We start from the raw sequence: 92,083 nt of genomic DNA on the forward strand, positions 1-92,083 counted from the left end.
AACCAGTGTTTTGCATGGTATTTAGGCCAGTTGCGTAGTCAAAATCTTTTTGAATAGGAGATGAGTTAGAAGATGATAAGTTTTCAACATTGTTAGAAATGTTAGAAATGCTATTTTCCTCATCAAAATCAGATTTTATATTATTTGAAAAATCAGATGAAGAATCAGAAGATTGATTAGATTCTTCTAGAGAAGATGAAAAAGTATTAGATGAATCTTGTGTATTTTTATTAAAATCACTTAAATTAGATTCGCTAGAAGAGCTTTCACTGCTAGTTTCTGTTGTAGGAACAATCTTGAAGGCTGGAAACATGTCTTTTCCAGTGCAAATTTTTAATGATGTAAGCAAAGCAGAACTAAGCTCATTTTGCAAAGCCTGCTGTGTTTCTATGTTAGAAACGCAAAGAACGATTGTTGTTCCAAAAATAGATTCAGGTTTTACGCTTTCAAACCAGCTTTTATCACGGTTGCTTAGAAGAGCATTATGACGTAACACGGCAAGAGTATTTGACCATACAATAGTGGCCTGTGCATTTGGGTCACTAAAGGAATCTGTCATGTTACACCCCCTAAAATCTGGCAGAAACATTTTATGAGCTTCTTTACATCTTGCTGAGTGAAAAATATATGTTTACACGCGCGCGTAAAGAGTGCTAGTAGAATATGTTTACTCCGACCCTAAGAAGTTATCCACAGCCTCGCGTGTTGAAAATACTCAATTGTGAATAACATGTGTGTAATTTGTGGATAAGATAAAAGCTGTTAATCCACATTTTCCAAGGCTTTTATAAGAGGCTTATATGGCAAAAATAACACAGAAAATTTTAAAGTACAATAAATTTTGACTTTTTAAAACATGCTTTTAAACACGTTTGTAAAAAGATTTTTTGACTATTGGTGAGGGGTAATAGTAATTTAGTATAGCTTGACTCATACGGAGCCGTGCTTTTGCATGGCCAAATACAGGAGCGTTAGTTATGAAGAGGACATTCCAGCCTAACAACCGTCGTCGTCACATGAAGCACGGCTTCCGCGTTCGCATGCGTACGCGTGCTGGCCGCGCCGTGATTAATCGTCGTCGTGCCAAGGGCCGTAAGACACTATCTGCCTGAGATGGGGCGCGTCGTAAAGCATGGATAGGCTGAAAAGCCATCGTGATTTTGTTGCGGTACTCAAAAAACGACGCAAAGTGTGTTCACGGGATATCGTCGCGCATTACAGTATGCGTGGCGATATAGCCGTGTTAAACGCGCTTAACGAAGGCGAAGAAACAAGTCTGAATAAGATTGCCACGGGTTGTAAAGATGATGCACTCGCGGCATTTTGTGATACCTTAAAGCAGCATCAAAAAAATGGCGTTGCTTTAAGGCTCGGGCTTGCTGTATCTAAAAATGTAGGTAAAGCTGTTGTTAGGAATAAAGTAAAAAGACGCTTTAGAGCAATAGCAAAAGAACATCAATCGTTACTTCCAAATGGTTGTGACGTAGTTTTAAGAGCCAAACCTACTGCAGCTAGTGCTTCGTTTGAATCGTTGAATGAGCAGATTAAAAAGATTTTTGGAAAAATAGCAAGAAATCAAGATAAAAATCAAGAATCCGCAGAAATAAATCACAAATTAAATCAAGCAGCAGAACCGCTTTTAATCAGCGAAAACAACAATAAGTTGATTTAATAAGTTGATTTAAGGAATAGTGATACGGCTATGAGTGGTAGAAAAAGTGTTGTAGCGAATTGGATTATAAAATCCATTCGTTGGTATCAGCGCGCAATTTCTGCCAATAGACCAGCCTGCTGCAGATACTATCCAACGTGCTCAAGATACGCTATAGAAGCCGTTAGCCGCTATGGGGCGTTTAAAGGTGGTATTCTGGCCGTTTTACGGCTGTTGCGCTGTAGACCATGGACTAGCTGCAGTATTGACGATGTACCACGCAAATATTCAATTTTTTATCGTTGCGCTTGGTCTAAAGCGCATGAAGAGCCTCGGTTAACTCCCTTGGCTGAACAAGACAAGGAAAACTAATGTTTAATCAAGATCATTTCTTACTTGATAGCGGATTCTGGGGATGGTTCTATAAAATCCTCACGCCAGTTGAGTGGCTTATGACTCAAGTAATGGCGTTTTTCCACAAGCTATTTGTTCTTATTGGAATGAATGAAATTGGGTTCTCCTGGGTTCTTTCAATTGTCTTTCTTGTGCTTGTTGTGCACGCGTGCATATTCCCTGCCTTCCTTAAAAGCATTAAGGGCATGCGCAATATGCAAGCGATTGCTCCTAAAATGAAGAAAATTCAGCAAAAGTACAAGGGCAAAAACGATTCTGCTAGCAAAGAAGCCATGCAGCGAGAAATGATGAAGCTGTATCAGGAGAATAACGCAAATCCTGCTGGAAGCTGCTTGCCAATGATGATTCAAGGCCCAGCATTTATGAGTATTTGGTATACGCTTTCCGTTATTCCATTTATTGCTAGAGGAAAGCATGCTTCTTTGGGTGCTTTTGATATTGCTACAGCGCAGCAATTCGTTAAAACGCACGTATTTGGCGTTGGTGTTTCCGACACGTTTATGACGGTTCAAGCAGGCGGAAAAGTTGTTATTGTAATCTTTGTTATTTTGATGTGTGCTGCAATGTGGTACATGCAATTTAACAATATTCGTAAGAATCTTCCACCAGAATCTAAGCAAGGCAGCCAGTACACTATGCAGAAGCTTATGATGTGGGGATTCCCGCTTATTTACGTTTTCTCTGCATTTGCTCTTCCATTTGCAATGCTTGTTTACTGGCTTGTAAACAACATTATTAATATGCTTCGCTCTATTTGGCAGGTTTATGCCTTCCCAACTCCTGGTTCTCCAGCTGCGGAAGAAAAAGAAAAGCGAGATTATAAGAAAGAATCTGAGCGTCGCCAGCGTGAAGGTTTGCCTTCTATTGAAGAAGAAAAGCTTCAGCAGGCTCGAGAAGTTGCTAAGCGTAGAGAATCCGAAGGATTCCAGCGTAAGCAGCCTAATCGTAAGCGAAAAACAAGTAAATAACGTTAATACGAAGTAAATATGAATTTATTTATTAGATTTATTAAAATAATTTATAAATTTGGATTTATCTTCAGTTAAACTGTACACAGATTGTGATTCTTGACATTTATTGAAATTAAGGAGTATGTAAATGGCACAAGACGAGACCAGAAGCATTGACCAGCTCAATGAGGAAGCTGATATAGCTGCCGACTATTTAGAAGGACTTCTAGATATTGCCGATTACGAAGGTGATATTGAGATGGGTGTTCGCAACAATAGGCCAATGATTCAGATTGTTGCGGATGATGATTCCGATATTAAGCATTTGATTGGCCGAGATGGAGAGGTTGTTGATGCTTTGCAACAGTTGAGCCGTCTTGCGGTTCAGCAAAAAACTGGCGAAAGATCTCACTTAATTGTAGATGTTGATGGATTCCTTAAGCGTAAGCGCCAATATTTGCGTGATCTTGCGTTGGACGCGGTTGATGAGGTTCGTGAAACTGGCGATCCTGTTGATTTGAAGCCAATGAATTCGTTTGAGCGCAAGGTTGTTCACGATACTGTTAGAGAAGAAGGCTTAAGGTCTAGATCTCACGGAGAAGAACCACATCGCTATGTTAGCGTTTATATGCCAGCAAGCGCTGTAGAAGATGAAGATCTTGATGATGACGTAGACGTAGACGTTGACGTAGACGAAGAATACGCTGAATAGTAATTAGCTTGAACAAAAGTAACACAACGGAACAAAAATGTTTTGTTGTGTTACTTTTTATTTGATGATCTTAGTTGTATGGAAGAGATTTTAGGTATGGAACAGGCTGATAATTCACAAAATATAGTGGATGAATTAGATGAATCCCCTTTGCTTGGTGAAGTTTTGGGCGAAGCTCTTGATAAATGCAAGATGTTTCACGTGAAACTTGAGCAAGAAGGGCTTGTTCGAGGTCTTGTTGGCCCTAGAGATATGAGTATTCTTTGGGAAAGACATATTCTAAATTCTGCTGCTGTTGTTCCATTTGTTAAAGAAGCCGTTGAAAAGTCAAATAAAAAGTCGATTGCAGATGTTGGAAGCGGCGGTGGCTTCCCTGGTATTGTTGTGGCTGCTTGTTTGCCAGATTGTAAAGTAACATTAATTGAGCCAATGGAAAGACGAGTTCTTTGGTTAAACGAATGTGTAGAGCTTATGGGCTTAAAAAATGTTACAGTTTTTCACGGAAGATCAGACGAAGTTATTGCTAAAGTTAAGTCTCACGAAATTCCAGCTTTTGATGTAGTTACTTGTAGAGCTGTTGCCCCTATGACAAAATTAGCTGGATGGACTATTCCACTACTAAACAAGAATGGCAAGTTAATTGCTTTAAAGGGAAAGTCTGCACAAGCGGAGATTGATAAAGCCGCAAAGATGATTAAAAAAGTAAAAGGATTAAATCCCCGAGTTGTTGATGCTCCTGTTGCAAAAGGACTTCAATCAACAAGCGTTGTTATAGTTGATAAAGGTTGATTTTGACTACTTGACTATGTCTTTTTTAAAATCAATTATTTATTAGTGGTTGTAAATTTTGAAAAGTGTTTCATGTGAAACATCGTAAAACGTTATAAAAAGTGTCATAAAATATGCAGTAAAAAGCGTCATAAACGTCGTAAAATATAGTGTTTCACGTGAAACGGCGAGTTGTTTTTGTAGTGTTTTTGCGGGCCTTATTATGGTGTTTTATGTCCATAGAAGAAAGGAAACTTGAAAATACTACGGTTAAATTGGTTAAAGTTATGGTAATTTCCCATAGGTGGGCAGGGGTGGTATGTAATGGTGGAATCAGCAGAAGATACGATTAAGCGTATTTTTGGCGACTCTGGATCTTCGTTAGGAAGCGAGTTGGCAAATATAACCAGTCGCTTTCATGCCATTGATGGCGTGATTTTCCCTAAGCCAAAAGAAACGCGTTTTATTGCGGTTGCAAATCAAAAAGGTGGAGTTGGAAAAACAAGTTCTGCCGTAAATTTATCAGCTGCAATGGCTGTTGGCGGATCGAAAGTTTTACTTATTGATATGGATCCGCAAGGCAATGCTTCTACAGCAATGAATATTCCCCATTCTTCTGCAGATCTTTCTATTTATGATGTTATAGAAGGAAGAAAAACTATTGCAGAAGTTAAACAAAGCTGTCCAGATATTGCAGGATTAGATGTTGTTCCTGCCTCAATTGAGTTAAGCGGCGCAGAACTAGAAGTTGCTCAAATGGACGACAGAAATAATCTTCTTAAAAATGCTATTGATGATTTCTTGCGTTCTAGCGAAGAACATTACGATTATGTGTTTATTGACTGCCCACCTTCGCTTGGTCTTTTAGTAATTAATGCAATGTGTGCAGTGCACGAAATGCTTATACCAATTCAAGCAGAATATTATGCGCTAGAAGGATTAGGTCAGCTAATTAGAACGATTGGTTTGGTTCAAAAACACTATAATCCTTCGCTTTTTGTTTCTACAATGCTTGTAACAATGTTTGATAAGCGAACTCTTTTGGGAAGAGAAGTTTTTCAAGAAGTTAAAAAACATTATCCAAATATTGTTCTTAATACCACTATTCCGCGAACTGTTAAGATTCCAGAAGCGCCAAGCTTTAATCAAAGTGTTATAACATATGATCCTCATGGAACTGGTGCGGTATCTTATAGAGAGGCTGCGCTTGAAATAGCTAATAGGTCTGATGCAATTTTGTCTGTTATTGATTCAAAAAGAGAGGGTAACGCATAATGAGCGCAAGTAAATCTCGTTTGGGAAAAGGATTAGGAGCTTTATTCCCTACTCTTCCTGGGGAAGATGATTTTAATGGTTCGGCAACAAAAAAGATTGAAAGTGTTTCACATGAAACAAATGAAAAGAAAGATAAACCTTTAAACGCTGTTTCACGTGAAACTAATGGTGAAAATGTAAAGAAAGATATCAAAGAAAGTGTTCCACGTGAAACTAAATCACCAGCTAAAGTGCCTAGCGTAGGTAACGCAATTTCCCCGCATTTAAGCCAAAAACAGGGCAAAAATGCTGGTGTTTCACGTGAAACAGTGCCATCAATCGCAAGCAAAAACAAGCATTCAGCAAAGCGAACTTCTATGCCATCAATTGATGACGTTACAAGGCCAATTGACTTTTTCTTTGGTGATTCTGCATCTAAGTCATTTGTCTCTTCAAAGCAAATAGACGAAGAGAACAGCAAAAACAGCGCTGTAGAAAATGATGTAAAAGATAAAAAATCAGGTCAAACGCAAGAACTTAAGCCTATTGAAGGCGGTTATTTAGAATACTTGGATCCAAGTGATATTGTTCCAAATGCTCATCAGCCACGTACCATTTTTGATGAAGAAGAGCTTCAAGAATTGTCTGCTTCAATCAAGGAAGTTGGCGTTTTGCAGCCTATTGTTGTGCGAAAAATCAAGGATGCCAGTCAAGGTGATCTACAAAAGGCTCATTATGAATTAATAATGGGTGAGCGAAGGTGGAGAGCAACTCAGCTAGCGGGTCTTAAGAAGATTCCAGCGATTGTTAGAACCACTTCCGACGAAAATATGCTTCGAGATGCGCTTTTGGAGAATTTGCACAGAGTTGCATTAAATCCGCTTGAAGAAGCTGCAGCATATGCCCAAATGATTGATGATTTTGGACTAACGCAAATCCAACTTTCTAAATCTGTTTCTAAGTCTCGCCCTCAAATCGCAAACACCTTGCGACTTTTGAACTTGCCAGCCAGCGTTCAAAAGCATATTGCTTCTGGAGTTCTTTCTGCAGGTCATGCTCGCGCTCTTCTTGCGTTAGCTTCCCCAGAAGAAATGGAAGCTCTTGCAAAGCGTATTATTGCAGAAGGATTATCGGTTCGCAGCACGGAAGAGATTGTTTCTATTAAAGTAGATAATGGCGATGATTCTTCTAAGAGAAATAGGGGTAAAAGAAACAACAAGTGGGCATCTTCTCTTGTTAGAAAGCAGCTAGAAGAGCGATTTGCCACAAAAGTTGCCATTAAGGGTACGGAAAATCACGGAAGAATTGAGATTGTGTTTTCGTCGCCAGAAGAAATGCAGAGAATAATCGGCATTTTAGTAAATAAAAACAGCTGATACATCTGATACATCTGATACGGAAATATATCTAAAATAAAACCCCAATGAGTTGTTAAATCAACCATTGGGGTTTGTTTCACGTGGAACAAAACTATTATTCGTTCAAATCATTTAGATATGCCTGTGCATCAAGAGCGGCTCGGCAGCCCATTCCAGCGGCAGATATTGCCTGGCGATACACGCTATCTACAACGTCTCCAGCTGCAAACACTCCAGGAACCGACGTTTTGGTAGACGCACCTTGAACAGCAATAGTGCCATCTTCGTTAAGCTTTAAAGCGCCATTTAAGAAGCCAGTAGATGGGGAGTGGCCAATTGCAACAAAAATGCCCGATGCGTCAATAGTTTTAACTTCGCCCGTTTTAACATTTTTAACAGTTACGGATTGCGCATCTTCTTCTGATCCGTTTACAGAGCACACAACAGAATCTAAAACAAAATTGATTTTGCTGTTTTCGCGCGCGCGGTCAACCATAATTTTGGATGCGCGGAATGAATCACGCCTATGAATAAGTGTTACAGAAGAACCAAAACGTGTTAAGAAAAGTGCCTCTTCGAAAGCAGAATCTCCTCCACCTACAACAACAATAGGTTTTTCTCTAAAGAAGAAGCCATCACAAGTTGCACAATAAGAAACTCCACGGCCCGAGTACTCCTGCTCACCTGGAACACCCAATTTACGCACTTGTGAGCCCGTAGAAACAATTACAGCTTTAGATGTGTAAGTTACGCCGTCGTCTGTTGTAACCGCTTTTAAATCGCCATTAAAGTCTACGGAAACAACATCGTTAAGCAAAATCTGAGCGCCAAATTTTTCAGCTTGCTTTTGCATTGCTTCCATTAAGTCTGGGCCTAAAATGCCGTCCACAAATCCTGGATAATTTTCCACTTCTGTAGTGTTCATAAGTTGGCCGCCTGGAGTTAAGGCGCCAGCAATAACCAGAGGATTATAGCCTGCTCGTGCCAAATATAAAGCAGAAGTATATCCAGCAGGTCCCGAACCGATAATAATTACGTTCTTTTGCATTGCTTCCATAAAATATTCCTAATAATCCTAATATCTTTAATAAATATTCCTAGTAATTTCAATAATCTCAATAAAAGTTAATAAATTTTAACATAGTTTATGTATAGCCCGTTTTGAGGTATAGACCCTTCTGGCACCCACAAGATAAAATCTTGTGCGGTTATAGGCTTCTTAAACTTTACGTCAGTTACGCCGCTTGCATCAAAAGTAAAGTCCGCAACCTTATCTCCAGCGCTTGGGTCATTCTTGGAGTTTGCAATCACATATCCATGGCCGCCCGAAGATCGAATTGAAACAACAAATCGGTACGCTTCTTGCGGTTGTGTTAAGTGCATGTAGTAACCGTACCCGCGCTGATTGCCTGTATTCTCCAAGAATTGCTGAATATCTATAGGGTAAGGCGTGTTGTTAGTAGGCATTTTAGGCTTTGGAACCTGCTTTACCTTTTTGTGTTTATTAAGCTTTTGATGCTTGTTTTTAAGGCTTTTGTTACTTTTATTGTTTTTGTTGTTTTCGCCTGTTTTATTTGCATCCGTTTTGGCGGACTGCTTCTTTTTAGCAGAATCGCTTTTATCTTCTGGAAGAACACCTTGACTTCCAAATGGTACGTTTTCAACGCTTTGCGAATCCCAAGTATTAGATTTTGCAAAGTTAGATGGTGCTTCGTGAGAGTTAAAAAGACTGTGCAAAGATATAGCAAAAACAACAATCATCAATATTGCAACAACGCCGATTGCCAGAACTTTTGTTGAAATTCCGCCAAAAATCTTAGCGTCTGCAATGTCTGTAACGTTTTGCCCAGAACTCTTATTTGCTTTCAATTCTTCTTTATGCTCATGCGGTTGGAAGCTAGGAGGCATGGATGAATAAGACGATAATACAGAAGTTTCGCTGCCATATTCGCCATATGCCTCATTTTCAAGCTCTTCTTGGCGCAACGCTCTAGCGGATTCTTCGCCAGGGGCAACAAAACGCCCATTGCTGTCTACAACTGGAACTCTTCCTGTTGACTCTGCTTCCAACGGAAAGTTTTGTGGTCTAGAAAGCAGTTCGGTATGCTTTGTGTTGTCGCTTAGAAGGTCTTCAAAGTCAAATCTTCTAGGCATTAATGGAGAAGATAAGTCGTTTTTTTGTGAATAATCGTCGCTTGAATTTAATGAATCTAACGAGTTTAGAGCATTTTTGCTACTGTTTTCGTTTGTGTAAGTGTTAGCAGAAGATTCGCTAGCCTCGCCAGATTCTTTAGATTCACCATTTTTACTAGATTCATCCGCCTCACTCGATTTGCCTGATTTTTTAGACTCATCAGACTTATCTGATTCCTTGGTTTGGTAAGCTTCCCCACCAGAAGATTTACCAGTTGTGTAGCTAGGGAAACTTGTATACGTTGAAGACAAATTGTGGAAAATAGAATCATCGGCGTCTAACTCGGTTGGAGCTAAGATATTTGCCATTTCTGCTGCCGCAATATCGTGGAAGTCGTAGTCTGTTCCAGTTGAGTCAGATTCTGGCGTGGAATCAAGATTTTTTGCAGAATTATTGCCATTTCTTTTTAGTAAAGCACTTAAAGCACCAATGGTTTTACTGGCATTTTTAAGTCCAGTATTTTTACCGTTTTTACCTGACTTTTTGGAGTTTACTTCTTCATCTTTAGCAGTTAAGTCAATCGAATCTAAAACTCCACTAACTTCTTGACTAGATAATTGATTCTCAAGCAAATCTTCGTTTTTAGATAATCCTTCTGGAAAATCAACAAGATCCTCGTCTTTGCAAGGTAAAAGTAATGCTTTTTGAATAGAAGCTTCGCTTGATTTTGCATCGAAAATAATATCTTTTTCGCCAAGATTTTTAACAGGAGTATATGTTCCTAAAAGCGCTAAAAGTTCTCCAATAGATGCCATTGGAATAATATCTGAATTATCTGAATTATCTGCGCAAGAAAGCCCTCTTTTGCAAATCATAACGAATTCACTAGGAACGCCATCTGTAAGTCTTGAAATGTTAAAAACGGCATTATTTTGCGTGTAGCTGGTGCGTGTAAGAAGAGCATATAGAAGTGCAGAAAGCTGATGAGTTGCAATATTTTCTATGCTTTTAGGCAAATTTTGCGCTTGTTCTTTAGCTTGATTTTGCGAAGTGTTTTTAGCTGTAACGTCTTTTAGCAGAGGACTTATTGGTGCGCAAGCTAGTTCTACGCCATTTTTGGTGATTCTTACCGTGTTGGTGGAAATAGCATAATGTGTTACGCCAGAAGAAAGCAGCTTGTTAAGCGCATTTGCGGATTCGGCAACAATAGAGCGTATAGCTTCGTAACTCAATGTAGAGCTATGTGATTTTATGTAGTCGTTTAGCGTTACTCCAGAATCCAATTCGGTTATAATAACTGCAACGTCGTCTACATTGTGAATCTTTAAAACTGGCGTAAATTTGCGGATTCTAGATAGTGCAAGAGTGGAAGATATAGTGTTTACTTCGGGAAGGAATCTGCGATCGCGCACAATAAAAAGCTGACAATCTCTAGCAAGTATGCGGTCGCTAGCTTTCCAAGCTTGAATTCCCGCTTCTTCTCGTAAAGGCGATACTAGAGCGTAGCGATCAAGTATAATGTCTCCCAACTGAGGTTTCATCTACTCCCCATCTTCCTAATGAGCAATGAATATGCGTAAATAATAAATTCCACCAATTATTGTAATCGCAGAATTTAGTAAACGCTCTGCATTTTGCATTTATTGTTGTTTAGTTGTTTCGATTTAATTATCACTCACTGTATTGATTTATTTTGATTTAATTTTGGTACGTATTTTGCTTATTTAAAATCGTTTTAAAATTATTTTGAGCGAACAATTCGAGATGATTTGTTTTTGTTGGCAGTTTTGCTGCTGCTATTGTTGCTGCCGATATTGCTGCTGTTGTTGGCACTATTCGCGCGTTCAATATTTAGCAAAAATGGCCATTTTATACCGATTTTTTTAAGAACTGGATTAATAATGTTTGCCAATTCGCTTGTTTTTAAAAGCAACAAAGTAGATATGTAAACAACCGCCAAAACAATGGTTATAATTGCGCAAACGAAAATCGCAAGCAACCATCTGTTAACACCACGAAGGCTTGGTGAATCTAAAGAAATCCATTTGTAAATAAATTCTCTAGCCAAAATTCCAACAACAATCGAAACAACGGAAGCTACAAGCACTTTTAAGTGTGTAACAACAAGTTGCTTATCGTCTAAATTGTTGTTAAATCGAGATCGAATCATTTTAACAAGTGCAGGGAAGGTAAGAATATAGCTAACCGACGCAGCTGCAGCAAGAGCGCCAACCCAATAATTTGCAGGGAGGAACTGTATGCAAGAGAATACAATAAAAAGTTCCACAAGTAGTTGCGCTGCACAAAACATAAACGGATGCTTTCCGTCTTCAAAAGCGTAGAAAGTGCGTTGAATAATCAAGTATGCGCTAGATAATGGCAGTCCAAGCGAAAGCATCATAAGTGGATCTGCCATAAGATATGCCTCTTTTATGCTGATTGAAGGCAGCAGAGCCAAAGAGATAGGCATTGGAATAACAATAAAAGCAACGCTAAAAAAGCACATTAAAATGCTAACGCTTCTAAGACAAGAGCTTAGGTCGGCACGCACTGTTGCTAAATCGTGATTTGTTATGGCTCTAGAAATCTTAGGGAAAACGGCGGTTGCAACCGATACAGCTATAAGTGAGTAGGGAAGAATAAACATTGTGTACGCGTTTTGAAAAGTGGCGTTTCCAGCAACGTCAAACTGACTCAATCCCAATGTTTCTTCGGCTATAGAAGGTGCGCTTGTAGTTATGTGAGTGGTTGCCATTGTAGAAAGCTGGCTAACAGCCACTATTGCAAAACTCCAGCCCGCAACAGGGCCCATTGAGCGCAGGCCAATACCGCTAATGCCAAAGCTTGGCCTGTATTTTAATCCGATTTTTTTAAGAGGAATAAACAAAACAAGCGCTTGAGCTGCAACGCCTAAAGTCCAAAAGCCCGCAGTTAAAAGCATTGTAGTGTTGTTCCAAAAATGTGCTGGCTGCCTGCTTGCTCTTCCAAAAATCGCAATAAAAACACCAAATCCAGTGCAGCTAACAATGTTTGCAGCAACCGAACTCCAAGCATACATTGCAAATTTGCCTTTAGCGGCTAGAACCTGCCCAAGTACTGTATAAAGTCCATAGAAGAATATTTGAGGCATACACCACAGTGTAAAAGCGTTTGTAAGGGCAATCATGGCTGGATTTGTGCCAACATAGAGCCATGTTAAAACAGGTGTGGCAATTGCCATTAAAACAGTTACGCCTAAAAGCAGAATAATGGCAAATGTTATTAGCTTATTTAGTCTATTTTTTGCATCTTGTTTTTCTAATGTTTTAACAATTTGTGGAACCAGAACAGCGTTAAAAATGCCGCCAGAAACAAGAGTGTAAATAAGCTGTGGAATCATGGATCCAGCCTGGTAGGCATTTGCTGCCAGACCAGTTGTACCAAGGGCTGCGGCTAGCAGAATGGTTCTAATTTGGCCAGTTATTCTAGAAGCAGCCGTGCCGCTTGCCATTATGATTGAGTTGCGGCCTACTGAATTCATTCGTCTGGATCCTTTTTACGATTAAACTGCCTAAAAAGCCCCAAGGCTCCAAGTGCAAAAGCAAATATTATAATAATCGTACCGCTTTTATCGCTGATTTGCAGTGTGCTTGTAATTGTTGTTTCTTTAGTGCTGCCAAAAACATTACGGTTTCTATCTTCTAAAGCAAAGGTAGCTTTAACTTTGCTAGATGTTGTAGATCTAAGCGGTAAAATCACCTGAGATTCGCTATTTGCTGCGATTTTAACAGGCGTTTTTCTGCGAGCTACTATTTCCATTGAGTTGGTATATGCGGTTAAATATACACTCACTGGGTATGGGTTAGTGTTGCTAATTGTAATAGGCATGGTTGCCGTTTCGCTTACAAGAGTAACGTCTTTTGGAGGAATAATGTGGATTCCAGAAATAAGCATTTTAGCCAAAACGTGAGTGCCGTCTTTATATTGCGACTGATCTTTAACTTCGCTGCTCGATTCGCGCAAAGTGCTTGTGTTTGTTGTGTTTGTAGTGTTTGTTGTGTTTGCAGCGCTTGTAGTATTGCTTAGCTCTCTTTGGGCCATAGCATCAAAGAGTTTAAGAAGATTTTCGCTCCAAATTTTGCTATTTTGATTAATCTTTAATTTTGCATTTTGCTTAGCAAGAGATTGAGCGTCTGATTCGTTAGTTTTATGGTTATTAAGTTCATTTTGATCAAGAATGCTATTTATAAATTGATTTACAAGCATTCTATCGGCCACAAGTTTGCCAATCTTTTCTTTGCTGGCGGTTGCCAACTTTTCTTCGATTCCACTTTCTTTAGGAACAGGATTGTACCCAAGGTATTCCTTAGAAATTGGCTTTGATTGCGTTAAAGACTTTAAGTCTAAAAGAGAAATCCAAGGCGATTTTTCTAGCATGCTTACAACGGATTCAATTAATGAAATTGGAGAATCTTGGTTAAACATTATTAGCAAATGCCTTGGAGTGTACGGCTGCTCCATTTGATAGAAAGCGCTTTGGGCTGCAAGCCTGTTAAGAAGACCTGCACTTGTGTACTCTGCAACAGATTGACTGCTTGTAGAACGTCCATTTGCCAAATCGTTAAGTATTTCTTGGCAAGAAAGAACTTTTACGCTTCCCAAAGACGTTTGAACTTCGTAAACGCCGTTTTTTATTGCAAAACGGTTGGCCAGAGCGTCAAATCCGCTAGTGGCCACTACTGTTTTGTATCCGTTTGCCGCAGCCTGTTCTAGGGCGCGTAGAGTCCATTTTCCGCCCGTTTGTAGAGCATAGGTATCTAGATTTAGCGGTTTGGTTGTGGAATTTTCTAATATGGACGATTTTTTACTCCAAGAATCCAAGCCAATTCCAGCCAATTTGTAGTAAACATGATTATTGGATTCTGCATAATGACTTATATCAAAACCATTATTCTGCATAAAAACAGAAGGTGTAAAAGTTGGATTAGCAAACTTAAGAGTGTTTAAGTCTGCTATTGTTTGCAAACTTGGATGTTTTTGAACAAGACTTGTTAAAGCATTAAAGCGCTTTATGCTATCTTTGCTAAGTCTAATTTTTTTATTTGATGTGCTGTTTGCTAAGTTTGATGTGCCGCTTGCAGCGTTTGTTGCAGTATTGTATAAATCTTCCAAAGGGGCATTAATGGCGTTAACAGAAGGCGAAATATTCTGCTTGTTAATTGTGTAACGCCAATCGGAAGATTTAGCGATTATTGGCATTAGTAAAGTCACATTAATTGGCGGAGTTTGAACGTTTTTAACGCCAATATTCGCTCTAGTTACAAACGATTTAACAGAATAATAGTGCTTAAAATCTAAAGAAGAATACGTTATTGAAACGGGCTTTGGGCCCCAATAAAGAATGTTGGAAAGATTTGGATTATTGGCATCAACATCGATTTGTGCGTTATAAGATTTGCCGCGTGCAAGAGCTGGAACGCTAACTTCGCCGATTAGTTGAGGGGTTGGAATTCTAGATTCGGCTTGGCTCCATTTTTGCAGGTCGGTTCTAGACATAAAGGTGTACCAAGGGTTAAAAGTAACCTGAATTTTGCCTTCGGAAAAATCTTTAGAACCGCTGTTTTTAAGCAGAAGACTAATGTGGTATCCGCTTTTATCGGTAAGAATCGAAGTTGACTTTACGATTTTTAGCGAAATTCCCTTGGATTTTGAATTATAAGAATTGTATGTGTTAAATGAATATTTAGCCTCAATAGGATTGTTGAGCGTATTTGAATCGCTTTGGTTAGCGGCCGCCATTTTTGGGGCAAATAAAAATGGAAAAGTCGCAAGTAAAAGTGACATTAAAACGATTGTTACGCAGAGCCTAAAACAAGCATTTTTTTGCGACTTACGCAACTGGTTTTTTGAAAAATCAATCACATTAATCACATTATTCACGGTTTTGCCGCCTATTCGCCTTTTTAGCATACATCCATGCTATTTTTCGCTCGTTTGGGTAACTCAAAATGTCGTTAAGTTCTTTAAAATCAACCCAAATTGCGTCTTCTGCCTCGTGGTCTGGGTCTCCAAGAACAGACAATTCGCCGCTAACATATCTAAGTGCAAAATGGTGAACAAGTTTATGAACTCGCTGGCTTGTTCCAGTAAACCAGTAGTCGATGGTTGCAATTGAGTCAACAACTTCGCCAAGAATGCCCGTTTCTTCGTGAATTTCCCTAACGGCTGTTTGCTGCGGAGTTTCGCCTTTTTCAATATGGCCTTTAGGCAAGCACCATTCCATGTGGCCACTTCGTGAATGTCGAGCTATAACCGCGACACGCCCAAGGGAGTCAAAAACTAATCCGCCAGCAGAATATTCTCGAACAATAGGCAAATCCTGAGCGTCTAAAGAAGCAAAAGTTTTAGGTCCATCGTTAGCTCTTCGCTGAGGCATTAAGGCTGGAGATGGGGTGTCGATTGAAGATATTTGCTGCCTGGATTCAGTTATGTCAACATGAATATTTTCAACAGTGTAGTCGCCAGAAAACCCCGAAATATCAACAAAAATAGACTCGTCTTCTTCAGTTTGTTGAGGCTGTATTTTGCTTTTCATTCTAGCAACATCAAGTGGAGTAACTTGAATGCTTGGAGCGTTTTGGGTATGGCTATCCGAGGCTCTGGCGAGCATGCGTCTTAAGTCTTCTGGAGTAACCATACACTCCACCTTACTCAATCCGCTGTGCATTGGGGTAACGGTATGCTGGAATATAGTTTGATTTTTGCTGAAAGGGTGTTTCTAAGCGTGTCTGTGAATTTTGAAGTTTGGCCAGAAGCCATAGAGCTGGGTAAATTATTTGCTGAACACAATTACGAGCTGGCTCTTGTTGGCGGGCCTGTGCGAGACATGCTTTTGCATAGAGTTTCGCACGATCTTGACTTTTGCACATCTGCTAAGCCAGAAGAGTTTGAGCCAATTCTTAGATCTTGGAGTCATGACGGATTTTGGGATATGGGCCGAAAATTTGGCACTCTTGGCGCGTTGAAGCGCAGAAAAGACGGAACCGAAGTAAAAGTTGAAATAACAACATACAGGTGCGATGCTTACAATCCAGATTCTAGAAAGCCAGAAGTAAAATATGGCGATACTTTGGAAGGTGACTTATCTAGGCGCGATTTTACTGTAAATGCAATGGCTTTGCGCGTGCCAAGTCTAGAATTTGTGGATCCTTTTGGCGGCGCAGGCGACTTATCTAAAGGTATTTTGCGAACTCCAGTAGATCCACGTCAATCTTTTGACGACGATCCTTTAAGAATGATGCGTGCTGTTCGCTTTGTAGCTCAACTTGGATTTAGCATTGAAGCAAACACGGCAGAGGCTATTTTGAACATGGTTTCTAGGCTAGATATTGTTTCGGCGGAGCGCGTTCGAGACGAAATAACAAAGATGCTTCTTTCGGCGAATCCGCGTGCTGGAATTGAGGCTATGGTTGAGTCTGGTATTGCGGATAGGGTTTTGCCAGAAATCCCCGCTTTGCGCTTAGAGATTGACGAGCATCACAGGCATAAGGACGTTTTTGAACATACAATGATGGTTCTTGAGCGAGCTATAGCCTTGGAGACGGACGAGCTTGGAGCGGTTCCTGGGCCTGATCTAACTTTGCGACTTGCAGCTCTTTTGCACGATATTGGCAAGCCTCGTACTAGAAAGTTTGAAGAAGGCGGAAAAGTTAGCTTCCACCATCACGATGTTGTTGGAGCTAAGATGACTCGCAAACGCATGAAGGCTTTGCATTTTGATCATCACATTATTGATGATGTTAGCGAGCTTGTGAATTTGCATTTGCGATTCCACGGTTACGTTGACGAGCCTTGGACGGATTCTGCAGTTAGAAGATACGTTAAGGATTCTGGCCATTTATACGAGCGGCTAAATCGCCTTACTCGCGCAGATGCCACTACTCAAAACAAACGCAAGTCGCTTATGTTTGAGCATGCTATGGACGAGATGGAAGATCGCGTACGCGAATTAAAAAAGCAGGAAGATTTTAACGCAATTCGCCCAGACTTGGATGGCAATGAAATAATGCAATTGCTTGGATTAGAGCCTGGTCCTATTGTTGGTAAAGCGTATAAGCATATGCTGGAATACCGCCTGGATAATGGCCCTGTAGAGTACAGTGTTGCTGTTGAAGAGCTTAAAAACTGGTACGCTAATCAGCTTAGCTAAAAGCTAAAAGCTAAAATTTTAATTAATAGGCTTGTGATTTGCAGCTTTTGGAAGATCTTTCATATCTTTACTAGCTAAGCAGCCGTTTATTTCCGTAATTGCAGCGCCTGCGGCTGGAACATCGGTTTTAGGGCGAAGATTGCTAAATGTGGCTCCTAAAACAACGTCAATAAGCTTGTCTTGACGATCATCCATTCGCAAAATAGCGTCTTTAAAATTGGTTACTAGCGTATAGGCTTCATTAATTGACTTTTTGCCAAAATAGATTGTTGTTCTTTTAACACTTGTTTCGCTGTTTCCAACTTCGATTAAGTTAAAACCGCGATTTCTAAGGCCTTCTCCAACAGCGCGCGCAAATCCGCGGAATTTTGTTCCGTTTAGAACGCGTATTGAAACAGCACGATTGTCTATATATTGCGCCTTATTTTCATCTTTATTTTTTACCGGGCACGGTGCTTGTATGCCGTAATTTGGATCTACCTCTGGAGTTTTTGGTGCAGCAATACCAAAAAGATGACATTGCACAATAAGAGCAAGAACAAATGCGATTCCAACGCCTATAGCAACAGACGAAAGTACAAATCGTTTTCTTTGATACATGAACTCTCTTCGAGCTAGTCGCTCGTCGTAAAACTGCGTCATGCTAACTTCCGATCTGTTCTGTGTGCTTGTATTGTGCGCCTTGTGTGCATATATGCGTATGCATAAGTGTTAGCTATTTTACTTACTATGCATGACGGTTTGCAGCAGTGCGCTTTAATCTTCAAAAGCTTTAGAAAGAGCTAAAAACTCGTTGCAAGTTAAAGTTTCGCCTCGTCTAGTTGAATCAATCTTAGAAAGTTCGTAAGCTTCTTTAGGAACAATGCCCTTTAGTGCTGCATTTAGAGTTTTTCTTCGCTGCTGAAATGCTGCGTCAATAATCTTAAACACTTTTTCTTTTTCTTGCTCACTACCTTTTGGATTATCGTTTCTTTTAAAATACACGAGCGCAGAATCAACGTTTGGAGCAGGCCAAAATACGTTCCTGCCAATCAATCCAGCTTTTTGAGCAGTACCGTACCAAGCCAACTTTACGCTTGGAGTGCCGTATGTTTTACTGCCAGGCTGTGCGCATAGGCGATCGGCTACCTCTTTTTGAACCATTACAAGAAAACTTGTAAGATTGCTGAATTTTTCTAGAAGAGTAAGAATAATCGGAGTTGCAACGTTGTATGGAAGATTTGCAACAAGAGTAAAGTGTGGAGCTTTTGCTAAATCTGGGACGTCTTGAGCGTTTACTTCTAGTGCGTCTTTAAGAATCACATTAAAGCGCTCTAAGGCATTAGGCATAAATTCTTTAATGGTAATTGGTAAACGCTTAGCAAGCGGAGGATCTATTTCTACAGATGTAAGATTTGCGCCAGTTTGCAAAATCGCAAGTGTAAGCGAGCCAAGGCCAGGGCCTACTTCCATAACAAAATCGCCTGAATTAATCTTTGATGCAGCAACGATTTTTTTAACTGTTCCTGGGTCAATAACAAAATTTTGACCAAATTTTTTGGTAGGCTTAATCCCCTCTTGTGCTGCAATCGCGCGAATATCGGCCGCTCCAAGAAGGCATCCTTCTTGATTGGCAATATTTTCTTTAGTCAATTTAATACCATCCAAACTTTAATACCATCTAAACTTTTCTGAATGCTTCCAAGCTTCGCTAGGGTTGCCATATTTGCTTTTAATGTAACTAAGACCCCAAGTTATTTGTATTGATGCGTCTTCGTGCCAATTTGCTCCTGCGCTTGCCATTTTATTTGCTGGAAGTGATTGTGGTATTCCGTATGCGCCAGAGCTTTTATTTTCCGCATTCCAACGCCAATTCGATTCTCTGTTCCACAATTTAACAAGATCTTCCCACATTTCACCTGTCCATTTAAGTTGAGCGCATGCTGCTTGAGCATAGAGTTTTGCTTGTTCTGGAGTTGCGTGAACCATGCTGTTTGCGTTATCTGCTGGAGCTGGAGCTGGGGCTGGAGGGGCTGGAGCTTGGTTTGCAGCAGGTTCTTGTGCAGGTGCTGGAGCAGGAGCAGGTGCTGGAGCTTGTGCTTTATCTGCACCTTGCGCAGGTTTTGCATCTTTCGAAGAATTTTGCTGATTAGCGTTTTTATCTTGTTGTGTGTTTTTATTTTGCGCGTTTGGCTGCTGGCTTGTCTGATTTGAGCCATTTTGTTGAGGATTGTTTTTCTGCGATTGATTTTGATTATTTGGTTTTTTGTTTTCTTCTGCCTTTTTTATGCTCTTGTTTGCTTTAGGCGCATTTTGCGTTTTAGGTGCAGATTTTGCCCCAATTGCAACAATTTTATCAATCGACGGCTTAACAATTGACTGCTTTATTATAGTTGCGCTTGTAGCTTTGCCATCTACATAAGTTACGTTATATAAATCTACGCGCTCGCCATTTACGCCCTCTTGCCTAATGGCACTTGCTCCCGCTGCAAGATTTGGGTCGTTTATGGTTCTAGTGCTAAATGGAATAACAACGTTTCTAGATTCTTTTCCGTGCGTTACTCTAAGAATGCGAAGCAAGGTTTTTCCATCTTCTTCGCTAACCGTAACCTTGTCTTCTTTGCCTAAAACTATTCCTAGAGAATCAAGAATAGAGCTTGCTGGCAGAGTTCCGTCTGGAACTACTCTAGATTTGTTATCGCAAATAACGGTGACTGGCCCTTTTTTATTTATAGACAATCCACCCGTAAGCTTGTTGTAAATGTTTTGCAGATTAACGGTGATTTTTGCGGCGTGATCCGCGTTTGCTTGGAAGAATCCGATTAATTGGTCAACGCTTGTTGCAACAGTCCAAAATGGTATTGTAACTCCATCTACAGTAATGGATGTTTGGTATGCGCTTCTAACAGTAACCGTTGTGTGGTCTGCTAACATATTTCCAGAAGTGCTAGCAATTTGGTCGTGCGTTTTAACGGGGATTTTCTGCTCTTCTAAAAGTCTTTGAGTGGTGTATGCGTAAGTTGTGACTATTTTAGTTTTTCCATTGATGATTAAAGCCACGGATTTTCTTGCAGAAAGAACAAAAACACTAGTGCTAAAAATAACAAGGGCTAAAACGCATATAAAGATGCGTATTCGTCTCATTACTACAAACCGCTGAGGTGTCCATCTGCGAGCCATTCACCCTCACTTTCAATGCAAAACCAAATTTTAATTATAGCAATGATTGTAATTAGCCAAAATATAAGTTAAAAAGTGGGGGCAGGAGAGAAGGGGATTTTTCCTGCCCCCGTTGAGGAGGAGCTGGTTGGGGGACGCTCCATCCTCTCACTCGAGAACCCTGAGTTGGGGGAAGGCTCCCGAGAACTTACTCAAGCAAAGTAATCAGCATAAAGTGTTTTTGTAAGCTTTACGGTTCATCATACAATAAACCTACTTATAACCTACTATCTTATTGTTGTTATTGTAAATTTACTAAAAACTTCTTTACATGCCTATAACTCATAATATTCATACAAGTGGATTTTTATAATTCAGACTGTTTCTAGGCCATAAACATAAATGGAGCCTCCTGCCGGGATCGAACCGGCGACCTGCCGCTTACAAGGCGGCCGCTCTGGCCATCTGAGCTAAGGAGGCGAGTTCTTGTGCGTAATTAAATAACTTGCGCGCAAAACATTGATTAGTGTATCAGCACCCGCTGCCAAGTGCAACTTTTTGGCGCCAACACACTAATCATAGTTTTAATTGATGTTTAACCAATAAAATTTTTAGTCAAAATTTCTAGTCAAAATACCTAGTTAATAGGATTTGGCTGATCTTTATCGGTTACCTTTGGCATAACACCTTCAACGCCAACCTTAGATTTGTCTAATCCAATAGATTTAAGGATTGCGTCTGGAGTGCTAAGATTCCTATCGCTTACGGCGTTCATGTCTAGCAATTTGCCATTAATCGTTGTTGTAGGAGTTGTCATAGCACCCTTGTTTTTGCCGCTAACATTCCACAAGGCTTCGCGATTTGGAGTATCGGCGTTAATTGCCTTTTGCCAAGCAAGATAATTCCTATCGAACGCCTTGCTTGCCACTTCCGTGCTTACACCAGCGTTTACAGCTTGCTCAATAAGCTTTTTGTTACTAACTGGCTTGTAATCCTGGCCTTCTTCTGGCTGGAAGGTTTCGGCAAAAATGTTGTTAATAAACTGAAGCAAGTGCAAAGGATTGTCGTCGTTAGACGAAATGTACGCGATTGCGCCAGTTACGCGAGTTGAGTAGTGGTCGCTAGAAACCTCATCTAAGAACGACATTGGGTGAAGCTCAAGGTTAATCTGACCTGCCTTCATCATTGCAATAAGCATTTGATCGGTGTCGCGATTAAAATTGCCGCAACCAGGGCACAGTGGATCCGCATAAACAGCTATTGTTGGGGCATTTGGAGCCGTTGTGTTGTAGCCATTTTTGCTGATTAAAATTCCGCCCATCTCGTTTGCGTACTTAGGTTTTTGATTAGCCGTGAGCCTTTGAACGGCTCTTCTTGACTGTTGAGCTTGTTCGGCCTTCTTTTGATTTTCCGCATTAGTGGCGTTAAGAGCCGTAATTCCGATTGCTGCAATCATGCCAATCAAAATAGCAACAACAACTATTCCAACAATGGCCTGCTGCCTTAGCTCCTTGGCTTTGCTTGCGCGCAGCTCCTGATTTTGTTGATTGTGCCCGCTTGCGCTGGTGTTAGGCATGCTAATCCTTTCCCCTGCTTTTATAAATAACAGATATAAGTAAATTGCTAAAAGAATAGTCTAGTTTACGGTATCAACGGGATTAATCGATGCTAGAAACTTGCGATTTTCCCGCGCCGCAAATGGCCCCTAAACCTACTCTAAAAATTTTCGTTCGTCCTAATGCAAAAGAAATAATCCACCCAAGAATAATTCCAATAATGTATCCAATCGAAGTTGGAGAACAAACATCTGGAGCATAAGTTGGCAAAAATAGTTTAAAGTTTAATATTTTAAATGAAATTAATTGGTTCGAAGCGTTAATCAAAATTGGATATACGTATGCCCCAATAACGCCTGTTATTAAAATTGTAAGCAATCTTGGTATTGAGTATAAAATTGCGCGTATAAAATGCCATGGAATGCTTGCGATTCTTATTAACAAGTCTTTTCCGCCGATTGAATCGTTTGCGGATTTTCGCCGCAGATTTGCGCAAACGTTATACCCAATCGTTGCAGTTAAAAGCATAAAAACAAGGTTTATAGCAATTGCGTCTACAACGGAGAGTGCTGCAACTAAAGAAGAAAGCACTGCAAATATTACAAATGCGATTGTTCCGCGGAACAGATATTTTTTTGTTGTTGGATGCGGATTATTCTCTTGGACTGATTCTTCTTGATAATCCTGATTTTGCAAATCATTTTGATTCTGTAAATCATCTTGATTCTGCAAATCTACATCTTGCTGATTAAGTTGATTAATAACCTTTGTTGAGCTAACAGAATCTGGTTCAAGCTGAGTTGTATTAATACTAGAATCGCTAGGAAGCCACATTTTTCTAGGATTTTCTGGCATAATCCTAGTGTGTAAAAGCTGATTGGGTACAGTTGTGCCATCGTCTTTATAATCAAAAGGGTAGTCAGATTCCTGTAAAGCCAGAGGATTCAAAGCATCTTGGTAAATAGCTTGCTCTAGTTGTTCTGGAGTGCAGCGCTCGCTTTTTTTAGGATTTAACGCGGATTTAAACGCTTGCATTGTTTTTATAGGAAGTCCATTAAGATTTGCGTTTCCCGAAGCGGCTCTTTCTAGAACTGCCATTATTGGTTTAGTTCCAAAAACGGGCTTTCCTGTGGCTGCAAAAGCAAGAACGGCTGCAACGCTCCACCAATCAGTAGCTTCGCTAGACTCGCCGCCTTCAATAATTTCTGGAGCAATAAAACCAGGAGTTCCCATTACAAGGCCAGTTCGCGTAACATGCGACTCCCCCTGGCCCATAGATATTCCAAAATCAACCAAAACGGGGCCAGTAGTGGAAACCATAATATTTGTTGGCTTAATATCTCGATGAATTATGCCTGCGTTATGAACTGCCTTAACGGCGTCGATTAGTTTGTGTGCAAGTCGCTCTAAATCGCCTGCAACGTATGGGCCGTTAAGCTCAACATCTTCTTTAAGATTGTGCCCATCAATAAGTTCTGTAACTATAAATGCGATTGAAGCATCAAGCTCCATATCTACTATCGAGCACACGCCTTCGTGGTGAATCTTTTTTAAAGCCAGCGCTTCTCGCTTAAGCCTAAGTCTTGCCTGTTCTTGCGGATTGCTAATTTGTGTGGAATCTAAATTATTGTCTTCGTTTTCTAGCATCGATGCGCGCAAAATCTTCATTGCATAAAAATGGCCTCCGTCGTCGCGAACGCGCCAAACTGAGCCCATAGCGCCGCCGCCTAATCGTTCTATTAGCGTGTATCCGCCAATGTTTTGGCCAGAGCGCAAGTCAAACATGCTCACATCTTCCATAATGCATTATGTTAGTGGGCGGCTATGCCAATTTATCTTTTGACAGTAAACACGCGATTTTATAAACAAATGTTTAGATATTTGGATTAAATCAATCGCATTTATTGACCTTTGTTTATGCGCGATTTTTATACCCGACACGCCGAGATGTTAGAAAATACTGTGATTTTGCTGTTTTTACAGGATAAACATGATATATTGAATCATGGCTCAACGAAGAGAACCTTCAATGAACCATGTAAGTAAATGTGGACGATTGACGCCGCCGATGTAGGACTTGGGGTCTTGAGTGCACACCCTTCACAACGGATCGTTCGGCACGTACCTGCCGATGAAAGGAAAATATCATGGCAGAAGTTGTATTTGATCATGTTACTCGAATCTACCCAGGCAACGATAAGCCATCGGTTGATGATTTGAACATGACTATTAAGGATGGCGAGTTCCTTGTACTCGTTGGTCCATCTGGTTGCGGTAAGTCCACAACTCTACGAATGTTGGCTGGTTTGGAAGAGGTTAACAAAGGTCGCATTCTTATTGGTGGTCAAGATGTTACTACAATGCAGCCAAAAGATCGCGATATTGCAATGGTGTTCCAGAACTACGCACTGTATCCACATATGACTGTTGCAGACAACATGGGCTTTGCTCTTAAGATTGCAGGCGTAAACAAGGAAGAAATCCGCAAGCGCGTTGAAAAAGCTGCTGAGGTTTTGGATTTGACCGAGTATTTGGATCGTAAGCCAAAGGCTTTGTCTGGTGGTCAGCGTCAGCGTGTTGCAATGGGTCGCGCAATTGTTCGTGAACCAAAGGTCTTCCTTATGGATGAGCCTCTTTCCAACCTCGACGCAAAGCTCCGCGTACAGACTCGTACGCAGATTGCAGCATTGCAGCGTCAGCTTGGTGTTACTACCCTGTACGTTACACACGATCAGACCGAGGCTTTGACCATGGGCGATCGCATTGCCGTTATTAAGCTTGGCGTTTTGCAGCAGGTTGGTGCTCCAACCGAGCTTTATGACCGCCCAGCAAACGTGTTTGTGGCAGGCTTTATTGGCTCCCCATCTATGAACATTAACCAGCATCCAGTGGTTGACGGCAAGGCTCAGATTGGCGAGGATTCTATTACTCTTCCAGCAGAAGCTGTTGATAAGCTCACCGAGGAAGATAAGGGTCAGATTATTGTTGGCTTCCGTCCAGAAGATGCAAGCTTGGCAACTTCCGACGATCCAAACGCCTTCTCCTTAAAGGTTGTAAATGTGGAAGATCTTGGCTCCGACGGCTACATCTATGGCAACATTATTACTGATGGCTCTCCAGAAGAGGCATCTACAATGATGAGCGACCAGAACAAGCTCACAACGATTCGCGTGAATCCTCGTGCGCTTCCAAAGGTTGGAGATACCGTAAAGATTAAGATTGATCCATCCAAGATGCACCTGTTTGCACCTTCTACGGAGTTGCGTTTGAACTAATGCGTTTTCTTGAGCGCTTGCTTCTTGCTTAAGCGCTCAAGATTCTGTATAAGGGTATGGCGGGGTTCGCTAGGCGAGCCCCGTTTTCGCATTATTTAGCCGTTTTTAATTTATATTTATATTTATATTTGATTATTTGCGTTCATCTTTACGTGTAGACTAGATTTTATGGAATGGAACGATACTCCTTCAATGGATCCGCGTGCTGTAAAAGCAACATCGGTATCTGCACAAGACGAGACCATATCTTCTGCAGAGCCGCAAGCGTTGAAGATTACTGCTGCAAGCTCTAATCCTCAAATGTTTATGCTTCCTTGGGAGCTGCCACTTTCTCAATGGCCTACAAATCTTTTTGTTAATCTTCCACGAGGCATATCTAGGCACGTTGTGCGATTTGTACATGTAGGCGACGAAGTGTACGCAATGAAGGAAATCACTCGTCAAGTAGCAGAGCGCGAATATGAGCTTTTAAGGCGTTTGCGCAAGTTGGAACTTCCAACAGTTAAGCCTATAGCGGTTGTGGCTGGTAGAAAAGATAAAAATGGTGAGCCGCTTGAAGCAATGCTTGTTACTCGCCATCTTAAATTCTCACTGCCGTACCGTGCGCTATTTGCTAGAACTCTGCGTCCAGACACAGCTGAGCGTTTAATTGATGCTCTTGCAGTTCTTATGGTTCGCTTGCATCTTTCGGGATTCTATTGGGGAGATGTTTCGCTTTCCAACGTTTTGTTCTTGCGAGATGCCGACGCATTTACGGCGTTTTTGGTAGATGCGGAAACTGGTGATTTGCACGGAAGCCTTACCGAAGGCCAGCGCGAATACGATATTGATTTAGCGCGCACAAATATAATCGGCGAGCTAATGGACTTAAGTTCTGGTCAGCTTTTGCCTGGAGAAGTTGACGAAATTAGCATTGGAAACAGGCTTGTAGACAGATATCATTCTCTTTGGAGCACGCTTACAGACGTAGATAAGTTTAGTCCAGACGAAATGTGGCGTATTGAGCGCCGCGTGAATCGCCTTAATGAGCTTGGCTTTGATGTAGATGAGCTTGAGATGAAGACTTCCGAAGATGGGCGAAGAGTTTTGGTTCGCCCACGCGTGGTGGATGCTGGATATGCTTCGCGCAAGCTTCTTCGACTAACTGGTTTAGATGTGCAAGAAAATCAGGCTCGTAGGTTGCTTAATGATTTAGACGCTTATCGTACGTCTACATGGCGCCAAGGCGAAGAGCTGGAGATTGTTGCTACAGACTGGATGCGAGAAGTGTTTGAGCCTACTGTTCGTATGATTCCGCCTGAGTTTAGGTCGCAGATTCAGCCAGCACAGTTCTTCCACGAAGTTTTGGATCATCGTTGGTTTATGGCAGAGCGCGTTGGTCATGATGTTTCTATGCAAGATGCAGTAACAAGCTACATTAAAAACGTTTTGCCACAATACAAGATGGATAAGCGCGTTTTGGCTGCGATTAATGCAGATGCGGATTCTGGCGTTGTAGACGACGAATACACATATTCGACTCCTGCTCATGCTTTTGCCGCAAGCGACGACGAGTACGATCAAGACGCAAGCGTTTGGGCAAGCTGAGCATTTTTGCATCTGCTTTACTTTTGTTTAGTGAAGTGTGGAATTATTCTCTTTGAAATGTGGAATAATTCGTATTTATTTTAGGAATTTTGTTAATTTCTTTTGTGAATGGTGATAGAATTTTCTTGTTAGTTGTCAGTGATTGCCAACTAATCATAGTTATTTATCAATTAATCAAGGGAGATTATTATGTTAAAAGGTGTAGATTCTATAATTCCTCCAGCATTGCTGAAGGTTCTTTGTGAAATGGGCCATGGAGATGTTTTAGTATTGGCCGATGGAAATTTTCCAACTGAGTCTGTAGGAAAAGACGCTATAGTTGTACGCTGCGATGGTCATGGAACTTCGGAATTGCTAACTGCAATCTTAAAGTTGATGCCACTCGATCAATACACCGATAAGCCAGCTACACTTATGGAAGTTGTTCCAGGAGACCCTTGCGAAACTCCAATCTGGAAAGAATATGAAGATATTATTGCTAAATACGATAAGCGTGGAGCCAGCACTTTAGGCACTCTTGAAAGATTTGCGTTCTACGATGAGGCAAAGAAGGCGTATTGTGTTGTTGCCACGGGTGAGCGTGCTCAATACGCTAACATTATGCTGCGTAAGGGCGTGGTGTTTGCTGGAGAGTAGCGTAAATAGGTAAATAAGTTTATATTTATATGCTATTTATCTGTTATTTATTTGTTATCTGTTTGTAGAGATATAGAAATTTAAGTGTTATAGCATAAAAGCACTGCATGCAACAAGATGATTTGGAATTTAAGAACCATCTGCTACGTGCAGTGCTTATTTTGTGCCCCCTGTGGGACTCGAACCCACAACCCAAGACTTAAAAGGACTCTGCTCTGCCAATTGAGCTAAAGGGGCAACAAATGCCTAGTGTACTACATTTTGGAGACTAATCCAACACGTTGAATATTGGCGTGTTAATCTGCAAGTTGGCCTAATTGAATAAGCTTATTTTTTATTTGACTTGCGGATGGCTCCACCATAAAGCTGCCGTCGCTAAAAGTTACAACTGGAATATGCTTCTGGCCGCTAATTTCAACAGCCTTTTGAGCAGCTCCGTCTTCGGATTCAATATTGTGCCAAGTAAAAGCAACATTAAACTGGTTTAGTGCAGCTTTTGCGCGAATGCAGTCGCCACACCAATCGGCTCCGTAAACATTGACCAATGGCAGATTTTCCATAAATAAACACCCCAATTCAGTTTGATTTTAAAGTGGCCTATAAAGCTACACTTAAAGCGCTAAATATCGGCTTGTAAAATTATTGTATTAGAACACCAATATTTGCGTGATTTTTACTAAGTGATCAACAATTTTGACTATAATTTAAGAAAATTCCCTTTAATGTGTCCCTTTAATTTCATAGGCTTATTTATATGAACATGGTTATGGACTTAAATTTGATTATATGGTTTGCTATTGGTGCGGTTATTTTAGCTGTTGTTTTAGTAGCCGTAGCGGTTGTCTTGCGAATTGTTAGCAAATCGCGAGGCCCTGTAATACCTACTAGCAAAGAAGACCCATTAACTAGTAGCGCCGAAAACAATAGTAGCGCCGAAAACAATGTTAACTCTAGTGTGCAATTGCCAGAAAACGCAACATCTAGAATGGCTAGGCTTAGGGGCAAGCTTGCCAATAGTCAAAATCCTTTTGGTCGTGCTCTATTCAACATTTTAAGCAAAGATAATCTTAGTGAAGATGATTGGCAAGATGTAGAAGACACGCTTTTAATGGCAGATGTTGGCACTCAGGCAAGCGAAGAACTTGTTAATGCACTTAAAAAAGACGCTAAGATTTCTGCGGCTGCAGACGCTCAAGAAGTTCGTGAAACGCTTCGCACAAAACTGTTGGATATTGTTGGCAGCAAAACCGATAGAAGCCTAAAAGCAGATTTGCAAGATGCAAATAAGCCAAGCGTAATAATGATGGTTGGTGTAAATGGCACTGGAAAAACCACTACTGCTGGCAAGCTTGCGCGACTAATGGTTGCTAAAAAACGTTCGGTAATTCTTGCGGCTGCAGATACTTTCCGCGCGGCTGCTGCCGATCAGCTTGAAACTTGGGCAAATGCTGCAGGCGTTAAAATTGTTCGCAGCCAAAAAGACGGCGCAGACCCAGCGTCTGTAGCTTTTGACGGGGCTACAGCTGCCAAAGAAGCAAATGCAGATGTTTTGATTGTAGACACGGCTGGAAGGTTGCAAAATAAGGCAAATCTTATGGATGAGCTTGGCAAAATTCGCCGTGTGATTGAAAAAACCGTTCCAGTAGACGAAGTTCTTTTAGTTCTTGATGCTACAACTGGGCAAAATGGCATGGTGCAGGCAAAAGTTTTTGCTCAGGCAATTGGAATTACTGGCGTAGTGTTAACAAAGCTAGACGGCTCTGCAAAGGGCGGAATTGTGATTTCTGTTCAGCGCGAGCTTGGAGTTCCAGTAAAGCTTGTTGGTTTAGGAGAAGGCCCAGACGACCTTGCGCCGTTTGATCCAGAAAGCTTTGTAGACGGCATTTTAGCTTGAGTTGATTTTGGTTTTGGCTGATTTTAGTCGGTTTTGGTCGATTTTAGCTTGATCCTATTAGAATATAAACAGATATTAGTTTATTAGTTCGCAGATTTTAGTCTGCAGAATTAGTTTGCATTGGTTTGCATATGTTAGTTCGCAACCACCGATGGCTGCGTATTGTGAGGTGAAACATGACCGCAATGGATCCGCAATGGGCATTACTGGCTGCTGCCTTAGTGTTTATAATTACGCCAGGAATCGCGCTGTTTTACGGCGGTCGCGAGCGCGCAACATCAATGGTTAACATGATGATGCTTTCCGCTGGCGCAATTGCGGTAACAACTATAGTTTGGACGCTTTGGGGCTGGTCAATGGCCTTTGCTGGAAAAGACATGATTGGCGGAGTTGTTGGCGACCCAGTAAGTGGTTTACTGTTGCGCGATTCAATGGTTGCCGATCACGGCATTTTTACCTCAATGGATGCAAACACGGGCCTTGCTGGCGGTATTCCAGCGGCGTTTAGACTTGCGTGCGCGGTTGTTGCTGTGGCTCTTATAACTGGCGCTCTTGCTGGCCGTGTGCGCTACGCGATTTGGCTAATCTTTGTAGCCGTTTGGGTAACTCTTGTGTTTGCACCTCTTGCTCATATGGTTTGCGGAGGCGGATTGCTTTCGCCAAATGGCGCTATATCTCAGGCTCTTGGAATTCAAGTTCACGATTTTGCAGGCGGATCTTTGCTGCATGTAGCCGCGGCTGTTTCGGCGTTGTCGATTGTGCTTATTATTGGCGGTCACGCACATTTTCCGCTAAAAAAGTTCGTTTTAAGCACTAAATCTTTAACAGCTTTGGGCGTTGGCAATATTGAGCATAAGGGCAATTTGGTTCGCGCGCTTTGGTCGGAAGTTGCAAAGTCTAATAAGACCAATAATGCGGCAGATTCCAGCGCAGACTTTAAAACTAAGGGCGATTCTTCCTTAAGCAATGCCGGAGAATCGGCGGTTAGTGGCCATTTGCCAGCAGCTTCTTCTCGTGCCCCGCACAATGTTCCATTTATTGTTCTTGGAATTTTCATCATCTGGTTTGGCTGGCTTGGATTAATGATTGGCTCTTCTGCAGGTCTTCCAGGAGTTGCTGGCTATGCGTGGGTTAGCTCAACTATTACAGCATCGGCATCTATGCTTGCTTGGGGCGTTACCGAACGCCTGCGCTCGGGGTGCTTTAGCGCTGTTGGTGCGGCTAGTGGAATTATGGCTGGTTTGGCAGCTAGCGCGGCTGCTGCAGACGTTATCGCGCCTTTGTGGGCGGTTATACTGGGTGTGATTGTTGGTGTTGCTACATGCCTTGCTACACATTCTAAGACTTTTTCTCGCTACGATGGCGCTCTCCATGTTGTGAGCGTAAATGGCATTGCTGCGTTTATTGGAATTTTAGCAGTTGGATTATTTGCGGATGCAAGTGGATTGCTTTCTACTGGCGATTGGCATCAGCTTATTGCGCAAATCTGCCTTCTTGCAATCACCATTCTTTACGCGGGAGCTGTTAGCGCGTTGCTGGCGTTTGGTTTAGAGAAGCTTTTTGGGTGGAGAATATCGGAAGCTAAAGAGCGTAAGGGCGTTGATTTAGCAGATCAAGGTGAACGTGCGTATGACTTTTCTAGCATTGCTCAGGCTAGAGCTGGGTCTGTTGCGGAAGCTGTGGAGGCTGTGGAAGCGGCTGAAGCGGCTGAAGCGGCTGAGGCTGCTGAGGCGGCGGATTCTAATGTTGAATTAAGCGAAGAGCAAATCGAAGCTGTTCAAGAGGCCATTAATGCTCAAGAAGAATCTGATTTGAATGTTAAAGACGAGTCTAAAGAAGATACTGGCGAGTCTGATGATTCTGGTGATGACTCTAGCGATAAACCTAAAGATGAATCCAAAAAATCTAACTGAAAGAGTCAAAACAGAATATTCTTTGAAAGTTATGCACAATTAGTGTAAAAATTATGCTTTTATTTGCGTAAATTGACGAAGATATGACACACACGGATTGCGCAATGTGGATAAAACTTTTAGTTATCCACATTTTAGGCGTGTTGCTGTGTATATCTATAAAAGTTATACACAAATGGGGGATAACTTTGTGGATATCCTGCGGATAACTTTTTTGAAATCAAATCTAGTTTGCAATTCAAAAAAATTTATGATAGCAGATTATAAGCAATCAGCATAAGAAGATTTGAATAGTCCAAGATGGAGCAGAACGGGTTACTAATATGAGCAATCAGAGCGAAGATGTTGATAAAAAAGACCTACTAAAACACATATTTTCGCTAGCAATTCCAACATTCGGTCAGCTGATTGCAGAGCCAGCGTTTGTTTTAATAGACACGGCAATAGTTGGGCATTTAGGTAAAACGCAGCTTGCGGGACTTTCAATAGGTTCAACCGTGCTTTTAACAACAACGGGATTATGCCTGTTCTTGGCGTACAACACAACAAGCCAAGTGGCAAGGCTTTTGGGAGCTGGCAAAAATCGCCAAGGTTTAAGCGTTGGAATGGATGGATTGTGGCTGGCACTTGGGCTGGGTATTGTTTTAACGCTTGCATTAATGGTGTTTGCGCGCCCACTTTGCCAAAGCTTTGGTGCAAGCGGGGAAACGCTTAGAAATGCTGTAATCTACACTCAAACTGTTATGCCAGGCTTGCCTGCAATGCTGCTAATTTACGCGGCAAATGGCATTTTTAGAGGTCTTAGCAAAGTAAGAATCACACTTTTTGCAGCAGTGAGTGGGGCTGTAGTAAATACGATTTTAGATATTCTATTTGTGTTTGGAATGAACCTTGGCATTGCTGGGTCGGGAATTGCCACAATGCTAGCACAGTGGTATATGGGTGTTGTTTTAACGGTGCCAGCGATTTTTTGGGCGGCTCGAGAAAAAGCGCGGCTTAGCCCGCGTGCGCGTAGCATACTTAAAAGCGCTGGAAGTGGAATTCCGCTGTTTATACGCACACTGGCATTGCGTGCGTGCATGGTGGCAACCGTTGCGGCGGCTGCACGTCTTGGAACAAACACGCTAGCTGCATATCAGGTTGCAAATTCTTGCTGGAATTTTGTTATGAATATATTAGACGCTATAGGGATTGCGGCTCAAACAATAGTCGCCTCTGCGCTTGGAGCTGGATTAGTAAAACGCGCTAATGTAATAACAAAAATTTGTGCGCAGGTAGGTGCGTTAAGTAGCGTAATTGTTGGAATTCTAATGATACTTGCAGGTTGGTTATGTTCGCCGCTGTTTAGCCCAAATGCCGAAGTTCAGCTTTTGGTTTCAATAGGAATGACGATTCTTGGAATTTTCTTGCCGCTATCTGGGTTTATGTGGGCGCTAGACGGAGTGTTAATCGGAGCTGGAGATCACAAATATTTGGCTAAATCGTGCTCTATTACGGCGGTTGTGTATCTTCTTGTAATTAGCGCGGTTTGTGTGGCAAATGTGGCGCTTTTTGCGGGAGATGTTACTAAAACAATATCGCTTTGGGCTTCTCTTAATGTTGTTTATATTGGCGGGCGAGCTCTTGGAAATTCGCTTAGAGTTAAAACGGACGATTGGATGAAGTGCGCAACCTTGTGATTTGCGTAAACTACAGTTTGTGCATTGCGGCTTGTGTTGACTTATGTTGTCTAATATCAACTTGTGTTGGCATGCTCCGTGCAGGTGTTTATACTCGATTTTATGGCAGATAATGATATGTGGCAGTCAAGTAGAAATGACGCGAACCGATTAAACAACGCTAATGGGAATGTTAGCTTGTTTGACAAGGTTCCACCTCATGACGAAGACGCGGAAATGGCCGTTTTAGGCGGAATGCTAATGAGCAAAGATGCCATTGGCGAAGTTTCGCAAATTCTAGAAACTTCCGACTTTTACGTTCCAAAGCATCAGACGATTTACGATGCGATTATAAATTTGTTCTCGGGGTCGCAGCCGGTAGACGTTGTTCTAGTTGCAAATGAGCTTCTAAAAGACGAAAACTTAGAGAAGATTGGTGGAGCAGACTATTTGCACAGCCTAGTGGCCTGCGTGCCGACGGCTGCAAATGCGCTATATTACGCGGATATTGTGCATAAAAACGCGATTTTGCGAAACGTGATTGCTGCTGGAACAAAGATTGCGCAAATGGGCTATTCGGCCACTGGAGATCAAGCGGAAGACGTGGTAAATCTTGCGCAATCCGAGGTTTACGAGATGAGTTCTGGCAAGGTTCATCAGGATTATTCCGCTATTGGACCTGTTGTTCAAGACGCTCTCGAGCAGTTAGACAAGTTGCAAAGCAACGAGATCGAAAAAGGCGTTCCAACAGGATTTAGAGATATTGACGACATGACGCAAGGCTTGCAGCCTGGGCAGATGGTAGTGGTAGCTGGTAGGCCTGCAATGGGAAAGTCAACTCTTGGAATTGACTTTGCGCGTTCCGCTGCGCTGCATCACAATATGACAACAATCGTGTTCTCGCTAGAAATGAACAAGCTGGAGCTTGCGCAGAGAATAATCGCAGCCGAAACAGATATTCCAATGACGGCAATGCATCGCGGAACTCCAGAAGACATTACAACCGATAGGTGGACTAAGCTAAACGCGTTTTGGTCAAAAATGAAGGACGCGCCGCTGTTTATAGACGATAGCCCAAATATGAGTCTTATGGAAATCCGCGCAAAATGCAGGAGACTAAAGCAGACGAACGACCTAAAGCTAGTTGTAATCGATTACTTGCAACTTATGACTTCGGGTAAAAGGGTTGAATCGAGGCAGCAAGAGGTCTCCGAGTTTTCCCGCGCGTTAAAGCTGCTAGCAAAAGAGCTAGAAGTTCCAGTTGTTGCGCTAAGCCAGCTGAACCGCGGCCCAGAAATGCGAAATGATAAAAAGCCGCAGCTTTCGGATTTGCGCGAGTCGGGTTCTATTGAGCAAGATGCAGACGTTGTGTTTCTTGTGCACAGGCCTGATTTTTACAACAAAGAAGATCGCCCTGGAGAAGCAGACATTATTATGGCAAAGCATCGTAATGGCCCTACAGAAACGTTTAATTTAGCTTTTCTTGGAGCAACGTCTAAGTTTAAAGATATGCCGCAAGGCTACCAACCGCAGTCGTATGCGCAGGGTAACGATACTGTTGGAGGCTATGATGGCCCTTCTGCTTGATGCGTTGATGCCAGCCGTAGGAAAGCTGGTTCGGGCGGTTTCTAGGGCTTTGCATCATGGCGGAAGCGCTTTGCCGGGCAAAGTTGTAGAAACACTAGACCCAGGGTTTTTAGCAAGAACGCTGGGAAAATTGCCTTATGGTGTTGTGCTAATTTCTGGAACCAATGGCAAAACCACTACAACGCGTATGGTTTCCTCTATGCTTAGAGACGCTGGATTGCGCGTGTTTACAAATCCTACGGGGTCTAATTTTACGCGCGGAGTTGTGGCGGCGCTTGTGCAGAAAATGCCAGTTTTTGGCGCAAAGTTAGATGCAGATATAGCTGTTTTAGAGCTTGACGAAGCCTATGCGGTGCATTTTGTAAAACAGATAAGTCCGCGCTACTCGCTGCTTTTAAACGTTATGCGAGATCAGTTAGATAGATTTGGCGAGATTGATACTACGGCTAAATTGTTGAGCAATGTGGCTCGTGCAACCAAGCGAGTGGTTGTGCTAAACCGCGAAGATCCAAGAATTTTGGCTTTAGCAGATGTAATTTCTTCGGGCGCTAGCGTGCGCTATTTTGGTTTGGATGATTCGCTAAAAAGCATGTTCCCAACCGACGACGATTTGCACAATGATTTGTCTGGCGATTTTAATGGCGATTCGCGTAGTGATTCGCGCAATCTTCCACAAGCAGATGTTGTTTTGGCAAAGGTTGATGGCAATAAAGCCGATTTTTTGATTGATGGGAATAGAAAAACCACCAGCGTTAAGTTGCGAGGCGTATACAACGTTTTTAATGCGGCCGCTGCCGCTACAGTTGTTCGCGCTATTTTGTCGGATGCTGCTAAAAAAGATGCGTCGCTTACAAAATTTAATGACGATGCGCTTATGGAAGCGATTTCTCGCGTAACGCCAGCGTTTGGGCGAGGCGAGATAATCGAAGTTAACGGCGCTGCTGTGGAGCTTGTTCTAGTGAAAAATCCTATTGGATTTAGACTTGCGCTTGCTTCGGATAATGTGCAAAATCACGACACAATGATTGCGATTTGCGACGAATACGCGGACGGGCGAGACATGAGCTGGCTGTGGGACGTTGATTTTACGTGCTTTAGCGGCACTGGAGTTGCTTGCGTTTCTGGCACTCGTGCGTGGGATATGGCTTTGCGCTTGCAATACGACAAAGTTGCTTCTAGAAATGTGAACACTAACTTAGAAGAAGACGCTAAAGCCTTTGTAAATGGCGATTTTAGTAGCAATGCTAAAAACGCAAAACGCATATATTGCACATATACTGCCATGCTTCGCGTGCGAGCTATGTTGGGGCAAATCGCAAGCGTTAAAGACGTTGGTGTTGGAAAGTAAAGAAAGTAGCCGTTATGAATAATATGAGTGATGTTAATGATATTAGTCAAGCGGATGCTACTAATAAAGACGCAAACCGCGTGCTAGATATTGTGTCGCTGTATCCAAAAGACATGAATATTTACGGCGACTACGGCAATGTGCTTACGATTATGCGCCGAGCGGAATTGTACGGCTACAAGCCCGTGTTGCACGAGTATAACGTTGGAGATGCGTGGCCAAAGTGCGTGGATATGATTCTTGGCGGAGGCGGACAAGACCATGGTCAAAGCAGAGTTACAGATGATTTATTTGCGCGCGCGGACGCGATTCGCGAGCTTGCAAAAAATGGCGTTCCAATGCTTATGATTTGCGGGCTTTACCAGCTTTTTGGAGAGTACTTTGAGACTATTGAAGGCCAAAAGCTTAAAGGCATAGGTGTACTCGGCGAGCATACGATAGGCCAAGATGTGCGCATGATTGGAAATCTAGTAGAGCATAGCGCCGATTTTGGCGATATTGTTGGATACGAGAATCATTCTGGGCGCACAAGCTTGCAAGATGGCACTCAGCCGCTTGGATTGGTTGATGGCGAAGATTGCGGGAATAATGGTAAAGACCGCACGGAAGGTGCTAGAAAATACAACGTTATTGGCACTTATATGCACGGTTCGGTTTTGCCAAAAAATCCGCGTTTGGCTGACTTTTTGATCCGCACTGCTGCGCAAAATCGTTATGGAGAATTTGAGCCAAAGCAAACAGACGCCCAGCGCGCGGAGCTTGCGAAATTAGACGAATTGGCGGATTGCGCTCGCAAAGTGGCCGTAACTCGTCCGCGGTAAATACAAAAGCCTGCTGAAATTGCGCAAAGTGTTGCAAAATCAGCAGGCTTTTTGTTGTCTAGCTTTTGATTCTAGTTTTCATTTGATTTAGCTAGTGACTATTAGTCAATCAAGCCGTACAAGCGATCGCCAGCGTCGCCAAGACCTGGAACAATATAAGCTTTGTCGTTCAAACGCTCGTCAACAGCGCAAACAACAACCTTAAAGTCAATAGAAGGATCAATCTCCTTCTCAATGCGCTCCAAGCCTTCTGGCGCTGCCAAAATGTTAATAGCGGTAACATCTTTAGCGCCGCGCTCTGCCAAATAATGCGTAGCGGCAATAAGAGTGCCGCCAGTAGCAAGCATTGGGTCAAGAAGGAAGCATTGACGACCAGTCAAATCTTCTGGCAAACGGTTAGCATAAGTGACGATGTCGAGCGTCTGCTCGTCTCGCTTCATGCCAAGGAATCCAACCTCAGCGGTTGGAAGAAGGCGAGTCATGCCGTCGAGCATACCAAGACCAGCGCGCAAAACCGGCACAACCATTGGGCGTGGGCGGTTTAAATGCTTGCCAGTCATCTTGCAAATAGGAGTTTCAATCTCTCGATCGCTAACTTCTAGATTGCGGGTTGCTTCGTATGCTTCGAGTGTTACCAATTCGGAAACTAACTCGCGGAAAATGTTAGATGGTGTATTCTTATCTCGCAAAACGGTGAGCTTGTGGTCCACCAGCGGATGATGTAAAACATGAAGATCCATACCTTCTAGATTAGTGCAAGCATTGCACGTTAAGCTAGCGGCGTGCCGTGAATATTTAGAAAAAATATAAACAAGTGTTAATGAAGGTTGAATTTTGTGAATTGCTGGAGAATATTAAATATTTTAAAAACGCTGACTTGCGAAAGCGCCTGTCGGCGCAAACGCCGCTCGCAGCGGCAAAAAATGGAGCCCGGGGCTTAAGCACAAGCCAGCGTCACTCTCGAGTATACATGCTTTTCGATTTCAGCGCGCCGCGAATAATCTAATCAAGCTTGCCTGCCTGCCATAATTTTGCGCCGCTAGCAAAGTCTAAAGAAAGCGCGTGCATGTTAGCGCAGGTGTGTAAAATGTTGGCAATTTTTTGTGCGTTGTTGCTGCTAGAGTCTTGCGCATTTTGGCTTAGTTTTTTTGCGTACGCACGCATTCCTCGCGAAATAATCGCGCTAAATGCACAAGCTCTGTATAGTGCAACCGCAAAGTCGCCAGTAAACGCGCCAGAAAGAATTGAATCCGCAAGGCGTTCAATATCTTCTTTTGTAGGAGACTCGTCAACTCCAGTAATCGCCGAAGCGCTAGTGGCCTCTGGCTCGCCAAGACGCCAATATGCAGCGTAGGCATTGCCATTCTTGCGCAGCGATGTTCGAAGCAAATACAGCCTCCAAAGCATTCCAGGAAGAGACTGAGCTTCTGCTTTACTCCACAAATCCGCAATAATCTCAATGCCTTCGTTTTCTACCAAGTTGAGCACGCGCTCAACAATCTCTGGAGTCTGCGTTTTATGAACGCGATTTAGCAAAACAGCTGCCGACGTGCGGCTAATTTCGTTTACGATTTGTGGGTCTGTGCCGCCTTCAATTTGCGCGAGCATTGCTGGATCCATTTGCGCTGGCCTGCTAGGGCGATTGGAGCCTATTGGGCTTGGCATAAACGCGGACCTGCTAGAGTGAATTGAACCCGATTGCGAATTAATATTAGTAGACAATTGGCAAAACCTTTTCTATGTTTACAATTTTAGGGCCTTTTTCGGTGCTTACAATGTGCAAAATCACTGCGCTTCCTGTAGGCATGTATGGCGATTTTTGGCTGAGTATGCGTTTGTGTGCTCTAGGTTTTGTTATTTCGCGCAAATAATCGAAGAAAGTGCCAATCACTGGACGGTGCAGGCATATGACTGTTGCATTGTTGACTGTGTTTGCATTTTGTTCATTATGCTCAAGATTCTGTATTTCGCTTATCAGCACAGATAACGTTGATTTTGGTTGTTTCTCGTGATGATCTTCAGTAAGTTCCGCAACCTGCTCTATAGGAAGTGAAGAATCGCGCGCAAAAGCTGCGACTGTTTCCAAGCATCGCTTCCAAGGAGAAGAAATGATTTTGTCTGGCGCGTAGCAAGCAAGTTCGCGGCCAAGCGCGTAGGATGCTGCAGAACCAAGTGGTGTGATTGGGCGAGTGGCCTCGCTGCCTTGCCAAGCTTTTCTCGATTCCGCTTTGCCGTGTCGTACAAGAATCAGCGTTTTATAATTTGCTTGCCCAGACTTGATTCGCTCAAGGAATGCGTCTAAAACAAGTTGATCACTATCGTGCGTAAGCTTTTTGCGCGCTTTTTCAGGCGTGAGCCAAATAACGTTGCCGATTTCCGTAGGCTTTGCTGGTTTTATTGGGCCAAATGCTGGTAAGCGTTTTAATGCTGCACTTCCGCTTATTTCTTGCATCATCCAGTAGTGGATTCGCTTAATTACTTCTGGCTGACTGTTGTTTTGTGCGCCGCTCTTTGCGTTGCTTTTTATGCCGTTTTTTGCAGACGATTTTTTGCCTTCGTTTTCGAGCGGATACTCGATTTGCGCAATATGTGGACCTAGTGTAACCGCGTAGCCAGTCTCTTCGCCAACTTCGCGCACAGCAGTGTGGCGATGTGATTCATTGGCCTCGTTCTTGCCTTTTGGCCAGCTCCAATCGTTGTATTTTGGGCGGTAAACAAGGCAAAGCTCTATGTTGTTTTCGTTTAACACTTGATTGCAAGCGTTGGATTCGCTGCCAACATTGCCGAAATCTTCATTTGAATTTGTGCTGTTCGGTTTGCTCGGCTTGCTTTCTTTGCTAGTAGTTTTGCGCAAGCGGTAGATGATTCCGCCAGCTGCTTCAACGTATTTCTTCGCTACTGTTGCACTCATATTCACTATTTTAGCGTTTTTCTTTTGTAACTTTTAGTTGTGCTTTAATGTTTTATATTTTTAATGTTTTATATCTTGTACACAGTCATTACTTGTATAAACGTGCGAAGCAAAAGTGCTGTTATTGTTTGCCAATACTCCAATTCTCCCAAAACTGGCAAATTATGGCGTAAAAAACATCCCAAAACTGGCAAATTATTATTCAAGAAACATCCTAAAACTGGCAAATAATGCTATAATCGTTGTAATATCAACATTAAAAAGAGTAAGCCATGGAACGACTAGCATTACAAAAATTAATTGCCTGGAATAGCAAGCCGAATCGTAAGCCGCTAATTATATGGGGTGCGCGTCAGGTTGGCAAAACGTATCTAGTAAAAGAACTTTTTGCGGAAAAATATTATAAAAATAGTTATATTTACATCGATCTTAAAAAAGAAGATGAGGTTCGTAACTTTTGCGAAAGCACAGCAAACGCAGAAAAGATTATAGAATACTTGTCTTTGCGATTTTCCAAGGCTATAGATGAAGGCACTTTGCTGATTTTTGACGAGATCCAAGAATGCCCAAATATTATTTCGTCGCTTAAATATTTTTGCCAAGATTTTAGAAGAATTCACGTAATTGCAACGGGTTCAATGGTGCGAATCAAATTGCATCGCGAAGCTCACAAGCAAAATTCGTCTAAATCAGCAGTTGGCCAATTCCTCTTTCCAGTAGGCAAAATTGATCAGATAACAATCTATCCAATGACTTTTGGTGAGTTCCTACTAAACAATAACAGTCTTCTATATTCAAAGGTGCGCGAAGCATATGATTCTAAGCAAGCGCTGCCTACAGAAATTCACAATCTTGCGTTAAATGAAGTGTATAAATATTTGCTGATTGGGGGTATGCCAGAAGCAGTAGGAGCATATATTGAGCGCAAAGATTTACTAGAATCGCGTGAGGTTTTGCGCTCGCTTTATGACAATTATCTTGCAGATATGGAGTTGTATCAAGCAAGTAGCGAATCGATTTTAAGATCTCGACTTTTATTTGAGAATATTTTTAGAGAGCTTAACAAGGAATCAAAAAACTTTTCAGCTGGTCTTATTAAAAAAGATAGTAGAACTAGAGATTTTGCGACATCCATTCAATGGCTGCTTATGACTCATATTGTTAATCAGTCGTTCCAGCTTAAAGAGCATATAACTATGCCACTTATGCAAGAGAATGAAAGCAATTTCCGACTATTTTTGTGCGATATTGGCATGTTCTCGTATCAAAGCGGAGTTAATGCAGCATCTTTTATTTCAAACGAAAGAGACAATACGCTATCTGGTATTTTCTTCGAAAATTACGTTGCAAACGAACTTAGCGCAAATGGTTTAAAACTGTTTTATTGGCGCGGGAAATCAGATTCAGAATTGGAATTTATAATTGAATCAAATAATAAGCTTTTCCCGATTGATGTTAAAAAAGGCAGAGGAACTCTTAATTCTTTAAATAAGTTTGCAATGCACAACAAGTTTGAGTTTGCAATAAAAGTTTCTAAAAATAATTATGGCTATGATGCAAATCAGAAAATCGCGACTATGCCATTTTATTTTATGACGTTCGTGGCTAGCGATTTGGCTGCTGGAACGCTTGAGATTTAGTGTAAGTGAGTGGCGTTTGCGGGAGCGAAGGCGGGCGTGCGGCCGCGCGTAGTTTAGTATTGGCTTAGAGAAAGTCAGTTGCCAGTTTTCGTATATTTGCGCTGCTTACTTGTTATTTTTCCTAGTGCTTTTACTTTATTTTCTGCAATTAGCTTGCGCAAATGTCGTCTGACTGTTTCTGGAGACTTTTGAGTTAGTGCTGCTAATTCTTGTGTTGTTATTGTAGAGTCAACAGGTATAAGCGCTAGCAAAATATCGTCATTTAATAGATTCCTTTTGCTATCCGCTTGTGTGCGTTCCTCTTGAGTGTAATTTTCCAACGTTTGTTTAGTTTGTTTAGTATTAGCGAATTCCTCAACATAGTTTTTGTTAGAATCCATTATCTCAGAGCGGTTTGTGTAGTCTACGTAATTTACATAATTCATGTTGCGAGGGAATTTTGCTTTTGCGCGCTGCAAAATCACGCTAAAAGAGCCCAGCTTAGGTATAAATTGCGGTTTTGGCAGCGACCATGCTTGCATTTCGTTAATCATAAATGCAATTCCGCTACCTTGGCCTTCAACTGGCCCTGCTCCAATTCTATTTGCTTCGATTGGTGTGTATTGAGCCAATTGCATAAGCGCGGCGTTTCGGCACTTCGATTCGCCGTCGTCAATGTTATCAAGCGTTTTCCCTCCCCATAATCCCCCAGGATTTGTTATAACAACTCTGTTGGGGAAAATGTCAACGCTTACAGGCTGACCTTGAAAATATTCGTGATATTCTCTGTGAATTACCGCATTGGCTATGGCTTCGCGTAGAACTTCGCGCGGAATCTCCGATTCTTCTATGCGTTCAACGCCATTAATAAATGTGCTAACTCGAAGATTTTTAATAACCGCATTTACGGCATCTTCAATCATTTCGGATATTGCGCCGCTACATTCTTCGCGATCTATAAAACGCTGTACTCCAGTCGAAGATTTTTCTGTTCCTGCATGAGCTGTTACGTCAATAAACAATCGCGGGAAAAATTGCTGCGGATAATTGCCAAGAGTTAAAAGTCCTGCCATGCGTACGCGCCCTTGCTTATCTGTAATGTTAAGACGCGTGAGCTTTTCATCTTCTGTTGTAGTTCCGCGTAAAGCTTTGGAATTTGCTCGCTTTGCTATAAGATTTTCGACTAAATCTTTGTTTAAATCAGATTTTGTAGCTTCTTTAACAATCGACAAATCTATATCGCTTGGGCGTAGCGCGTTTTCTATTTCGTAGACTTCATCATTCGACATGCGAATGTCTTTGTCGTCAACACGTTTGTAACTTCCGCCTTTACTTCCTTTAGCTGTAATGTAGCAAGGCTTTTTATCGGCAGCGTTTTCGTAGATTTTTATAGCCAGGATTTGATAGTTATTGTCTACGATTACTCTTTCTAAGTCATATTTTGGGGGGTATGTTAGTCGTGCTCCATTGACTCCGCCATCGCCTATCCCTTCAATAAATTGATCGCGAACTTTTTTAATATCGAAGTTTTTTGTTGGAGAAAAATCGTTGCTTTCATCTAGCCCGAGTAGTAGCGTGCCGCCATTTGTATTAGCAAAGGCGCTTACTGTTTCCCACACACTTACGCTAAGCTTTGCATCACAGCTTTTTGCCTCATAATTGGAGTCATCTGTTTTTTGCATGCGCAATCGCTCTATGGCTTCTTTTATCTGTTCATTTAGGATTGCCATTTTTGATTCCTCGGTTAACTGTGATTTGCCAATGCTTAGATGCTTTTACGGTCACCTTCACTGTCATCATATCACAGTCATGACTGTGATAAAAGCGTTGTGACTGTCATTTTCTCGTTCATGACAGTGATTTTCGTATATATGACTGTCATCTACTATATTTTGACTGTGATTTTATGCATTTTGACCGAGATGTGCTGATTTATGACAGTCATTCTGGCTGACATGACTGTGTGTATGCGCGACTGTGACTGTGTGGATGCGCTAGGATAGCGATTTGTGGTTTGTGAGCATGCCTAAAAAAGTCGCAGCTCGTCCGAATTCGCACCGCGCATATCGTCATAATCCAAAATAAGGCAAGTAAATCCTCTGTCTTGCGCAAGAGTGCGTGCTTGTGCGCTAATCGTTTGCGCCGCAAAAATGCCGCGAACGGGTTTAAGAAGCGGGTCGCGGTTTAGTAACTCGCAATATCGCGTAAGCTGCTCAACGCCGTCAATACCGCCATTTCGTTTAATCTCAATGGCAACGTGAACGCCGTTAGAATCCTTAGCCATAATATCCACTGGACCAATCGCAGTAGGGTATTCGCGGCGAACAAGCTTTGCGCCTTTACCAATGCGTTCAATCTGCTCTGCTAAATAATGCTGCAAATGCTCTTCCACTCCGTCTTTAACAAGGCCTGGGTCTTCGCCTAAATCGTAAGAAGAATCGCTGTAAACATGCTGCAAAACAATGCGAAGTATGTCGTTGCCTTTTTTGGCTGCGATTTTTAAAATCGTTCCGTCTGCAAAAATAGACTCGGAGCTGGCTTTTGCTTTAGAATTTGCTTCGGATTTTGCTTCGCCCTCACTAGATTTTCCTTCAACACGCATTGTGCAAGGTGCAACCATCCAATTAAGTGGCTTGTATGATCCAAGCTCCGAAAAAATGAGTACGCTTCCGTCTTCTTTAATTAGCAAGACGCGTTTAGACATTGGAAGACTTGCATTAAGCCTACCCGTGTATTCTGCACTACAATCCGCAACAATAATTCGCACACAAAAAGCGTAGCATAAATCGCGTAACTACTTGCACAAAAACTATCTGCCCAAAGCCGCCGCTAAATCGCGATTCTGCCAGCGCTGGTGCAGTGCGCAATAGCCTCCAAAAAGCAAGAGCCAAATAAGTCCGCCAATCGCAGATCCGCGAGTGTCTTCGCTAATAAATAGCGTTATGTAAACAAACACAAAGAATGCAATCGTTAGTGAATTAAGCAGCTTATAGTGCGGCATAACAAAGCCGTCTGGCATAAAATCAGCCGAAGCGCGGTACTTTCTGTGCGTAACCATAATCAAAATGTAAATCATGATTATTACTGCCGAAGACGCAGAAGCAAACACAATAAACGCGCCATGCACTCCAGGAATTGAGTTAATAAGCGGCGAGAAAAGAATTAGCGCAGCGGAGAAAATAATTGCCCTTGCAGGAACCTTAGTACGCGAAACTTTGCGCAAATGCGAAAGAGCAGGGGAATTAGATTCCAGAGCAATTTGATACATGTGCCTTCCTGCAGAATAAAGCAGCGAATTAAGCGCAGAAGATGCGGCTGTGATTACTACAAAGAACACAAGCGCTGAAGCCCAATGAAGCCCCGCATATTGGAAAACCATAATAAACGGAGACATGTAAACGCCTTTAGAATCGGTAGCTTTAAATTGTTGCCAAGGAACAATTAACATGATTGAAGCAAGCGCTCCAACGTAGAAAATCAAGATTCGCATAATAATCTCGTTAATTGCCTTTGGTAAAACTTGGCGAGGATTCTTAGTTTCCGATACGGTAACGCCTACAAACTCAATAAGCTGGTATGCGTAGAACACCATTTGGAAGCTCATCAAAAATGCCAGCCATCCATTTGGCATAAGCGAGAAGTTGTTGAAAATATTGTCAAAGCCTGCGTGGCCTGCAGGATTTACAACGCCACTAATCTCCGTTGCAGGGTAATGGTAGCCAATAATAACCATTACGGCGGCAGTTGCAATAAGGGCAACGATTAGCGTGATTTTAATCATTGAGAACCAAAACTCTGTTTCACCAAACAGCTTAACCGCAATCAGATTTATGCATACCAAAGCGCCCAAAAATGCCACTTCTATAAGCCATTTCCATCCGCTAACGTCTATTCCAAAAGTTTGGAAGAATGTAATACAATACGTACTAACGGCTGTAATCTCACTCATGCCAATAAGCACAAGTACTATCCAATACGACCATCCTGCAAAATTGCCCCAGCCTTTGCCTAAATATTTCGTAATAAAGCTAATAAAAGTGTGCTGGTTTGGGTCTTTATACATTAGTTCGCCAATGCCACGCATAAGCAAAAACATGATTAGGCCAACGATTATGTATACAAACATAATGCTAGGGCCTGTAAGACTAATGGATTTGCCAGAACCCAAGAATAGGCCAGTGCCGATTGTTCCACCTATAGCAATGAATTGAACGTGTCTTTTTGTAAGGCTGCGCTCCATCTTGTTAGTGTGACCATTATTAGTTTGGTCAATATCACTCATTGCTATAACTCCATTCTTTTAGACTTGAGCTTTCAATTTTATAAGAACCCGTAAATATTGGATTATTATTCCACGCTTTTAAGCGAGCTTACGGGGTCAATGCGGTCTAGTGCTGGGCTGGTTGACCATTGAACAATAAGAGCAAAAATCAGCGTTGCAAAGCCAGCAATCGCATAGCTTAGCCAAGATACCTCGACTTCAAAATACAGCGCTGGCATTCGCAAGGCGTTTGTTAGCAAGCCAGCAACTAGTCTTCCTAGTGGTAAACCAACTAGAACGCCTATTACGGTGAGTGCAAACATTTCTTTATGCACGTAGGCATGAACTTCTTTTTGATAGAACCCAAGAACTTTCAACGTAGCTATCTCTCGAGATCTTTCCGAAATATTGGTGCTTGCAAGCGTAAAGAGTACGGCCAGTGCCAAACCAGCGGCCAGAGTCACTATAAGCGCAACAACTGCATTCATTAAATCGAAGCTAAAAGCGTGTTTCATACGCGTAATGCTCATAACAGCAAGAACACCTTCTCGGTTAGCAACATTATCGGCGTAACGCATTTTTGCGTCGTCTTTTCCGCAAAGTTGTAGCATTAAAGCGTTGTGCTTAATGGTTTTTCCATTCTTAAAGCCGAATATTTTTTCGTAGCAGCGCGAAGTCATGTATATATTTGATCCAATAAGATTGCGAACTACGGCTCGCAACTTTACTTTTGCGCGTTTAAAGTTGGAATTAGTTATTTTAATATAATCTCCGCGAGAAACGTTAAGCGATGATGCTGCGCTTTGAGAAAGAAGAGGCCCGTCATCGTTAAGCGAAATAGTTTGCAAATTGTTATTAACGTCTTGAAGATTAACCATTTTAGACAACGTTGCTGAATCTTTAACAACTACAATTTGCACGCTTTCGGAATTTTCAACGCTGCTAGCGTTGGATTTGTTGGATTTTCCGCTATTTGCATTGCTTTTTGCGATTTCTCCAGAGCTGATGTAGGCAGGCAAAATGGTATCAACAAGATTGTTGGATTTATCTTTTTGCATGCTTTTCTTCATATTTTGGAATGCATCTGGAGTGGAAATAGAAATCATGTCGTAGTGGTAAATGCCGTCATACTGGCGAATGCCAAGGGTTGCAACGGTATCGTTTAGTGCCAGTGCGCACACAATTAACGCCGTGCACCCAGCTACGCCGCCGATTGTCATGCATAATCTGCCTTTAAAACGAGCCAGATTTCTTATAGATACCTTGTTTAAAAAGCTTAAGCGATTCCAAATAAATGGCAGACGTTCAAGAAGTACGCGAGCGCCCGCTTTTGGTGATTTTGGACGCAGTAATGTTGCTGGAACTTGCTTGGTCTCTTTCCAACTTACGATTATTGTGCATATGGCAACTGGTATTACAAACGCGAGCACACAAAGCGAGCCGTAAAGCCAGTCGTAGCGTAAAAGAACGCCTGGAACTGTGTATAATCCGCGCAAAATCTTAAGTAGTAAAGATGGAATTGCTAAGAATCCCAGAATATCGCCGATTCCGCCGCCTATAAAGCAGGCGAAAATCGCAAAGAAAGCATGTCTTGTTACAGCTGCGCAGCGGCTATAGCCTAGGCTTAAGTAGGTTCCGATTAGTCCTCGTTCCTCTTCTACCATTCTTGCCATTGCCGTTAGGCTCATCATCATTGCCACTATAAGGAACAGCACTGGAAAAGCGTAGCCGAGTGATTGAATCGAAGCCACGTCCGAGCGTAATCGCGTGTAGCTGCCATTTTCTATGCGTGTGGCAATATGCCATCTTGCTTGAGGAACAAGTTTTTGCACTTCTGGCTTAATTTTTGCGTAAATCTGCGCACGAGCCTTAGTTAGCACCGAGGCAGGCGCATTTTTTAGCATTGCAGTGGAAGCTATAGTCTGATTTACTTTTTGATTTGTCTGGTCTTCTATAACTTGATTTCTGCGCGTTTTTTGGCAATCGCTTTGCACGCTATTTTTAATCTGATTTGAAGCATCTGCCACAATTGCGCGATACTTTTGCGAAAAATTATTAACGTGGCTAGGCTTTGCTAATCGCACCGATATAGATGTGTATGGGTGGTTATTAGTGCTTTTGCTGGCAGCAGATGTGAAAATTGAATATCTCGATATAACAGAGTTACGGAAAGCCTTTGATTGATACCCGTTTGGATTGTCTAAATCGTTAACATCCAACACGCTTCCCGTAATTAAAATCTTATATTTTTGCTTTTGATTAGTACCATTAGCTAAACCAGAGTTTTGTTGTACGTTTAAAAACAGCGTGCTACCTATATTCAAGCCACTATCGTGCAAAAATCGTTCAGTTACGGCAGCTTGGCGATTATTAGTTGGCATATTGCCGCGCAGTAGATGCAGTCGATTTAGATTTTTAGAATTGTGATTATATTGAACGAGGTTCATTGCGTAAGACAAACTGTCATTATTTAGCGGGTGGGCGGTGGCTTTAAAAGACTTTTCGCCCTCGGCTTCGCTAACAATGGGCAATTTTTTGATTGCTTTAACATCGTTGTTGGTTAATCCAAGAGTAGATACGATTTGCAAGTCGTAAGCTTTGAGATTTGTGTAAACATTGTTTGCACCAAGAAGCATATCGTTGCAGCCTGCGTAGATGCCTGTCATAACAGCAACACCAAGCATTGCTATAACGGCGAGTACGCAAAAACGGCGCCATTCATGAATCCACATTCGTACGGCGCTAATAAAAACTATTGGCAAAATGGAGTGTGCGCGCTTAGTGCGAATCGCAGTTTTACGCTTGATTATCTTGGATTTTACGGTTTTGTTATTCACTATAAATCACCACTCTGCATCACCACTCAATGTCTGCGATTGCAGCGGGATTTTCTTGAACAGTTTCACTTACGACTTTTCCAGAATGGAATCGCACAACTTTGTGTGCCATAGGAGCAATCGCCGCGTTATGCGTAATAATAAGAACCGTCATGCCTTCTTTTTGGCAAATATCTTGAAGTAATTGCAAAACAGCTTTTCCAGTTTCGTAATCTAATGCGCCCGTTGGCTCGTCGCATAAAAGCAGCTTAGGTTTTTTAGCTAGTGCACGCGCAATAGAAACTCGCTGCTGCTCGCCGCCCGAAAGCTGGGCTGGAAAATTGTTAAGTCTGTTTTCCAAACCTACGTCAATAAGTGTTTGAGCTGGGTCAAAATGATCTGCGCAAATTTGGGAAGCAAGCTCCACGTTTTCTAATGCCGTTAAATTTGGAACAAGATTGTAGAACTGAAAAACAAATCCAATATCTTCTCTGCGATACTTTACAAGCCCACGGCCATTGAGCTTTGTAACATTTAAATCGCCAACAGTTACGCTACCGCTTGTTGCTGTATCCATGCCGCCTAAAATATTCAGTGCTGTAGTTTTTCCAGCTCCCGAAGCGCCTAAAATAACGGTTAGTTTGCCGCGCTCGGCTGTAAAACTGGCATCATCTAGCGCTCGCACGACGCCTGTACCAGATGGGTACTCTTTTACAACATGATCAAATGTTATGTACGCCACAATGCACCTTGCTTACTGATTGTTTAATTATGTTTTGCTATTAATTCTTAATTTTAATTTATTATGTAATTTTAATTTATTAGGTAATATTTGATTCTATTTATTGAAACAGTGATACTCCTCGTCGAGCAATGCAATATGCGTTACCAAGCCAAGTGTGCCTTGAATTTGGCCAAACAGCGCCGAGACGCGCGGCGCCTTGACTTATCCAAATACTTGGAACCCTTCCATCGGAGCTTTTTGATCCTAAAAGATTAAAGCCATTCTTGCTTTCAAGCCAATCAGGGTGCTGCGTGGCAATTGCCAATCCTTCTTCTAAAGTCAAAGGAAGGCGTTCATCGGAGTCAATAAGCTTTCTGGCAACATCTGGCTCGCGATTTAAATACGATGTACCCGTATGTGGGTCGATCGCAAGGTAAAATGGCCCTTCTGGAGGCTCAAAACCATCTTGTGGCAGGAAGCTAGCAATATCTCTAGGAGGCATTGTTGTAAAGCCAGCCATTCTTTCAATGCTGGTTCGAGAAATCAAAGACTCTGGCGAAACCAGCTCGCGAGTAGGCACAAGAAGAATGTTTGTTCCCAAATCACTTTGCTCTAGCGCGCGAATAAGTGGCAATGCTAAAGCGCGGAACGACGCTGCGCTCATATCAGCAACGTCTGGGTAACCAAGAGCAACAATGCGGTCAAGTTGCTTTTGTATTTCTTGCGAGGCTATAGACATATTTATATTTTACGTAAAATTTTCTACAATTGCGAGTCTGGCTCAACTTAATTAATACGCGATTAGACTGCGATTTTTAGCTACGATTTCCGCCAGTTGCACAGCGTTAAGAGCCGCGCCCTTGCGAAGATTGTCGTTTGTAACAAACATTGCCAAACCGCGTTTTCCGTCAACTGCCTGGTCTTGGCGAATGCGGCCAACGTAGCTTGCAGACTTTCCTGCAGCAAGCTGAGGCGTAGGAATATCGTCTAGCGCAACGCCATCGGCCGATTTTAACACCTCGCGAGCCATATCTGGTGTTACATCGCGCTCAAATTCGGCATTAATGCTCATTCCGTGGCCTGTAAAAACGCCTACACGCACGCAAGTGCAGCTTGCTGCAAGGTTTGGAAGGTGCAAAATCTTACGACTTTCGTTGCGAAGCTTTTGCTCTTCGTCGGTTTCTTGCGACCCGTCATCAACAATCGCGCCAATAAATGGAACAACGTTGAATGCGATTGTGCGCGCAACTTTGGTTGGCTGCGGAAAATCAATCGCATCTCCGTCAAACACAAGCTTATCTGCGCCCTGATCTAAAGCCGCTTGCGCTTCGTTCATAAGCTGCAACGCGCCCGCTCTTCCAGCTCCAGAAACCGCTTGATAAGAAGATACAATAAGTCGTTTTAAGCCAAAAGCTTTCGAAAGCGGATTTAAAACAGGCATGCACGCCATTGTTGTGCAATTTGGATTAGCAACTATCCCACGCGGAATATCGTTCAAATCTTGCGGATTTACCTCTGCAACCACAAGTGGAACATCGTTATGCATGCGCCATTGCGAAGAGTTGTCGATTACTATTGCGCCCGCATCCGCAAATCGCGGCGCCCACACTTTGGACGTTCCGCCGCCTGCAGAGAAAATCGCAATGTCAATTCCGCTTAAATCTGCTTTTTCTACGTCTTCTACAACAACATCTTTGCCTCGGTAGTTTAAAACTGTTCCAGCTGAGTGTGCGGAAGCTAAAAATCGCAAGTTTTTAATTGGAAAGTCGCGCTCATCTAAAACTCGGCGCATAACCATTCCAACTTGGCCAGTGGCACCTAAAACCGCAAGGTTTACGCCTGTGTTGCTTATAATTGCCATTTTGTCTCCCTTATTTTGCGTGATTTTTGCGCGATTTTACGCGATTCTATCGGCCGCTTCCCCCGTAAACAACAGCTTCCACTTTGCTTGCGTCTAATCCGTAGGCTGTGTGAAGTGCGCGAACCGCCTCGTCGAGCTGCTTCACTGGAACAATTGCCGCAATGCGAATCTCTGATGTGGAAATCATAAGAATATTAATTCCGTGATCGCTTAGTGCGGTAAAGAATGTGGCGGCAAGCCCAGAATAAGTTTTCATTCCAACGCCAACAACTGCGACTTTTCCAACCGAAGGGTCCACATCCATAGACGTAAATTGCAACTCGCCGCGCGCGCCTTGCAAAACCTTGCAAACGGCATCTAATGCCGAGCTTGGGGCGGTAAGAGATATGTCTGCTGTTTCGGTGGATGCACTTGCCTGAGCAATCATGTCTATGTTAACGTCTGCAGCAGCAAGAGTTGTAAATACTTTTGCAGCGTTTCCAGGCTTATCGGGAACGCCTCGAAGAGTAATCATGGACTCGCTTCTATCGTGTGCAACTCCAGAAATCACAGGGGTCTCTGGGCCTAAGTCTGGGAATAAATCGCCCATTGTGGAGCGAATATCAATGTTTGCCATTTTATTTGCCATTTTTGCCGCCTTCTATCTATTGTCTTTGCTTATTTACTGTGTGTTATGTTGTGCTTTATGTCTATGTCTTTTTAATAAATAATTAACTTAGATTTGGCAGGCTCTTTGGATCCACTCCGTTAGGAACAACCAAAGTGCCATTTCTGTGCGAAAACGAGCTGCGAACATGCAATGGCATGCTAAATCGTTGTGCATATTCAACACATCGCAATGCCAAAACGCGCGATCCGCAAGACGACATCTCAAGCATTGAGTCGTAGTCAATAACGGGGATTCGCTTTGCTGTTGGAACGATTCTAGGGTCTGCGGTAAAAACGCCGTCAACGTCTGTGTAAATCTCGCAAATATCCGCGCCCAATGCCACTGACAGCGCAACAGCAGAAGTATCTGAGCCTCCTCGGCCAAGCGTTGTGTCGTCGCCAACTTCGCTAATTCCTTGGAATCCTGCAACAATTGCAACGCTGCCTTTTTTAAGCGCGTGCGTAACGCGATCTGGCTTAACAGCGCGAATATGAGCCGCTCCAAATTGAGCGTCTGTCATAAATCCAGCTTGCGAACCAGTAAAAGAGTAGGCGTGCGACCCCTGCGCGTGAATGGCCATTGCCAGAAGGCTCATGGAAATGCGCTCGCCCGCAGTCATAAGCATATCCATTTCTCTGGCTGGCGGATGCGCATTTACACTCATTGCCTGATCAATTAAGTTGTCTGTGGTGTCTCCCATAGCTGAAACAACAACCGCAACGTCGTTTCCAGCCGCTTTTGTGTCTAAAATTCTTTTGGCTACGCGCTGGATTGCGTCCGTGTCTTCTACAGAAGAACCGCCGTATTTCTGCACTATAAGAGCCACTTTAACCCCTTATGTTCAGGTTATGCTTCTAAAGCATGCACGTTAGAAGAACTAATCTAAAATCAGACTACCAAGCGTGCTCTATTTATTTTTATTTTTATTTTGCAATACGTTAGTGGTGTATATTCTGGTGCGCGGCGGCTTTCGATTTTTCCGCGATGGGAATTCCTATACCTCTCGTCTGCCTTCAAACGCTCTTCCAAGCGTCACTTCGTCTGCATACTCAAGATCTCCGCCAACCGGCAACCCGCTTGCGAGCCTAGTCACCTTTATATCAAGCGGCTCAAGCAGTCGCGCTAAATACGTAACTGTTGCTTCGCCTTCTATATTTGGATCGAGCGCTAAAATAACCTCTTTTACTTGTGCGTCTTTTAAGCGCTCAAGTAGTTGCGTTATTTTTAAGTCTGCAGGCCCCACATTTGCCATTGGATTAATCGCTCCGCCTAAAACGTGATAAACGCCCGCGTACTCGTGCGTGCGCTCAATGCTCATAATGTCTTTTGGCTCTTCTACAACGCAGATTTTTGTGTGGTCTCTTCTAGGGTCTAGGCAAACAACGCACGGGCTTTGCTCGCACACGTTTCCGCAAATTTGGCAGAACCGCACGTTCTCTTTTAAGTCGTTAATTGAGTCGATTAGTTCTTGCGCTTGCGCGTTAGAAGACGAAAGTATGTAAAATGCGATTCTTTGTGCGCCTTTTGGGCCAATTCCAGGAAGACTAGAAAATGCGTCTATAACTCTGCCAATTGCGCCTTCGTACGATGACACATTATGCACTTTTTACTCCTCTTGCTTTCGCCTGCGCGCGTGTGCGTTTTTAGGATTATTTGGGTCGCTTGCGCCGAATTCTTTTACAGATTTGACTTCAAACATTTTTTCTAAGTCGTCTATGCCAATGTTTGTTGCAGATTCTAAAGACGCGTCTTGCATTGAGCATTCGTCTTCTTGAGCGCCATTTATGACTTCATCTTGCTGCGATTGTGCTGGCGATGCGGCTGGCGATTGCTCCTGCTCTATTGATTGCGATTGCGCTTGCTGCACGTGTTGTGTTTCTTGCAGTGCTTGTGCTTGTGCTGCCGCAAGTGCATCTCCCATTGGTGCAGACGCCATGCTTGCCCATGCGTCATCTTGCGATGCGTCTAAAGAACTATCTAAAGAACTATCTAAAGGGCTATCGTCAGCCAACTCGCTTTCTTCGCTGGCTGTTTTGCCAAATCCTTTTACAATTCCAGCCTTGCGCATAAGCAACTCGCGCTTAACTTGAGCAAGCTTTTGAGAATCCATTTTTGCTACGGATTCAACTTTTTGGCCATTTTCTGCAACAGAATTAGGCGCTATTGAAACGTCTTTGCCAAAAACGTCTTTTACTTTGCTCATAACAACAACGGGTACTTTTTTGCCATCGTAAGGAGCAGTTGTGCAAATCGCAAGCGCAAAAGCATGCTGGCTTATAGGCTCGTCAAAAGTTAGAACAAGCTTTCTTTTTAGCGGATTGCTTTCGTCTAATCTAACCTTTGGAACATGATTTCGCTCTACGTATTCGCGAACATCGTTTGGAAGATCTTTAACCAGATTATTCCACGCCTCGTCAACGTCTAAAATCTTAGTTGGCTGATCAAGTTGTGCTTCTGCTTGCGATTGTATCTGTTCTGGCTGTATTTGTTCTGGCTGTATTTCTTCTTTTTGTATCTGTTCTTGTGCTGGCTCTTGCGTCTGCGTCTGCTTCATCTGTGGCGGCACTTGCTTATTGTTCTGTTCTTTGTTTGCCGAGCCAATAAAATGCTTTACGTTAGTTTTTGGCGCTTCAACATTTTTTGCATAAATCTGCGTTTGAGCATTTTCGGTAGAATCTGTTCTAGTGCAAAGCAGGCGCGCAACAAGAATTTCAAGATTCATTCTAGGCGAAACAGCATTTGCCATTCCCGCAAAAGCATTATTTACGATTTCTGCCATTCTAGACAAGTTGCTCAAAGTAAGCTGACTTGACTGACGTTGTAAATCTTGCATGTCTTCTGGAGATAAATCTCCCAACAAGTTTTTAGCGCTATTAACTCCTGCAGAAGCCAATAGCAACAAATCGCGCAAGCGACCAAGCAAATCTTCTACAAACTTGCGACTATCGAAGCCTCCAACAATAACCTTTTGCACAGTTTCGTAAAGTTTTGCTCCGTCTTTTTCAATAAGAGCATCAACAACGTCTCCAATTAAGTTAGAAGGCGTAAATCCAAGAAGCGCAACAGCAGAATCTAGTGATATAGCGCCATTTACGGAGCCAATCATCAACTGGTCCAATACCGAAAGCGTATCTCGCATTGATCCGCCGCCTGCGCGCATAGCAAGACGCAGAACGCCTTTTTGTGCTTGAATTCCCTCTTTTTGGCAAATGCTCTCTAAGTAAGGACCCATTACTTCTGGTGGAACAAGCCTAAACGGGTAGTGGTGAGTTCTAGAGCGAATTGTTCCAATCACCTTATCTGGTTCTGTTGTAGCAAAAATAAACATAACGTGCTCAGGCGGCTCTTCCACAATCTTAAGCAAAGCGTTAAAGCCTTGCGGAGTAACCATATGAGCCTCGTCTAGAATAAAAATCTTGTATCTATCTCTAGCTGGCGCAAATCCTGCGCGCTCGCGCAGTTCTCTAGCGTCATCAACACCGTTGTGGCTTGCTGCATCTATTTCTACAACGTCTATAGAACCTGGGCCGCCTGTTGCAAGATCTTTGCAGCTTTGGCATTTTCCGCATGGCTTAGAGGTTGGGCCTTGTTCGCAATTAATGCATCGCGCTAAAATGCGTGCCGAACTTGTTTTTCCGCATCCGCGAGGCCCCGAAAATAGATAAGCGTGCGTTATTTTGCCTTGATCAAGTGCTCTAATAAGCGGAACTGTAACCTGATTCTGACCAATAACACCTTCAAAAGTGTCTGGTCTATATCTTCGATACAACGCAAGTGCCATAATAACCTACCGCCAACTAGACATTAACTTGAATCCACTTAATCTTGCTTAAGCAAGCTTCTGTTTTATTTTAATCTTTTAATCAAACATGCAACGTTTCCGCACGCTATTACATGCTACATTATGCATTTACTTGCTACAATCCACTAAGCCTGCTTTAGCGCTTACGCTTATACTATTTGCCATTGGAAGGTGTAAAGGAACGCTTAACTTTAGCGATATGTCGTTGTCTTTTTCAACACAAGACTCGATTTTTGCATTGTTTGCTCTAGCTGTGTTTTGTGCGATTTTGCAGGCGTCTCCTTGCATGTTTTGTATGGCAACAGCTCCAGATATTGCCGCCGCATTTGCTAGCGCGTATGCGCGGTGTTTAGAAACAAGAATTGACCCAATAACAGCGCAAAGAACCAGCATAGAGCAGATTGCGGTTACCAATCCTATGCCTAGCATAGTTCCAGAACCGCAATCCGCCCCGTTCAAATGCTTAAAACAAAAACATTGCGTTATTAATCGCTTAGTTCTTTTTGATCTCATATTAAAACCTGACTAATGCGTGCTTCAATAGATAATGGCAAAACCTTCAGCGGGTCTGGCACAACTGGGCAACTAACAACAATATTTGCCATATTTCCAACATATTCAACTTTTACAGAACTATTGTTTCCAGATACTTTATGCACTATGTTTTGTGCTTCTTTAGAATCGTGTGTGGATGCTACATAATAGGCAACCTGGCCTGCTGCGTCGTTGCAATTCATTGTATTTACAACTGATTTCCCTACAAAAATTAACACCACAGTAAGAATTACAACTGCAGGCAAAATAATCGCAAATTCTGCGGTTACTGCCCCAAAATCTTTAGTATCTTTAATATTTTTAGCAAATTTAGCGACTTTAGTGCGCATAGTTAATTCTGTATCTTTTTTATTTGCATCCTTCTTATTAAAAATGTTCAAAAATATATAATTCTTCATTTTTTCTCATTTCTTTTGCATTAGTTAAATCTCCATTTATTAGTGTTTGTGCTAGTTCTTTAGTGCTTTTAATCAATTCAAATTTTGTAAATCTTATATCATCAAGAGCTTCGCAATGTTTCACGCAATGTTTCACGCAATCTATTTTGGTATATCGCTTATTGCCCTAGCTAACGTGCAAAGCTCTTTTAACTAGTTCGCCAATAGCGGTGCGTACAGCATTTGATTTAGCAACTGCAATAAGAACAGCAGCAAAAGCCGTAGCAGCTATAAGAACAACCGCATATTCTGCAGTAACCGCTCCTTCATCTAGCTGCTTTAGGTTGTGATTCAAGCGATTTTGCACGCTATTGCATGCTTGTTCTGCTTTAATCAGCCCTTCGTTTGCCTTTATTGCAAATGTGCAACAAAGGTTTGAAAATGTGTTAGCAATTTTTTTCATGTTACTTACCTTCCTTTCTTTTTATTGTTTATTTTTTTTTATTTATGTACCCGTTTGGGGCACAAATTTTAGACGCGACTTTTGCGCTGGATTATAAATTTGCAAAACCTTTGATATTAGTGCATAAATGCTGCAACAGTTGGCAAAATGCCAACAAAAATAAACGCTGGCAAAAAGCACAATCCAACGGGCAAAAGAAGACGAACGGAAAGTCTAGAACTTTCTTTCTTTGCAATGTTCTTCATCGATTGCTCATAGTTTTGTAAAACGGCGTTAAGCACTGGAACTGGCGAGCTTCCATAACTCCATGACTCGCTTAAAGAGTTTTTTAGCCACGCACTTAAAACTAAAGAAGAATAAGAGTTTTTATCTTTTTTATTAAAGTACACGTGTGGCGCGCTCCATGCTTCTCGCCAAGTGCTACCAGAAATAAGCGCTTTAGAAACTCGTTTTAGCCAGATTCCCTTAGAAGCGGGCAGCGCGCAGCCAACTGCGTCAAGTGCTCTAGTTATTGCAACACCACTTTTTAGCGCCACTATTATCATTTGCAAACCAAGAATCGGGTCTATATCGTTTATTGTGTTCTGCCTAAACTCGTAAGTCTCTTGCATAAAAATAGCAGGTTTGCATGCGCGATTATACAGTGAGCTAACTGCCACCTGCTTAGAAAAAAGTTTGCACAAAACAATTATGTATGCAACTAAAATAATCCAAATAATAATTGCCTTTAGCATTTAACCTCCTATATAAGCTTTAAGTTTTAACGTAAAAACTTTTAACTGTTGGTAACTGTTGCCAATTCGCTCTAAGCTCCACTAAGGTAAGGAGTGCTCATCGCTTTTTTAGAGGAATTAAGAATGCGCGCAACCCAAATAATGCCAATTGTGTAAAAGGTCATTCCAACGCCTAAAAGCGTATAGCCCTTGTAGCTTGTAAGAATCATTAATATTGGGTTTGCCCCTAAAAGTTGGCCTGTTAAAAGTGACAAAAAGGGAAGAGCAATAAGCAACTTTATAGTGGCTTTTGGCATTGCAAAAACCTCCTCGCTTAAGTCGTCAACTCTTTTATTTGCGTAGTAAGAATCCGAAACAGCTTGAACGCAATCTGCCATAGGGCAGCCAATTGAGTTGCTTAAGTTGTACACGCACATAAGCGACTGTGCAATTCTACGCGCATCTTTTTGACCTTTGGTCTTTTTAGAAGTTTTTGCATTTTTAAAAGACTTAGCTACATCAGCGGTATTATTGCTTGACTCTAGTCTAGAATTAATCCACTTTAATATGGATTCTGCATTTATCTGCTGGCTGTACGCCTTGCTGCTTACGATGCTGGTGTTGCTATTGCGTTCATCGCTGCCTCTAATAATCGATTCAAAAGAAGACCCCGATTTTAAAGATGCAACAAGAGCTGCTAGCGATTCTTCAATACCCATATCAAATCCTTTGTTAGCTTTTAACAGTTAAGCCTTTAAAACAATTTGCGAATTTAGAGGCAAATGCCATTTGGTTGCAAAATCTTTCCACGCTAAAGTGGTCTCTATTTGCGAGTCTTTAACTCTTAAAACAGGAACACCTTCTAACGCGCCAGAATCATTTGACTTTAGCAATCCAAGTTCTTTTACAACGCGCGCTCCATTTACTCGCTCAACGTGAATAACAACGTCGAATGCATCTGCAGCTAGAGCGCAAAGTGCCATTGGCTCTAGCCCTGCAAGCAAACCCAGGGCCATTAATCGTGCTGGAACCTTTTGCACTTTATCGGCGTGCAAAGTTGTCATTCCTCCCTTGTGACCGCATGTAAAAACGCGCAGCAAATCAGCTATTTCCTTGCCTCTACACTCGCCCAAAATAATTCTGTCGGGGCGCATGCGCAAAGTGGCCTTTACAAGATCTGGCAAATCAATGCAGCCAGCACCTTCAACATTCGCTTCCCTTGTGGCTAAAGAAACGTGATCGTTGGAAACAGAGCCCAATTCTCGTGTTTCTTCAACAGTTACTATTCTGTCTTTTGGATTGCAAGAAGCTAAAAGAGCCTTCATAAGCGTTGTTTTGCCCGAACCTGTACTGCCTGTAATCAAAATATTTGCGCGGCTTTCAACCAGCAAATAAAGAATTCTGGATAGCTCAATTGGAAACATGCCTTTGCTGCTTAACTCCGTTAAACAATAGCGTTTTAGCGCTGGAAAACGAATCGAAATAGCAGCTCCGCTTAAAACTATTGGGGCAATAAGCGCGTGAATGCGCACTCCTAGCGGGCTAGAAGCGTCTGCAATTGGGCATGCGTCGTCTAATCTTTTACCTAATTGAGCGCACAGCCAAACAGCATATTCGCGCAAAACGCTGGGATTATCAAACGGAATCCTTGGATTGTATTCTTGTAGGCCTAATCCAAAATCCACCCAAACGCGGCCAGTATCTGTAACAACAATATCAGTTGTTTTAGGATTGTTTGCAAGATCTTGCAAAACGCCAAAATCAATATCTTGTAGAACCATGTTTACCGCCCAATATTTTTGAAAATCTTCCATATTTACAAGATTGATTGCCTTGCGCAGTAGACGCCATTAAACCCGATTCGCGAGAATTGCCAAGCAGCCAAGTGGTGATTTTCCCCACGGTTGCTTGCGCACATTTAGGTACGCTTCTAATTCCATACCCGCCAATTATGTCTTCGTACATTTTAGAATCGTGGCCAATTGGCCCTTCTACATTGCAAAGTAAATAATCGCAAGCTTCCCCAACTTCTACAGGGCAAAATCTGCTAGAAAGTCCGCGTGGGTTTAAACCTGCAACAATAGAAGTGAGATTCTTGGCGTAATTTTTATTATCTAACTCTAGATTTCGCCAATGCGCTCGCAATCGTGCAAGGCCTAAAACGCTAAGCTCTGCTGCAAAAATTGTTGGGACCTCTGCCAAAGTTGGAAGATCTTGCAAAAGCTTTCTTGCCGAAAGCCCAGATCCAATGTCTACAATTACAACGTCGCAGGCTTTAGCAAGACCTCTAATTGCGGCCTCAATAACCCATGGCTTAGGCTCCTGATTTTTCCAAGGCGAATAAGCCAAAATATCCACATTGTTCCAGTGCAAAAGCTCGCAGCGCAAAACGTAGCCGTCTAATCTTCCTAAAGGAGCTTGAACCTCTTGCAATCTTCTGCCTTCATCTTGCTCTAATCCAAGCAAAACATCTAAACCGCCATTTGAAATATCTGCATCGATTAAAGCTACAACGTATTTTTTACTAGCTATATTGCTTGCCAGAAGCGCAAGAGTAGTGCTTAAACCAATTCCGCTATTTGCTGCAGAACCAATTACAACATTTTTTGGAAAAGGCTTTAGCGAATAGTTCAAGCTTCCAATAGTTTCTTGAACAACATGATTATTGCGATTGTTGCTATTATTGCAATTTTCGCCACTATCGCGATTGTCTTGAAGCGCACGATTATTTATAACGCCAAAATCTTTGCTAACCGCAGGGCTTGCAAGAAAATCAGAACTGCGATTAAAAGACGCAATAATAGTTGAGTCTTCACTCTTATTTGCCTGATTAACTTGGCTAACAATGTTAACTTGCTTAGCTTGGTTAATCGCGTTTTTAAGCGCGCTTGCCTGAGGTGGGTACGTGTTAAGTGCCCTAGCCACGCACGAAGGTGCATCGTAATTATCAATATTCATATTGCTCATGCAGCTATTGAATAGCATGCAAAACAAATAAGCAATACTTTTGTAAAAATGTGGTTAAAGGCTTAATAAACGTTGCAATTCCGCCAAAAAGTTATCCACATTGCTGTTTTAGCTTATTGCTGTATAAGCGTATTAGCGCACAAGCTTTGGATTGGAAGCCATATATCTTTCCAGAAGCTCACCGTAGATTGGTTTAGTGTGCAAAATGTCGGATACAAGAAGCGCAATAAACGCAGAGGCGGCAACTGGCAGAGTGTGAATCATTGTTCCCGACATTTCTACGGTTAGCAAAATCGAAGTGAGCGGAGCTTTTACCGAAGCCGAAAGCGTGCCAGCCATAACGCACACTGTAAAAATCGGCATTAGTTTTGCGTTAATGCCAAGTAGAGGAGTGTTTATAATTGCTCGCGAAGCAACACCGCCTGCAAGCGCTCCAACAGCCAGAATTGGCATAAAAATACCGCCAGGAGCGCCGCATCCAAAGCTTGTAGAAGTAAACAGCATTTTTGCAACAAACAGAAGGCACAGAAGCGCTATGCTTACCTTTCCATATTCGGAAAGTTTAACAAGATTTGAGCCTCCACCAAGAACCTCTGGCAAATATAAGCCAACAGGAATTGCGATTAAACATGCTGCAGATACAGGAGCCCATTTAGGCAAATATTTATACAGCGTTTGTAATCCAAGTAAAGAGCGGTTCATTAAAGATCCAACAAGACCTGCAAAAATGCCAAGCGGAATCAACCAAAAATGAAGTGCCATTGGCAAGTCTGGAATCATTCCAAAGTCTAAAACAGGGCGAAGTCCAAAGCATGTTTGAGACACAAAGTCCGCGCAAATAGATGCTACTGCTGCTCCCATAAGAACCGTTGAAGATAGCCCGTGCTGAACTTCTTCCATAGCAAACATAAGCCCAGAAAGTGGGGCACTAAAGGCAGCAGATAAGCCAGCTGCTGCTCCAGCGGTTACAACATAGTGTTCTTGTGTATCGTTTTTATTGCCTTTTCTAAAAATTCTAGACATCATTTGCGCGCCGCAAGCTCCGATTTGAATCGAAGGGCCTTCGCGCCCAAGAGACAAGCCAAACAGCGACCCCAACAATCCGCCTACAAATCGTACAGGCAAAATGGTGTTCCAACACATTTTTAGTCCGCGCTGAACATATCCAACAACTTGCGGAATACCGCTTCCAGATGCCATACTTTCTTTGCGACTCATCCAGCCAATAAAAAGTCCAGCAACAATCGCAAAAACCACACACGGTACAATCCAAAGCATGTTTTGCAACATTCGCGCATACATCCATCGCGCAAAATCGGTTCCGCACTCAATCCCAAGTCTATAAGTTGCCACAAGCGCGCCCGAAACAAGGCCAACAACTGCGCCCGCAAGAACCATCTTCCATCTAAGATGCTTAAGTGTTTTAAGAATGCGATCCGAAAGGTCGCGCAAAAAATCGCGTATAGAACCGCCTACGTTCTTTAAAGTCACAATAAACCTATTCTTAAATCAAATCGCAAACAAATACACAAAGCATTCTAACATTTTTAATAACACAATAAATATCAATTAATAAAATACATCAATTAATAAAATTAAAAACTAAGACGTTAGAAGCAAAAACAGTACAAAACACGTTCCAGCGTATGCAATAAATGCGCACAAGAATGGCACTATTAGTTCGCTAACAAAAAGCCATAGTCCAAGCTTGATTTTCTTTAGCTTAAACAGGCTTACGACTTCTAAGATTGCGGTTGAAAACGTTGAAAATCCGCCTAAGAATCCCAAAGCGCAACTGTAAACAATAGCTGAAGCAAAAGTTAAATTGTATATAATTGCAGAGCTTAGGGATGTAACTAAGCCCATTATAAAAGATGCAAAAGCGTTGATTAGCAAGGTTGCGATTGGAAAATCGTGGTTATAAACGCGCCCTATTGCATCAGATACTGCGCAACGAAGAACGGCGCCAAGTCCTGCAAAAACAAGAGGCAGCCAAAAAAGAGCGTATGCGTAAAACATCATTTTGCACCGCCTTTGTTAGCGTCTATTTTATTGCTGATTTTTGCATCGTCAGCATTTTTTACGCTGTTATTGCCATTAAAAGCAAAAATTCTATCTCCAATTAAGCTTCCAGCAAGCACTGCTAAAACGCCAAAAATCATAGATAATGCCATAATTGCAATTACTTTTACAATGTTCATTGCGGTAAATGCGGAGTATGCGCCCTCAAAGGCAAAAGTGGACATTGTGGAAAGCGCTCCGCAAAATCCTGTGCAAAAACCGTATTTTATTAGATCTTTGTTTTTGCAGCGCAATCCACTTGCTACAAGCGAACTTACTAAAGCAAGAATAAAACATGCCAAAACGTTAGACAAAAGAGTTGCAAAAGTAAAGCGGCTAAAAAGCATCGAATATCCCGAATCCCAATGCATGCCATGCGTAAAAACGCCTATTTCACTACGCACAAAAGCGCCGAGCACGCCGCCAACAAACACAACAAAATAGATTTTTGCACCAAGTGTTTTATGTGGTTGTGCTGAGGGCAAGTCTGGGGGATTGCTGCTTGGAATACTCATAGCTTTAGCCGCCTTAAATCGAAGTTTAATCAGCCTTAGTCAGCCTTAACTAGCCATTAATGCATTAATAGCATTAATCAATCAGTGAATGAACACTAATAATGTGGTCGCGCTGAGGGCCGGTACCAATTGCCGAAATGCGGCAATTGGAAAGCTCTTCCAAGCGCTTTACGTAGCTTTGAGTATTGGCAGGCAAGTCTTCAAACTTGTGGACTTTAGAAATATCTTCACTCCAGCCTGGAAGCATCTCGTAAACTGGCTTAGCGCTAGCAAACAGAGACTGATCTACTGGCATCTCGTTTACGCGCTCAACGCTTCCGTCTGCTAAAGTCACATCGTAAGCTACGCAAACTGGAATCTCTTTTAGGCCAGTCAAAACATCTAGCTTTGTAAGAACAATATCTGTTAGGCCATTTACGCGAGTTGCATAGCGGCTAACAACAGAGTCAAACCATCCGCAACGGCGAGGGCGACCAGTTGTTACGCCATATTCGTGACCTTGCTCGCGCAGCCAATCGCCACTTTCGTCCAAAAGCTCTGTAGGGAATGGGCCTTCGCCAACGCGCGTAATGTAGGCCTTAGCAACGCCGATTACGCGATTAATGCGAGTAGGGCCAACGCCCGTACCCGTGCAAGCACCGCCAGCCGTAGGATTAGAAGACGTTACAAATGGGTATGTTCCGTGATCAACGTCTAGCATAGTTGCCTGGCCGCCTTCAAAAAGCACGGTTTTGCCATTTTCCATTGCCTGGTTTAGTACAAGCGAAGTATCGGCAACGTATGGCTTTAGTCGCTTTCCAAGCTCTACAAGTTGGCTGGTAACAACATCAATGTCAATTGGGTGCTGGTTGTAAAGCTTAACAAGCATCTGATTCTTTTGATGCAAGCTGGCTTCTACCTTATCTCGCAAATGATCTGCGTTAAACAAATCGTGCACGCGAATACCAACGCGATTAATCTTATCTGCGTAAGTTGGGCCAATTCCGCGACCCGTTGTACCAATCTTGTGCTTTCCAAGGAATCGCTCTGTAACTTTATCGATTACGCGATGATACGGTGTAATAACATGCGCCGACTCGCTAACAAGCAACCTCGAGCAATCAACGCCGCGAGATTCAAGCGCGTCAATCTCTTCAAAAAGAACTTCTGGGTCTATAACAACGCCGTTTCCAATAACAGGAGTTACGTTTGCGCTGATTATGCCGCTAGGGAGTAAGTGCAGTGCGTAAGATTCGTTTCCTACAACAACAGTGTGGCCAGCGTTATTGCCGCCATTAAAACGTGCAACAATATCTACCTTAGAACCAATTAAATCAGTTGCTTTACCTTTGCCTTCGTCACCCCATTGAGCGCCAATAAGCACAATTCCAGGCATGCTGCACCTCCATTTTTGGGCTAACGTTGCCCAAACAAACACAATTCCTACGTGTTAAGACTAGCGCAAAGCCAATACCGAATAATGTTAATAAATATTTGCGATTGCGCTATTTTAGAGCTGTTTTAAAGCTATTTTAAAGCTTTTCCAGCGGAACCAAGCTGTACGCAAGCTTCTACAACACGCTGAGCCATGGCTTTTTCTGCTTCTTTGCCCCAAGATCTTGGGTCGTAAAGCTTTTTTGCCCCAACTTCGCCGTCGATTTTAAGAACCGAGTCGTAGTTGTGGAACATGTGGTCTGCGATTGCGCGCGTAAAAGCATATTGCGTATCTGTGTCAATATTCATTTTTACAACGCCATATTTTACAGCTTGCGCGATTTCTTCGGCCGTAGAGCCAGACCCACCATGGAACACCAGCAAAAATGGCTTTGTTGGCACACCAAACTTGCGATTGCACAAATCAAGCTTGTACTTGTTGTACACAGCGCTTTGAATGTTGTCTAGCAATTGTGGCCTAAGCTTAACAACACCTGGTTTGTACGCGCCATGCACGTTTCCAAACGTAAAAGCGGCCATGTACTTTGCGCGGTCTTCTAAACCTAATCGCTCAACAACGCGCATAGCGTCTTGGGGAGTGGAGTACAACTTTTCGTCAATATCTGCTCTGTGGCCGTCTTCTTCGCCGCCAACTGCGCCGATTTCAATCTCTAAAATTGTGTGCGCTTTTGCCGAAGCCTCTAGCAATTCTTCTGCAATATCTAGATTGTGCTCAAGCTTAACCGTGGAACCGTCCCACATATGCGACTGGAAAATCGGCTCTTCGCCGTGTGCAACTTGATCTGCCTCGTGCGCAAGAAGTGGCTTAATCCAATCGTCTAAATAAGGCTCTGCACAATGATCCGTGTGCAATGCAACGCTAATATTTGGGTATTGTGCTGCAACTTGATGCGCGAATTGCGCAAATGCGATTGATCCAACAACGCGATTATTTACGCATTGACCCGAAAAATATGCGGATCCGCCAACCGATACTTGAATAATTCCGTCGCTTTGAGCTTCGGCAAATCCTTGGAGTGCGGCGTTTAATGTTTGCGTGCTAGTAACGTTAATCGCAGGGTAGGCATAGCCGCCTTTGCTTGCGGCATCAAGCATTTGTGCGTAACGTTCAACGGTTGCAATAGTCATACTCTTATTATTGCTCTAAGCGCGCATATTTTTAGCTATTTTTGATTATCTTTGATTTCTTGATGACGTTTTTTTGCTGCAGTTACTACAAAATGTAGATATTCGAGTGCGATTTCTTCTTTTAATCCGGATTCTTCGGCAATCTTTTTTAGTCGACTTGCCTGGCGGTTTTCTCGCGATTTATCTTCTGTAGCAAGATTTGCGCGCGCTTTTATTTCCCCAACTTTTTCTGTGACTTTAAAACGTTCAGCTAAAAGCGCAACAATCGCATTGTCAATATTGTCAATCGACTGACGCAACGCAAAAATCTCGCTTACTGAATCGCAGTCATAGCTACAATCTGATTCAGTCAAACGCTTGCGCGCGTCAATCGATTCTTTAGAAGAGTTGCACATGTTTTTGCACACAATATTGCACACAATATTTCTAGTCGAAATAAGTTTGCAAAACCATTGTTGTTTCCGTGCTAACTGGAACAATGCGGTGAATTGTGTTAATTAATTCTTCCAGCTTGCTAGGAGTTGCAACGCGAACAACAAGCATAAAGCTTGGGCTTCCTGTAATCGAATAGCAGGCTTCAATGCCTTCAATGTCTTTTAGCTTGTTTGGAATGCTAGATTCTTGCTCAAAGTCAAGAGGAGTAACCGCTACGAACGCGCTTACAGGCAAACCTCTGCGTTCGTAATCAATCAAAGCACGATACCCAGTTATAATTCCGCGTCGTTCGAGCTTTTGAACCCTGGATTGCACTGCGGAAACAGATAATCCAGATGCTTTAGCTAGCTTGGTTAGTGTTGCACGGCCATCGTGCTCAAGAATGTCTACAATAATTGCATCTGTAGAATCTATTGGAGCAACTGTGCTCGCGCTGGCTTCCAAGCCAGAAGGAATATTGTTTTCAATCCTATGAGAGCTTCCTGTCATACGACCTCCATCCTCATACAGCGCATCTAAAATCTTTGTTTTTCTTCTTTGACTTTAGCTACGCCCCCTGCAGTCTATCTAATCGTATCGTATTTTTTAATGAAAAAGAACAAAATTAGATAAAAAATCACGGTTTTTCACATTATTTAACACATGTTTACACATCTAAACTTCTGACGGTTTGAGATATTTGTATAAAAAATACCCCTCGATTTTAACCAAGGGGTATTTTTAATCTAGATTTTAACTATTTTTGCGCTGTTAAGCTGCGACTGCTCCTGTGCCGCCATTAGTTGAGTTATTGGCTTGCTGAACAATCGCCGCAAGAAAATCGCGATTAGAAGCGGTCTTCTTTAAGCGCGGCACCAAAGTCTGGTAAGCCTGCTCTGGCTCCAAACCGCCGAACAATCGCCTCAAGCGATAAATAATCGGCAATTCTTGCGCTGGAGTAATCAGCTCTTCGCGGCGCGTGCCAGAAGAATTAATATCTACAGCTGGGAACAAGCGCTTATCGGCCAAGTCGCGGCTCAAACGCAACTCCATGTTTCCTGTGCCCTTAAACTCTTCGAAAATAACTTCATCCATCTTTGAACCAGTTTCCACCAAAGCGGAAGAAATAATAGTCAAAGAACCGCCATTTTCAATGTTTCGCGCGGCACCAAAGAACTTCTTAGGTGGGTAAAGCGCCTGAGCGTCCACGCCGCCAGAAAGAATGCGGCCAGAAGCAGGGGCGGCAATATTGTATGCGCGAGCAAGGCGAGTCATGGAATCAAGAAGCACAACAACGTCTTGTCCAAGCTCCACAAGCCTCTTAGCACGCTCAATCGCAAGCTCTGCAACGGTAGTGTGGTCTGTAGCTGGACGGTCGAATGTAGAAGAAATAACCTCTCCCTGAACGGTGCGTTCCATGTCGGTAACTTCTTCTGGGCGTTCGTCTACAAGAACAACCATCAAATGCACTTCTGGATTGTTAACAGCAATAGCGTTAGCAATATTTTGCAAAGTGATTGTTTTACCAGCCTTAGGAGGCGAAACAATTAAGCCGCGCTGACCTTTACCAATAGGAGCTACAAGATCAATAATGCGGCCAAGCATGCGATTTGGCGTAGTCTCTTGCTTTAAGCGTTCCTGCGGATACAAAGGAGTTAACTTAGCAAATTGCGGACGATTCTGAGATTCTTCAACGCTCATGCCGTTAATGCTGTCAACGCTTTGCAAAGGAACAAACTTTTGGCGCTGATTTCTGCGGTCTCCTTCGCGAGGTGCGCGAATGGAACCTTGAACAGCATCTCCCTTGCGCAATCCGTATTTTTTGATTTGGCTCATAGAAACGTAAACGTCGTTTGGGCCAGGCAAATAGCCAGAAGTGCGCACAAAAGCATAGGAGTCAAGAACGTCTACAATGCCAGCAACTGGAACGAGCTCTTCTTTTGGTTCTTCGCGGCGTGGAGCTGGCTCGTGAATTTCTTGCTCTTCGCGAATATCGGCTCGCTCCTGACGCAAATTGCGCTCGGAGTTGCGTTCTGCATTGCGTTCGGAGTTGCGTTCTGCTCTAGAATCGTAGTCATTTCTGTCTCGTCCGCGTAATCTGCGCTGGAATCTATCGCCTCTGTCGCTTCTATCGGATCTATCTGCTCTAGAATCGTAGTCATTCTCTTCGTTAGATCTAGAAGCAGAGCGCATTCTACGCGATTCTAAGTCTCGGTTTGATGCGGAATCAGAAGGCTTTTCGCTTGGTAAAGTAGCAAGAATCTGGTCTAAATCAGCAACTGACTCTTCTGCTTTAGCAAAATTATTGCCACTGTTTGCGCGAGAGTTATTTTCGCGCACGCTATCTGCAGCATCCGCTTTGTGATAACGCTGAGGCTGGTTATCTCGTGCAAAATTGTGACGACGCACAATCTTATCCGCATCATTTGAATTAGAAGACTCATCATCGTTTAGTGAAAAACGATTTGTTCTTACAGAGTTTTTAGGAACATGAACGCTAACACCAGCTGGCGCATCCCCACCATTTCGCGCAGCAGTTAGCGTAGCAACCAAATCTGGCTTGCGCATTGTAGACGTGCCGCGCAGACCCATTTGCTTCGCAAGATCCTTAAGCTCCGAAAGCTTCATATCATCAAGATTTTGGCTTGTTGCCACAGTTATGCCTTTCCCTAACTCCAAGAAATAGACTGCTTGGAGCTTTACATGGAAGATTACGGAAAATCCGTTGTGAATATAACGATAGACACATATCAATGTGTATTAATCGCCGATAAATGTATGCTACTACACTCGTACGACTCACAACAACACGGCGTGGCAAGCCAAGCGCTACTTCTTTTCGTGATACGATTTCTCGGTATTAACAGACCAAACGTTATCTTTAGATTGCTTTCCGTTGTTAATATTTTGAACAGCTTCAATAGCAGTTGCCATTGAGTGATCCTGGTTATTGTAGCGGTGCTGGCCATTTCTACCAACGCAATACAAGTTGCCAAAAGCGTCCAAATACTTAACAAGATCAGGCATCTGAGCGTAAGTGTCAAAGTATGCAGGATATGCCTTTGGAACGCGTTCGCGATGAGCATCTAAAACGTCGTCTTCGCTTTCAATAACCTGCATGCGAATCAACTCGTCAATTGCATTTTTGCGAGCTTCTTCGTCACTCATATTCCAAAAATCGTCGCCTTCACTGCAGAAGTATTCAAGGCCAATCCAAACAGTGTTGTCAACGTCTTTAACAAGGTATGGGCTCCAGTTGTTAAAGATTTGCAAGCGTCCAACCTTATAGCCAGGGTCTTGCACGTAAATCCAGCAATCTGGAACAATAGGAGGATTGCCAAGAGTTGGAATATCGGTTGTGTTGCGCAAGCGCATGCGCTTAACAAGCAAGCCAACAGTCACAAAATCGCGGTAAGGCAAGCCTGATGCAACCTTTTGCAAATCTTGTGGAACTTCCGCATTATTGCCATCTGCGCCTTGCTCAAGAGCTGCAACCAAATCTTTAATTGGCATAGACGAAATAAACTGATCTGCATGAAGCTCACTGCGCTCGCCATTTTGATTTTCAACAACAACGCTGCAAATCTTGCCGTCCGCCTGCTTTATGGCCACAACCTTAGAGCCAGTTAAAACAGTGGCGCCATTTTCGCGGCAGCGGCGTTCAACGGTTTCCCAAAGCTGGCCTGGACCAAGCTTTGGATACCAGAATTCTTCAATAAGCGAAGTCTCAACTTCTTTCTGGCTTGCCTTATTCTTAGGCATAAGCTTAGAAATAGCGTTTTTTAAAACCTCAACAATGCTTAGGCCCTTAACACGCTGAGCGCCCCAATCGGCAGAAATCTGGCTTGGGTGCCTACCCCAAAGCTTCTCGGTATAACCTTCAAAGAACATGGAGTAAAGCTTTTTGCCAAAGCGATTAATGTAAAAGTTTTCGAGGTTTGTTTCTGGAAGCTTATGAATCATGGACCAAAGGTAGCTAAAACCAACCTTCATAGTCAGCACAAAGCCCATAGAACGCAAAGTTGCTGCAGAAAGAGAGATAGGGTAGTCAAAGAAATGGTGATTCCAGAAGATTCTAGAAACGCGATGACGCTTAAGCATAACTTCATCTTCGACTTCTGGGTCTGGGCCTCCAGCCTCTAAATCATGATGCCTGCCAAGCTTCTTGTCATCGTAAGAAGGAGCGCCCTGCAATGGCAACATTTCACGCCACCACTGCATAATGCGATCGTCTTTAGAGAAGAATCGGTGACCGCCAATATCCATTCGGTTTCCGTTATATTTTACGGTACGCGAAATGCCGCCGAACTCGCTAGTTGCCTCAAGAACGGTTACATCGTACTTGCTAGCGCCGCCATCTTTTACAAGCTCCCAAGCGGCCGTCAACCCTGCCGGACCGCCACCAATAATCACTACAGATTGTTTCTGGGATTGTGTATCAGTCAATTTTCCTCCATACCTAAAAACAATTTTTCAAAGTCTAAAACAACAAATTACAAACAATCATTTGCTGTTAGAATATCTACTACTTAGAATTCAAGCCAATCCATACGTAGCATACTCTTATCACGCGATAGATTCTGGAATATCGATATCCGTTTTTTGAACTTCTTCCACATTTACGTCTTTAAACGTAACAATTCGAACGTTTTTTACAAATCGCGAAGGTCGGTAAACATCCCACACCCAAGCGTCTGTTAATTGAACGTCGAAGTACACATCTTGACCCGCGGAACGCACGTTAAAATCAACCTTATTTGCCAAGTAAAATCGGCGTTCGGTTTCTACAACGTAGGTAAAAAGCTTAATAACGTCACGATATTCCTTATACAACGCAAGCTCGGCGTCGGTTTCGTAATTGTCGAGATCTTCGGCGCTCATAGATTCCCCTCCGTTGTTGCATTTTTTGCATCTGTTGCGGTTGATTCTTCGCTCGCTTGATTGCGTTTGCGGCCTCGTCCTATAATACGCCACCATGCTCGCTTAGAGGTATCTTCTGCCTGCTTAACGTTAGATTCAGCAGGTTCGTAGCCTAATGATTTGTTAGAATCGCTATTTTTAACAGGAATCGCAATCGAATGCTCGTGTGCGCTTAAAGCCTCGCAAACGCCAGGATTATCTTCAATAACGTGGAGCCCAAAAGCGTCTAGAGAGCGAATGGCATCATACTCATCTACAAGAGTGTCCATTACTACAAAATCTTGATATTTTTGGTTTTGAGAATCCCACAGAGCGTCGCGAGCAGTTCCCGTTTTCATAAATCCAAGCGATTGATATACCGAAAGCGAGCGCGCGTTTGCTGCTGGAACACCAACCCAGATTCTATGCAATGCAAGACCAACCTCGCTTGGCGCAAAGCCGTAAGTCATAACTCTAGGCATTGCATCCCTGGAATACCCGCGACCCCTATAATCGCGTCCCAGAATCACCTGAATTCTAGCGGATTTAGACCAACCGTCAATGTCAATCAAAAAAATCATTCCAATAATATCGCCATTGGTGTTTTTAGCATCATCAATAAAATCTGGCACAATAGACCAGGCGATTGTTGGGCGTGATTGAGCGTCGCCAGCGGCGGCATTCTGATTAGATTTTTCCTCAGTGCTTCCAGCCGAAGACCACTGCACCGAACGATTTACCCACGCATGAACCATTGCGCGTTCCGACTGTGAATCTTTGCCGGTTATAACGGCTGCTCCGTCAAAAGCATGCAATGCGTCCATTTTCGCCAAATCTTCGATGGCTGCTGGCCTAAGTCGTGCCATTTCGCCACGGATTGGCGGAATCACAATACTTTCTGGAAGCTCTCGGCGGCTTGTAGAATCAGCATTGAATCCCTGCATATTCACCTTTTCCGTAGAATCGACTTACGTGTTGCAAAAGCATACAAAAAGCGTACAACGATTAGTAAAAACCGTGATATAAAATCACACTTTTTGCACCCTATACAATGCTATAAAACACAAGGTTAAAAAGCAAAGTATAAAGCGCAAAAAGTGCAAAGTAAAAGCTAATCTAAACTAGCCTTTGATTTTTGCCATTACAATCTTAGTAACAGCCTTAGCGTCTGCCTGACCTTTAGTTGCGCGCATAACAGCGCCAATAATTGCACCCATCGGCTTCATGTTTCCAGCCTTGAGCTTTTCGGCAACTTCTGGATCGGCTGCAAGAGCAGCATCAACAGCGGCTTCCAAAGCGCCGTCGTCGTTCATAACCTTAAAGCCGTGCTTCTTAACAACTTCATCTGGAGTGCCTTCGCCAGCCAAAACGCCTGCAACAGTTTGCTTAGCAAGCTTATCGTTAAGATTGCCGCTTGCAATAAGCTTTTCAACTTGCGCAACGTCTTGCGGAGTAATAGGCAATTCTTCCAAAGTGACTCCACGAGTGTTCGCTTCGCGAGCAAGCTCACCAAGCCACCACTTTTTAGCGCCAGCTGCAGTTGCACCAGCCTTAACAGTTTCTTCAACCAAATCAAGAGCATCCGCGTTAAGAATATCGCGCATTTCAAGATCGCTAATACCCCATTCGCTTTGCAAGCGGTTACGGCGCTCGCGAGGCATTTCTGGCATTTGTGCCTTCATTTGCTCAATATGCTCTTTAGTAATGTGAAGCATAACCAAATCTGGGTCTGGGAAGTAGCGATAATCGTCGGCGTCGGACTTTACGCGGCCGCCAGCAGTAGTCTGAGTTGCCTCATCCCAGTGGCGTGTCTCCTGCAAAATCTCGCCGCCTTCGCTCAAAATAGCAGCCTGGCGACGAATCTCGTATTGCAGCGTCTTCTCAATTCCGCGGAATGTGTTCACATTCTTAGTTTCGGAACGCGTGCCGAATGGATCGGTTGGCTTTCTGCGGAGCGAAACGTTTACGTCTGCGCGCATATTGCCCTGCTCCATGCGAGCGTGGGAGATGTTGAGAGCGCGAACAATATCGCGAATAGCGCGCATGTATGCGCCTGCGATTTCTGGGGCGCGGCTTCCAGCACCTTCGATTGGCTTAGTTACAATCTCGATTAAAGGCACGCCTGCGCGATTGTAATCAACCAAAGAATGATTTGCGCCTTCAATACGGCCGTCAGCGCCACCAACGTGAGTATTCTTACCAGCATCATCCTCAATGTGAGCGCGCTCAATCGGAACGCGGAACACAGTGCCATCTTCCAGCTCAACATCCAAGTAGCCATTGCCATTAGTTGGCTTATCGTACTGGGAAATCTGGTAATCGCGAGGCATATCTGGGTAGAAGTAGTTTTTACGAGCAAACTGGCTCCACTCAGCAATCTCGCAATGCAACGCTAAGCCGAGCTTAATCGCGTAATCAACTGCAGTCTTGTTTACAACTGGCAAAGAGCCTGGTAAACCAAGGCTTACAGGTGTTAGCTGAGTGTTTGGTTCGCCGCCAAAAGATACTTCCGCTGGGCAGAACAGCTTTGTGCGAGTGCTAAGCTCAACGTGAGTTTCCAAGCCGAAAACTGGGTCAAATTGCTCCACAGCATCGGCGTATTTCATAAGTTTTTCAGCCATGAGAATCCTTCTTACTTAAGCTTTGCTTAACTTTACTTAGCCAATGAATCGAGCCAGCCAGCTTTAAGCGACTTCCAGATTGGACCGCTCCACTTTTCTTCGAGCGCTGCTTCCAACGCTGCTGCAGGCTTGTACATCTTTTCATCATGGCATTGCGGAGCAATAATCTGAATACCAACAGGCAAGCCATCATCGCTCAAGCCAGCTGGGAGGCTCAAAGCTGGAACGCCAGCCATGTTTGCAGGAATCGTAGCAATATCGTTCATGTACATGGAAAGTGGATCGTTCATCTTCTCGCCAAACTTGAATGCCGTTGTAGGGCTTGTTGGGGAGACTAGAACATCTACCTTATTAAACGCTTCTTCAAAATCGCGAATAATAAGCGTACGAACCTTTTGTGCAGAGCCATACCAAGCGTCGTAGTAGCCAGCGGAAAGTGCGTAAGTACCGAGAATAATACGGCGCTTTACTTCGTCGCCAAAGCCAGCTTCGCGAGTTGCAGCCATCATGTTTGCAGCAGTTTGAGGCTTATCTGCTGGTGGCATTACGCGCAAACCGTAGCGCATTCCGTCGTAGCGAGCCAAGTTGGAGCTAACTTCGGAAGGCATGATTATGTAGTATGCAGATAGCGAGTAAGGGAAGTGAGGGCAGGAGACTTCTGTTACTTCTGCGCCCATATCTTTAAGCAATTGCACAGCCTCATTAAAGCGTGCTTCAACGCCTGGCTGGAAGCCTTCGCCGCTAAGCTCTTTAACAAGACCAACCTTTACGCCCTTCAAATCGCGGCGAGCGCCCTCGCGCGCAGCCTGAGCCATTGGAGGAACAGGAGCTGGAATCGAAGTGGAATCGCGCTTATCGTTGCCGCCAATAATCTCTTGCAAAAGTGCAGAGTCAAGAACGGTACGAGAAACAGGGCCAATCTGGTCTAGAGAGCTTGCCATGGCGATTGCGCCAAAACGGCTAACTCCGCCGTAAGTTGGCTTTGCGCCGACTGTACCAGTTAAAGCGCCTGGCTGACGAATGGAACCACCAGTATCTGTACCCAAAGCAATAGGGGCTTCGAATGCAGCAACAGCAGCTGCAGAACCGCCGCCAGAACCACCAGGAACGCGCTCAGTATCCCAAGGATTGCAAGTAGTTTGGTAAGCGGAATGCTCGGTAGAAGAACCTTGAGCAAACTCATCCAAATTAGTCTTGCCAAGAATTGGCATGCCAGCTGCCTTGAGCTTTTCAATAACAGTAGCGTCGTAAGGTGGAACCCAGCCTTCAAGAATCTTAGAGGCTGCAGTAGTAGGAATGCCCTTAGTAACAATCATGTCTTTAATGGCAATTGGAACGCCTGCAAGCTCAGGTAAGCCTTCAGCTTCGCCATTAGCATTCTTTTTATCAAAGGCATCTGCTTGTTCAAGTGCAACATCTGCAGAAACATGCAAGAATGCTTTGATTTCTGGCTCAGCTGCTTCGATTACTGCCAAGTGAGCTTCAACAAGCTCGCGGCTAGAAACTTCTTTAGCTTTTACAGCTTTTGCCATATCGGCAGCAGAAAGCTTTACTAAATCTTGAGTATTAGTCATGTTTATTCCTCCCCCAAAATTCGAGGTGCTACAAACATGCCAGACTCACTTCTAGGAGCGCCAGAAAGCGCTTCTTCTTGAGTCAATGGCGTAGCAGGCTCGTCTGGGCGCAAATACGCTTCAAGAGGTACTGGATTTGCAGTAGGTGGCACATCTTCGCCAGCAACTTCCTGCACTTTGTTAATAGATTCTGCAATGACGTTTAATTCGCCTTGCAAGCGACTGATTTCTTCGTCGCTAAGCGCAATCTGGGATAGAACGCCCAGATGCTCAATTTCTTCGCGTGTGAATGTTGGCATAACCTCAACTATATGTGTGATGCGTGACCTTTGCTATAGCAAAAATTATGCAAAAAGGGCTTTATCTTGTAGTCAGTTACGAGATAAAGCCCTTATTATTTTTGCAAAATATTATTTGCAGAATATTTTAATATTTTAGATATCGCGATGCTTTTCAATTACGTAACCAATTGCGTACATAACTACACCCCAAGCAAGAACCACTAAACCGGACTGCCACCATGTGAAAACATATGCGTTTGGTGGAAGTTGCAGCCCAGAATTAGCGGAGGCTCCTAAGAATTGGCTTACAGCACTGCCTGGCAAAATCTGAATAAGTATTGAAGTCCACTTCGCAAAATTGCTTGCAAGCATAATAATGCTAACAATGGTCTGCAGAATCACCACGGCTCCAATAACGCACATAATTCCGCCAGCAGTTGACTTGCAAATCATGCCAAAACCGTAGGCCATTGCTGACACAACAACCATAATTGCAGGAGAGCCAAGGAACAGAGTAAGCGGCAATTTCCACACGTTGCTTCCCGATAATCCGGAAATGTTATCTCCCATAAAAGCTAATTCTGCAGCAGCTAAAGAAACTGCCATTGCAATAAGTTGGGCTACAAAAACATAGATTGCAACCGCAATAAACTTAGCCGTAAAGAACATACCCCTTTTAGGTACAGCAGTAAGAGAAGCCTGAATCGAAGTTGTAGAATGCTCCGCGGTTACAGCAAGCACTGCAAAAATTGCCAAAACAATCAAAGATACAGAAGCAAAACTAATAACTAAGTGGAAAATGCTATCTTGAGATGCAATAAGGCTACTTTTATTGCTCGGCCCAACAGTAATTGCAGCGCTTGATTTGCCTTGATTTGCTCCATTCTTAATGTCAACTTTAGACATTGCTTTTTGCACAATCGCTATAATAAAGCTAAAGATTACTGGCAAAACAATTGTTAATGCCATGCACCACCATGTTGACGCAAGTCCGCGCAACTTAACAATCTCGGATTTAAGAACATGTATAAATGTAAGACGCAAGTGCTGAGCGTTCATGCTGCGACCTGTTTTATACGCGTTAGACTGATGTGCGTTAGATTCAGAAGATTGCACTTGTTGATTTGCTACTTGCTCACTCATTTTGCACTCTCCTCACTATTAGATTGCTCTACGTTTTGTTCACTCGGCTTCGAGCCGCTGCTAGGAACAGCCTTCGTTACATACTGCTCTTGACCGTGTGTAAGAGCCAAATATGCTTCCTCAAGTGACGCGTGCTCGTAATTAAGCTGATATACCAAAATTTGATTATCCGCAATTGCTCGCGCAATCTGGCTTAGTTCGCAATCTGTTATTCTAAAAAGTTCGCCTTCTTGAACGTCTTGAGGTGTGCGATTATCTGGCAAAATCTTGCACTCAGGATGATTTTGAGCAAGCACTTGCTTTAATTTTTCGCCTTCTGGAGTTACAAGTCGCACAGCGTGCTGCGAATGTGCATCAACAAAATCCTGCACTGTTGTGCGCTTCAAAATCTCGCCATGCGCAATAATCACAAGGTTATCTGCAGTAAGAGCAACCTCGCTCATTAAGTGCGAGCTAAGTAGTATTGCGCGGCCTTCGCTTGCGTAATACTTGCATAATTCACGAACCCACTTAACGCCTTCTGGATCTAAGCCGTTAATTGGCTCGTCCAAAATAAGATTGTGTGGATCTGCTAAAAGAGCCGCCGCAATGGAAAGACGCTGGCTCATACCAAGCGAGAAAGATCCTGCTTTGCGGGTTTTAACACTTGATAATCCAGTAATATCAATCACTTCGTCAACGCGCTTTTTTGATATTCCGTGAGTTAAAGCCAATGAATACAGGTGGTTGTAAGCCGTACGGCCCCTGTGAGCAGACTTTGCGTCAAGAACTGCTCCAACTTCCGTCATTGGAGAGGCAATTTTTGCGTAAGGTTTGCCGTCAATAAGAGAAGTGCCACTATTGGCATGAATAAGATTTAACGCACAACGCATGGTGGTAGATTTACCAGCGCCGTTAGGGCCCAAAAAGCCAGTGACTTTACCGTCTTCGGCGACGAAAGAAACGTCGTTAAGCGCTGTTTTTTCGCCAAAACGCTTTGTAATATGTTGAAATTCTAACATAAATTAACAATATCACAAATAAAAAAAAATACACCTAAAATGTAAGTGTTTATGAGTACATGCTATTGCGTTTTGTAATGCGATTGTTTATTTGCTTGTTTGTAGCTTGTATCAGCAATTTGTTGCTGCATGTTGCGCAATCCACGCGTGCATGGAAACAGCCGCAGCAGCTCCTGCGTTTAGCGAGCGAACAGAGCCAAATTGCGAAATATAAACAACGTCATCCGCCATTTCTAGTGCTTTTTTAGAAAGACCTGGACCTTCCGCACCAAAAAGCATAAGGCAGCGTTTAGGGAACTTGTAGTTTTCCATAGCAACAGCGCCTGGAATAATATCGAGCGCTATAACGCGCGCATTTTTAGCGTCTTGTTCCTGCGTATTTGCGATTTTTTCGGCTTCTTTATTGCCATCTGCTTGTGCTTTAAGCAAAAGTTGATGCGCTTCTTCTGCTTCTCGTGCTATATTTTCGCGCCAATTAGTTACTAGAGTTTCAATAGTTGGGCAGCACTCAACGTATTGGTATAGCTCAGTCATTAACGAGCCTTTACGATTCCATTTATGAGGCCCTACGATATACACTTTTTTCGCAGTAAACGCGTTTGCAGTGCGAACCATAGAGCCTATGTTGAAATCGTGAGTCCAATTTTCTACAGCTACTTCAAACTCGTGACGGCCTTTAGAATCGAGATCCGCTTTTATAGCTTCTACTTTCCAGTACCGATAACGGTCTAGAACATTACGCTGGTCGCCTTCGTCTAATAATTCAGTGCTAAACCGCGCATCATAATTTGGCGATTCTGGATTATCTGGACGAGGATCACCTGGATGCTCTTCTTCCCACGGGCCAACTCCTATAGGTCGGAATTCTGGCTCATCGGAAGCTTTTGCAGCCAAAGTAATTGGATTCGGTTCGTGCATGTGTGAGTTTTGCTCCACTTAAAGTATCAATTTGCGCTTGAGGCTTGGCAACTAGTCTTGGCAGCCGTCAGTTGCGCAATCTCCTGTGCAACCTGACTTGCAATGACCGCCGCAGCAGTTATCTTCGCAGCATGGCTCCGTGCAGCCATCGTTAGCGCAATCTCCCGTGCACTCTACTTTGCAATGGCCGCCGCAGCAATTATCCTCACAGCATGGCTCAGTGCAACCATCGTTAGCGCAATCTCCCGTGCATTTAACCTCACAATGACCGCCACAGCAATGATCGTTGCAGCAATCTTCGTGTTCTGCATCTGCACGTAATTCTTCTTCACCGAAAGCTTGAACAAATGCCATTTTAGTACTCTCCTCACTTATTGGATTTACTAATTGAAGATGCCTTGTGCCTTCTTCGTCGGCGTCAACACCACCAATTAATGCAACTATAGCAAGAATTTGCGCGCCTTGCTGATTAACAATGCCAAAATCAAGACTTAATTCATTGCCATGCCTTAAAGTCACAAGCGAAGAAGTTTGAACATACGATTTTTCAGAAAGCCAAGAATCAAGCAACAATACTCGTTTGCCTTTAACTGACGGACCTTTTGTTGCAGGAAAAACAAAATCCATAACAAAGCCATCGAGTGCAATTCCTCTACGTTCTGCAGCATGAATAAGCGCAAAAACCATCGGCACTGCAGCAGCAGTTAACGCTCCAACTGCGTCAACATCGCGTTCTAACGAATACCCAGCGCTTTCAATTGCATCAAAAAGAACATCGCCAACCAGCTTAGAGCCGCGCTGAGCAAATGTAACAGAAAACAGTTCGCTAAATGGTTTCGCACTCATATCTGCACAAAGCATGCGTTTAAGTTCCGCGCGCTCTTCTTGTAATTCTGTCATTTTTGCACTCCTTGGCGTTTAGAGTTCTTCAATTTTTGATGCTTTGATGTTTTTATGCTTAACGATCTTCTACTGATACTTCTGGAGCGCTCAGCTCTTTAACATCAGCTTTATCGGAATCTATAAGATCTATTGAAGCAATAACTTTACTTTGGTCTAACTTCTGAAGTTTACGCGCTGTTACCAACACTCTAGACTCAAGTGAGGAAGCAAACTTATTGTAAGCTGCGACTGTTCTTGCCAAAGATACGCCAAGTTTTGAAGCATTTTCTCCAAGAACAGCAAAGCGATCGTACAATTCTCTAGATAAATCGAAAAGTTCTTTTGCATCATCTGTAAGACTTTGCTGCTGCCATGCGTATGCAACAGACTTAAGCACGGCCCACAAAGTAACTGGGGAAGTGAGGGCTACTTTTTGCGCAAAAGCATCATCCATAAGTGTTGGATCCGCCTCAAGAGCCGCCTGAAGTAATGCTTCGTTTGGAATAAATGCAACTACAAAGTCTGGTGCCGTTTCAAAAGCCTGCCAATACGCTTTAGCTCCTAACGCTCTAACGTGTTCTCGCAAAGCCTTGGCGTGCGCTTTTAGAAGCTCGCTCCTTCTAGCTAATTCTTCGTCACTTGCATTATCTGGGATTTCGCAAGCGCGCTGATAATCCGCATACGGAACTTTTGCATCAACTGGAATTGTTTTGCCTCCTGGCAGATGCACAACCATATCTGGTCTCTGCTGCTCGCCATTTACTCCCGTTACAACAACCTGCGTATCAAAATCAACATGCTCAAGCAAGCCTGCAGATTCAACAATATTCTTTAGTTGAGCCTCACCCCAAGCTCCGCGAACCTTATTATTTCGCAATGCTGCAGAAAGCGAACTTGTTTCGCGGTCAAGCCTTGTTTGCTGCTCACTTAAGCCTTTAAGTTGAGTGCTCAGCACACCCATTTCTTGCTTACGCCCTTCTTCAATCTGCGAAACTTTATTCTTCAATGCTTCGAGATTGTCTTTTACTGGAGCAAGCGCTTCCAAGACTTTGCCTTGCTCTTTCAAAGTTTTCTCACGATTTAACCGTTCGCGTTCTTCTCGCTCTGTGCGCAATTGCTCTTCGCGATTCACTCGCAATTGCTCTGCTTGCTGCGCTTTTAACAACTCAGACTCAACAAATTTCAATCGCTCAGCAAGCTGCTCTGCTTGCGTGCGATACCGTATAGCCTGATTGCCATTTTCTTGAGCTTGAGCGCGCGCTTGTTCATACTGCGAGCGCAATTCGTTAAATTCGCGCTGGTTTACGCCATTAACGCCTTGCGTTCCAGAGTTGTGCTTAACAATAACCAGCACAACAATGGCGGTTATTACAACAGCAACCACCATTAAAACAAACATCACAATATTATCGAACATACGTTCTATTAAACACTATTGATTCGACTTTTGAAGCATAACTAGACACGCGCATTATTGCATAGAAAAATAAGCGTTATGCAACAAAAATAGCGTGCCGTCTACTGGAAAATAATCCAATAAACAGCACGCTTTGTTTTATTTGACTACATTAAATCAACACTGCGCAATGTGCGATATTAATTGCAATATTAATGTGCAAGATTACGCAATCTTGAGAGTTACATGGTCGTCGCTCTCTGCACAATCCGCAACTACGCGAGCGCCATCATGCACCTTGCCAGAAAGCAGCAATCGCGCAAGTTGATCGCCAATTTCCGTTTGAACCAATCTGCGCAACGGACGAGCACCATAAACTGGATCGTAGCCATGCTCCGCAAGCCAAGCGCGAGCAGAGTCACTCACATCCAAGCTAATACGGCGATCACTCAAGCGTGCAGCCACTTGACGAACTTGAATATCCACAATTCCACCAAGCTCTTCGCGAGTAAGCGGATGGAACATAACAAGCTCATCCAAACGGTTGATGAACTCTGGCTTAAACTCAGCATGAACAGCATTCATAACAGCCTTGCGTTTAGCAGCATCGTCCAAGCCCTCCTGCACAAGGAATTGCGAACCCAAGTTTGATGTCATAATCAAAATCGTATTCGTAAAATCAACCGTTCTACCTTGTCCGTCAGTCAAACGACCATCATCCAAAACCTGCAACAAAACGTCGAATACTTCTGGATGTGCCTTCTCAACTTCGTCAAAAAGCACTACAGAATACGGACGTCTACGCACAGCTTCAGTAAGCTGGCCGCCTTCCTCGTAGCCAATGTAACCAGGAGCAGCACCGATTAGACGCGAAACAGAAGCCTTTTCCATGTACTCGCTCATATCAATGCGAACCATTGCACGCTCGTCGTCAAACAAAAAGTCGGCAAGAGCTTTCGCAAGCTCCGTCTTACCAACGCCAGTAGGACCCAAGAATAGGAACGAACCAGTCGGGCGATTCGGGTCTGCAATTCCAGCACGGCTTCTGCGCACAGCATCCGCTATAGCCTGAATTGCTTCGCTTTGGCCAACTACACGCTTAGAAAGCTCCTTTTCCATGTTTAGCAGCTTCTCATTTTCGCCTTGCATCAAGCGGCCAACAGGAATGCCCGTCCATTCGCTAACGACTCCTGCAATAGAATCAGCATCAACCTGGTCTGGAACCATTGGCTCTTTCGCTTCACTCTTAGCGTTAGCAGCCTCGGACTCCGCTTCTTCCAAAGCTTTTTGAATGCTTGGAATTTCGCCATACAAAATACGGCTTGCTTGTTCCAAGTTGCCTTCACGCGTAAATTTGTCGGCTTCTACGCGCTTAGCATCGAGTTGCGCTCGCAAATCACCAACCTTGTTATGGCCAGCCTTTTCCGCATCCCAACGCGCTTTCAATCCAGTAAGCTTTTCGCGCGAGTTTGCTAATTCTTCCTGCAACTTTTCTAAGCGTTCGCGTGCAGCAGCATCTTCCGCTTTCTTTAATTGCATTTCTTCCATTTCAAGACGCGTAACTTTGCGCTGCAATTCGTCAATCTCTTCTGGCTGAGAATCAAGCTCCATACGCAAGTGAGCTGCCGCTTCATCCACCAAATCAATCGCCTTATCTGGAAGCTGCCTGCCAGTAATATAGCGGTTTGAAAGCGTTGCTGCAGCTACGATTGCATCGTCACTAATAGTCACCTTGTGGTGCGCTTCGTAACGTTGCTTAAGTCCGCGCAAAATCGTCACCGTGTCTTCAACAGACGGCTCGCCAACAAACACTTGCTGGAATCTGCGTTCAAGCGCAGAATCCTTTTCAATATGCTCACGATACTCGTTAAGCGTAGTTGCGCCAACCAAGCGCAGCTCACCGCGCGCAAGCATTGGCTTAAGCATATTGCCAGCATCCATTGAACCTTCTGCAGATCCTGCTCCAACAACAGTGTGAATCTCATCAATAAACGTAATAATTTGACCGTCTGATTGCTGAATTTCCTTCAACACTGCCTTTAAGCGTTCCTCAAACTCGCCGCGATACTTCGAACCTGCAACCATCGAAGCCAAATCGAGACTGATAAGACGCTTGTTTTGCAAAGTCGTAGGCACATCTCCTGCAACAATTCGCTGAGCCAATCCTTCTACAACTGCCGTTTTACCAACGCCTGGCTCGCCAATTAGCACAGGATTATTCTTAGTTCTGCGAGAAAGAATTTGAATCACGCGACGAATCTCCTGGTCGCGCCCAATTACTGGGTCGAGCTTTCCTTCGCGAGCGCGCGCAGTCATATCAACAGAATACTTTTCGAGCGCTTTGTAGTTGCCTTCCGCGTCTGGGCTGGTAACTTTCGCACCTCCGCGCACAGTTGGCACAGCCTTACGCAACGCATCTGCGGAAACGTTGTGCTTTTTGAAAATATCCGCAACAGCATTTGGCGCGCTTGTAACTATGCCGATAAGCATGTGCTCTGTAGAAACGTATTCGTCTGCCATTGTGCGCATTTCTTTTTCTGCCTGGCTTAGCGCAGCCAAAAGCTGACGACTTGCATCTGGTTTAGTTGTAGTTGAGCCAGTAGATGAAGGCAATGCCACTAATGCGTTGCGAATTTCGGCTCCGATTTGTTGCGCATCTGCACCAGCCTGTGCAATAAGCGCGCGCACTACGCCTTGCTCTTGGCGAAGTAAGGCATCTGCCAAATGTAACGTATCTACTTGCGCATTGCCAGCCGCCGCCGCGCTTTGTACAGCATCGCTTAATGCATCTTGCGCTAAGGTTGTAAACTTTTGTTCCATATTTACCCCCATTTGCACCGCTATTCTGCGGATTTTAGGTGATTTGCGTGCAATTTTTGCAATTGCGCTCAAACCACATTCTGTCAATTTCTAAAACTTGAGTCTACTACACTCAAGTTTTGTTTTCAAGATGTTTGTGGCGTTTCCTTAAATCTTCGTAAGCTTCCGACTTTTCCTAAGTATCTTTCTAAGTATTTTCCTAAGTATTAAATATGTCGTAATCTTAAAAATATGAGAATTGCACGTTTTTCCTATAATGAAGTTCCGCAGTACGCTTTCGTTCAAAAAGACGAAGCAGACGGCAAGGATTATTTAGTAGCTCTAGAAGGCCATCCACTAAGCCCTCAAGGAGTTAAACCAACAGGTAAGCGCTACGAGTTAGACGCCGACGGAGTGCGCCTGCTTGCACCAGTGATTCCTTCAAAAGTCTACGGATTGGCAAAAAACTACGATACGCGTTCTGCTGAAGAGCGCGCATCTTCTGCTGCGGCCGCGTCGCATACTGCAGCAGATATGGTGATTTTTACAAAGCCGAGCACATCTGTAATAGGACCTGACGATCCGATTGTTATTCCTGCTTTTTCGAACGATATGAATTTTGAGCCCGAAGTGGCTGTTGTTATGGGCAAAATCGCCAAAAATGTGTCGGTAGATAAGGCAATGGACTACGTTTTTGGCTTTACATGTGTAAATGACGTAACTTTGCGTGATTGCGCAGGCAGCGACCCAATGTTTACGCGTGCAAAAGGATTCGACACGTCTTGCCCTCTTGGTCCATGGATTACAACCGAGCTAAATTGGCGCGATTCCCATATCTCATTTACGCTTAATGGCAAAGATGTGCCAGAGGCGAGCGGCACTACAGCACGATTGATTCACAGCATTCCAGAGCAAATTGCTGCGATTTCAAGCTTCTCAACGCTTCTTCCAGGAGATGTTATTTTGACTGGAACGCCGTACCCAGCAGGAACTTTGCACGCTGGCGACGAAGCGATTGTGCACGTAGATGGCATTGGTTCGCTGCGCAATGTGATTATGCATGCGTGAGAAATTATTGATTTGATTTAAGACTACACAAATGCGCGCGGGCCAAAGATTGCCGAACCGATCCTAACTATTGTTGAGCCTTCGGCAATCGCCCACGCAAAATCGCCAGACATTCCCATTGAAAGCTCCAGTTTTGTAGAGTTTCCATCATGATCTTGCGAGAGTTGCTCACTTACACAATCCCTGATTTCTCGCAATGCAGCAAAACCGCTTCTAACTATTTTTTCATCATTCACGCGCGCTCCGAGCGTCATAAATCCGCACAAATTAAGCGCTGGCAAGCTGGATACCGCGAGAGCTTCGTCAATTGCGCGTTCTGGCGCGCACCCCGATTTTGTGACTTCTCCCGAAACGTTCACTTCCAGCATAACGTCTACGCAAAGTCCCAAATTTTGCGCGCGCGTAGATATTTTTTGCGCAAGATCAATGCCATCAACCGACTGAATACCATTTGCGAGTGGCAAGACTTTGTTTATTTTATTGCTTTGCAGCTGACCTATTAAATAGAGCGGAATTTCGCTATTTATACTGCCATTCACGCCAACGCTTAAATTCTCGCGAGCAGCTTCCTTGCGTAAAATCTCGGCTTTTGCAACAATTTCTTGCGGTCGATTTTCCCCAATTACGCGCACTCCAGCTTTAAGCGCCGCCATAATCTCCCCAACATCGCGCGTTTTAGTTGCAGCAAGCAGCGTAACCGACTCAGGTTTGCGCCCATAATGCGATTCGGCTTGAGCAATGGCGTCTTGCACGCTGTGCACACCATCGGCAATTTGACGCGCACGAACACAATCAACCTCAGTATTCGCTAAATCTTTTTGCGTCATATATGCCATTTATTGCCCCAATCTATCGGTATAAACACATAGTTTAGTCGAGGAAGGGCACGGATTTGTCTGCTAGGTTTGCGCGAATAGAGTCCCACGGCGTTTCGTCGTTTTTAAACAACGTAAGAGCTTCGGCTGCGCTCATATCTACTGGTTGATTTTGCCCAGGGTTCTTGTATCCCAAAAGATACATGCAATAGCCAATCATGCGCTCGGCGCTCCATCCAGATTCTCGAAGCGCACCAACGTCTAGCGAGTGCTTACTTTTTGCGAGTCGCTCGCCTTGAGCGTTATCAATTAGTGGCAAATGCGCAAATTTTGGCTGCACATAATGCACGCCGTGAGCCGCAAAAAATCCCGACTTTTCCAGCAACTCACCAATCCAAATTTGAAGCGCCGCCGAACGAAGCAAATCGCGTCCGCGTACAATGTCATTTACTCCGCTCAAAACATCGTCAACAACAACCGCAAGTTGGTAAGAAAATACGCCATCCGCGCGGCGAATCACCATGTCTCCCAAATCGCGATCAATATTAAACGATTGTGCGCAAAAAATCGCGTCTATAAAACTCACATTCGCTTGCGGCGAATCAGCCGAGGGAACAGCAAGTCGCAAAGAATGTTGCTGATTATTTTGCAAACGCTTTTCGATTTGCGCTAAGCCTTCCGCATTTTTGCGAAGATTTCTGCACGTACCCGGGTAGCGTATAAAGCCGTCGCCTTCTTGCGGAGCTGCAATCGCGCGAATATCGGAACGCGAGCAAAAACACGGGTAAATCAGGGAATTTCCGTCGCCGTCTTGCAAAGATTCTAGAGCTTCAAGAGCTTCTTGGTAGATTGCATTGCGATTATGCTGATAAGTCGGCTCGCCAACCCAATCAAGACCAGCCCACTTCAAATCGTCAATCACTCGCGCGCTAGCATCTTTTGGCATTCTAGCAATGTCCAGATCTTCCAGGCGCAAAATCATGCTTCCACCTTGCGACTTTGCAGAAAGCCAAGCCGCAAGCATAGCAACCATGTTTCCAATATGCATGCGCCCAGAAGGAGTGGGTGCGAATCTACCAATTACGCTCATTTATTATGCTCTAAATTTTGCAAAATTTAATTTACGCAAATAGCGACTTAAAAATAAGCACGCCCAAGATCGCACCAGCAGTAGGGGCTACGACTGGAATCCACGCCTCGCACCAGCGAGAAGAACCCTTGTGTGGGATTGGCAAAATGGCGTGAAGCAAGCGTGGCATAATGTCTCGAGCAGGATTCAAAGCAGGGCCAGTAGGGCCTCCCATAGAAGTCACCAAACCCCAAACAACAAAGCCAACTACGATTGAAGCTCCTGCCAAATTCTTCTCTCCCCAAGGAGAAGTTAGGCAGCAAAGAGCTGCCAAAACAAGTACGAGCGTGCCAAAGAATTCGTTTAGGAAGTAGTTAAGCTTGTTATTGTAAGCGTCTGTAGTGCAGAAGGTGCCAAGAATCGCTTCTGGCTCCTCAGTCTCGTTGTAATGTGGCAAATAAGTTACGTATACAATAAGCTGGCCAACCAATGCGCCCAAAAGCTGAGCCACAATATATGGAAGCACGTTTTGCCAAGGGAACATGCCGTTTACAGCTTGTGCAATTGTCATAGCAGGATTTATGTGTGCGCCAGAAATTCCGCCAAACATTAGCACAGGGAACATAACGCCAAAACCGTAGCCCATAGCAATGTTTAGCCAACCTGCATGATGACCTTTAGTGTTTTTAAGTTCAACGTTGGCAACGGCTCCATTGCCAAAAATCATAAGAATGGCAGTGCCAATAAACTCGGCTGCCAACATTACTGTAAACGAGTGTTGCATGGTTCTTCGATCCTTCTTAATTGTTTTGCTGTTTTTGCTGCTATCTATAAATCATTTTCAAAGAAGCTAAGAAAATGAATTCCAACAGTATTATTCCAATATTTTTCCAACAATTATTCTTTGATAGTTTCCCTTAAGAGCCAGACAGTCGCGTGTGTTGGGGGGGGGGGCGGTGCGTAGGCACCCAGCGCTCGCCAGCACTCAAAATTCTCGTGCATCAAAAGAGGCTCGCCACCTTGACGAGCCTCTTGCTACAAAAACAACTTTAGCGGATTCATCTGCACAACATCCTCGTTGCAACGGTAAAAGTCTTAAGTATCCGTTCAACGTAATTGGAATCTAACATCCATACATTTCTGTGGGTTACCGCTCTTTTAATTTGTTCTTGTGATTACTATTATCACAACTTTTTACTCAAGAGTAAAGCGCAAAATCGCTTTTGTTAACATATTGTAATTAGTGTTCAATCGCACATAAAAAGTCGCCAGTTTTGCATCATTTTGTTAACATGCAATGGTTGTCATGTTCAAATGCGTTCGCATGTTGCCGCTATCGGCGTGTCGAGGTCTTTGCTGCTGCCGACACTCAGTCGCGCACATCCCTTACAGCGCATACAATTACGGAGTATGGTACAAATTTTTGACGCTCCCTCAAAGGCGATTCTGCGCGGCCAGATTGCAGAGCACATCGCCGAAGACGAAAAGGCAGAAAAGCGTGAAGCTCGTGAGGGCGAGCTACCGTTGCCAAAAGATCGCTTCTTTGACCGCGAACTCAGCTGGTTAAAGTTCAATCGCCGCGTGCTTGAGCTAGCGCAAAATACCGATTTACCACTTCTTGAACGTGCTAACTTTGCAGCCATCTTTGCCTCCAACTTAGACGAGTTCTTTATGGTTCGAGTTGCAGGCTTAAAGCGCAGAATCGACTCAGGAATCGCAGTAACCGCTGCAAGTGGGCTTAGCCCGCGTCAACAGTTGCGCGCAATTAGCGAGGTTACGCATCGTCGTCAAGATGAGCATGCGCATTATGTTATTGACCACATTTTGCCAGAACTTGCTAAGCAGCGCATTGTTATGCTCAGTTGGGATAATCTTACGCAATCCGAAAAAGATAGGCTTTCAGACTATTATCGTAAGCAGGTTTTCCCAGTATTAACACCACTTGCGGTGGATCCTGCTCACCCATTCCCATATATTTCTGGCAAGTCAATCAACTTGGCTGTTATTGTAGAAAATCCAAATTCTGGAAAGTCGCATTTTGCTCGCGTAAAGATTCCAGATAATTTGAATCGCCTGGTTCCAGTTGATGATTTAACAGACGAAGAAGGCCGCGAAGAGCGCTACGGATTCATCACTATGGAAAAGTTGATTGCAGCACATTTGGAATCGCTTTTCCCAGGCATGATTATTAAGGAAGCGCGATCTTTCCGCGTTACGCGTAACGAAGATATTGACGTTGAGGAAGACGATGCAGAAAACTTGCTCAACGCTATGGAAAAGGAGCTTTTGCGTCGTCGCTTTGGGCCGCCTATTCGTCTTGAGATTTCCGACGAAGCTAGCCCATTCTTGTCTCAGCTGCTGGCTAATCAATTGCGCGTAAGCCCAGAAGAAGTCTATCGTTTGCCTTCGCCGCTAGATATGACGGTTCTTTTTGAGTTGCAAGCGCTGGATCGCCCAGATTTAAAGTATCGTCCGTTTATTCCTACTACAAATCGCCAGATTGCAGAAGTGGAAACCAGCCATGCGCAAGATATTTTCGCTTCGATTCGCGAGCACGATATTTTGCTGCATCACCCTTACGATTCCTTCTCTACCTCTGTTCAGGCGTTCTTGGCGCAGGCGGCGGCAGATCCAAAAGTGCTTGCAATTAAGCAAACGCTGTACCGCACGTCTAGTAATTCGCCAATTATCGATGCTCTTGTAGACGCGGCTCATGCTGGCAAGCAGGTTCTTGCACTTGTTGAGATTAAAGCGCGATTCGACGAAGACGCCAACATCGCTTGGGCGCGCAAGCTTGAGCGTGCAGGCGTTCACGTTGTGTATGGCATTGTTGGATTGAAAACTCATTGCAAGCTTTCGCTTGTGGTTCGCCAAGAAGCCGAAGGATTGCGCAGATATTGCCACGTTGGTACTGGCAACTATAACCCTAAGACGGCTCGCCTCTACACAGATTTGGGCTTGCTTACTTGCGATCCTGTAGTTGGCCAAGATTTGACTCGCTTGTTTAATCAGCTTTCGGGTTACGCTCCAAAGTCTAGTTTCCATCGCCTGCTTGTAGCTCCGCGCACAGTTCGAACGGGTATTATTGAGCGAATTCGCAGGGAAGAGACGGCTGCTCTTGCTGGTAAAGAGGCGTGGATTAAGATTAAGGTCAATTCTGTTGTTGACGAAAAGACGATTGATGCCTTGTATCGCGCGGCTCAAGCTGGCGTAAAGATTGACATTGTGGAGCGTGGAATTTGCTCGCTAAAGCCTGGTATTGAAGGCTTGAGTGAGAATATTCGCGTTCGCTCTATTCTTGGCAGGTTCCTTGAGCACAGCCGAATCTACGCTTTTGCTAATTCTTGCGGACCGCAGATTGGCGACGGCCCTGCAAGTGGCCCAGAAGTGTGGATTGGTTCGGCAGATTTGATGCATCGCAACCTTGATAGGCGCGTTGAAACGCTGGTTCGCATAAGCGCTCCAGACCAGGTGGAAGCGTTGATTCAGTACATTGATTTGCAAATGGCGGATTCAACGGTTTCTTGGTGGATGGATGGCGACGGCACATACACGTTGCATTCTCGCGATGCAGAAGGCAGACCGTTGGTAGATAGTCAAGAGTACTTGATTCATACACATACGCGTAAGCCGCGCGGTGTTAATTAGCTTATGATTAGCCAAAAGCCAGGGCATTTAGCTCTGGCTTTTTGCGCTCCGACCTGCCTTTTCGCTTAGAGCGTAGCGCGCAAACAATTTTCCGCTTTTTGTAGCTCTACCACACCAAAATCACGTACAAAAAGCGGAAGGTCCGCATTTCGGCGTCATTGTTGGTCTGAGCATAATTGGATGTAGAATTAAGCAAACGTTTAAGCGTTTACAAATAAAAAAGATAGTCAAAGAATAAAGCAGAGAATAACAAGAAGATAGCGAAGGGAATTCTATGAATCGCAATTTTACAGAGCCAAATGTTCTTATAAAATCTAATGTTTTTGCAAAATCGATTTTACAAAGACTCGTAGTTTTAATAACGTGTTTAACTATGTGCGCGTGCTGCTTGATTGCATCTGCAAATCCTGCTGCTGCAAAATCCGCCGAATCAGACAATTATGCTAATTTGCAAAACAACACAAACGTTAGTCTTGCAAAACTCTACGGAACAACCGATGGCGTTGGTCTTATTAAAAAACAGTTATCTAAGATAGATTACGAAGATAAATCCTTCGCCGAAGGAAACCTTGCATTCCATTTGTATTACAGTATGTTGATGGCGTCAAACGCTACTCGAATGGCAAGTAAAACAGGCAAATTAGATGCGCCTAGTGAAAAACTTCTTAAATCTGTAAAAGAAGATCTTAGAGGATTCTATTACGGCTTTGCTTTGCAAATAACAGCAAGGGTTGTTGATGAAGCGCGCGCTCTAGAAAAGCAATGGAAGCGTATAAATGCTGCAAAAACACCTGAGCAGATTAAAGATGCGTACAAAGGTCTTACAGACGCAGTGCGATTCCACATTAGGAATAGCTTCCCAGGGTCACAAGATGTTGCAAAAGGTATGCAAAACTTGCACTCTAATAGTTTTAAAGACCCAGCTCCAACGCGTTCGCCATTTGCTGGATACAAGGCGTACTCGCTAGATTCCAGCAATGATGAAGAAACAAATTACGATTACTTTAAGCCAGCTCCAGCACCTAAAACACTAAAAGAGCTTAACCCGAACATTAAAAACACATTGACTTTAATGAACAATATGGGTGTTGAGGCAGGAATGCCGAACGCTTTTTATATTAACACAGATAAGATTTTCCCTAACGCTACTCAACAGCAGCTTCAACGTGTGTTCTCGGGAAGTGAGCTGGTTGTGTACCTTTATAAGGGAGATGCAGAAAAACCTAGCGCGGTAGAGGCTGCAAACACCAAAGACGCTAAGCCTAAGATGCTGAATCATACTAATGGCAACGATTTTCTTTGCGCAAACTTTGAATCGGAAACCTCCAAGAAGGCATATTTTAGTGTTAACTTACCAAATGATTGCGCTGGCGTTTATACGCTTTTGATAACAAACGAAGAAGGTAGGCAGATTGCCTGGGCGAAGCTAAATATTGCAAAGCATGGGCAAAGCGTGGGAGATGTTGATGCAGGTGCTGCGATTGCAACTGGATCTAAGCAAGCTGCGGATGTTGCGGCTGCTACGACTGGCGCATCTGGCGCTGCTGCTGGCAGCAATAGGCCTAATATTGCTGTTATCTGTGCTGTTGTTGCAGTGTGCGTAATTGTGGCTGCAGCGGGAGCTGGTTTTGCGTTACATATGCGTCGCAAGTGAGACGTTTGTAACGTTTTTTGGCTGATTTTCGTTACATTTGTCTCATCGGCGAGACGTTTGTAACGTTTTTTGGCCTAATTTCGTTACATTTGTCTCGCTCGTGAGGAATTTGTAACGCTGGCGGTTTCCCGACTTTGTACCAAATTTGGCAAATAGTTCGCGCGTTACAGCGCGCTATTCCTCACGGCTATTAGTAGCCGTTC

The 92,083-nt window shown here is 43.4% G+C and carries 79 protein-coding genes and 2 tRNA genes (1 of these 81 only partly in view); 23 read left to right on the plus strand and 58 right to left on the minus strand.

The genetic code is table 11. The features are described from left to right. Positions 1-589, minus strand: partial view of a chromosomal replication initiator protein DnaA gene (gene dnaA / locus HMPREF3216_RS03785; RefSeq protein ID WP_419471002.1) — the beginning only. Its footprint begins 1,112 nt before the window's first position; the window shows 589 of its 1,701 coding nt (coding positions 1-589); its start codon is at positions 587-589; its stop codon lies off the left edge, out of view. A gap of 388 nt (positions 590-977) precedes the next feature. Between dnaA and rpmH the strand changes: the two genes are divergently transcribed. From rpmH to HMPREF3216_RS03815, 8 genes are all read left to right on the plus strand, one after another. Continuing rightward, on the plus strand, positions 978-1,112 hold the full coding sequence (rpmH, locus tag HMPREF3216_RS06185; protein WP_004114029.1) for a 50S ribosomal protein L34: 135 nt from the start codon (positions 978-980) through the stop codon (positions 1,110-1,112). 20 nt (positions 1,113-1,132) lie between these two features. Further along, positions 1,133-1,672: a ribonuclease P protein component gene (rnpA, locus tag HMPREF3216_RS03790; protein WP_060787007.1), complete on the plus strand. Its 540-nt coding sequence runs from the start codon at positions 1,133-1,135 to the stop codon at positions 1,670-1,672. Between the two features lie 30 nt (positions 1,673-1,702). Beyond that, the gene (gene yidD, locus HMPREF3216_RS06190) at positions 1,703-2,023 is read left to right on the plus strand and encodes a membrane protein insertion efficiency factor YidD (RefSeq protein WP_081090953.1); all 321 of its coding nucleotides are present in this window, start codon (positions 1,703-1,705) and stop codon (positions 2,021-2,023) included. Next, on the plus strand, positions 2,023-3,033 hold the full coding sequence (gene yidC / locus HMPREF3216_RS03795) for a membrane protein insertase YidC (protein ID WP_060787008.1): 1,011 nt from the start codon (positions 2,023-2,025) through the stop codon (positions 3,031-3,033). The genes yidD and yidC overlap by 1 nt, the downstream gene beginning before the upstream one ends. Before the next feature lie 130 nt (positions 3,034-3,163). After that, positions 3,164-3,727 (plus strand): Jag family protein, encoded by a 564-nt coding sequence (locus HMPREF3216_RS03800; protein ID WP_060787009.1) that lies wholly within the window; start codon positions 3,164-3,166, stop codon positions 3,725-3,727. A 78-nt stretch (positions 3,728-3,805) separates the two neighbouring features. After that, positions 3,806-4,516 (plus strand): 16S rRNA (guanine(527)-N(7))-methyltransferase RsmG, encoded by a 711-nt coding sequence (rsmG, locus tag HMPREF3216_RS03805; RefSeq protein WP_060787010.1) that lies wholly within the window; start codon positions 3,806-3,808, stop codon positions 4,514-4,516. Positions 4,517-4,819: 303 nt separating this feature from the next. Continuing rightward, complete coding sequence (locus HMPREF3216_RS03810; RefSeq protein WP_081090954.1) at positions 4,820-5,770, plus strand: ParA family protein; 951 nt, start codon at positions 4,820-4,822, stop codon at positions 5,768-5,770. Beyond that, positions 5,770-7,125, plus strand: coding sequence for a ParB/RepB/Spo0J family partition protein (locus tag HMPREF3216_RS03815; RefSeq protein ID WP_060787011.1), 1,356 nt, complete (start codon positions 5,770-5,772; stop codon positions 7,123-7,125). Before HMPREF3216_RS03810 ends, HMPREF3216_RS03815 begins: the two co-directional genes overlap by 1 nt. Positions 7,126-7,222: 97 nt before the next feature. On the opposite strand, the gene trxB is transcribed toward HMPREF3216_RS03815, so the two are convergent. The 5 genes from trxB to HMPREF3216_RS03840 all read right to left on the minus strand — a co-directional run bounded on the left by trxB (position 7,223) and on the right by HMPREF3216_RS03840 (position 15,917). After that, entirely contained in the window at positions 7,223-8,164 is a 942-nt protein-coding gene (gene trxB, locus HMPREF3216_RS03820; RefSeq protein ID WP_060787012.1) for a thioredoxin-disulfide reductase, read from the minus strand. Between the two features lie 68 nt (positions 8,165-8,232). Then, on the minus strand, positions 8,233-10,782 hold the full coding sequence (locus HMPREF3216_RS03825; protein ID WP_060787013.1) for a hypothetical protein: 2,550 nt from the start codon (positions 10,780-10,782) through the stop codon (positions 8,233-8,235). A 200-nt stretch (positions 10,783-10,982) separates the two neighbouring features. Beyond that, a complete protein-coding gene (gene murJ / locus HMPREF3216_RS03830; protein WP_060787014.1) occupies positions 10,983-12,761 on the minus strand; it encodes a murein biosynthesis integral membrane protein MurJ in 1,779 nt (592 codons plus the stop codon). Continuing rightward, positions 12,758-15,190, minus strand: coding sequence for a DUF6049 family protein (locus HMPREF3216_RS03835; protein ID WP_060787015.1), 2,433 nt, complete (start codon positions 15,188-15,190; stop codon positions 12,758-12,760). Before HMPREF3216_RS03835 ends, murJ begins: the two co-directional genes overlap by 4 nt. Next, positions 15,153-15,917 (minus strand): NUDIX hydrolase, encoded by a 765-nt coding sequence (locus HMPREF3216_RS03840; RefSeq protein ID WP_060787016.1) that lies wholly within the window; start codon positions 15,915-15,917, stop codon positions 15,153-15,155. Before HMPREF3216_RS03840 ends, HMPREF3216_RS03835 begins: the two co-directional genes overlap by 38 nt. A 42-nt stretch (positions 15,918-15,959) precedes the next feature. Here HMPREF3216_RS03840 and HMPREF3216_RS03845 point away from each other — a divergent pair, with 42 nt between their 5' ends. Beyond that, positions 15,960-17,429 (plus strand): CCA tRNA nucleotidyltransferase, encoded by a 1,470-nt coding sequence (locus tag HMPREF3216_RS03845; RefSeq protein ID WP_060787017.1) that lies wholly within the window; start codon positions 15,960-15,962, stop codon positions 17,427-17,429. 18 nt (positions 17,430-17,447) lie between these two features. Here HMPREF3216_RS03845 and HMPREF3216_RS03850 read toward each other — a convergent pair whose 3' ends face one another. The 6 genes from HMPREF3216_RS03850 to HMPREF3216_RS03880 form a co-directional block, all read right to left on the minus strand. Then, entirely contained in the window at positions 17,448-18,071 is a 624-nt protein-coding gene (locus HMPREF3216_RS03850) for a LytR C-terminal domain-containing protein (RefSeq protein ID WP_060787018.1), read from the minus strand. Positions 18,072-18,185: 114 nt separating this feature from the next. After that, positions 18,186-19,076, minus strand: a complete 891-nt coding sequence (rsmA, locus tag HMPREF3216_RS03855) for a 16S rRNA (adenine(1518)-N(6)/adenine(1519)-N(6))-dimethyltransferase RsmA (RefSeq protein WP_060787019.1) — start codon at positions 19,074-19,076, stop codon at positions 18,186-18,188. Between the two features lie 3 nt (positions 19,077-19,079). Then, positions 19,080-20,588 (minus strand): aggregation-promoting factor C-terminal-like domain-containing protein, encoded by a 1,509-nt coding sequence (locus HMPREF3216_RS03860; protein WP_060787020.1) that lies wholly within the window; start codon positions 20,586-20,588, stop codon positions 19,080-19,082. 382 nt (positions 20,589-20,970) lie between these two features. Then, positions 20,971-21,047, minus strand: a tRNA-Thr gene (locus HMPREF3216_RS03870). A 157-nt stretch (positions 21,048-21,204) separates the two neighbouring features. Then, positions 21,205-22,143 carry a DsbA family protein gene (locus HMPREF3216_RS03875; protein ID WP_060787021.1) on the minus strand — a complete coding sequence of 313 codons (939 nt, stop codon included), beginning with the start codon at positions 22,141-22,143 and terminating at the stop codon, positions 21,205-21,207. A gap of 82 nt (positions 22,144-22,225) precedes the next feature. Then, a complete protein-coding gene (locus HMPREF3216_RS03880) occupies positions 22,226-23,923 on the minus strand; it encodes a serine/threonine-protein kinase (protein ID WP_060787022.1) in 1,698 nt (565 codons plus the stop codon). Between the two features lie 347 nt (positions 23,924-24,270). Here HMPREF3216_RS03880 and HMPREF3216_RS03885 point away from each other — a divergent pair, with 347 nt between their 5' ends. The 3 genes from HMPREF3216_RS03885 (at position 24,271) to HMPREF3216_RS03895 (ending at position 27,621) form a co-directional block, all read left to right on the plus strand. After that, positions 24,271-25,398: an ABC transporter ATP-binding protein gene (locus HMPREF3216_RS03885; RefSeq protein ID WP_060787023.1), complete on the plus strand. Its 1,128-nt coding sequence runs from the start codon at positions 24,271-24,273 to the stop codon at positions 25,396-25,398. A 168-nt stretch (positions 25,399-25,566) separates the two neighbouring features. Continuing rightward, on the plus strand, positions 25,567-26,985 hold the full coding sequence (locus HMPREF3216_RS03890) for a DUF4032 domain-containing protein (protein ID WP_060787024.1): 1,419 nt from the start codon (positions 25,567-25,569) through the stop codon (positions 26,983-26,985). Positions 26,986-27,174: 189 nt separating this feature from the next. Beyond that, entirely contained in the window at positions 27,175-27,621 is a 447-nt protein-coding gene (locus tag HMPREF3216_RS03895; protein WP_004131125.1) for an RbsD/FucU family protein, read from the plus strand. Positions 27,622-27,785: 164 nt separating this feature from the next. Here HMPREF3216_RS03895 and HMPREF3216_RS03900 read toward each other — a convergent pair. Together HMPREF3216_RS03900 and HMPREF3216_RS03905 are read right to left on the minus strand one after the other, a co-directional pair. Continuing rightward, positions 27,786-27,858, minus strand: a tRNA-Lys gene (locus HMPREF3216_RS03900). 59 nt (positions 27,859-27,917) lie between these two features. After that, complete coding sequence (locus HMPREF3216_RS03905) at positions 27,918-28,181, minus strand: mycoredoxin (protein WP_060787025.1); 264 nt, start codon at positions 28,179-28,181, stop codon at positions 27,918-27,920. A gap of 194 nt (positions 28,182-28,375) precedes the next feature. Here HMPREF3216_RS03905 and ftsY point away from each other — a divergent pair, with 194 nt between their 5' ends. The 6 genes from ftsY to HMPREF3216_RS03935 all read left to right on the plus strand — a co-directional run bounded on the left by ftsY (position 28,376) and on the right by HMPREF3216_RS03935 (position 36,842). After that, a complete protein-coding gene (gene ftsY / locus HMPREF3216_RS03910) occupies positions 28,376-29,515 on the plus strand; it encodes a signal recognition particle-docking protein FtsY (protein WP_081090957.1) in 1,140 nt (379 codons plus the stop codon). Positions 29,516-29,691: 176 nt separating this feature from the next. Continuing rightward, complete coding sequence (locus HMPREF3216_RS03915; protein WP_060787026.1) at positions 29,692-31,428, plus strand: ammonium transporter; 1,737 nt, start codon at positions 29,692-29,694, stop codon at positions 31,426-31,428. Between the two features lie 323 nt (positions 31,429-31,751). Continuing rightward, positions 31,752-33,107 carry an MATE family efflux transporter gene (locus HMPREF3216_RS03920; RefSeq protein WP_060787027.1) on the plus strand — a complete coding sequence of 452 codons (1,356 nt, stop codon included), beginning with the start codon at positions 31,752-31,754 and terminating at the stop codon, positions 33,105-33,107. Positions 33,108-33,209: 102 nt separating this feature from the next. After that, the gene (gene dnaB, locus HMPREF3216_RS03925) at positions 33,210-34,673 is read left to right on the plus strand and encodes a replicative DNA helicase (RefSeq protein ID WP_060787028.1); all 1,464 of its coding nucleotides are present in this window, start codon (positions 33,210-33,212) and stop codon (positions 34,671-34,673) included. Continuing rightward, entirely contained in the window at positions 34,657-36,021 is a 1,365-nt protein-coding gene (locus tag HMPREF3216_RS03930) for a MurT ligase domain-containing protein (RefSeq protein ID WP_060787029.1), read from the plus strand. Before dnaB ends, HMPREF3216_RS03930 begins: the two co-directional genes overlap by 17 nt. Before the next feature lie 14 nt (positions 36,022-36,035). Next, entirely contained in the window at positions 36,036-36,842 is an 807-nt protein-coding gene (locus tag HMPREF3216_RS03935) for a type 1 glutamine amidotransferase (RefSeq protein WP_060787030.1), read from the plus strand. Positions 36,843-36,943: 101 nt separating this feature from the next. On the opposite strand, the gene upp is transcribed toward HMPREF3216_RS03935, so the two are convergent. The 3 genes from upp to HMPREF3216_RS03950 all read right to left on the minus strand — a co-directional run bounded on the left by upp (position 36,944) and on the right by HMPREF3216_RS03950 (position 39,753). Next, positions 36,944-37,582, minus strand: a complete 639-nt coding sequence (gene upp / locus HMPREF3216_RS03940) for a uracil phosphoribosyltransferase (RefSeq protein WP_060787031.1) — start codon at positions 37,580-37,582, stop codon at positions 36,944-36,946. A 262-nt stretch (positions 37,583-37,844) separates the two neighbouring features. Further along, positions 37,845-38,507, minus strand: coding sequence for a hypothetical protein (locus HMPREF3216_RS03945; protein ID WP_060787032.1), 663 nt, complete (start codon positions 38,505-38,507; stop codon positions 37,845-37,847). Positions 38,508-38,553: 46 nt separating this feature from the next. Continuing rightward, a complete protein-coding gene (locus HMPREF3216_RS03950; RefSeq protein ID WP_060787033.1) occupies positions 38,554-39,753 on the minus strand; it encodes an NUDIX hydrolase in 1,200 nt (399 codons plus the stop codon). A 272-nt stretch (positions 39,754-40,025) separates the two neighbouring features. Between HMPREF3216_RS03950 and HMPREF3216_RS03955 the strand changes: the two genes are divergently transcribed. Next, positions 40,026-41,393: an ATP-binding protein gene (locus HMPREF3216_RS03955; protein WP_060787034.1), complete on the plus strand. Its 1,368-nt coding sequence runs from the start codon at positions 40,026-40,028 to the stop codon at positions 41,391-41,393. A 74-nt stretch (positions 41,394-41,467) separates the two neighbouring features. Here the strand turns inward: HMPREF3216_RS03955 and HMPREF3216_RS03960 are convergent, their stop codons facing one another. The 38 genes from HMPREF3216_RS03960 to clpB form a co-directional block, all read right to left on the minus strand. Beyond that, positions 41,468-43,102 carry an ATP-binding protein gene (locus tag HMPREF3216_RS03960; RefSeq protein ID WP_060787035.1) on the minus strand — a complete coding sequence of 545 codons (1,635 nt, stop codon included), beginning with the start codon at positions 43,100-43,102 and terminating at the stop codon, positions 41,468-41,470. 296 nt (positions 43,103-43,398) lie between these two features. Next, positions 43,399-44,139 (minus strand): endonuclease NucS, encoded by a 741-nt coding sequence (nucS, locus tag HMPREF3216_RS03965; RefSeq protein ID WP_060787036.1) that lies wholly within the window; start codon positions 44,137-44,139, stop codon positions 43,399-43,401. Positions 44,140-44,181: 42 nt separating this feature from the next. Continuing rightward, positions 44,182-45,654 (minus strand): amino acid permease, encoded by a 1,473-nt coding sequence (locus HMPREF3216_RS03970; protein ID WP_060787037.1) that lies wholly within the window; start codon positions 45,652-45,654, stop codon positions 44,182-44,184. Positions 45,655-45,719: 65 nt separating this feature from the next. After that, positions 45,720-48,470, minus strand: a complete 2,751-nt coding sequence (locus HMPREF3216_RS03975; protein WP_060787038.1) for an ABC transporter permease — start codon at positions 48,468-48,470, stop codon at positions 45,720-45,722. Between the two features lie 19 nt (positions 48,471-48,489). Continuing rightward, positions 48,490-49,191 (minus strand): ABC transporter ATP-binding protein, encoded by a 702-nt coding sequence (locus HMPREF3216_RS03980; RefSeq protein ID WP_060787039.1) that lies wholly within the window; start codon positions 49,189-49,191, stop codon positions 48,490-48,492. A gap of 100 nt (positions 49,192-49,291) precedes the next feature. Continuing rightward, a complete protein-coding gene (locus HMPREF3216_RS03985) occupies positions 49,292-49,912 on the minus strand; it encodes a DUF5701 family protein (protein WP_060787040.1) in 621 nt (206 codons plus the stop codon). A gap of 51 nt (positions 49,913-49,963) precedes the next feature. Continuing rightward, positions 49,964-51,034 carry an aspartate-semialdehyde dehydrogenase gene (locus HMPREF3216_RS03990; protein ID WP_060787041.1) on the minus strand — a complete coding sequence of 357 codons (1,071 nt, stop codon included), beginning with the start codon at positions 51,032-51,034 and terminating at the stop codon, positions 49,964-49,966. A gap of 46 nt (positions 51,035-51,080) precedes the next feature. Further along, positions 51,081-51,662: an ACT domain-containing protein gene (locus HMPREF3216_RS03995; RefSeq protein WP_081090960.1), complete on the minus strand. Its 582-nt coding sequence runs from the start codon at positions 51,660-51,662 to the stop codon at positions 51,081-51,083. Between the two features lie 82 nt (positions 51,663-51,744). Further along, complete coding sequence (locus HMPREF3216_RS04000) at positions 51,745-52,509, minus strand: aspartate kinase (RefSeq protein ID WP_060787042.1); 765 nt, start codon at positions 52,507-52,509, stop codon at positions 51,745-51,747. Positions 52,510-52,677: 168 nt separating this feature from the next. Further along, positions 52,678-53,286, minus strand: a complete 609-nt coding sequence (gene recR / locus HMPREF3216_RS04005; RefSeq protein ID WP_060787043.1) for a recombination mediator RecR — start codon at positions 53,284-53,286, stop codon at positions 52,678-52,680. Positions 53,287-53,289: 3 nt separating this feature from the next. After that, a complete protein-coding gene (locus HMPREF3216_RS04010) occupies positions 53,290-55,464 on the minus strand; it encodes a DNA polymerase III subunit gamma and tau (protein ID WP_060787044.1) in 2,175 nt (724 codons plus the stop codon). Positions 55,465-55,593: 129 nt separating this feature from the next. After that, complete coding sequence (locus HMPREF3216_RS04015) at positions 55,594-55,998, minus strand: Rv3654c family TadE-like protein (protein ID WP_060787045.1); 405 nt, start codon at positions 55,996-55,998, stop codon at positions 55,594-55,596. Further along, positions 55,995-56,369, minus strand: coding sequence for a TadE family protein (locus HMPREF3216_RS04020; protein WP_060787132.1), 375 nt, complete (start codon positions 56,367-56,369; stop codon positions 55,995-55,997). Before HMPREF3216_RS04020 ends, HMPREF3216_RS04015 begins: the two co-directional genes overlap by 4 nt. Before the next feature lie 235 nt (positions 56,370-56,604). Next, positions 56,605-56,880 (minus strand): DUF4244 domain-containing protein, encoded by a 276-nt coding sequence (locus HMPREF3216_RS04025; protein WP_060787046.1) that lies wholly within the window; start codon positions 56,878-56,880, stop codon positions 56,605-56,607. A 116-nt stretch (positions 56,881-56,996) separates the two neighbouring features. Continuing rightward, complete coding sequence (locus tag HMPREF3216_RS04030; protein WP_060787047.1) at positions 56,997-57,614, minus strand: type II secretion system F family protein; 618 nt, start codon at positions 57,612-57,614, stop codon at positions 56,997-56,999. A 71-nt stretch (positions 57,615-57,685) separates the two neighbouring features. Further along, positions 57,686-58,312: a type II secretion system F family protein gene (locus tag HMPREF3216_RS04035; protein ID WP_060787048.1), complete on the minus strand. Its 627-nt coding sequence runs from the start codon at positions 58,310-58,312 to the stop codon at positions 57,686-57,688. A gap of 27 nt (positions 58,313-58,339) precedes the next feature. Next, positions 58,340-59,374 carry a CpaF family protein gene (locus HMPREF3216_RS04040; protein ID WP_060787133.1) on the minus strand — a complete coding sequence of 345 codons (1,035 nt, stop codon included), beginning with the start codon at positions 59,372-59,374 and terminating at the stop codon, positions 58,340-58,342. Continuing rightward, a complete protein-coding gene (locus tag HMPREF3216_RS04045; RefSeq protein ID WP_060787049.1) occupies positions 59,355-60,560 on the minus strand; it encodes a CpaE-like family protein in 1,206 nt (401 codons plus the stop codon). Before HMPREF3216_RS04045 ends, HMPREF3216_RS04040 begins: the two co-directional genes overlap by 20 nt. A gap of 132 nt (positions 60,561-60,692) precedes the next feature. Further along, a complete protein-coding gene (locus HMPREF3216_RS04050) occupies positions 60,693-62,051 on the minus strand; it encodes a ClC family H(+)/Cl(-) exchange transporter (protein ID WP_060787050.1) in 1,359 nt (452 codons plus the stop codon). Between the two features lie 111 nt (positions 62,052-62,162). Next, positions 62,163-62,582 (minus strand): fluoride efflux transporter FluC, encoded by a 420-nt coding sequence (locus HMPREF3216_RS04055; RefSeq protein ID WP_060787051.1) that lies wholly within the window; start codon positions 62,580-62,582, stop codon positions 62,163-62,165. Beyond that, positions 62,579-63,136 carry a fluoride efflux transporter FluC gene (locus tag HMPREF3216_RS04060; protein ID WP_060787052.1) on the minus strand — a complete coding sequence of 186 codons (558 nt, stop codon included), beginning with the start codon at positions 63,134-63,136 and terminating at the stop codon, positions 62,579-62,581. Before HMPREF3216_RS04060 ends, HMPREF3216_RS04055 begins: the two co-directional genes overlap by 4 nt. A 73-nt stretch (positions 63,137-63,209) precedes the next feature. After that, positions 63,210-64,511, minus strand: a complete 1,302-nt coding sequence (locus HMPREF3216_RS04065; protein WP_060787053.1) for an adenylosuccinate synthase — start codon at positions 64,509-64,511, stop codon at positions 63,210-63,212. 131 nt (positions 64,512-64,642) lie between these two features. Then, positions 64,643-65,698: a class II fructose-bisphosphate aldolase gene (gene fbaA, locus HMPREF3216_RS04070; protein WP_060787054.1), complete on the minus strand. Its 1,056-nt coding sequence runs from the start codon at positions 65,696-65,698 to the stop codon at positions 64,643-64,645. Between the two features lie 35 nt (positions 65,699-65,733). Then, positions 65,734-66,093: a chorismate mutase gene (locus HMPREF3216_RS04075; RefSeq protein WP_060787055.1), complete on the minus strand. Its 360-nt coding sequence runs from the start codon at positions 66,091-66,093 to the stop codon at positions 65,734-65,736. Between the two features lie 31 nt (positions 66,094-66,124). Further along, entirely contained in the window at positions 66,125-66,622 is a 498-nt protein-coding gene (locus HMPREF3216_RS04080; RefSeq protein ID WP_060787056.1) for an Lrp/AsnC family transcriptional regulator, read from the minus strand. A 261-nt stretch (positions 66,623-66,883) separates the two neighbouring features. Continuing rightward, positions 66,884-68,767 carry a transcription termination factor Rho gene (rho, locus tag HMPREF3216_RS04085; RefSeq protein ID WP_060787057.1) on the minus strand — a complete coding sequence of 628 codons (1,884 nt, stop codon included), beginning with the start codon at positions 68,765-68,767 and terminating at the stop codon, positions 66,884-66,886. A gap of 174 nt (positions 68,768-68,941) precedes the next feature. Then, complete coding sequence (locus HMPREF3216_RS04090; RefSeq protein WP_060787058.1) at positions 68,942-70,558, minus strand: NAD(P)/FAD-dependent oxidoreductase; 1,617 nt, start codon at positions 70,556-70,558, stop codon at positions 68,942-68,944. Positions 70,559-70,678: 120 nt separating this feature from the next. Beyond that, positions 70,679-70,993: a DUF2469 domain-containing protein gene (locus tag HMPREF3216_RS04095; RefSeq protein WP_004105898.1), complete on the minus strand. Its 315-nt coding sequence runs from the start codon at positions 70,991-70,993 to the stop codon at positions 70,679-70,681. After that, positions 70,990-71,955 (minus strand): GNAT family N-acetyltransferase, encoded by a 966-nt coding sequence (locus tag HMPREF3216_RS04100; RefSeq protein ID WP_060787059.1) that lies wholly within the window; start codon positions 71,953-71,955, stop codon positions 70,990-70,992. The genes HMPREF3216_RS04095 and HMPREF3216_RS04100 overlap by 4 nt, the downstream gene beginning before the upstream one ends. 177 nt (positions 71,956-72,132) lie before the next feature. Then, the gene (gene gatB / locus HMPREF3216_RS04105) at positions 72,133-73,632 is read right to left on the minus strand and encodes an Asp-tRNA(Asn)/Glu-tRNA(Gln) amidotransferase subunit GatB (RefSeq protein WP_060787060.1); all 1,500 of its coding nucleotides are present in this window, start codon (positions 73,630-73,632) and stop codon (positions 72,133-72,135) included. Between the two features lie 32 nt (positions 73,633-73,664). Continuing rightward, complete coding sequence (gene gatA, locus HMPREF3216_RS04110) at positions 73,665-75,206, minus strand: Asp-tRNA(Asn)/Glu-tRNA(Gln) amidotransferase subunit GatA (RefSeq protein WP_016636107.1); 1,542 nt, start codon at positions 75,204-75,206, stop codon at positions 73,665-73,667. 2 nt (positions 75,207-75,208) lie between these two features. Further along, complete coding sequence (gatC, locus tag HMPREF3216_RS04115; RefSeq protein WP_004114131.1) at positions 75,209-75,505, minus strand: Asp-tRNA(Asn)/Glu-tRNA(Gln) amidotransferase subunit GatC; 297 nt, start codon at positions 75,503-75,505, stop codon at positions 75,209-75,211. 135 nt (positions 75,506-75,640) lie between these two features. Next, on the minus strand, positions 75,641-76,630 hold the full coding sequence (locus HMPREF3216_RS04120; RefSeq protein WP_016636108.1) for an ABC transporter permease subunit: 990 nt from the start codon (positions 76,628-76,630) through the stop codon (positions 75,641-75,643). After that, positions 76,627-77,631 carry an ATP-binding cassette domain-containing protein gene (locus tag HMPREF3216_RS04125; RefSeq protein ID WP_016636109.1) on the minus strand — a complete coding sequence of 335 codons (1,005 nt, stop codon included), beginning with the start codon at positions 77,629-77,631 and terminating at the stop codon, positions 76,627-76,629. The genes HMPREF3216_RS04120 and HMPREF3216_RS04125 overlap by 4 nt, the downstream gene beginning before the upstream one ends. 111 nt (positions 77,632-77,742) lie before the next feature. Then, entirely contained in the window at positions 77,743-78,549 is an 807-nt protein-coding gene (locus HMPREF3216_RS04130) for a TrmH family RNA methyltransferase (RefSeq protein ID WP_060787061.1), read from the minus strand. Positions 78,550-78,600: 51 nt separating this feature from the next. Further along, the gene (locus HMPREF3216_RS04135; protein ID WP_060787062.1) at positions 78,601-79,449 is read right to left on the minus strand and encodes a hypothetical protein; all 849 of its coding nucleotides are present in this window, start codon (positions 79,447-79,449) and stop codon (positions 78,601-78,603) included. 58 nt (positions 79,450-79,507) lie between these two features. Next, a complete protein-coding gene (gene rmuC / locus HMPREF3216_RS04140; protein WP_060787063.1) occupies positions 79,508-80,848 on the minus strand; it encodes a DNA recombination protein RmuC in 1,341 nt (446 codons plus the stop codon). A gap of 204 nt (positions 80,849-81,052) precedes the next feature. Then, entirely contained in the window at positions 81,053-83,647 is a 2,595-nt protein-coding gene (gene clpB / locus HMPREF3216_RS04145) for an ATP-dependent chaperone ClpB (RefSeq protein WP_060787064.1), read from the minus strand. Positions 83,648-83,878: 231 nt separating this feature from the next. Here clpB and HMPREF3216_RS04150 point away from each other — a divergent pair, with 231 nt between their 5' ends. Next, entirely contained in the window at positions 83,879-84,694 is an 816-nt protein-coding gene (locus HMPREF3216_RS04150; protein ID WP_060787065.1) for a fumarylacetoacetate hydrolase family protein, read from the plus strand. A 23-nt stretch (positions 84,695-84,717) separates the two neighbouring features. Here the strand turns inward: HMPREF3216_RS04150 and HMPREF3216_RS04155 are convergent, their stop codons facing one another. The 3 genes from HMPREF3216_RS04155 to HMPREF3216_RS04165 are packed head-to-tail and all read right to left on the minus strand — an operon-like array spanning position 84,718 to position 87,362. Next, on the minus strand, positions 84,718-85,530 hold the full coding sequence (locus HMPREF3216_RS04155) for a YggS family pyridoxal phosphate-dependent enzyme (protein WP_060787066.1): 813 nt from the start codon (positions 85,528-85,530) through the stop codon (positions 84,718-84,720). Between the two features lie 34 nt (positions 85,531-85,564). Beyond that, on the minus strand, positions 85,565-86,599 hold the full coding sequence (locus HMPREF3216_RS04160) for a glutamyl-Q tRNA(Asp) synthetase (RefSeq protein WP_060787067.1): 1,035 nt from the start codon (positions 86,597-86,599) through the stop codon (positions 85,565-85,567). Positions 86,600-86,630: 31 nt separating this feature from the next. Then, entirely contained in the window at positions 86,631-87,362 is a 732-nt protein-coding gene (locus HMPREF3216_RS04165) for an MIP/aquaporin family protein (protein ID WP_060787068.1), read from the minus strand. Positions 87,363-87,534: 172 nt separating this feature from the next. On the opposite strand from HMPREF3216_RS04165, the gene HMPREF3216_RS06435 reads away from it, so the two are divergent. From HMPREF3216_RS06435 to HMPREF3216_RS04175, 3 genes are all read left to right on the plus strand, one after another. Further along, on the plus strand, positions 87,535-87,705 hold the full coding sequence (locus HMPREF3216_RS06435) for a hypothetical protein (protein WP_155639677.1): 171 nt from the start codon (positions 87,535-87,537) through the stop codon (positions 87,703-87,705). Between the two features lie 283 nt (positions 87,706-87,988). Continuing rightward, positions 87,989-90,226 carry an RNA degradosome polyphosphate kinase gene (locus HMPREF3216_RS04170; RefSeq protein ID WP_060787069.1) on the plus strand — a complete coding sequence of 746 codons (2,238 nt, stop codon included), beginning with the start codon at positions 87,989-87,991 and terminating at the stop codon, positions 90,224-90,226. Between the two features lie 274 nt (positions 90,227-90,500). After that, positions 90,501-91,880, plus strand: coding sequence for a hypothetical protein (locus HMPREF3216_RS04175; protein WP_060787070.1), 1,380 nt, complete (start codon positions 90,501-90,503; stop codon positions 91,878-91,880). The last annotated feature ends 203 nt before the right edge of the window (positions 91,881-92,083 follow it).

It is taken from the genome of Gardnerella vaginalis, assembly GCF_001546455.1.
GTDB classification, from domain to species: domain Bacteria; phylum Actinomycetota; class Actinomycetes; order Actinomycetales; family Bifidobacteriaceae; genus Bifidobacterium; species Bifidobacterium vaginale_B.

Coding starts and splice junctions, on each gene's coding strand:
- rpmH (WP_004114029.1), top strand. CDS start 978: ATGAAGAGGACATTCCAGCCTAACAACCGTCGTCGTCACATGAAGCAC.
- rnpA (WP_060787007.1), top strand. CDS start 1,133: ATGGATAGGCTGAAAAGCCATCGTGATTTTGTTGCGGTACTCAAAAAA.
- yidD (WP_081090953.1), top strand. CDS start 1,703: ATGAGTGGTAGAAAAAGTGTTGTAGCGAATTGGATTATAAAATCCATT.
- yidC (WP_060787008.1), top strand. CDS start 2,023: ATGTTTAATCAAGATCATTTCTTACTTGATAGCGGATTCTGGGGATGG.
- HMPREF3216_RS03800 (WP_060787009.1), top strand. CDS start 3,164: ATGGCACAAGACGAGACCAGAAGCATTGACCAGCTCAATGAGGAAGCT.
- rsmG (WP_060787010.1), top strand. CDS start 3,806: ATGGAAGAGATTTTAGGTATGGAACAGGCTGATAATTCACAAAATATA.
- HMPREF3216_RS03810 (WP_081090954.1), top strand. CDS start 4,820: ATGGTGGAATCAGCAGAAGATACGATTAAGCGTATTTTTGGCGACTCT.
- HMPREF3216_RS03815 (WP_060787011.1), top strand. CDS start 5,770: ATGAGCGCAAGTAAATCTCGTTTGGGAAAAGGATTAGGAGCTTTATTC.
- trxB (WP_060787012.1), bottom strand. CDS start 8,164: ATGGAAGCAATGCAAAAGAACGTAATTATTATCGGTTCGGGACCTGCT.
- HMPREF3216_RS03825 (WP_060787013.1), bottom strand. CDS start 10,782: ATGAAACCTCAGTTGGGAGACATTATACTTGATCGCTACGCTCTAGTA.
- murJ (WP_060787014.1), bottom strand. CDS start 12,761: ATGAATTCAGTAGGCCGCAACTCAATCATAATGGCAAGCGGCACGGCT.
- HMPREF3216_RS03835 (WP_060787015.1), bottom strand. CDS start 15,190: ATGCTAAAAAGGCGAATAGGCGGCAAAACCGTGAATAATGTGATTAAT.
- HMPREF3216_RS03840 (WP_060787016.1), bottom strand. CDS start 15,917: ATGGTTACTCCAGAAGACTTAAGACGCATGCTCGCCAGAGCCTCGGAT.
- HMPREF3216_RS03845 (WP_060787017.1), top strand. CDS start 15,960: ATGCTGGAATATAGTTTGATTTTTGCTGAAAGGGTGTTTCTAAGCGTG.
- HMPREF3216_RS03850 (WP_060787018.1), bottom strand. CDS start 18,071: ATGACGCAGTTTTACGACGAGCGACTAGCTCGAAGAGAGTTCATGTAT.
- HMPREF3216_RS03860 (WP_060787020.1), bottom strand. CDS start 20,588: ATGGCTCGCAGATGGACACCTCAGCGGTTTGTAGTAATGAGACGAATA.
- HMPREF3216_RS03875 (WP_060787021.1), bottom strand. CDS start 22,143: ATGCCTAACACCAGCGCAAGCGGGCACAATCAACAAAATCAGGAGCTG.
- HMPREF3216_RS03880 (WP_060787022.1), bottom strand. CDS start 23,923: ATGGAAGATGTGAGCATGTTTGACTTGCGCTCTGGCCAAAACATTGGC.
- HMPREF3216_RS03885 (WP_060787023.1), top strand. CDS start 24,271: ATGGCAGAAGTTGTATTTGATCATGTTACTCGAATCTACCCAGGCAAC.
- HMPREF3216_RS03890 (WP_060787024.1), top strand. CDS start 25,567: ATGGAATGGAACGATACTCCTTCAATGGATCCGCGTGCTGTAAAAGCA.
- HMPREF3216_RS03895 (WP_004131125.1), top strand. CDS start 27,175: ATGTTAAAAGGTGTAGATTCTATAATTCCTCCAGCATTGCTGAAGGTT.
- HMPREF3216_RS03905 (WP_060787025.1), bottom strand. CDS start 28,181: ATGGAAAATCTGCCATTGGTCAATGTTTACGGAGCCGATTGGTGTGGC.
- ftsY (WP_081090957.1), top strand. CDS start 28,376: ATGAACATGGTTATGGACTTAAATTTGATTATATGGTTTGCTATTGGT.
- HMPREF3216_RS03915 (WP_060787026.1), top strand. CDS start 29,692: ATGACCGCAATGGATCCGCAATGGGCATTACTGGCTGCTGCCTTAGTG.
- HMPREF3216_RS03920 (WP_060787027.1), top strand. CDS start 31,752: ATGAGCAATCAGAGCGAAGATGTTGATAAAAAAGACCTACTAAAACAC.
- dnaB (WP_060787028.1), top strand. CDS start 33,210: ATGGCAGATAATGATATGTGGCAGTCAAGTAGAAATGACGCGAACCGA.
- HMPREF3216_RS03930 (WP_060787029.1), top strand. CDS start 34,657: ATGGCCCTTCTGCTTGATGCGTTGATGCCAGCCGTAGGAAAGCTGGTT.
- HMPREF3216_RS03935 (WP_060787030.1), top strand. CDS start 36,036: ATGAATAATATGAGTGATGTTAATGATATTAGTCAAGCGGATGCTACT.
- upp (WP_060787031.1), bottom strand. CDS start 37,582: ATGGATCTTCATGTTTTACATCATCCGCTGGTGGACCACAAGCTCACC.
- HMPREF3216_RS03945 (WP_060787032.1), bottom strand. CDS start 38,507: ATGCCAAGCCCAATAGGCTCCAATCGCCCTAGCAGGCCAGCGCAAATG.
- HMPREF3216_RS03950 (WP_060787033.1), bottom strand. CDS start 39,753: ATGAGTGCAACAGTAGCGAAGAAATACGTTGAAGCAGCTGGCGGAATC.
- HMPREF3216_RS03955 (WP_060787034.1), top strand. CDS start 40,026: ATGGAACGACTAGCATTACAAAAATTAATTGCCTGGAATAGCAAGCCG.
- HMPREF3216_RS03960 (WP_060787035.1), bottom strand. CDS start 43,102: ATGGCAATCCTAAATGAACAGATAAAAGAAGCCATAGAGCGATTGCGC.
- HMPREF3216_RS03970 (WP_060787037.1), bottom strand. CDS start 45,654: ATGAGTGATATTGACCAAACTAATAATGGTCACACTAACAAGATGGAG.
- HMPREF3216_RS03985 (WP_060787040.1), bottom strand. CDS start 49,912: ATGTCTATAGCCTCGCAAGAAATACAAAAGCAACTTGACCGCATTGTT.
- HMPREF3216_RS03990 (WP_060787041.1), bottom strand. CDS start 51,034: ATGGCAATTATAAGCAACACAGGCGTAAACCTTGCGGTTTTAGGTGCC.
- HMPREF3216_RS03995 (WP_081090960.1), bottom strand. CDS start 51,662: ATGGCAAATAAAATGGCAAACATTGATATTCGCTCCACAATGGGCGAT.
- HMPREF3216_RS04010 (WP_060787044.1), bottom strand. CDS start 55,464: ATGGCACTTGCGTTGTATCGAAGATATAGACCAGACACTTTTGAAGGT.
- HMPREF3216_RS04015 (WP_060787045.1), bottom strand. CDS start 55,998: ATGAGATCAAAAAGAACTAAGCGATTAATAACGCAATGTTTTTGTTTT.
- HMPREF3216_RS04020 (WP_060787132.1), bottom strand. CDS start 56,369: ATGCGCACTAAAGTCGCTAAATTTGCTAAAAATATTAAAGATACTAAA.
- HMPREF3216_RS04025 (WP_060787046.1), bottom strand. CDS start 56,880: ATGAAAAAAATTGCTAACACATTTTCAAACCTTTGTTGCACATTTGCA.
- HMPREF3216_RS04030 (WP_060787047.1), bottom strand. CDS start 57,614: ATGCTAAAGGCAATTATTATTTGGATTATTTTAGTTGCATACATAATT.
- HMPREF3216_RS04035 (WP_060787048.1), bottom strand. CDS start 58,312: ATGGGTATTGAAGAATCGCTAGCAGCTCTTGTTGCATCTTTAAAATCG.
- HMPREF3216_RS04040 (WP_060787133.1), bottom strand. CDS start 59,374: ATGGTTCTACAAGATATTGATTTTGGCGTTTTGCAAGATCTTGCAAAC.
- HMPREF3216_RS04045 (WP_060787049.1), bottom strand. CDS start 60,560: ATGAGCAATATGAATATTGATAATTACGATGCACCTTCGTGCGTGGCT.
- HMPREF3216_RS04055 (WP_060787051.1), bottom strand. CDS start 62,582: ATGATGTTTTACGCATACGCTCTTTTTTGGCTGCCTCTTGTTTTTGCA.
- HMPREF3216_RS04060 (WP_060787052.1), bottom strand. CDS start 63,136: ATGAGTATTCCAAGCAGCAATCCCCCAGACTTGCCCTCAGCACAACCA.
- HMPREF3216_RS04065 (WP_060787053.1), bottom strand. CDS start 64,511: ATGCCTGGAATTGTGCTTATTGGCGCTCAATGGGGTGACGAAGGCAAA.
- fbaA (WP_060787054.1), bottom strand. CDS start 65,698: ATGACTATTGCAACCGTTGAACGTTACGCACAAATGCTTGATGCCGCA.
- HMPREF3216_RS04075 (WP_060787055.1), bottom strand. CDS start 66,093: ATGTGCAACTCTTCTAAAGAATCGATTGACGCGCGCAAGCGTTTGACT.
- HMPREF3216_RS04080 (WP_060787056.1), bottom strand. CDS start 66,622: ATGACAGGAAGCTCTCATAGGATTGAAAACAATATTCCTTCTGGCTTG.
- HMPREF3216_RS04095 (WP_004105898.1), bottom strand. CDS start 70,993: ATGAGCGCCGAAGATCTCGACAATTACGAAACCGACGCCGAGCTTGCG.
- HMPREF3216_RS04100 (WP_060787059.1), bottom strand. CDS start 71,955: ATGCAGGGATTCAATGCTGATTCTACAAGCCGCCGAGAGCTTCCAGAA.
- gatB (WP_060787060.1), bottom strand. CDS start 73,632: ATGGCTGAAAAACTTATGAAATACGCCGATGCTGTGGAGCAATTTGAC.
- gatA (WP_016636107.1), bottom strand. CDS start 75,206: ATGACTAATACTCAAGATTTAGTAAAGCTTTCTGCTGCCGATATGGCA.
- gatC (WP_004114131.1), bottom strand. CDS start 75,505: ATGCCAACATTCACACGCGAAGAAATTGAGCATCTGGGCGTTCTATCC.
- HMPREF3216_RS04120 (WP_016636108.1), bottom strand. CDS start 76,630: ATGAGTGAGCAAGTAGCAAATCAACAAGTGCAATCTTCTGAATCTAAC.
- HMPREF3216_RS04125 (WP_016636109.1), bottom strand. CDS start 77,631: ATGTTAGAATTTCAACATATTACAAAGCGTTTTGGCGAAAAAACAGCG.
- HMPREF3216_RS04130 (WP_060787061.1), bottom strand. CDS start 78,549: ATGCACGAACCGAATCCAATTACTTTGGCTGCAAAAGCTTCCGATGAG.
- HMPREF3216_RS04135 (WP_060787062.1), bottom strand. CDS start 79,449: ATGACAGAATTACAAGAAGAGCGCGCGGAACTTAAACGCATGCTTTGT.
- rmuC (WP_060787063.1), bottom strand. CDS start 80,848: ATGTTCGATAATATTGTGATGTTTGTTTTAATGGTGGTTGCTGTTGTA.
- clpB (WP_060787064.1), bottom strand. CDS start 83,647: ATGGAACAAAAGTTTACAACCTTAGCGCAAGATGCATTAAGCGATGCT.
- HMPREF3216_RS04150 (WP_060787065.1), top strand. CDS start 83,879: ATGAGAATTGCACGTTTTTCCTATAATGAAGTTCCGCAGTACGCTTTC.
- HMPREF3216_RS04155 (WP_060787066.1), bottom strand. CDS start 85,530: ATGGCATATATGACGCAAAAAGATTTAGCGAATACTGAGGTTGATTGT.
- HMPREF3216_RS04160 (WP_060787067.1), bottom strand. CDS start 86,599: ATGAGCGTAATTGGTAGATTCGCACCCACTCCTTCTGGGCGCATGCAT.
- HMPREF3216_RS04165 (WP_060787068.1), bottom strand. CDS start 87,362: ATGCAACACTCGTTTACAGTAATGTTGGCAGCCGAGTTTATTGGCACT.
- HMPREF3216_RS04170 (WP_060787069.1), top strand. CDS start 87,989: ATGGTACAAATTTTTGACGCTCCCTCAAAGGCGATTCTGCGCGGCCAG.
- HMPREF3216_RS04175 (WP_060787070.1), top strand. CDS start 90,501: ATGAATCGCAATTTTACAGAGCCAAATGTTCTTATAAAATCTAATGTT.